Consider the following 86,630-nt stretch of genomic DNA (forward strand, 5'->3'; position numbering starts at 1 on the left):
CCAACCAAACTGTTGATGATAACGCAACGGTTTCTCCGTTTAATGCGATTACATTAGCAGACGTAGATGGTGACAATGTCTCTGTCACCGTGGCACTGGATACCGCTGCGAAAGGGGTATTCACTGCGGCGTCTTTGACCAGCTCAGGTTTTACCAATGCGGGTAGCGGTTCTTATACACTGTCGTCTACGTCGTTAGCGTCAGCACAGGCAGCGTTGCGCGCATTGGTGTTCGATGCGACAGATAATCGCGTGGCAGTAAACTCAACCGAAACGACTACCTTTACCATCACGGTAAACGATGGCACGGTGAACAACAGCAACAATACCACCACGGTGGTGAGTACCTCGGTTAACGATACACCGACGGATATCGCTTTGTCGGATGCGGCATACAGCCACTCCGAAGGCTCTACTAATGTGGTTGTCGGTAGCTTCTCTTCCACAGATGCGGATACGGGTGAAAGCTTCAGTTATTCGTTAGTGGCTGGCTCGAGCGATACGGATAACGCTAAGTTTAATATTAATGGTGCGGATTTGCGTGTCACTGATCGTGCGAGTGTGCCAGCAGGAACCTATAGCATCCGAGTACAGGTCAGCGACGGTGATGCGACCTATGAAAAAGCCTTCTCCATTACTGTTTCAGACGATCAAGCACCGAGTATTTCAACCATTGTTCCTAACGATAATGCGACTGGCGTTTCGGTAGCGGATTCTATTCAAATTGCTTTTGATGAAAATGTGCAATTGGGCAGCGCTGGCACGATCACTCTTTATGACATAACCGGCTCGGGTGCAAATAGTATTACCATTGATGTGAGCAGTCATAATGGTCAACTATCAATTGAAGATAATGTCATTACTATTAACCCTACTGATAATCTGAAAGCAACTAATCAATATGCAGTACAGCTAACTGCGGGAGCATTAGAAGACAGTGTCAATAACGCTAGTCTCGCCGTAAATGATACCACTAGCTACAACTTTACAACTGGAACTGTAGACACAACAGCACCCACGGTTGCCATTGTCGATGTGGAAGGCCCAACACAACCTAATGCAGGTACAGTGTCTATTAACTTTAGTGAGCAAGTGACTGGTGTAGACATCACAGATTTTGTTTTGACTAAAGATGGTAACTCAGTCGATCTTACTGGGCTGTCTGTGGTGGGTAGTGGCAGCGTTTATAGTATTGATTTATCGAGTGTGACAACCGCTGGTGGAACTTATGTCCTAACATTGGCGACGTCCAATATTACCGACAGTTCAGGTAATGCTTTGGCTACTGGCGACAGTGATACTTTTGTTATTGATACAACCGCACCAACGGGCGTTGCCATTGTTCGTGCTGGAGCTGAAACCACCAATGGTAATGCAGCCACTTTTACTGCTGTATTTAGCGAAGCGGTGAGCGGTGTTGATGCCACGGACTTCACTTTGACGGGGACAGCAACCGGTGGCACGATCAGCTCCGTCACTCAAGTATCGGATTCGGTTTACACCGTCTCTGTCACTGGATTAAGTGGTGATGGCACTGTGGGTGTGGATTTAAACAGCACAGATACAGGAATTACCGATACCGCTAGCAATGCCATTAGTGGCGGTAAAGTGGGACAACAGATTACTCGTGATACGGCGGGGCCATCTGTGTTATCTGTCAACCGTGATGGCGCAGAAGTCACCACGGCAGACACGACAACCTTTACGGTTAACTTTAGCGAAGCTGTTTCTGGTGTTGATGTCAGCGACTTTAGTTTATTTGGTGGCGCGTCGGGCACTGTGGCTTCCATATCCGGTTCTGGTGCGACTTACCAGGTGACTGTGAACAATATCAGCGGCGATGGTAGTCTTCGTCTTGATCTTAATTCTTCAGGAACTGGCATTGCTGATCTAACCGCAAACGCCATTGCTAGTGGTTTCACTGGTGGTGATAGTGTGACCATTGATAATACGGCACCCACCATTACGGCGTCTCAAAGCGTTAATCTTGATGAAGGTATGGTAACGGGTACCGTCATCGGTCAAGTTAAAGCCTCCGATAGCAATGGTGTGAGCCAGTTTGCCATTCAGTCGGGTAACGATGCAGGGTACTTCGCTATTGATAACAACGGCGTATTGACCTTGACCAGTGCGGGGGCAGCGGCTATCGACTATGAAACAGCCACTTCCTACACATTAAATATCGTCGCTACAGATATTGTCGGTCAAGCATCCAGTGCAGTAGGTGTAACGATTGCTGTGCAAGATATTAACGATAATGCGCCAGTCATTAGCTCTTCATCTACAGCAAGCGTAGCTGAAAATACTGCCATAAGTGCTGTGGTTTATGATGCAAATGCCACTGATGCAGATAGTTCTACAACCTTTAATACACTAACTTATTCTTTAAAAGCAACCGCTGATCATAGCGCTTTCACCATTGATGCATCTACGGGTGAAGTGACGCTAAAAGCAGCGGCAGATTACGAAACCAAATCAGCTTATGACTTCACCGTCATTGCCAGCGATGGTATGCGTAGCACTGAAAAAGACGTGACTTTGTCGATTACAGACATCAACGACAACACACCAGTGATGACCTCTGGCGCAACGGGCAGCGTAGATGAAAATGCCGATACCTCGACCGTGATTTACACGGCAACCGGTACGGATGCGGATGGTACCGCGACCAACAATACCTTGGTGTATAGTCTAACTGGCACCGATGCAGCGTTGTTAGACATCAACGCCAGCACTGGTGTGGTGACCCTCAAAGCGTCTGCGGATTATGAAACCAAAGCCAGCTACCGCTTCAACGTGGTGGCCACCGATAATGGAGCCGGTAACTATAATTCGGGTAGCTTAAGTAGCACACAAGCGGTCACGGTGAGTGTTAACGATTTGAACGACAACACACCAGTGATGACGTCAGCTGCGACGGGCAGCGTAGATGAAAATGCCGACACCAGTACGGTGATTTACACGGCAACTGGTACGGATGCGGATGGTACCGCGACCAACAATACCTTGGTGTATAGTCTAACTGGCACCGATGCGGCGTTGTTAGACATCAACGCCAGCACTGGTGTGGTGACCCTCAAAGCGTCTGCGGATTATGAAACCAAAGCCAGCTACCGCTTCAACGTTGTGGCGACAGATAACGGCGCGGGTAATTTCAACTCAGGTAGTTTAAGTACCACACAAGCGGTCACGGTGAGCGTTAACGACCTGAACGACAACACACCTGCGATCACCTCCGGTGCGACGGGCAATGTCGATGAAAATGCGGATACATCAACGGTCATCTATACCGCCACAGGCACCGATGCTGACGGCACGGCAGCGAACAACACCTTGCGTTACAGCCTAACGGGTGATGATGCGGCGTTGTTAGACATCAACGCCAGCACTGGTGTGGTGACCCTCAAAGCGTCTGCGGATTATGAAACCAAGGCCAGCTACCGCTTCAACGTGGTGGCCACCGATAATGGAGCCGGTAACTATAATTCGGGTAGCTTAAGTAGCACACAAGCGGTCACGGTGAGTGTTAACGATCTGAACGACAACACACCAGTGATGACGTCAGGTGCGACGGGCAGCGTAGATGAAAATGCCGACACCAGTACGGTGATTTACACGGCAACTGGTACGGATGCGGATGGTACCGCGACCAACAATACCTTGGTGTATAGTCTAACCGGAACCGATGCGGCGTTGTTAGACATCAACGCCAGCACCGGTGTGGTGACCCTCAAAGCCTCTGCGGATTATGAAACCAAAACCAGCTACCGCTTCAACGTGGTGGCGACAGATAACGGCGCGGGTAACGTCAATTCGGGTAGTTTGAGTACCACGCAAGCGGTGATTGTTAGCGTTAATGACCTTAATGACAACACACCAGTGATTACGTCAGGTGCGACGGGCAGCGTGGATGAAAATGCCGACACCTCGACCGTGGTTTACACGGCAACCGGTACGGATGCGGATGGTACCGCGACCAACAATACCTTGGTGTATAGTCTAACTGGCACCGATGCGGCGTTGTTAGACATCAACGCCAGCACTGGTGTGGTGACCCTCAAAGCCTCTGCGGATTATGAAACCAAAACCAGCTACCGCTTTAATGTGGTGGCCACCGATAACGGTGCCGGTAACTATAATTCGGGTAGCTTAAGTACCACACAAGCGGTCACGGTGAGCGTTAACGACCTGAACGACAACACACCAATGATGACCTCTGGCGCAACGGGCAGCGTAGATGAAAATGCCGACATCAGTACGGTGATTTACACGGCAACTGGTACGGATGCCGATGGCACGGCAGTGAACAACACCTTGCGTTACAGCCTAACGGGTGATGATGCGGCGTTGTTAGACATCAACGCCACCACCGGTGTGGTGACCCTCAAAGCGTCTGCGGATTATGAAACCAAAGCCAGCTACCGCTTCAACGTTGTGGCGACAGATAACGGCGCGGGTAATTTCAACTCAGGTAGTTTGAGTACCACGCAAGCGGTGATCGTTAGCGTTAATGATCTTAATGACAACACACCAGTGATTACGTCAAGTGCGACGGGCAATGTCGATGAAAATGCAGATACATCAACGGTCATCTATACCGCCACAGGCACCGATGCTGACGGCACGGCAACCAACAACACCTTGCGTTACAGTCTAACGGGTGATGATGCGGCGCTATTGGATATCGACTCAATCAGCGGTGTCGTGACGTTGAAGGTCTCCGCTGATTATGAAACCAAAGACAGCTATAGCTTCAATGTGGTGGCGACAGATAACGGCGCGGGTAATTTCAACTCAGGTAGTTTGAGTACCACGCAAGCGGTGATTGTTAGCGTTAATGACCTTAATGACAACACACCAGTGATTACGTCAAGTGCGACGGGCAGCGTGGATGAAAATGCCGACACCTCGACCGTGATTTACACGGCAACCGGTACGGATGCGGATGGTACCGCGACCAACAATACCTTGGTGTATAGTCTAACCGGAACCGATGCGGCGTTGTTAGACATCAACGCCACCACCGGTGTGGTGACCCTCAAAGCGTCTGCAGATTATGAAACTAAAGCCAGCTACCGCTTCAACGTGGTGGCGACGGACAATGGCGCGGGTAATTTCAACTCGGGTAGTTTGAGTGCCACGCAAGCGGTGATCGTTAGTGTTAATGATCTTAATGACAGTGCACCGACGGTGGTTGCAGGGGCTGCGACAGAAACTCTAGTGGAAGCCGGTGGTGTAAATAATGCAGCAGCTGGTGCTAATAGTTCCTCTATTACGCTCACTAAAGGAGATGTTGATACGGTTGGTAGCGTTAGTTATGACGCTACGTATTTAATTAATAATGGCTGGACTAATTCAGAGGATGGAAAGACTTATTCAAGAATCGGCACTTATGGTACAGCGACATTAACAGTATCGACTGATGTGGTGAGCTATGTCCTGAACAACAACGATAGTGACACTCAATCTTTGGTGGTAGGGCAGTCCGTTACTGATAGTTTTATGATTCAAGTTACGGACGGTAATGCGACTCAGAGCACTAGTGCTGTATTTAATATAACTGGGGCGAATGATGCGCCGATGGTAGAGGCTACAGCGGCAGCTATGTCAGGTACCGCTGGGCTGGTGTTTACCCCAGTCACTTTACCAGCTGACTTATTTGCTGACGTTGATGACGGACAAACAGGTCAGTTGGTTTGGAGCGTGGAGAATTTACCGACAGGACTTGTGTTCGATGCAGTGACTCATACGATTTCAGGTACGCCTCAAGGCGGTTTTGAAGGTATAAATACATTGCAAATCGTAGCGACTGATCCTGATGGCGGTCAAGTTAAGACTTCTGTCACTTTGACGTTGAGACCATCTCCAGTTTCTCCACCAGTTGAAGCAAGTCCTGAGGCAACGGAACAGGTGCAACCTTTGGGTGAACAGGCCGATACCACTGAGTCAGATATTGATCTTAATGTTGAATCGCTACCTTCAGGCCTTATAGATTCAGGTGCTGGCGTCAGTGGCTTTGCTGGGGAATCGGCTGATGAAGTTCAATTGGTTGATGTTGCAGCACCTGTTGACAGTGCTGTTAGTGCCGCTCCATCCCCGGTAGCAGAAAGTAATGGTCAAGGGACTCCTAATGGTACGATAGTATCTGAATCACGAGTGTCTGTTGATGTTGGGGCTAATGGTCAGGTTCGGGTAACAGAAGGCGTTGGTCAATTATCTAATAGCACTGGTTTGACGGTTGCCAGTATGGTTAGCCGGGCTGATAGCGTGTCTATTTCCTTAGCCGATACGGGAACCTCTGCAAGCTACAGTGCTACGTTAGCGGATGGATCGAGTTTACCAACTTGGGTCAAAGTGAACCCAACCACAGGTGAAGTCTCTATGACGCCACCATCTGGGCAAGGTAAAATCACACTCAAAATTAATGCTACAGACGCAGACGGTAATATTCGTGTGTTAGAGGTTGAAGTGGACCTTAATCAGTTGCCTTCCTCTGTTGAGGAAGAGCCTGTAGAGCCAGCGGCTCAAGCTAATGGTGCTATCTTTGTACCGTTGGATGAGCAGTTAGCTGTTGCAGGTGAGCAGTTTGACGATTATGGAAATGATTTAATGAAGTTATTAGTGTCGTAATTTATGTCTACTGATCAATCTGTTGCACAACTGTTTCAAATAGAGCAGCAGGTTCGTCGTTGTGAAACCTTGACGGACCTCAGCTTTATTCTAGTGAATTTAACGCGATCTTTAGTGCCTTACCAGCAAGCCATGCTTTTGGTTGGTAATGAGTTGGAGAAATTGAAATTAAAAGCGGTGAGCGATCTTTCTCTTGTTGATCGATCCACCCCTTTTAGTGCTTGGCTTGAGCAGGTTTCTAATTTTCTAAGTGCTTCAGAGGCTGGTGATAAAGCACATACTGTAGATACGAAAAACTGGCCCGCTGAGTTGCTTAACGATCTTAGTGAGTTCTCTCCGCCTTATATGTTGTGGCTGCCTTTGTTAATTCCGGCTAAACCTACTCAACGTGTAGGTGTACTTTTATTGGCGAAATCCAAACCTTGGACGGAAAAAGAAATAGGGCTATTGCAACACCTTGCATCGAGTTACGCTCATGCGATGCAGATGTTTACCCATCGTTCTGGTTGGCGAACATGGTTAAATGGCTTAAATTCTAGAAAAGTGAGGCTTGGCGTCCTTGTTGCTGTTGTTTCATTGGGTTTTGTGCCTGTACGGCTGACCGTTCTGGCACCGGCAGAAATTATTGCGAAAGAATCCCTTTTGGTGACGTCTGCGATTGCTGGTGCGGTTCGTGAGGTGTTAGTGAAGCCTGGTGATCAAGTAGCCATTGATCAGCCTCTCGTTCAAATGGATAGGACTGAATTTCAAGGTGCTTTTGATGTTGCTCAGAGAGAGCTAGAAAGAACACAGGCGGAATTAAGAACCGCTGAACAGGCTGGTTATGTGGACCGTAGAAAAAAATCAGAGTTGGCTGAGCTGGAATCTCAAGTCGAATTGAAGACCATTGAACGAGATTATTTGAAAACTAAACTGTCTCGCACTCAAATTCTTGCGAACAAGTCGGGTATTGCGATACTGGATGACCCTGAAAAATGGAAGGGGCGTCCGGTTGTCGTGGGAGAGCGTATTTTATCCATAGCAGACCCATCGAAAGTGCAGTTGCAAATAATGCTCCCTGTTGCCGATGCTATTTCTTTAACGAATGGTAATGATGTCACTGTCTATCTAGATACTGACCCTTTAAACCCTATTGCCTTTAGTCTGGATTATTCTTCTTTTGAGCCGAGTTTAACGCCTGATCAAGTGATTGCGTATCGAATTATCGCCGATATACAACAAGATGTTTTACCTCCTCGTATTGGCTTGCGTGGTACGGCAAAACTGTATGGTGAAAAAGTTTCTTTGGCTTATTATTTATTGCGTCGCCCCATTACTTTCGTTCGTCAGCATTTAGGTATTTAAATGCCTGTTGATATGGATGCAACACTGCCAAAATTACGTCAGAACTTGTCTCTGTTAGTGGCGCCACCAGATGAAGATGGAGAGCCTCGTTGGCAAATTTTTGATCCAGTCAGTAATAGGTTTTTTTACTTATCTCGTACCGCTTTTTATTTATTTCGAGAATGGCGTCATGCAAGCAATGCTGTTGAATTGCTTGCTAGAGTTGAGCGGCGAGGTATTGAGGTTGAGGACGCTGAACTAGAGTATTTTTTGCGTTTCTTGGAAGGGAATCATCTGTTAGAAGCTCAATCTGAAAAGGATGTGGCTCGTCTTAGCGGTGAGGCTACTAAACAAAAAAAACATGTTTTGCTTTGGCTCTTACATAACTATTTATTCATCAAAATCCCTCTCATTCGCCCCGATTTACTATTGACGCGTTTTTACCCTTTTATAAAACAGTTATTCAGGCTGCGTTTAGATAGAGTTGCGCTTGCGTTAGGCGGTATAGGCTTAGTTGTGGTATTAAAGCAGTGGGACACCTTTACCCATACATTTCAAAACTTGTTTAGCATGTCGGCTATTTTTTATTACATTGCGGCATTGGTTTTTGTAAAAACAGCCCATGAATTGGGTCATGCTTTCGTTGCCAAACGCTATGGTTGTCGGGTGAGCTCAATGGGCGTTGCTTTCTTACTGATGACACCGATTCTTTATACAGATACGACGGATGCTTGGCGATTAAGGTCGCGGTTTCAGCGTTTGAGTATAGTGATGGCGGGGGTGAAAGTTGAAATTTATATTGCCTGTGTCGCTACTTTTTTATGGGGAATTGTTCCTGATGGCGGTTTTAGAAGTGTGCTATTTTTTATCGCGACGACTAGTTGGATATCGTCGTTGTTAATCAATACGAGTCCATTTATGCGGTTTGATGGTTATTATGCATTATCCGATTTTTTAGGTATGGAGAATTTACAGCCGCGGTCTTTCTTAGTGGGTAAATGGTTTTTGCGCGAGCGCTTATTTGGTTTTGGTTTTTTACCTCCTGAACCGCTTAATAGCAAAAAGTGCTTGCTGATGGTTGCTTATGCTTGGAGTACTTGGGTTTATCGGTTTTTTTTATTTTTGGGTATTGCTGCCTTAGTGTATTACTTTGCATTCAAGGTATTAGGTATCGTACTTTTTTTGGTGGAAATTATTTGGTTTGTACTACTTCCTATTATTAAAGAAATGAAGGTTTGGGTGAGTTTGAGAGATAAAATGTCGTTAAACCGCGCTAGTGTGATGACTTTATTGTTGTTTGTATTGGTTTTAGTTGGGTTGGTTATGCCATGGAGGAGTCAAATTAGTGCGCCTGCAGTCGCTACTTTTGAGCGTCATCAGACTTTTTACCCTAGCGAATCGAGTCTAGTTGTGTCTTGGCAAGTGACTCCGAATGAAAAGGTTAAGCAAGGGCAATTGTTGATTTTATTAGAATCTCCCGATGTGGAGCAGCAAATTCGATTAACGCAGATTAAGCTTGATGCGTTGCAGACTCGTTGGCATAGAGCAAGCTCAGGGGCTGTTGAATTAGACGCCGCATTTACGTTACAAACTCAATTGTCACGAGAACAATCTCGCCTTCAATCTTTACTTGAGCGCCGAGAGAAATTGGCGATTAAAGCGCCTTATGATGGTTATATTGGCGAATGGTTACCTTTATCAGAAGGTGATTTTGTCAATGGGAAATCGCCTTTAGCGACCTTGTATGATGATGAAAGTTTGATGGTCAAAGCCTATGTTGAAGGGCGTGTCGTGCCGCAATTGAAGGAGGGTAGTAAGGTAGATTTTATTGGTGATGATGGCGAAACCTTATCTGCTCAACTGGTCGTAGATAAGATATTACCTACGGCCATTAAAAGCCTCAGTTACCCAGGTCTTGGTTCTACGTATGGAGGTGCTATCGCGACCCAAAAATTAGAAGATCAGCTAATTCCTGAAGAGGCGACTTATGAAGTGCAACTGAAATTAATTGGTGAAACACCCTTGATGCGACAGCAATTTGGTAAGGTCAATTTAGCAATTGAGCCTCATAGTTTATTGGTAGAGGGTTTACGTCGTATTTACGGCGTGTTCATTAGGGAATCAGGCTTTTAGTTGTAAGCGAGAGGTTCTTTTAACGTATTTAGCAATGGCAGTTTCATGACCCAATTTAATAATGTTAAGACAGAATGGTCATCCGAACAGGTTGGTGTAATAATAAAAAGTTTAGCGAACTTACGCTTATTAGCTGACTTAGAATTAGTACCTCGTTACCCGTATTTTGGTGATAAAACTTATCCCTTAGGGCGCTGTAAAGAAATTCGTGATGCCGTATTTATTTTGCTTCAGGAAAAGCTCCCACAATCGACAGATCCAGGTCTTGTGTTAATACGCGATATGTTATCTAAAGGTGCTGTGCTTAACAAAGTTTGGGGCTCTCTACGTGATGAATACTTTCAGAATGCCATGATATTAGGAGATTGGTATCTTGATGTTTCTAACGATACGGTAAACCCGAACAAGCCAAGAGTCGAAGTTCTTCCTCTCACCGATTCACAGTTTTACCATATCTCAAGCTTCGAGCAATTTGTCAAAATAGCTCGAAGCTATTGGAAGGTTGAAGTATATAGAAATGACATCTGTCCAGCTCTAGCGCCGTTTATGCCGTTGATTTACCTGAATGAGGATGGTACCAGTTGGATAGGGGAGGCCAATGATGATATGTTGTCTATGGTGATGAAAAGCCAGTTTTGTTCAGCAGAAAGTATTTTGTCTTGTCTTTCCACTCCTCCTGAAGCGATAGTGAATAAATGGAAAGGCGCCTTGTCACAGTTGAATCACAATAACTTTATACATTCACAAGGTGATCCACTGGAATTTTGTAAAGAATACCGAGTAAAACAATACCACCTTGATTCTGTGTTTCGTGATCGTATTGTAATGGCTTTTTTGGCATTGCCTAGAGGGCTTTAGTTTTTAGAAAAAGCTATTTTTGCAGCTTGGAGTACGGGCCATGCATAACAGTGAGAAAGAGAAAGTAGAGCTTGAACATCAGGCTGCTAAGCTTTTTATGCGTTGTTATGAGCGTAATACAGGTAAGCATATTCGTCATATTTGGCATAATGATCCGATTCGTCCAGATGTGTCTTGTATGTTGGAAGGCGAGCGCCTTGATTTGGAAATAGCCCATCTTTATGGTTCGGAAGAAGAGGCCATGGCGATTTTAGGCAGAGATCTTACCGATAAAACGCGTGTCACATTACAAGCGTTAAATACCGAGCCCGCTAGCGAGCGTTTATTAAGGTCTTTGAATAAGATTTTAGGAAATAAGTCTGGTAAGCAATACGATTCAAAAAGAGTTTGGTTGGTTATTCGAAATACGCATCCAGCGTGGAGTCAAGCTGATATAAAAGCCCTTGAGCATCTTATTACGATTCCTGCTCCGCACGCGTTTGAGAAAGTGTGGATCCTTGGTGATATGGAAGGTAAAAGTGGTATAGTCCGCCTTTATCCCTAATTCTAAAGAGCACTAATTCCTTTTCTGCTTTTCCTCTAAGCGTTTTTTCGCTAATTCATTGATTCGTGTTTGCTCTGCTTTGTATTTTTTTAGAATAATAAGACCAACAATTAACGCAGCGCAGAAAAATATAATGGCGAAGGCGCCAAGTGCGACAGTAGCAAGAGAATGCATAATGTTTGTGCTCAGTATTTGTGCTAAATGGAACAAAATTGCGGTGATTATATAAAAAAATGGCCACTTTTACAGGTAAGTAACGTGGCCATTTTTTTATTGTTGATGTACTCGCATTAGGCTTAACGTTGATGAACGCATTTACCTGCGGAGTAAGTCGCTTGAATTGCTCGATCGTCGCCAATGGTCATGAAAACGAATAAGCTTTCTTCGATATTCTTCGATAGTGCTAGGCGCGACTCCAGTAATGGCGTGCCTTTTTTGTCGAGAATGATAAAGTCCGCTTCGCTGCCTACGGCTAGGTTACCAATTTTATCTTCTAGGCGAAGTGCTCTAGCACCACCTAGGGTAGATAAGTACAAAGATTTGATAGGGCTAAGGTTCTCGTTCTGTAGCTGAATAACTTTGTAGGCTTCGTTCATGGTTTGCAGCATGGAGAAACTCGTTCCACCACCGACGTCGGTACCAAGGCCGACATTGACTTTATGTTCTTCTGCTTTGTTTAATTTAAATAAGCCACTACCAATAAACAAGTTAGAGGTTGGGCAGAAAGAAATAGCTGAACCTGTTTCATGTAGTTTGTGGTATTCGCTGTCACAAAGGTGAATGCCGTGAGCAAATACTGAGCGCTCACTTAGTAGTTTGTGTTGGTCGTAAACGTCTAAGTAATTGCTGCTCTTTGGAAAAAGGTCTTGTACCCATGCACACTCGTCTTTGTTTTCTGATAAGTGAGTGTGTAAATAAACATCGTCATATTCGCTTAATAGCTTACCGGCTAACTGTAACTGTTCGTCAGAGCTTGTCGGTGCAAAACGAGGTGTAATGGCATAATGTAGTCTGCCTTTGTTATGCCAAGTATCGATAAGCTCTTTGCTTTCTTGGTAGCTACTTTCTGGCGTATCGGTTAGATAATCTGGTGCGTTGCGATCCATCATTACCTTGCCACAAATCATGCGTAAGTTATGAACTTCACTGGCCTCAAAAAAAGCTTCAACAGAGACTTTATGTACCGTACCGAATACCAAGGCTGTTGTTGTTCCGTTACGTAAGAGCTCTTTCAGGAAGCGATCTGCAACATCACGAGCATGAGTTTTATCGGAAAACTTGCTTTCTTCTGGAAAAGTGTAGGTATTTAGCCAGGTTAGTAGTTGTTCCCCGTATGAGCCAATCATATCGGTTTGTGGGTAATGGATGTGTGTATCGATGAAGCCCGGTGTGATAATGCTATCAGGGTGATGTTCAATTAAGGTGTTGTCTGGCAGGGTTGGTAATAGATCGACTGCGTTGCCAAGGGCGGAGATTTTATCGTCTTGAATGACCAACAAGCCATCTTCAAAATATTCATAAGCAGCATCTATGCCGACATCTTTAGGGTCTGCAATGCAGTGAACAATGGCGGAGCGCCACGCTTTCAAATGGCTCATATGTTTCTCTTAGTTGTCTTTATGTAAGGATGATATTTGACCGAATGGTTATACTTTATCAGGTCTTTTTCGTACTTTCATTAAGCCTTATCTTTTGATTTTAAAAATAGCCCAATTAATAACCTTACTATGATGATTAGAATGACACCTAAGGCATCAGCATAGAAATCTAACCATTCCGCATAACGGTTTACATAAGGTTGAATCAACTCAATAGCGCCACCTAAAAGTATGATGAATAAGGACAGTAAGAGAAAACGTTTGATCGGACCAAAAGCGCACAGCAATGCCCAGCCAGCAAAGCCGATTACATGATGTGTTTTATCCGTACCAGGTACTGTTGGAAGGATATCGGCAGGCGTTAATGTCGCTAGGCATATGATGAGTGCGCCTAAAATGAAACCGGCAGCTTGCGCTGCCGGAGAAGTGAGCTTATTGATCATCGTAAAATGCGCGCTCGAATGTTTTTGCCTTTGATTTTTTTGTTTTCGAACTCTTTAACGACGGTTTTAGCGACTTCGTTGTCGACTGAGACGTACGCATGAAAATCAAAGATATCGATTTTGCCAACCTGTGATTTGTCCAATCCAAGGCCAGCAGTTAATGCGCCAAGGATGTCGCCTGGGCGAAGTTTATTTTTACGGCCAGCATCAAAGGAGATAGTGGTTTTTTGTGGGATCAAACGATAGTGCGGGTCGATGGGTTCCAATTCAATAAAGTTGGCAGTCATGTCAAATCGAGCTTCAATATCGCGCACTTTGTAGTCGTCTTTTGATGTGACAAGGTTAACGGCAATACCCGCTGCGCCCGCTCGGCCTGTTCGACCAATACGATGGGTGTGAACATCTGTGTCACGTGTGGTGTCATAGTTCACCACGAGGTCAATTTCTTTTACATCAATACCACGAGCGGCCACATCGGTAGCGACTAGTACGCAGCTACTTTGGTTACTGAAGCGCACGAGCACTTGATCACGTTGTCTTTGTTCTAGATCGCCGTGAATAGCTTGAGCGGCTACTTTGTGCTCGGCTAGCCAGTCAGCAACTACTTGTGACTCGGCTTTTGTATTACAGAAGACAATGGCTTGGCGCGGTTCAAATTGCTGCATTACCGCTAACAAGGTTTCGCATTTGTCTTTATTTTCGCTGCGAACAAAAAACTGTTCTATATTAGGTTTAAGGTCTTCTTGTGCTTCGACTTTGATGCTAACGGGTTTGTTCTGAAACTCTTTGCTGATTGCTTCGATTCCATCGCCATAAGTCGCAGAGAAAAGCAGCGTTTGACGATTGCTTGGTGTTAGCTCAACGACTTCGCGGATACTATCAACGAATCCCATATCCAACATGCGGTCAGCTTCGTCTAACACTAGAGTCTTTAGCGCATTAAGTTTAAGCGTGCCTTTGCGAAGGTGTTCCATTAATCGACCGGGTGTACCTACAACAATATGAGCGCCATGTTCTAAAGAACCTATTTGTGGGCCGAATGGCATGCCGCCACACAAGCTAAGTACTTTAATATTGTCTTGGTAGCGTGCAACTTTGCGAATTTCTTTGGATACTTGATCGGCGAGTTCACGAGTAGGGCACATGACGAGAGCTTGAACGCCAAAGAAACGCGGATTGATTTTTAGTAAAAGGGCAATTGAAAAGGCGAGAGTTTTACCACTACCAGTTTGTGCCTGCGCAAGAATGTCTTTGCCTTCGATCATAGATGGCAAGCTTTGCTCTTGAATAGGGGTAAAGGTTGAGAACCCCATGTCAGAAAGTAGAGCCGTTAGCTTGGTTGGAAGAAGGTTATTTAGAGCGTGTTGAAATGTGGTCACAAAATGCCTGTCTAGTTATGTAGATAATTGGCTGAGGATACCAGAAAACAACAGTAAATACTTTTCTTAACCATTTATTCCGTGTCGGATATATTGTTTTTAGGTAAAGTAAGTTGTTAGTCATGGAAAAGCGTTAAGAAAGCGCTATTTGGATTGAAACACATGATGGGTAAAGAATGATTTCTTCGAAGAAACAGATGAAGTTTAATAAAGCGCATTACCTAGTGTTTTGTTTTGTTTTTTTATGTGGCATTGGGGCGAGTGTTGCGCTTTTGTTTGAAGAACGGGCCTATGTGGATTCTAATCAAAAAGCCATGGGAGCTGATTTCACCGATAAGCTTAATGATGCACTACGTCAATATACATTAGAGCTAACTTCTGTAGCTGCTTTTATTCAATCTAATAAGGGGGAAGTGTCCGAGAGTCATTTTTCTCGGTTTGCTCAGAACCTCATGATGTCACCTGGGGTTAGTCTATTTTTTGCTCAGTATCTTCCTATAGATAAAAAACATGAGTATCAATTGCAGCAACGAGTACTTTTGAGCAATCCTAATTTCAAGATTTTTCCTGATGGCGATAGAGAAGAGTACCTTCCATTGACATTGCTTTACCCAGATAAAATACCTTATGGCTATGATATTTTATCGTCACAATACCGCGATTTAGAATCCGTTTATTTGGCACGCAGCTCCTATGCTCTAGCGGCATCGATGCCTATTGCGTTGCCATTTTCAAATGTCATGCGGAACAAACAAGCAGATACTATAATCCTTAGTGCTCCTGTTTATTTGCCTCTCGATTCGCGTGTTTATAAGTTGACGGACAGCGTTGGTTTTCACGGTATTGTTGGTGCGTATTTTAACGTAAATAGTCTGCTCAACTTTGTGGCTCCGTCTGTCAGTGGTGATCTTTTTTATCGTATAGCAGATGTTTCATCTGATGAGCCTGTTTGGCTTGTAGATTCAACAAGGGGGGCGGCTTGGGATGAGGGCAATTACGAAACACATTACCTTTCTGTGGCTAATCGGCAGTGGCGACTTGATACGCGCCATTCTGTCAGTGTGTGGAGTAGGGGGCATTGGCTACCAGCTATCCTTGCTTTTTTAGTGTTCACTGCTATCGCTTGTTTTCTTTCTTTTTATACCAGAAAGCTGTCTTTAACTTATTTCTCTGCACTTGATGCAGTAAATGAGCGGATTGAGGTGGATGAACTGACAGGGCTGTCGAGCCGTTATCATATCCAACACACATTGAATGAATTGATTGGGTGTTGCGAAAAAGATGATAAACAACTTGCTACGCTCATTTTAGACCTAGATCATTTTAAAACTATCAATGACGCATTTGGTCATGAGATCGGGGATAAATTGCTGTCCAGCGTGTCTAAACGTTTATTGTCTATTTTACCTGATGATGCTGTTATCGGCTATTTGGGAGGGGATGCTTTTTTGGTTTTGCTGATGCAGGATGACTATCAAGATCGGCCATCATTGGATATTGTTGCGACGGACCTGATTAAAAAGATCAGCCAAAGTTATTTTGTTGAGGGGCTAACGTTAAATATTGGTTGCTCTATTGGACTGGCTTTATATCCTGAATTTGGTAAAGATGCGGTTACCTTAATTAAAAATGCCGATATGGCGGTTTATCAGGCTAAAACATTAGGTCGTGCCACATATCATTTTTACGACGGTGAGATGGGACGTCGCTTTGCTCGTAATGTACGAATAGAGACAAGGTTGAGAAAGGCACTTCAAACGGAAGGTTTAGAGTTACACTTCCAGCCCAAAGTGGACCTAATAACCGAGCGATGTGTTGGGGTGGAAGCCCTGCTGCGTTGGGAAGATAAGGAGCTAGGTGCGGTTTCACCTGCAGAGTTTATTCCAATTGCAGAACAGACTGGCGTCATCTTACCTTTAGGCGATTGGGTTTTTGAGCAAGCGTTTCGTCATATTAAAGAGTGGGAAGAGCAAGGGATTACGGTTCCACCCATCGCAATTAACTGTTCGGCTGCGCAATTGAAACGGGTTGATTTTTTGCCTAATTTATTGTCACTGCTCGATAAATATAAAATTGACCCTAGTTCGTTAGAAATAGAAGTGACGGAGTCAATCTTGATCGAAGATGCGGAAAGTTGTGCCGAGCTTTTACGTCAGATTAGTCGTCTTGGAGTGAAGTTGGCGATTGACGATTTTGGCACAGGGTATTCCAGCTTAAGTTATTTAAAAGACCTGCCATTCCATTATGTCAAAATTGATCAAGTTTTTATTCGCGATATTGTTGAAGATAGAAAGCACGCAGCATTGACTCACGCTATCGTGAGCTTAGGGCATAATCTTAATCTAAAAGTGATTGCTGAGGGGATCACCAATATCGATCAGCTAATTATGTTGCAAGAGTTTGGCTGCGATATTGGACAGGGTTATCTATTCAGTAAGGCGCTTGGTGCCAACACAATGGGAAGCGATCCGATGATAGTAGCGCTGAATGAACAAGAAGGGCTGGATAAGCAAGAGTAATAAATCAAGTTGCATAGCCTGCATTAATGTGGGCTGTTGTGAGCCATCTTATCCTTGAGTGCTTGCCAAAATTGATTGAGGTTTGGGTTTTGATTAAACCTAGATCGATATAAGCGGATCTCAAGAGGTATATTCCAGTTTTCTTCTCCAGCCAAAGCGACTTTTCCATAATTGAGAGTGTCTAGCATGAGGCGTTTGGGAATCCAGCCAATACCATAGCCTTCTTTCACCATGGCTTTGATGCTAACGGAATGATAATTTTCCGACAAGGTTTGCAGTTGCGGAATTTCTCTTTGTCGTTGCAAATGGTGGTGAATGACGGGCTGCAAAAACGAATTTTCGTAATAACCAATATAGGGCAAAGGTTTTCGTTTGGCGCCAGGCAAGGTAAATTTTGGGGCGCCTGTGGTATCGGTTGCGCTGTACGGAATTAGGGTCTCTTCGGCAATCACAAGATGCTCATACTGCTCATCGTCAAGGGCGCGAATAAAGTTAATGGCTGGATGCCAATAGCAAAGCATAATGTCGCACTGCTGATCCATGAGAGAATTAACAAAGTCGATACCGAGCCAAGAGCTAGATTTCATGTTGATATCTAGATCCATCTCGATGCTTTCGCAAAATGGTTCGATAACTTCTTTGTAAAAGCTGAGAAATAAAGTTTGTGTGGTCACAAAACGTACTTGAGACTCTTCTTGCTTGCGAATTTCTTGGCAGCGCTCTTTAGTATCTCTAAGTTGTCTGGTAATTAGTTCGGCGCTTTGCAGAAAAACTTCGCCCGCGGGCGTGAGAGACAAAGGCAATGTGTTTCTATCTATCAAGGTAACACGCATTTCTTCTTCGAGCAGTTTTATGCGTCGACTAAACGTGGGTTGTGTGACGTTTTGTTCGTCTGCAGCACGTGAGAAATGACGAGTTTTTGCGAGGGCGATGAAGTCCTCAAGCCATCTTATTTCCATACGACCTCCAGACAAACAGAAGCCGTAAAGTAAGCGCTAAGCACGAGCATCATAGTCGACCCTCTTCAATTGCGTGACAAGCGACACTGCTGCCGTCACTTTGTAGTGTCATAGGGGGTGATGTTTCATAGCAGCGTTGGTTGGCATAAGGGCAGCGTGCTTGAAAAACACAGCCAATTGGCTTCTCTGTTGGTGTTGGAACTTCACCAATTAATCGTATTGGTTGTGCTGTATTACTATCCAATCTTGGAATAGCCGATAACAAGGCTTGTGTATAAGGGTGCTTTGGGGATTGAAATAATGTTTCCGTAGGGGCAAGTTCACAAATTCGGCCTAAATACATTACCGCGACTCTGGTAGCAAAATGTTCGACTACAGCCAGGTCATGGGTAATGAAAAGGTAACTAAGATTTCGTTCTTCTTGTTTGTCCATCATTAAATTGAGCACTTGCGCTTGCACCGAGACATCCAGTGCAGACAGTGGCTCATCAGCAACAATAAAGTCGGGCTCAACCGATAAGGCTCTGGCCAAACTTATACGCTGACGTTGGCCACCTGAAAACTCATGAGGATAGCGGTCAGAGCTTAAAGCAGAAATGCCAACAGATTCTAATAGCGCATCAATTTTTTCATCCACTTGAGATTGAGAAAGTTGTGGATTATGAAAAGAAATCGGTTCACTGAGTGTTTGGTAGACGGTCATTCTAGGGTTTAACGACGCATAGGGGTTCTGAAAAACCATTTGCATGCGACGTCTAAAAAACATGCGCTGACGGTTGTTTAATTGATCGATGCGTTGATCAAGATAATGTATTTCACCTGCGCTAGGTGTTGTCAGGCCCATAATTACGCGCGCCAGAGTGGATTTTCCGCAGCCAGTCTCGCCAACAACACACAAGGTCTCACCTTGATGAATGGTTAAGTTAACGCCGTTAAGCGCATGAATGCTGTCTTTATGCTTTTTGAATTTTCCGTGACGAAACCGCCATTGGCTAAGCCAGCTTTCATTGGAAGAGAAGGCTTTTTCTAAACCGCTAATTTGAATAAGAGGAATTGGCACTAGCTTATTTCCTTATCGTTATTAGCGAACTCGTTGAGCATATCTTCGACCAAAAAACAGGCGACGCTAGACACACCGCTGTAAATAAACTTAGGTTGTTCTTGTCTGCATTTTTGTGTCGCATAAGGGCAGCGTGGATGAAATGCGCAACCTGTTGGGCGTTCTGCTAGTGATGGCATGCTGCCTTGGATTTGGTTTAATCGCTGCCCAGGTAATGTCATCTGGGGTAATGCATTTAACAGGCCTTGGGTATACGGATGTTGAGGATCATTGATGATTTCTAGGGTAGGACCTTCTTCAACAACATGACCGGCGTACATTACCAAAGTACGTTCAGCCACTTTGGATACCACGCCAAGGTCATGGCTAATTAACACTAGTGCTACACCATTATCTCGGCAAATGGTCAGTAGCAGTTGCAGTATTTCTGCTTGAATCGTGACGTCCAGAGCTGTGGTCGGCTCATCGGCAATAATAATATCCGGATTGAGTAGCAATACGGATGCAATAATAACCCGCTGTCTCATACCGCCTGATAATTCATGCGGGTACTGATTAAAACGTTTCTCTGGTGACGCAATTTGTACATGATGCAGCTTTTCAATCGCTATGTTTCGAGCATCTTTATAAGATATTTTGGTATGGCTGCGGATGGTTTCGACTAATTGGTCGCCTATAGTTAGCACTGGGTTTAGTGTCATCATCGGGTCTTGGAAAATCATCGCAATGCGTTTGCCACGAACTTCCTGTAGCTGCCGCAAATTCATTTTTGTAATTTCTTTGCTCTCTAATTTAATTGACCCAGACTTTATATACCCAGGTTTACCAATCAAATTTACAATAGAGAATCCTAAAATTGATTTTCCAGCACCGGATTCACCAACAATGGCGATTCGTTCGCCACGATTTAAAGTGAAACTGACGTCAATAAGAGCAGCGAGTTCCTGTTCTTTCATGTGAAAGTTGACGTGTAAGTTACTGACACTTAGTAAATTCATTTGAGACCTTTGCACGACTGCTGTGCTTGCCAATACCTTGTTAAAAACAGACTTGAATTGCTCATTTATACTCCATAAACTCCGCGTTCTCGTCTATTTTTGCCTCGTCTTTGCTTTGCTCGTGACATCGTGTAAAAAGGTCTCATATTAGTCTTTATACGTCCTTGGGTTTAGATGGTCGCGTAACCAATCACCAAGTAAGTTCATGGCTAGAATTAAAATGATCAGTGTGATACTTGGGATGACACAAATCCACCATGAGCCAGAAAACATATAGGCAAAACCAGCAGAAATTAGTGAGCCAAGAGAGGGCTCTGTTGCTGGCATGCCTAGACCTAAAAACGATAATGCGGCTTCAGCGACAATTGCATTGGCAATTTGAACGGTAAAAATAACCAAAACTGGTGAAAGGGTGTTGGGTAGGATATGACGAAACATGATGCGTTTTGAACTTATGCCCATTACTCTGGCAGCGTCAACATACTCTTTTTGTTTTTCTGCCAGTACTGATGCTCGAATAGTCCGCGCAAAGAGAGGCCACTCAGTTAAGCCAATGACTAAAATAAGAATGACCATAGCAAGTTGCTGATATCGAGCCATACCAAACAAAGATTGGAAGATAGCCAGAAAGACAATGGCGACCATCATGTTTGAGAAAGACAATTGAATATCTGCACAGCGCATCAAAAAATTATCAATTCGCCCACCTAAGTAGCCAGCTATCAAGCCGATACAAATCCCGAGCGTGGCTTGGATCAAGACAGCACAGATGCCGATAGTGAGTGACAGACGTGTGCCATATAAAATAACGGATAATAAGTCTCGACCTTGTGCATCAGTCCCTAATAAAAAGCGTGCGTCGCCACTGATCCAGTTTGGAGCAATTTCTGCGTTTATTAGGTCCATAAACGTAGGGTCAGTGATATCGTAAGGCGCCACTAAGGGGGCAAGCAGTGCGACAAGGCAATAAAAGAGGAAAATAATGAGAGCAAGCATCGCCAATTTATCACCCACGAAGCCGGATACAATATGGCTCCAACGACTGCCTGAAGTAGGGTGAAAGATGTCTCTTTTTGTGTACTTCATAAGCCGTGGCTCGCTAAGCGTACAGTAGGGTTAACTAATCCATAGATTAAATCTACCAAGGTATTTGTAATTACAAAAATGCCACCAACAACAATTAAATAAGCCGAAACGAGAGGAGTATCCACTCGGCTAACCGCGTCCATAAACAAAAAGCCCATGCCAGGCCATTGGAAAATGGTTTCGGTCAAAATGGTGTAGGCCACTAACGTTCCTGCTTGGATCCCTCCTACAGTAATGACTGGTAACATGGTGTTTTTTAAGGCGTGTTTAAAATAAATACGCCTAGCTGACAAGCCCTTTGACCAAGCGAAACGGATATATTCGGACTGCAATACCTCCATCATCTCGGCGCGAATTAGGCGAACAAAAATAGGCATTAAGGCAATTGCAAGCGATAGGCTAGGAAGCAATAAATGCTTAAGACCGTCTTTTGTAAATAGTCCGCTTTCCCATAAACCAAATACTTCTTTGGTTTGTCCACGTCCAAAGCTGGGAGCTATATTCAGTTCAATGGAAAATATATACACCATCAGAATAGCAATAATAAATATAGGGACTGATAGTCCTACAGAGCTGATTACCATTAACAAACGAGACAGTATATGTCTGGGTTTAATAGCCGCTAAAACGCCACAAGGTGTAGCGACAATAACGACCAATACAATAGCGCAAAAGGCTAATTCTAATGTCGCTGGTAGTTTTTCAAGAATGACATTGAGAGCCGGCTCTTTATAGTAGTAGGAAGTACCTAAGTCTCCATGAATGGCACCTTTTGCGAATCGCCAGTACTGAAGAAAAAAACCGTCATTTAAGCCGAGCTCATCCCGAATTTGATTGCGTTCTTCCTGAGAAACTGTCATGCCAACCATTTGTTGCACGGGGTCGCCTAACTTATCTTGTATCGCGAAGCTGATCAGGCTAATGATGATCATGACAAAGCAAGCTTGTATTAAGCGGCGGAGTGAAAAAATCAACATCAGGTAATGATATTCCCAGTGGTTATTTGCATGGGGGCCCTTTGATACAATCTCTTAAAGAGTTTGCCATATTTACTATTCTGCAATGAATAGATCTCCTATATGAGGATAGTTTTGATCATTGACTATGTCTCGTATTTTGACTTTATCCTTAGCTGCCCATGTAAGGGATTGCCAATATAGAGGCACGATTGCGGCGTCATTATAGATGGTTCGCTCTATTTGCTGCATAAGACGAATGCGCCTCTCGGGATTCATTTCTCGGTTTGCTTGACGGATATCGTCGTCAATATAAGGTCTGCAATACTCGCTGGCATTATAAGCGCCCAGCCCCGTTTTGGCATCTGGACAGGCAATAATAAATTCAAATAAATTATTGGAATCCATAGTGTCTGATTGCCACCCTAGCATCATGATGTCTGCGCTACGGTTATCAAACTCTTTAAAGTACTGTGCTTTGGGGAGCGTTTTTAAATCGACAGTAATATGAATTCTAGACAGCATGGCGGTAATGGCTTGTGCGACTTTTTCATCGTTCATGTAGCGATTATTTGGCGCCATCATGGTGATGCGGAAGCCTTTTTCATAGCCGGCTTCTTTCATAAGCATTAAGGCTTTTTTTAAATCGTATTCTGGTTCTAAATTATTGATATGACCTAAAAACCGGTCGGCACTTAATTGCCCTGCTGGTGTTGCGTAGCCTTTTAAGATTTTTTCGACGATGAGAGATTGGTTAATGGCTAAATTAATGGCTTTTCGAACTCTAATGTCTTGAAATTCTTTACGGCGTTTTTGGTTCATGTGCAGTAATAATATGCGTGTGCTGGGCAGTGTAACCAGTTGGATGCCTTTGATCTTTTTAGTGCGTTCAATGTCTATCGGCGAAACAGGGAAAATAAAGTCTACATCGCCAGATAGAAGAGCGGCTAACCTTGTTGAGTCAGCACGAATGGGGGTGAGTATGATTTTATCGACGTTACCAATTGTGTTTTTATCCCAGTAATTAGGGTTACGTTCTAGTTCCATACGGTTGCCTAGCTCTCGTTCTGTCAGAATGAAAGGTCCTGTTCCGGAGACATTTCGAGAGGCAAATGTTTCACCATATTTAACGATTTGATCTTGGTCTTGGTAGAAAGCTTTATCCATTGGGAAAACATAGGTCATTATGTTGAGTAGCAATGGGTTAGTATAGGTTGAATGAACATCGACCGTGTATTTATCGACTAAGGAAACGGAGTCTATAGTGTCAAACATGGCGCGAAAATCAGGGGATTTCTTGAGCCGTTCAATGGTGTAAATAACGTCTTTGGCCGTAAATGGGTTGCCTGTTCTAAAGGTGACATTGTGGCGCAAATAAAAACGCATTGTCTTGTTGTCGATCCTCTCCCATTTGGTCGCTAAACGGGCTTCAAACTGACTATCTTGTTTCCAGCGTAATAAAGGGTCAAAAACAAGATGAGAGAATTGTAGGGTACCTTCTGACAATTGCTCATGCGGGTCTAATGAAATGGGGTCCGCATCAAAGGCCATTTTTAGTGTTGTTGCTGTTGCCTTATTCCATAAGAGCAGGGCTAAGCAGCAAACTATAATAACCTTTTTTTTCATTATCTTAGGTCTCATTGTATAGTGAAAGTGGTTGCTTTTGTTAGATGGAGAAAGAGTTTATAAGATGCGGATAGTTTGGCATTTACAAATCTTGACCATTAAGACGATCTTGCATTTTTACAAAAAAATGAGCAAAAAGACAGCAAGACGAATGAGTTTGAGTACAATTTAAGTTGGATTGTGTTTTATTTAAAAGGTGTACTTAACAATAATTAGGTAGATATGAATTATTTTGCCCACCTCCACATTGCTTCGCTTACCAGTACTTCCTGGGTTGGCAATTTATTGGGGGACTTTCCCGTTGACGCTAATCGATTGGATTCAGATTTACTGCTTGGCTGGCGCCTGCATCAAAAAGTGGATGTTATGGTGGATAAGCATGAAGCCAGTTTATTGTTTCGTGCTATGGAGCGGAAAGGACGGCGTCGATTTGCTGGAATTGTGCAGGATATTACGATGGATTATTGGTTGATACAAAACTGGCCACAGTTTAGCTCTGTTCCTTTAGATGTATTTTGTGAGCAGGCGGTGGCGGGGTTGGTAAAAGATAAAAGTCGCAGTCCAGAGCGTTTGAGAAATATGATTAGTTCATTGGAACATGATAATTGGTTGTCTAACTTAGGGACACTTGACGGTGTCGATAGAGCGATTCGTTCTATCATGCACCGCTGGAAACACGGAGCACATTTACAAGGTTTTATCGATGATTTGCCTAATGTAGTCGCACAGGCTGAAGCCCCGTTTTTAGCCTTGTATCCAGATTTATTGGATTATGTTGAGCAAGAGATGAAAAAAGCCGAGGCCACACACAGCCTCGGCTAAATGGACCTTATTCGCTACTTACTTCATAGCAGGCCCGATCGAGAGAACAACCAGATAAACAAATTAAGCTTGGTGCAGATTCCTCGCCATCGTTTATCTGGAATGGATGAGTATAGGTATTTTCTGATTGGCCACCTTGACTTAGGTCAGATTTGATTTGATCACTACAATAAAAGCCCAATAAATTCATGAGAGATAGGTGCGCAGTATTTTATCTCTCTCTTGCCGTAACTTGTGGTAGAATCCGCCACCGAAAAAGACTTGGTTAGAATAGGGGAGTTAGGTTGAGCGTTCAGTGGTATCCAGGGCACATGAATAAAGCGCGTCGAGAAATCGAAGAAGTCATGACGCAAGTAGATATCGTTATCGAGGTATTGGATGCCCGTATTCCCGATTCCAGCCAGAACCCCATGCTGAATACTTTACGTGGAGAGGTTCCAGTTCTTCGTCTGTTGAATAAAAAAGACCTAGCGGACAAAGCTAGACTAGACTTATGGTTAGAGCATTGGCGTGGTAATGAATCTGTTTTGGCCCATCCCTTTTCGACATTAGACAAAGCGGATGTCGGAAGAATTAGCCAATGGGTGAGCCAGATGGTTCCCCATAGAGGCAGCGCTGAAAAACCAATTCGAGCCATGATTGCTGGCATTCCTAACGTTGGAAAGTCCAGTTTAATGAATGCTTTGTTAGGTCGCCGCGTGGCTAAAGTAGGCGACGAGCCAGCGGTAACTAAGTCTCAGCAAAAGTTGAAAGTCACTAATGGTTTTCAAATATTAGACACACCAGGCATTCTGTGGCCGAAAATTGAAAACCCTGATGCCAGCTATCGTTTGGCGGTAACGGGTGCTGTTCGTGATACTGCAATTGATTACGAAGACGTTGCTTTGGCAGGGTTGAAGTTTTTTATTGACGATTATTTAGAGTCGCTTACAACGCGTTATAAATTGAAAGAAGTCTCTGCAGATCCATACGAAGTGCTGAAGGTGATTGGCTCTAAACGTGGTGCTTTGCGTGCAGGTGGTAAAGTCGACATGCATAAAGCGGCAGAAGTATTTTTAAATGATGTAAGAACTGGCGCTATTGGTCCTTATGTCATGGAAACACCGGAAATGATTGCTCATGAAGAGCGGCTGGTTGAAGAGGCAAAAGCGAAAAAAGAAGCCGAGAGGCAAGCTCGATTGGCCGCTGCTGTTCCACAACGTCAGCAAGCAAGCAATCGCGCGTATCGTAATGCCCAATCAGTGGAGCAAGCAGAATCAACAGAACAAGCTCAAACTATTCAGCAAGATGAGAACATAGATGACAAACAGTGAGGTTCACGGTCATGGATTATGAAATTGCCTTTGATCAGGACGAAAATGTTTATCGTATTTATACAGGGTATGAGTTTGCTGCAATTGGCGAATGGGTCTCTGAATATGTACGTGATTTAGAAAGTATTCAGCGAGTGTTAATGGCCGCTCGTTTGGCGGAAACGGAAAAAGAAACCACAGCATTTAAGCATGGCCCTTTTGATGTGATTCTGAGCGAAGAAGGGGCGTCTGTCTCTCGACAAGTGGATCTAGACTCAGCAGAAGAAGAAATAAAAGCCATGTTCGATACGCAAGAAAGTTTTTATCAAACGTCGACAGACGGTATTCAAGCAGAATGTGGCTTAGAAGACCTGATTAATATGATCGAAAACTGGCACGAAGTGTTGCAATGATTCTAACGTGTTAGGATAGTTGTTCCTTGCGCTGGCTGGGTTTACACTAGCGCTTGTTTATTTTACGTTTTTTTAGGGAGCCGATATGCTCATCGAATTGGAAAAAGCCCGCACTCGAAATAATGTTGTTCGCATATTTCGTGAGGAATTGGATGGGCCGGATGGCTGGACCGACGGTTTTGTTGTGGATGCCAACGAAGAAATGGTTTTGCTCCAATTAGTGGATGATAGTGTTCGCCTTAATGGTTATCAAATTCTCTTTTTGGAGGATATTAGTGACTTTGCTCATCCTGCTCCCTTTAATGACTTCCAGAAAAAAGTATTAGCGCTTCGTGGCGAAGAAGTGGTTGACCCTGAAGTAGAGCTTGATGATTTAGCTGTATTACTAATTGATATTAGTGAAGAATTTGGTTTGGTTACTCTTCATCGTGAAGAAATTGAGCCAGATAGCTGTGAAATTGGTCGTGTCGTTCGAGCTGATGCCGTTACGTATGAGCTAGAAGAAATTGGTTCAGATGCTCGTTGGTTTGATGATACATTTGAGTATGATTTGTACGATATTACCCGTATTGAGTTTGGCGGTGCTTATGAAGATGCTCTTCTCATTGCGAACGATGATATGGGCGATGATGCTTATGAATTATCGGATGATTATCCTGATGACGGAATGATAGAGAGCAAAGATTAGTAAACAGAGCCTCTGTTTTTTTACTCTTTAATCGAAAAACGCCTTATGGGCGTTTTTTTATTTATATTAATACCTTTGTTGGGCTATTAATGCAGCAAGGGTTACATTACGTTAATAACGTCTGGCTGGCAGTGATCTTGTGACAATATAGGGATGAAGTGCTTCGCGAATACGATGAAACGGAAAATGAGGAACCTTTTATGTCTCGGTGGCTAACCCTTTTTTGTTCGCTATTGTTAATTTCTGGCTGTGCGGCTTATGCCACACACCAATTTGATAATGTGTTTGGGGTGCAAGATCCAGCCAATCGTATTGGTGATGTGAGTGATGCTGATAGTGCATTTTATAATGAACAAGTGAAGCCTATTTTAGATAGTCGCTGTGTTTCTTGTCATGCTTGTTACGATGCGCCTTGTCAATTGAAACTCACCGCTTCTGGTGGTATTGAACGAGGAGGTTCAAAAGATCTTGTGTATGATGGCACTCGCTTATTAGCGGCTTCGCCAACACGTTTATTTATCGATGCGAAAAGTACTGATGAATGGCGATCAAAAGGTTTCCACCCAGTCTTAAACGAACGTGAACAATCTCCATCTGCTAATTTACAAGGTAGTTTGTTATACCGAGCGATTGCGTTGCGTAAAAAACAAGGGGATTTTACGCAGCCTGTTTTGCCCGATAGTTATGACTTTTCGCTCGCTCGAGATCAGCAGTGTGTCAGTATCGAAGAGTATAGGCAATTTGAAGAGGATTACCCGAATTGGGGGATGCCGTATGGGCTGCCTGCACTTAGTTCTGGAGAATATGATGTCCTAACGCGTTGGTTAGCTAAAGGTGGGAAAATGTCGCCAGCTAAGCCTTTGCCAGCGAAGCTACAGCAACAAGTTGCTTTGTGGGAGTATCGTTTAAATGGCGACACCTTAAAAGAGCAGTTAGTTTCACGCTATATTTACGAGCATCTTTATTTATATAGTTTGTATTTGGATGGCAGTGAAGAGTTTCGTTTTCAGCTAGTGCGTTCTAAAACTCCACCGGGTGAGCCGATTGACCGTATTGCGACGCGCAGGCCATATGATCCGCCAGGTGTTGATCGTGTCTATTACCGCTTTTGGACAGACCCAGAAGTAAAGGTTCAAAAAAATCATATTCCTATGCAGTTAGATGAGGCGAGATACGCTAGATGGCAGTCTTATTTTTACGCTGAAGATTATGACGTCACTAGGGATCCCGGCTATGCGCCTGAAGTAGCGACAAACCCTTTTAAAACATTTCGTGAAATACCAGCTCATGGGCGTTATCGTTTCTTATTAGATCATTCTCAAAAAACCATTATGTCCTTTATTAAAGGCCCTGTTTGCCGTGGTCAAGTTGCGGTAAATGTGATCAATGAGCAGTTTTGGGTGTATTTTATTGACCCTGAGTTAGTTTATAACAAGGGCTCTGCCGATTATTTAGAGGATAAAGTTCAGAACTTAGATTTACCCGCTATTGGTTCTAGTAATACTTTGTCACCGGCTTCATGGGTTACTTTTTCGGAGCAGCAAAAATCTTACTTATCTGCAAAAGCGAAGCTTATTGAAAGTGAAGTAGGCAGTAAAATTCCTCTAGATTTGAGTTTAATTTGGGACGGTGATGGTAATAATGAAAATGCGGCTTTAACCGTATTTCGCCACTTTGATAATGCCTCTGTGGTAAAAGGCATGGTTGGACAGCACCCTAAAACGGCTTGGGTAATTGATTATCCATTGTTAGAGCGTATCCACTATTTGTTGGTGGCAGGGTTTGATGTATACGGTAATGTGGGTCATCAGCTAGTAACGCGTTTGTATATGGACTTCTTAAGAATGGAAGGGGAGATGAACTTTTTACTTTTGCTTCCCAAAGATGATCGCGAATCAATCCGAAAATATTGGTATAGAGAAGCGAATGAAACAATTAAGAATTACATTTTTAGTGATTATATAAAAGTAAATCGTCAGACCCAAATTAGTTACAAGACGAGTGACCACCAATCAGAGTTGTATGAAAAGCTTCGCGATAAGTTGGCCGCAGTGTTAGATCATGGTTACGATTTGGAGCAAAGTAAGTTGACAGCGAATCAACTCAAGGCGCTATATAAGCTGCAATCTGTTCGTGGTGGTGGGTTGGTTCATTTGCCCAATGTGGCAACCATATTGGTGACTCAGCAGGGTGCGCCATTAGAAGTTATTAGCCTTATTCATAATAAAGCTCATGCTAATATCTCGAGTTTATTGGATGAGGAGGCCGCGCGACTACCTAGTGAAGATGGTGTGACCTTGGTGAAGGGGGTCTTAGGTGATTATCCCAATGTGTTGATGCAAGTTGAAGAAAGTGAGCTTATTGATTGGGCGGAGCAAGTTGATAACCTTAAGACAGAAGAGGACTATGCTGCTCTTATTGATAGTTTTGGTATCCGCAGAACTCACCCTAATTTTTGGTTTGTAAGTGATGCCATCGCTAATCTTAATAAAATAGACCGCCCAAGAGAGAGTGGGATCTTAGATTATAATCGTTTGGAAAATAGATAAGACAATTATTCTATAGTAAGTAGGGACAGTGCTTCTGCATTTCGTGCATGATTACCTCCTTGTAACTTGCATTGATGGGTCTTAAATAAGGGGTATATTAGTTTGTTGGATGAATACTATGATTCCCTTTTCGATTCTTGATCTTGCACCTGTAGCAGAAGGCTCTTCGGTGTCTGATTCATTGGCGGTCAGCCGTCGCATGGTGGTCGCCGCTGAAGAGCATAAGTACGAACGGTTTTGGCTGGCTGAGCATCATGGTATGGCGGGGGTGGCGAGTTCGGCTACCTCTGTTGTGCTGTCTCACCTTGGTGCTGCTACATCAAAAATTCGTATTGGCTCAGGTGGGGTTATGTTGCCAAATCATTCCCCTTTAGTGATTGCCGAACAATTTGGTACCTTAGCAGAACTATACCCTGGCCGTATTGACTTGGGGCTGGGTCGTGCACCAGGTACGGATATGCAGACTGCAAGAGCTCTACGACGTAATATGGATGCTTCTGTTGATAGTTATCCAGATGATGTTTTGGAGTTGCAGCGATTACTTGGAGGTGGTGATCAGGGTGTTATGGCTGTTCCTGGGCATAATACTCACGTGCCGATATGGATGTTGGGGTCGAGTTTATATAGTGCTCAGGTCGCGGCAGAGTTTGGTTTGCCATACTCTTTTGCATCTCATTTTGCACCAGATCAGTTGATTCAAGCGCTTACTGTTTATCGTCGAAATTTTAAAGCCTCTGAGCAGCTTGCGAAGCCGCACACAATGGCTGGTGTTATGGCTGTGGTTGCTGAGACAGATGAAGAGGCGAAATATCTATTTACTTCTGCGCAACAGCAGTTTGTGAATTTGCGCCGTAGTCGAAATCTTCCTTTTGCTAGGCCTGTTGATAGTATGGATGGGATCTGGTCGCCCAGCGAGAAGCATATGGTCGAACATATGTTGCAATATGCTGTGGTGGGATCAAAAGAGTCTGTTGCGTTCCAGTTAGAAAGCTTTGTTGCTATGACTAAAGTGGACGAGCTGATTATATCAATGCCGATTCATGACCCTGAAGCGCGGTTGAGATCTTTGCGCTTAATGTCGGAAGTTCGCGATAGTCTTCGATAATTGAGTGTCGCTTGGATAATAAAAGCCACTGAAAAATGCTTTCAGTGGCTTTTATTTTATTTATCGTAGGGAGTGGGGGCGCCTGGTATTTCTTGTGTTTTAAAGCGTCTGTGTGTCCAAAAATATTGTTCTTTTTTGGGCTCTATTTGTGCCTCAATAAGTTTATTGATTTTAGTTGCATCAAGCACTTCATCACCAGTTGGATAATCCTCTAATTCCTGTAAAGAAAGAAAGTAGCCTTTATCAGTACGCCCATAATCATAAAGAAGAATGGCCGCTTTGGTTGTTTTTGCTAGTCGACTGATATGAGATATAGTGGCACATTGGTGACCATAGAATGGCGCAAAAACAGAGTTCTTGCGCCCGTAATCTTGATCTACTGCATACCAAACAGCTTTATTTTCTTTAAGTGACGTCATGACTCCACGAACGTTTCTGCGCTCGATTGTCTTAGTGAAAATGTTTTTGCGCTGGCGTTCCATAACCCAATTCATGATTGGGTTTCTTTGTAATTTGTAGATTGGGTGGACATCAATGTATCGTGCCATGTGTGTGCCGCAAAGATCGATAGAGGAAAAATGTGCGCCGATAATAATGCAGCCTTTTCCTTTTGCGAGTGCTTTTTCGATTACGTCTTGATCATGAAATGAGACCTTTGAGATAGTTTTGCTTCGGTCCTGAAACCAAGTGGCAAACATTTCAAAAACACCGATTCCCATGCTTTCAAAATGCGCCTTGGCTAATTTTTTTCTGGCGGCGTCGGACATGTCCGGAAAGCAAAGGCGCAAGTTTACATTGCAAATATGCCGGCGGTTTTTACTTAAAGAATAGTGTGCCTTGCCTAAAGTTTCGCCGAGCTTTTTTTGTATAGACCATGGTAAAAAGCTGAGTAGGTAAGCAATCCCCATAGCTAACCAAGTAAGCCAATATTTTGGACTGATAAAGTGGATAATGCTTTTGTTTAAAGTGCTTTTTTTAGCCATGGTAACCCTCCAAAAAAGCCTGCCATAGCTCTTCAGATACATGAAAATTTGAATATTTGTTGGATTCTTTATCTATTGAGCGTTTAAGTCGGTCAATATTGGACTGCATCCACTCTTGGTTGAGTTCTCTTTGCTCACATTTGTCGAAATCAATGAGCCAAATTTTGTGTTGTTTATCTATCATAATGTTGTGGCAGTTTAAGTCTGAGTGATAAATGCCGTTGTCATGAAAGTGTTTAATGACTCTACCTATTTGATTCCAGTCCGCTTGATCAGGTCGACCGCTTTTAATTATGTCGAAAAGATCTTCTGCGTCTGTGATCGTTTCAGTCAATAGTTCTGCTTGATAGAAGCCAAATCTAACGGTAAAAATGCCGCCAATTGGTCTGGGGACAGGTAGAGACAGTTTATTCATTGTTTCTAATAAACTCAGTTCGAGCCAAGGTCGTGTCTTTTCTAGTCCTGTAAATAAGAATCGGCACTTATTAAGTTTTGCAATAAGCCCACCTCGACGATAACGTCGAATGACAAACTTTCCAAATTGACTATTTATAAACCAGACTGCACCTCGGCCATTTCCTGTGCCTGTCAATGCTTGTTGTGACTGCCAGAACTCTGGATCAAACCAAGTTGTTGCTAACGGTAACGTTGGATCGCTTTTTAACAGTATTGTGTCAGGCGATATTTTGATGGTTTGTGGCATGGTGCTCGCTTTATTAAGATGTTCTTTGTAATGTCTATAAACTTGGACACATTCAAGAGTGTCTATTCTATAATACTTGCTGAGTTTAAGCAGCCCTAGAGGAAGACATGCAACAAGAGAATATTGAACATTTGGCCGTGATTCGATTATCGGCGCTGGGTGATGTATGTCATGCCATGGCAGTCGTGCAGTCTATTATAAAGCAGAACCCATCCATTCAGGTGACTTGGGTAACCTCTCCATTAGAGGCTAACTTAGTTCGTTTGCTCAGTGGCGTGCGAGTGGTTGTATATGATAAAAATAGCGGTTTTTCCGGGTTGTGGGCATTGCGTAAGTTATTAAGTGGCCAAACGTTTGATGTGTTGTTGCATTTGCAGTGGTCCTTTAGGGCGAGTGTGGTTTCTCGAATGATCAAAGCCAAAAGACGTATTGGTTTTGCCTTATCTCACTCTCGTGAAAAGCAACATTGGTTTGTGAATGAATATGCGCCTGAACCTAAAGGTGAGCATGTCCTCGATTCTTTTCTATCCATTGCCAGTGTGTTGGGGGTGACTGAACCAACGCTGCCTTGTGAGTTGATTTTGCCAGAACCAGACCTTGGTTTGCCAAACCATTATGTGGTGATTAATCCGTCAGCCTCTAAAGAAGATCGAAACTGGACGATTGAGGGTTATCAGGCTGTTATTGAGCGATTATTAATGAAAGGTATCTGCCCCGTTATCACAGGTGGCCCTTCTGTAGGAGAGGCGAATTTTGCGGAAAAAATTATTTCTAGTCATGCTGATAGGGTCATTAATTTGGTGGGTAAAACTCAAATCAATGTAATGTTGGCTGTCTTGAAAGGGGCGTCATTGGTTGTTAGTCCTGATACTGGGCCTGCTCATATGGCTACCTTGGTTGGTACGCCAGTTCTTGGGTTGTATGCGCATTCTAACCCGTGCAGAACTGGTCCATATCGTGATTTAGATAAAGTTCAGAGTGTTTATGAGGAATTGGTCGTTAAAGAGTATCAAAAGCCAGTCGCTGAATTACCTTGGTCAACTCGTGTGCATGACCCTAAGGCCATGCAGCATATTCGTGTTGAGCAAGTTCTAGCCGTGCTGGATACGCTTGTTTAGCACAATTAATAAGGCAAACTATTTCGAAAGAGATTGTTCTGCCAGTTTAAGGTCTAATGTTGCCTTTAACAGCTTGTAGAGTTGAATCGAGGCATCAATTTCTTCTTTTCGGTTGGTCAAACTCTCGATGTTTAAGCCAAGTGGAACACCAAGCGGTAGTGCTGTCTCAATAATTTGCTCTAAGGCATTGCGGCAAATTTTAATGGATTCCTCGAGTGGTGCAGACGCATCCAATATGCGGTGTTTTGTTGCATCAGGTACAGAAATACCTAACCACTCCATGAATTCAAGTGTTTTTGCGCTGCCGCATGGGGTGAAGGTTAAGATGATACGTTTGGGTGTTTCGCCTTTTTCTTTGCAGGTTCTCGCGTAGCGGCTGATTAAGTCTGCCGTTGCTTGGTGGTTGTAAACGGCTTGCGAAATGAAAAACTCACACCCGGACTCAGATTTTTTCAAAAGACGTAAATGCTCGTCGCCTTTTTTTGCATGACGTTCAGCAATAGTGACGCCACCAAGATTAAAGTCATGAGGTGATGCTTTTAGTGTTTCATAAGCTTGCGGTAATGGCAGCTTAATATTACCACTTGAAGATGGCGATCCGACTAATACTAAATCACGAATGCCGTATTGTTCCCATGCTTCTGTTAACCAGCCTGAAAATTCCTCAGAGCTACGTGATGACACAGACTTGTATGTAATTACGGGTTTTTCTGATTGTTGGTGGAGACGCTTTGACCAAGCTCGTGGGTCGTGAGTTTCCATGAAAGGAAATGGACGAGGCTTGTCAATACGGCTGGTTTCGTCTTGAATGTCATAAACGATTAAGCCATCGACGTCGATATTATCAAGTCGATCAAGCAGCTTTTGGCTGACTTGCTCTAGTTGTTCCTCTTCAAGAGAGGACTTTGGCGGTGTTGTTCCGATGAAATAAGCGCCTCGACTAGGGTCTTGAAGCTTTTTTGCTAATTCCGATTTCATAATGTCACACTCTGATTAGACGAGGCAGATAATGTCGATAAAAGGTTGGGGTCTGCATCTCGTGATGTTTGTTTGTTGTTGGTATTCTAACAGTGAAATGAATTCAAGGCTTTGCTTAGAAGTTGAATAATATTGTTGATGAAGTGAGGCACGCTAATCTTGTAGAGAGAGAAATTATGTCAAATATAGAATTGAAAGGTCTTTCTGAGATGCCATCTTCCGGCTTGCCACCTGTCCATAATTGGGCCCCGCCTTTTTGTGGTGATATGGATATGGTAATTAAATCAAATGGTGAGTGGTTTCATGACGGTGGTAAGATTAAACGTCCGGCCATGGTTACTATGTTTAGCCGAATATTGTGGTTTGAAAATGACGAGCACTTTTTAGTGACGCCTGTTGAGAAGGTTCGAATCCAAGTAGAAGATGCCCCTTTTCTTGTCGCTAATTGGCAGTGGATACATACAAAGCATGGCCGAGCGATTGAATTTACTACACAAACTGATGATGTTTTGGTGCTTGGTATTGATTGCGACCTTTGGATGGGAACTTTTAAAAATGAAGAGCGTCCCTATATTTCTATGCGCTATGGTATGAAGGCATTAGTAGGGCGAAATGTGTTTTATGGTATGGCTGAAAGCCTAGAGCGTGTCGAGACGTCTAAAGGAAGGGGGATGGGCATAATAAGTGCCGGTAAAAGCTATCTTTTAATGCAAGATGAATAACGAATTTGAACTTGTCTAGGTTATAATGCGCGAATTAAGCGTAGTGCTTTCGCTACGCTGTATGTTTAGTTTTGAAAGGGGTGTTTGTTTGTTATTCGAAGAATTTGGTTTTGATAATCGCATTTTAAAGTCCATTGACCATTTGGGGTTTGATGAGGCAACAGAGATTCAATCTCGTGCTATTCCAGAAGCAATGGCTGGCCGTGATTTGTTGGCGTCATCAAAAACAGGTTCTGGAAAAACACTTGCCTACTTATTGCCCGCTTTGCATCGTGTTTACAAGAAGAAGGCCTTGTCTAAACGTGATCCTCGTGTGGTTGTCTTGGTGCCTACTCGTGAATTGGCAAAACAAGTGTTTGCTCAACTTCGTCTTTTATTAGCCGCTAGTCGTTTTACCTCCATACTGATACAGGGCGGAGAGAACTTTAATGACCAGCATAAGTCATTGCAAAAAGACCCTCACTTTATAGTGGCGACTCCTGGCCGTTTGGTTGACCACCTAAAACAGCGTCACGTTTTTTTAGAAGGGCTTGAACTGCTTATTTTGGATGAAGCCGATCGTATGTTGGATTTAGGTTTTGCTGATGCCATGCGAGCGATTAACGCTGCAGCTAGTCATCGCCAGCGTCAAACGCTGTTCTTTTCAGCGACGCTAGATAATACAGAAGTCAGTGAAATTGCAGGGGAGCTGTTACGAGAACCTTCCCGCATTGCCATTGGTCAAGGCTTTGATGAACACACAGACATTGCTCAGCATGTATTGCTTTGTGACCATCTTGATCATAAGGAATCCTTGCTTAAACATTTATTAGTGGGTCAAACCATAAAGCAGGCCATTGTGTTTACCGCAACCAAAAACGATACCGTGCGTTTGTCTGAGATTATTGCTGGTTGGGGATTAAGTACCCAAGCATTGAATGGAAACTTATCTCAAGGTGCTCGTAATAAGACCATGGAAAGCTTTGCGAAAGGGCAGTTTGATGTATTAGTGAGCACCGATGTCGCTTCTCGTGGATTGGATATTGCTAGCGTATCCCATGTTTTTAACTTTGATTTGCCAAAGCAAGCAGAGGAATTTGTTCATAGAACAGGTCGTACTGGTCGTGCTGGATTTAAAGGTGATGCTTATTCTCTGGTTGGACCGAAAGATTGGGTGAATTTCAAAGCAATAGAAACTTTCTTGCAAAAGACATTTGTCACCGAATCCATAGAAGGGCTTGAGCCGAAGTTTAAAGGGTTGCTGCCACCTAAGCCGGTTCGTCAAGAAGTCAAAAAACGCCATGCAAAAGCACCGACAAAAGCATCGAAGAAAACGAATAAGAAGCCAGCTGGTAAAGCGCGTTTCCATGATAATCAACAAGATGGTTTTGATGCGTTTAAGTTGCCGCCGAAACGTTTTCCAGTGTCAGGCAATGTTGGTGATGAAGATGAGTAGTATTTATTAGTTTATTGTGAATTTATCCAATAAGTTAGATTTTATTAATTGACAGATGAGCTATATTCACGATATTGATTAAGTAAGGTGCAATTTAGTCTTTTAAGCCTGATTTTTGCTGAAAAATACTGAGATGAGTCCTGACTCAGAAGGAATGTGCCTTCATTTATTTTCTTATCTATTGGAGATGAGCTTATTAATCGTTTACCCCCATTAAATTCATTAAAGTGTTTTGAATCTGCTGCTCGTCATGGCAGTTTCAATAAAGCGGCCAAGGAATTGTCTGTAACACCTTCTGCGATTAGTCATCAAATTAAAGGCTTAGAAAGTTTTCTTGGTCTTGAGTTGTTTCGCCGTACTAAGCGTAAAGTGATCTTAACGGAAGCTGGGGAGTCTTACCTAAGGCCAATAAAAAGCATTTTTGAGCAGTTAGAAAATGCGACTTCAGAGCTTAAAAGTAAGCAAAAATCTGGCTCTCTTCGTCTGGCGGTTGCACCAGCTTTTCTTACCCGCTGGTTGATGCCAAGAATGGAGCGTTTTCAAGAGCGCTATCCTGATATTCAGATTGAAATTAGCTCTTCTACAGGGCTAATTGATTTCTCTGCTAACGATATAGATATGGCTGTGTATTTTGGTAGTGGCGATTGGGATGACGTCGAAGCTCATTATTTGCGTCCTGCACGACTTGCGCCTGTTTGTAATCCTCGTTTGATTAAAGCTGAGCAGCCTATTGATAGGCCGGAAGATATGCGCTTTTATCCCTTATTGCATGTTACTAAGCGAAAAGATGAATGGCACGATTGGTTGCAGCAACATGACCTTGATCCTAAGTTATTTCGTCGCGGTTTGATGTTTTCTAGCGGCTCGCTTACTGCGGGCGCGGCGGCTCAAGGTTTAGGGATTTCGTTAACTGATCCGGAGTTAATTATGCCTGAGATAGAGGCAGGAACACTAAAAGTGTTGTTTAACCAGCATCTGATCACTAACCGATCCTTTTATTTGGTTTATGAAAAACGACGCTCTGTAACCTCGGCTATGTCAGCTTTTAAAGAATGGATAATTGAAGAAATGGTTGGCAACACAAATACTTAATTGTATTTTTAGGCTACTGAAAAATATATGTTTAAAACGTAAATGAGAACTTTTATATGAGCACAACGTTAACGGTAAATAGCTATTTTAATGATCAAGTGAAGTCCGTTGCATTGAATAATGCGGAAGGAACATCCACAGTTGGTGTAATGGCTGTTGGTGAGTATGAGTTTGGTACTAGTCAGAGAGAGTATATGACCGTAGTGTCTGGTTCTTTAACGGTGATGTTGCCTTCAGAAAGTGAGTGGAAGACGTTCGCTAAAGGTGAAACATTTATTATTGAGGCAAACCAGGCTTTCCAAGTAAAAGTGACCGAAATGACGGCTTACTTTTGTCGTTACGAGTGATATTGCGATAGTGACATTGGATTGTACAATGATATAAAAAAGGGCTGAAATTCAGCCCTTTTTTTGGATTCTAACCTATCGAAATAACTTATTTATCCGCCAACTACATTGACGAGTAAGGTCACTTTATCTCCCGGTTGAACGTATTTTTTACTACCAACCTTCGGGTTCCAATCACGAATATCATTTATTGATACTTTGAATTTGTTGGCGACAACAGCTAATGACTCGCCTGAACGAATAGTGTAGACCACTTTCTTCATGACACTACGAGTACTGTTTGCTGATTGTTTAGGCTTTAACCATACAACGAGTTTCTTTCCAGGAATAAGAGGATCAGCTAATCCCATATTATTCCATCGAGCTAATGTCTTGCTGTTTGTGCCGTACTTGTTTGAAATCAGCCATAAGCTATCACCAGAATTAACGGTGTAGTTTATTTTTATACGGTTGCGGTTTGGCGCACGAGACTGTTTGGCCAATAAGCGTTGATGAGAGCTTAGTGTGTAGCTTTCAATTTTATTGCCAGCTACCGGAATCATTAGTTCTTGTCCGACACGAATCATGGTGGAAGATATTTTATTAACATCCTGTAAAACATTAACCGTCGTATTATGTTGCTTTGCTACGAGAAGTAAATTGTCGCCAGCTTTTACTGTGTAACGAACCCAGGTGACTCGTTCTTTACTCGGTATTTCTGCTAATTTAGTTCTAAATTGTTTGGCTTTAGAAACGGGCATTAGCAATCTGTGTGGGCCATCAGGAGATGTGGCCCATTGGTTAAATCCAGGGTTTAGCAAATAGACTTCGTCGATACTTACATCTGCCATCTCTGCTGCTTGAGCCAAATCGAGTTGTCCACCAATATTGACGACATCAAAATAGGGTTTGTTAGGAATAAAGTAAGTTGAATAATTATATTTTTCTGGGTTTTTAATGATTTTTGCTAGGGCAATTAATTTTGGTACGTAAGCACGTGTTTCTCTAGGGAGGTCCAGAGACCAAAAATCAGTTGGTTTACCGGCTTTTCTGTTTTTTCTAATTGCTCTTAAAACCGTACCTTCACCTGAATTGTAGGACGCTAGAGCATGTAACCAATCGCCATCAAACATTTTGTGCAGTCGAGTTAGATAGGCAATGGCTGCTTGAGTTGAACCAATAATATCTCGGCGACCGTCATACCACCATGTTTGATCTAAACCATACATTTGACCAGTAGAGGGGATAAACTGCCAAGGACCAGATGCACGCCCATGGCTATAGCCAAAAGGATCAAAGCCACTTTCAACGATAGGTAATAAAGCGATTTCAGTAGGGATGCCAGCTTTTTCTAGTTCATCTACTATGTAGTATAAATAACGTTCACCACGCTTTGATACTCTGTCTAAGTAAGAAGGGTGAGAACTAAACCAACGTAACTGAGATGACAGCCGAGGGCGGTCTATGTCTAGATTTAGCTGATACCCTTCGCGAATGCGTTCCCAAATGTCTTCTGGAACTTTTGGTTCGCTGTTTGCAATAACGGGTTCTGTTTTAATTGCTTCCTCTTCTTCAGCGGTTGCATCGATTGGAGGAACTGTATCGATAAAGCCAAGTTGTTCTGTATCTGCTTCAACTGTATCTATATCTACTTCTTCCGAAGATTTTTGCAGGTCGCTTGAAGTATTTTGTCGCTCTATTTTAGAGGCTGTTTGGCATGCGCTTAGCGCTAGGCTTGCAAGGCAAACCCATAAAAATTTATATATCATGAAGGTCACAAAATTGGATAAAGTTTCGCCATTTTAAAGGTGTGGTGATAGAGGTCAACTAAAACTGTCTTTCGCGCGCCTCACTTGGCTAAAAGCGGCGATAGAGTTTGATGCTGGTTTTTCGTTAAGTTGTTGTGCTGCTTGAATTTTTAGTGTCTCAATATGACTTCTTAAAAAAGGATTAGTTTTTTTCTCTAAGCTGAGTTTTGTTGGTAGGGTCGGCTTGTTATCTTGGCGAAGTTGTTGGCTAACTAGGTTGCTTGCTATAAGTTCTTTGTTATCAGGTTCCACTGAAAGAGCAAAGCGATAGTTGGCTAATGTGTATTCGTGTGTGCCATAAATGAATGTATTATCTGGTAGAGTTGAAATTTTTGTCATGGCCGCTAGCATTTGTTCAGGTGACCCTTCCATTATGCGACCACATCCGCCCTTAAATAGAGTGTCCCCACTGAACAAAATAGGGTTTTCTTGATCTGAGAAATAACACAAATGATCAAGCGTGTGCCCTGGTGTTGCTATGACGGAGAAGGTGCTTGCAAAAATATGAACTTGGTCATGCTCATCGACAGGGTGAGTGACTAGTTCTTTAAGATGTTTAGGGCCATATACTGGGCAGTTCGAATGTGCTTTGAGTTCGGCTACGCCACCAGTATGATCTTTATGGTGGTGGGTGATTAAAATGCCTGCTAAGGTCTTTTTATATTCATGGCAGTAATTCAAAACCACGTCTGCTTTACCTGGATCCACAGCCCAAATGCCCGAACTATCTTTATCTTGGATTATCCAGATATAATTGTCATTAAAGGCAGGAAGCGGAAAGATAGTCATAACATGTCTACTTTTAAAAAGTTAGTGTGTTTCATATGAGGCGCTCAGAAAAATAATAACAGGACGCAGTCATACCGTTTTATAAAGAGAATTCATTGTATGTTGGATGATCAATCAAGACAATTTTTTCAAAATTGGTACAAAAGTAACTTAGGCGATAGCCTGTTGCAATTAGAGTTGGGCGAAATAGCCTCTGAACTTGATTCTGCGGTGGGTTACTATTTAGTGAGTCAATCTCCTCTAAGAGACTTCCCTTTAGAGAACCACCGATTGCGAGAAAGTATTTTAATTGCCCCTGTTTTAGAGTTTGGCGCTCCTAGTAATACCATTGTGGCTAGAGCAAGTGAATTGCCCTTTGAGTCAGATGGTGTCGATGTGCACATATTTCATCACACGTTAGATATTTCCGCGACCCCTCATGATGATCTAAGGGAAGCGGCAAGAACATTACTGCCTAGCGGGAAACTGATTATCATTGGTTTTAACCCTTGGAGTCTATGGGGGGGTAGGCGCTTGTTCTCCAAGAAAGTTAAGGCTCCTTGGTGCGGACATTTTATTGCACATCAGCGTTTGGAGGATTGGCTTAAAGTGGCGGGTCTAACGCTAGAGTCAAAACGATTTGTTTATTATGAACCGCCTCTGCAAAGTGGTAAGTGGCGGTCACGTTTTGCTTGGCTTGATAAGTTGCTGAAACCACTTAAATTGCCTTTTAGTGGTGTATATGTGATGACAGCTACCAAGCAAGTAAGGCGTTTTATCCCATTAAAACCTCGTTGGTCTGGGGCTCGAGTAAGAGTGCCGCCATTATCAAAACCAACAGCAAAAGAGATGAAAGAGTGAAAAAGGTAATAATGTATACGGATGGTGCTTGTAAGGGGAACCCTGGCATCGGTGGCTGGGGAGCTTGGCTTACTTTTGGCGAACATGAAAAGCACCTATGTGGTGGTGAGCATGACACAACCAATAATCGAATGGAGCTTATGGGGGCAATAGAAGGCCTGCGTGCATTGAAGGAGAAATGTTCTGTAACACTTTATACCGATTCCTCTTATGTGCAAAAGGGAATTACGGAATGGTTAGCGGGTTGGAAGCGAAAAGGCTGGATGACAGCGTCTAAGCAGCCGGTTAAAAATAAAGACCTCTGGCAAGCCTTGGATGAACAATGCCAATATCACGAAGTAACTTGGAAGTGGGTGAAAGGTCATGCAGGTATAGAAGGTAACGAAATTGCCGACCAATTGGCGAATAAAGGTATTGATGAATTGAGGGCTGCATCATGAGGCAGGTAGTGCTCGATACGGAAACAACAGGTATTGACCCAAAACAAGGGCATCGAATTATTGAAATCGGTTGCGTGGAAATGATTGGTCGTAAGCTGACTAAGCGACATTTTCACGTTTACATCAATCCCGATAGAGAGGTGGAAGAGGAAGCCTTTCGTGTTCACGGGATCAGTAACGAATTTCTGGCTGACAAACCACGTTTTCATGAGATTGCTCAAGAATTTTTTGATTTCATAAAGGGGGCTGAGCTTATTATCCATAACGCGCCGTTTGATATTGGTTTTATGGATCATGAGTTTGCTCGGATTGGTGGTTATCCAAAAACAGCAGAAGTTTGTGGTGTGTTTGATAGTTTGGTTTATGCCCGTAAAAAGCATCCAGGGCAGAAAAATAACCTAGATATTTTGTGTAGACGTTACGGTATTGATAACTCGCATCGTGAATTACACGGCGCACTTTTAGACTCGGAAATTCTTGCTGACGTTTACCTGTTGATGACAGGCGGTCAAACTAGCCTTGGTCTTGCCAGTAACTCTGAATCAGATTCTAAACAAGAGGGTGGTGTAGAGGAAATTCGTCGGCTTTCACAAGAGCGCCCGCCATTGAAAGTTATTAGAGCAAGTGAAGAAGAACTAAAAATTCATGAAGAGCGTTTAGATTTGATTGATAAAAAATCAGGTCAGTCGCTATGGCGGGTTAAGCACTAGGATTATTAGTCGATGAGTTGACGATAAAAAAGCCCTCCTGTGAAGTGAGGGCTTTTTTGTTTGTTTAGGGTGGTGGATTATAAAAGGTAGACCACACACAGTCCGCCGACAAGACTCAAAACTATCGTGTAAGGCAGAGCCATCCAGACCATTTTCCCGTAAGACAGGCGAAGCAATGGTGCAATCGCTGACGTTAATAAGAATAGGAAGGCTGCTTGGCCATTTGGTGTCGCGACACTTGGAAGGTTCGTGCCTGTATTCACCGCAACGGCGAGTTTATCAAAGTGTTCACGAGTGATAGTGCCTGCATCTAGAGCGGCTTTAATTTCATTGATATACACGGTTGCCACAAAGACGTTATCACTGATTGCTGAAAGTAAGCCGTTGGCCATGAATAGCATGATAGGTTGGCTGTCCGTTGGCATATTGAGGACTACGTCAATCACAGGCTGGAAGAGGTGTTGAGAATGTATAACAGATACGACAGTGAAAAACACTACTAGTAGTGCTGTAAAGGGCAGCGACTCTTCAAATGCATGCCCGATGCGGTGCTCCTCAATAATACCGTTGAACGAAGTTAATAGAACAATAACCATTAGACCTACTAGGCCTACTTCTGCAACATGGAAAGCAAGGGATAGCACTAGAACAATAGCCACAATGCCCTGAATAATAAGTTGTGCCTTAGTTTTATTTGTGTGCTTTTGGCTTTCTTCTTTTTCAAAGTTGTTCAGGATATCTCGAACGGTATCGGGTAGTTGAGCACCGTAGTCAAACCACGCTGTTTTTTCTAGGACTACAACCGTTAGTAGGCCGCAAATTAAAACAGGTATTGATACTGGGGCAACATAAAGAAAAAACTCTCCAAAATTCCAGCCTGCTACTTTAGCAATTAGTAGGTTTTGAGGTTCGCCCACTAGAGTAGCAACGCCACCTAGAGCGGTACCCACCGCACCGTGCATTAATAAATCCCTTAAAAACGAGCGGAACTCGTTTAAGTCTTCTGTATTGACGGGCAAAATTGAATCGTCTTTTCCGTGGTCATGGTTTTTATTTGAACTTTGACCTGAAGCGGCCTTATGGTAAACCGAATAAAAACCGACACCTACACTGATAAGGACCGCTGTAACAGTGAGCGCATCCAAAAATGCAGAAAGCACCGCGGCAGAGAAACTAAAAATCAACGAAATTACGATCTTGGATTTAATTTTTACTAACAGCTTATTGAAGATAAATAGCAGCATATCTTTCATGAAGTAAATGCCAGCGACCATGAACATCAATAGCAAGATAACTTCAATATTATGAGAAACCTCAGTGTAGACCCCTTCCGGTGTCGTAAGGCCAAGCACAACTGCCTCAATGGCAAGCAATCCGCCAGGTTGTAGCGGGTAGCATTTAAGTGCCATTGCTAATGTAAAAATAAACTCAATAATTAATAGCCAGCCTGCGACAAATGGCCCTAAAACAACTAAGACAATAGGGTTAATAATCAAAAAGGCTAAGATTATCTGTTTGTACCAAAGTGGTGAGGCACCGAGGAAGTTCCTTCCAAACGCTTGCGATAGTGAGGTTTTCATTAATAGCTCCTTCATAGAAAGGCACTGAAATGTGCAAAAAAAATTAACAAGATTTTTCTGTTATTTCAGCGTCTCAGAAGAATCTTGTTAGCTCTCTTATACTTGTTTTATTTAGGAGGCTTTTTCAAAGTGTGCAGATAATAAGGCATATAAGAGACAGTATCTATAGAGAATTATCATGAAAAGAGATTGTTATTTGCAAAAATACCCCCAATATGCCAAGAACTTATGATTATTTAGAGGAAAGTAATGTTGGAATTTTTAGCTGATTACGCTGGCTTTTTATTGAAGTTGGTAAGTGTTGCCTTGGTTATTGGGTTTCTTTTGGCTGCCTTGTCGAGTGGAAAACGTAAGTCGCAACAACCTGGTAGTTTGTCTGTTACAAAATTGAATGAAAACTACGATGCTATGAAAGCTGAGCTAGATAATCAGCTGCTTGATAAAAAAGTCCTTAAAAATTTAGCTAAAGACAAAAAGAAAAAAGAAAAACTGGAAAAGAAAGCGCTAAAAAAAGCACCTAAAGAAGCTGAAGAGGTCGCTAAAAAGCGCCTCTATGTTTTGGATTTTGATGGAGATATAAAGGCCTCGGCTGTTGAAACCATGCGCGAAGAGATTACGGCTGTTTTGAGTGTTGCTAAACCGCAGGATGAAGTGGTGGTGCGTCTAGAAAGTGGTGGTGGTGTTGTGCATGGTTATGGCTTAGCGGCATCACAATTACAGCGTATTCGTGAAAGTAATATTCCATTAACGGTTTGTGTTGATAAAGTCGCTGCTAGTGGTGGTTATATGATGGCGTGTGTTGCTGATAAAATTATTGCTGCACCCTTTGCGATTCTTGGCTCTATTGGTGTGGTTGCGCAAGTGCCGAATGTGCATAGATTGCTTGATAAAAGTTTGATTGATGTTGAGCTTCACACCGCGGGTAAATACAAGCGTACATTAACGATGTTGGGTGAAAATACCGATGAAGGTCGAGAAAAGTTCAAGCAAGATCTAGAGGATACGCACGGTTTGTTTAAGCGCTTCGTTTCCAGTCAGCGTCCTCAGTTGGATATTGAGGATATTGCGACGGGCGATACTTGGTATGGTTCTGAGGCAGTAGATAATAAACTGATTGATTTGGTAATGACCAGTGATGCGTACTTAATTTCTCATTATGACAATGCTGAAGTGATACAGGTTACTTATAAGCAGCCAAAAGGTATGGCTGAGCGTTTAGGTTTGTCTTTCTTTTCCGCGTTAGAGCAAAAGGCGCTGTCTTGGGTTGGGAAAATAACTCAGTCTCGAGGTTATTAAGCCATAAACCAGAATTTGTTGTAAAAATGGTGTTAACAAAAAAGAGTGGTATGTGATGCATCCCACTCTTTTTTTATTAACTTGCTTTTATTGCTGTCTATTTTTTTAGCTCATTGGTGCTTTGTAGAGAATCATAGGTCAGGCTTCTTCCTGTTTCGGGTGAAACTGATTGCTCTGCAACTCTCTCAATCGCGTCCTCTAATTCGATAGGTTCAAAATATAGTAATGTGCCAATCGTTGGGTGATCTAGGTAGTTTACTTTTTTGCTCGCTGTTTTATTGCTTTGGTTTAATGTTAATACTAATGCTGGCTCGAATTCTTTGAGTTCAGTCTCTAATTCTGGTTCTGTTGTCTGTTGTGAGACAAAGGGGCTTATGTTTGTTTGAGGGGGATTTTGATTGTCTTGTTCTAGGATTGTATCTGATTGAGTGTATCTATCAAATAAATAGTGCTTGTATTGGATATCTGATTCTAAATAGCGCCCAAGTTTTATGGCGATGTTGGCGGTCAATTCGGGGTAGCCATCTTTCTCTTGGTGGCTATGAAAGGATTTTTTGATAGTGTCTCCTGGAAACCTGAAAATAAGCGTCCATTTTTGATTGGCTAATATAGTGACGTGTTGGTCCAGCTTTTCTTCGATATTGCCAAAAGGAGTGGGCTGACCTGTATTGCTGTCTTGGTCGTCGATAGCGCTTTCTTCTCCTGTGAGGCGAACAAGGTTTTCGCTAGAGAGCACATTTTTATAATCAACTTCTTCTTTGGTCAGGGCTTCAGGCCACAAAAATGTTACCAAATAGCCCTCATAGGCTCTGGCTGTATCTGGATTAATTTTCTCGTCTTCAGCAAAAGTGCGAGTGCTGAGTAAAGCTAGGGATAGGAAGATAACGATTAGCGATTTCAATGTAATAATTCCAAAGTCATTGTCGTTTGTTGGAAGCGCTCTTCTGCATTATGCATTGAGGCTAAAAATTTCAATGTATCAGAGCCAACCAGTTTATAGGTGTCGGGCTTTGTTTGAATAAGTTTAATTAATTTCATCGGGTCGACTGGTGTTTTGCTACCAAAATAGATTTTACCTTCTTTGGCATTGGCTTCAATCTTATTAATCCCAAGGCTTTCGGCTTTTAGTTTTAGCTCTGTTTGACGAAACAAGTTCTTCGTTGCCTCGGGCAGGAGCCCAAAGCGGTCAATCATTTCCACTTGAAGATCTTTTAATTCTTCACTACTTTTTGCACTGGCAATACGTTTATATAGAATCAAACGTGAATGTACATCACCTAAATACTCTTCTGGAATAAGCGCAGGAACTCGTAAGTTTACGTCAGTTTGTGCTGGTGATGTAATGTCTATGTCTGGAGATTCGCCATTTTTAAGGGATTTTACTGCTCGGTCGAGCATGTCCATAAACAGAGAAAAGCCAACATGTTCAATGTGTCCACTTTGACCGTCGCCTAACAATTCACCTGTACCGCGTATTTCTAAATCGTGAGTGGCCAATGTAAACCCTGCGCCAAGTGTGTCGGCAAGTGTTATGGCTTCCAGGCGTTTTTCTGCGTCACCTGTGACCTTGCGGTCATTTGGTGTTAGCAAGTAGGCATAGGCTTGATGGTGTGATCGGCCGACTCGACCGCGCAATTGATGCAGTTGTGCCAAGCCAAACTTATCTGCTCGCTCAATAATAATGGTGTTGGCGTTTGGAATGTCTATGCCTGTTTCTATAATGGTTGAGCAGACGAGAACGTTCGCTCTTTTATGGTAGAAGTCTGACATGACTTGCTCCAGCTCTCTTTCACGCATCTGGCCGTGACCCACAATCACGCGAGCTTCTGGTATTAATTCTTCCAACTCTTGTGCGGTTTTTTGGATGGTTTGTACTTCATTATGTAAGTAATAAACCTGTCCGCCACGGTGAAGCTCTCGTAAAATGGCTTCTTTTATTTGGTGTTCGTCTTTTTGCTTTACGAAGGTTTTTACGGACAAGCGTTTGGCTGGTGGTGTGGCGATGATAGATAAATCACGGATGCCGGACAGTGACATATTTAGCGTTCGAGGAATTGGTGTCGCGGTCAGTGTTAATATATCAACTTCAGCTCGTAACGCTTTGAATTGTTCTTTCTGTTTGACTCCGAAGCGATGTTCTTCGTCGATAATAACCAGGCCTAAATTGGCAAACTTGATGTCACTTTGAATAAGTTTATGAGTGCCAACAACTATGTCGGCTTTACCAGACTCTAGTCGATCAATAGATGTGTTAGATTGCTTGCCTGAGCGGAAGCGAGATAAGAGTTCGATCTCTACAGGCCAATCGGCAAAGCGGTCGCAAAAATTCTCATAGTGTTGTTGAGCCAGTAGCGTGGTTGGGACCAAAACGGCCACTTGTTTGCCATCTTGAACTGCTAGAAAAGCGGCTCGCATGGCAACTTCTGTTTTGCCAAAACCAACGTCGCCACAAACCAATCGATCCATTGGTTTTTTAGTCGACATATCTGCCATAACAGCATCTATCGCCATTTGTTGATCAGGTGTTTCTTCAAACGGGAAGCCCGCAGAAAAGAGTTCATATTGATCATCTGGTTTAGCGAAAGAGTAACCGACTCTGGCCTCACGTTTTGCGTATATTTCCAGTAATTCTGCCGCGGTATCGCGAGCTTTTTCGGCGGCTTTTTGTTTTGCAACGCTCCATTTGTCGGTGCCGAGTTTGTGTAGTGGCGCGGTATCTTCATCGGCGCCTGTGTATCTGGAAATTAACTGCAAAGACGAAACGGGCACATAGAGCTTGGCGTCGTTAGCGTAGCCAAGTGTGAGAAGCTCTGTTTCTTGCCCGTCTATTTCCAGGTTGGTGAGTCCCAAATAGCGACCCACACCATGATCTATATGGACGACAGGAGCGTTTAGCCTTAGCTCGGTGAGATTGCGAATGATCGCATCCTCACTGATATTGTTTTGTTTGTTGCGACGGCGATGTTGAGATACTCGCTCGCCTAATATTTCACTTTCAGGTATGAGCGCAAGTTTTTCGCCAATGATAAAGCCTCGCCCAATATTGCCTTCGGTGATAGCGAGTGATTTTGTTGATTTGGTAAAGGCTTCCCAACTATCAACTTGTTTCGGCTTTATGTTGTGCTTTTTCAATAGGTCGAGTAGAGCTTCTCGGCGACCGGCAGACTCGGCGACAATTAATACTCTGGTCGATGTCTTGGTTAGAAAGTCTTGCAGTTTGCCAAGTGGTTGGGCTGCCTTCGAATCAATTTTAACGGTATCAAGCGCTTTGTAGTTCGGGTGATCGCCAGCAGCTGAAAAAATGATGCTCGTGTATTGGTTTAGTTGCGAAAACAGCTCATCTTCTCGTAAGCAGATCTCATCAGGCTTTAATATGGGGCGCTCGATGTTGTAATTGAGAGATTCGTGTCGACTGCGGAAGTCTAGTTGGATGCTGGCAAATTGATCATTAAAGTTGTCTGAGCGAATGATAAGTGCATTGTCTGGTAGATACTCAAAAATGCTTGCCGTTTTTTCAAAAAACAAGGGTAGATAGTATTCGATTCCTGCAGGTATGATGCCGCTGGAGATGTCTTGGTATATTGGGCTGGACAGTGGGTTGGTTTCAAATCGCTCTCTAAAGGCTTGGCGAAACTGCTGAATTCCCTGAGATGTGGTTGGAAACTCTTTTGCAGGAAGCATCTTTATTTCTGAAACTTTACTAATGCTGCGTTGGGTTTCTGGATCAAACCAGCGAATCGACTCAATTTCATTGTCGAACCAATCTATCCTAATTGGGCTTTCTGCCCCCATAGGGAAAACATCCATTAAGGCACCACGAATGGCGTATTCTCCATGTTCGTGGACATTTTCGACATTTAAGTACCCAGCGTTCGTTAATTTTCTTGAAAGTTGCTCTAAAGGCAGCTCTTGCCCTTCTTTCAAATGAAAACGTTGGGCATCAAGGTGGTGTTTAGGGCAGAGGCGCGTTATACAGGACGCGACCGTAGTGAGCACAATCGGATTTTTCGTTTCGGTAAGCTTAGCCAGTGTTTCTAAACGCTGAGATATGATGTCTTGATGTGGCGAGAAAGCGTCGTATGGTAACGTTTCCCAATCGCTAAACCTCAATATTTCTTTTTTATTTTGATTTAGAAACTGTATTTCATCTTCGAGTTCGTTTAACTCAGCGACTGTGTTGGCCATAAACAAAATAGGCTGTTTATGTTGAGAGGCAATGGCTAGTAATTGTAGTGCTTTTCGGCTGCCGTCTAGGCCGCTGAGCAAATTTTTGAAGCCGGGCTTTTGGGTGATTGATACGGTTTCTGACATGTTAGGTTTATTGTTCTCTAGTGGCGGATAGCGTCAAAGATACAGAGTCTGCAAAACGTAATGCATGTGGTTTTGCAACTTCGATTTTTGCAAAAGTGACGTGGCTTGATGTCATGCATAGTTCCAGTAGCTCTGCGGTTAGTTTTTCGAGCAAAAGAAAGCGGTTGTTTTCAGTGTGGGCTATCATCTCTTTACAGATTGTCCGGTAGTTTACTGCATTCTCTACATTGTCAGTGTCGTATGCTTGGGAGGCAGGATAGTGTATCCAAGCGTTAATCACCACGTCTTGTTTGTTTTGTTTTTCAGATTCATTGAATCCAATATAGGTTCGTAGACGTAGATTCTTAATATGAATTTGAGCTTCTGGTTTGATCATAGTTATGCTTCCGTGTTTAAGCCTATTCATTTGTTAGGCGATATTGTGTCGTTTTCGATCATGTATGGCAACAGACTAAAAATACGGAATAGCGTCGCGCTTTGGATTGCTTTATTTGATTTTAATTCTTACGAAGAAAGTTCATAAGGCAAATTCTGCACTATTATGTAATTAAACAACAAAAAAATGTGATTTTAGTGGTTATAAAATGTGCAATAAGGACATTGTAGTGATTTTAAGTAAAAGTTGGTGCTTAAAAGACAGTCTCGTGAGCTGGTCAATGGAGGGAATGATCTTTATAATACGTCGGTTTTTTGGTGAAGTGAGTTTGCGTTTTACAATTAACTTAATGTTAGTTGTTCGTTCTTGCATGTTTTCCCGGAGGGGGGTAGGAGCATAACGCATTGCGCTTTTTGTGTTCAATTTATTGTTGGGCAGAACATATGTATAAAATTACAAAAGGCCTAGATCTACCGATCTCAGGTGCTCCCAATCAAGTGATTGAGGCGGCTGCTGTCGTAAAAACAGTTGCTGTAATCGGTCCAGACTTTCATGGAATGAAACCCACCATGCTTGTCAAGGAAGGGGATAAGGTCAAGAAAGGTCAAGTTGTTTTTACGGATAAGAAAACGGAAGGTGTTAATTATACCGCTCCTGCTTCTGGTACCGTAATCGAGATTAATCGTGGCGAACGACGTGTATTTCAATCTCTTGTTATTCGTGTTGAAGGCGAAGAATCTGAAACCTTTGCTTCTTATTCCGGTTCTGAGCTGAAGTCTTTAGAACGTAATAAGGTTGTAGACAATCTGGTTGGCTCTGGGTTGTGGACATCATTTCGTACGCGCCCATTCTCAAAAGTTCCTGAGATAGCGTCAGTACCAAATTCTATTTTTGTTACCGCTATTGATACTAATCCTTTAGCGGCTTCTCCTGAAGTTGTGCTTGCTGATCAAGCGGAAGCATTTGCAGATGGCCTTACCGTGTTAACTCGTTTAACAGAAGGTAAGGTTTTTCTATGTAAAGCTGCAGGCGCAAAAATTCCAACAACGTCTGATGTGACGGTTGAGGAATTCTCTGGTGTGCATCCTGCAGGTCTTGCTGGTACGCACATTCATTTCCTTGACTCCGTTAGTGATAAAAAGACTGTTTGGTCTATCAATTACCAAGATGTTGTAGCTATTGGTAAGTTGTTTGTCACTGGTGAATTAAACGTTGATCGAGTGATTTCGTTAGCCGGTCCACAAGTTAAGAAGCCTCGTTTGGTTCGTACTCAAATTGGTGCGAGCTTAGAAGGGTTGTTAGCAGGTGAGCTAGGTGAAGGTGATAATCGAGTTATCTCGGGCTCCGTTCTTTCTGGTCGTAATGCTTTTGGACCGTTTGCTTACTTAGGTCGTTATCACACTCAAGTGTCTGTATTGCTTGAAGGTCGTGAGCGTCAAATGATGCATTATCTTCGTGCGGGCGTAGAAAAACATTCTATTATGAATGTGTTCTTGTCCAAGCTGACGGGGAAAAAGTCATTTGATATGACAACAACGACAAATGGTAGTGATCGTACTATGTTGCCACTTGGCAATTTTGAACGCGTGATGCCACTTGATATTTTGGCAACGCAATTGCTACGTGCGTTAGTTGTGAACGATACAGAGCAGGCTCAAAAGCTTGGTGTACTGGAGTTGGATGAAGAAGATTTGGCTTTGTGTACTTACAGTTGCTCAGGTAAGTTCGAATATGGCCCGATCCTTCGGGATTGCCTAACTCTAATAGAGAAAGAGGGTTAATTCATGGGGCTTAGAAAAGTACTCGATAAAATGGAACCTGAGTTTCACTCAGGTGGAAAATACGAAAAATGGTATGCGCTTTACGAAGCAGTAGACACTATTTTTTACCGCCCAAGTTCTGTGACCAAAAATGGCTCCCATGTTCGTGATGCTGTGGATATGAAGCGCATCATGATTTTAGTATGGATGTGTACATTCCCAGCGATGTTCTTTGGTATGTACAATATTGGCTTGCAAGCCAATACTGCCATGGAAGCAATGGGGGTTGCGCCTGCTGATTCTTGGCGTCATGCCATTATTGGCGGCCTTACTAGCTATAATGCCTCAAGCATTTGGGACAATATGATTTACGGTGCAATGTACTTTTTGCCTGTCTATCTTGTCACTTTTGTTGTTGGCGGTTTCTGGGAAGTGCTGTTTGCTTCTGTACGTAAGCATGAAGTAAACGAAGGTTTCTTTGTGACTTCTATCCTTTTCTCTCTTTCTCTGCCTGCAACTGTGCCTTTGTGGCAAGTGGCTCTTGGTATCACCTTTGGTGTTGTCTTGGCGAAAGAGGTGTTTGGTGGTACAGGTAAAAACTTCTTGAACCCAGCTTTAGCTGGTCGCGCCTTCCTGTTTTTTGCTTATCCAGCGTCCATGTCTGGTGATTCCGTTTGGACTGCAATTGATGGCTTCTCTGGTGCGACGGCATTGAGTCAACTTGCTGCTGATGGTGTTGCTGGCTTAACTGTTGCTTGGTCTGATGCCTTCTTTGGTTTTATTCAAGGCTCAATGGGCGAGACGTCTACTCTTGCTATTCTGATTGGTGGTGGTGCATTGTTAATTATGCGCATCGCTGCTTGGCGAATCGTAGCTGGCGTTATGCTGGGTATGGTGTTGACTTCTGCGTTGTTTAACGCAATTGGTTCAGACACTAACCCTATGTTCTCTACACCTTGGTATTGGCATCTTGTTTTAGGTGGTTTTGCTTTCGGTATGATGTACATGGCAACTGACCCAGTTTCTGCATCAATGACAAACCGTGGTAAGTGGTTTTACGGTGCTCTTATTGGTTTGATGGTTGTGCTGATTCGTGTTGTTAACCCGGCGTACCCTGAAGGTATGATGTTGGCAATTCTGTTTGCGAATTTGTTTGCGCCATTTATTGACCACTTTGTTGTTCAAGCAAACATTAAACGGAGGATTGCACGCAATGGCTAGCAGTAACGATAGTATTAAAAAGACCATTATAGTTGCTTTATCTTTGTGCTTGGTTTGTTCTATTTTTGTTGCAGCCGCAGCGGTAGGTCTTAAGCCTATTCAGAACACCAATAAAGATTTAGACCGCAAACGTAATATTTTGTCTGCCGCAGGTATGCTCGATCCTAGCAAATCTGTTGATGAAATTTTTGAGTCAGTTGAAACGCGCATTGTGAACTTGCAAACAGGTGAATTTGCCACTCAGGCTGAGCTTGATGATGCAGGAATTAAAGCGTCTACTTTTGATCAAAAGGCAGCGGCAAAAGATCCTAGTTTGTCTATTTCACTTAAGGGGAGCGATCCAGCTGGTATCAAACGCCGCTCAAACTTCTCTGCGGTTTACCTTGTAAAGTCTGGCGATAATATCGATCGCATCATTCTGCCGGTGCATGGTTATGGCTTATGGTCAACTATGTACGGTTTTATGGCGTTGAAAAATGACTTCAATACAGTGATTGGTTTCGGCTTTTACGATCAAGCTGAAACGCCTGGATTGGGTGGTGAGGTTGATAATCCAAACTGGAAGGCGTTGTGGAAGGGTAAAGAAGTTTACAACGACCAAGGCCAAGCGGTTATTGAGCTAGCTAAGGGTGGGGTAGATAGTTCTGACCCGAACGCATCTCATAAGGTAGATGGGTTGTCTGGTGCCACTTTGACAAGTCGTGGTGTCACGCACCTTGTTCAATACTGGTTGGGTAAAGAGGGGTTTGGTCCTTTCTTGTCTCATCTTCGTAGCGAAGGAGTTCAATAATGTCTGATGTCAAAAGTGTCCTTTTTGGACCGATTCTATCAAATAACCCGATCGCCTTGCAGATTTTGGGTATTTGTTCTGCTTTGGCGGTAACAAGTAGTTTAAGTGTTAGTTTGGTTATGGCGATTGCTTTGACCCTAGTAACTGCTTTTTCAAACTTCTTTATTGCGATTATTCGAAACCATATCCCTAACAGCATTCGTATCATTGTACAGATGATCATTATTGCGTCTTTGGTTATTGTGGTTGATCAGGTTTTGAAGGCATTTGCTTACGAAATCAGTAAGCAGTTATCTGTATTTGTTGGCTTGATCATCACTAACTGTATCGTAATGGGTCGCGCTGAAGCCTTTGCTATGAAAAATGGCCCAGGCATGAGCTTCCTTGATGGTATTGGTAATGGTTTAGGCTACAGTGCAATGTTGATTGTTGTTGCCTTTTTCCGTGAATTACTTGGTGCTGGTAAGCTATTTGGTGTCGAGATCTTTGCTACTGTTCAGAATGGTGGCTGGTACCAGCCTAATGGTTTGATGTTGCTGCCACCAAGTGCTTTCTTTGTCATTGGCTTGGTTATCTGGGCTTTACGTGCTTACAAAACAGAGCAAGTTGAAGAGCCAGAATTCAAGATTGCAGCGAATTCTCGTTCTCAGGAGGCGCTATAAATGGAACATTTAATAAGTCTATTTGTTAAAGCTGTTTTTGTTGAAAACATGGCTTTAGCTTTCTTCCTTGGTATGTGTACTTTCTTGGCTTTGTCCAAAAAGGTAGAAACAGCAATAGGTTTGGGTATAGCGGTTGTTGTTGTTTTGGCAATTACTGTTCCTCTTAACAATTTGTTGTATAAAAACCTTTTGGCGGATGGGGCTCTTGAGTGGGCCGGTTTGTCTGGGGTTGACCTGAGCTTCCTAGGCCTGTTGAGCTACATTGGTGTTATTGCTGCTGTCGTTCAGATATTAGAAATGACTTTGGATAAATATATGCCTGCGTTATATAACGCGCTTGGTGTGTTTTTGCCACTTATCACAGTTAACTGTGCCATCATGGGTGCTTCTTTGTTCATGGTTGAGCGTGATTACGACTTTGGTGAGAGCGTTGTTTATGGTGTGGGTGCTGGTGTTGGTTGGGCGTTAGCTATTGCTGCGCTTGCTGGTATTCGGGAGAAACTTAAGTATTCAGATGTTCCTGCAGGTCTTCGTGGTCTTGGTATCACGTTTATTACTGTTGGTCTAATGAGCTTAGGTTTTATGTCATTTTCTGGTGTGCAGCTTTAATTAGCTGCCCATTTAGGCAACCAAGAATAAGGTTTAACTAACATGGTCAACTTAGAGATTATTCTAGGTGTGGTGATGTTCACAGCTATCGTGCTTGCGCTAGTGGCAATTATCCTTGCTGCTCGTGCCCGCTTGGTAAGTACTGGTGACGTTACAATCCGCATCAATGGTGAAAAAGAAGTAACAGCGCCTGCTGGTGGAAAGTTGCTTCAAACTTTAGCGAATAGCGGTATTTTTCTATCATCTGCTTGTGGCGGTGGTGGTACTTGTGCCCAGTGTAAATGTAAAGTGACTAGCGGTGGCGGTTCAATGCTTTCCACTGAACAGTCTCATTTTACTCGTCGCGACGAAAAAGAAGGTTACCGTTTGTCATGTCAGGTTTCTGTGAAACAGGATATGGATGTTGAGGTTCCTGAAGAAGTGTTTGGTGTTAAAGCTTGGGATTGTACTGTTGAGTCAAACCCTAACCTAGCTACTTTCATTAAAGAATTGACGTTGAAATTGCCTGAAGGTGAAAACGTTGATTTTCGTGCTGGTGGTTATGTGCAGCTTGAAGCGCCTGCTCACACAGTTCACTACAAAGACTTTGACATTGAAGAAGAATACCGTGGAGACTGGGATAAATTTAACCTTTGGAAATTTGTATCTAAGGTTGATGAAACAGTTATTCGTGCTTATTCAATGGCGAACTATCCGGAAGAAAAAGGCATTGTGAAGTTTAATATTCGTATTGCTTCTCCGCCTCCAGGTAAAGATGATTTACCTCCAGGTCAGATGTCTTCTTATGTGTTTAGCCTTAAGCCTGGCGATAAGATAAAAGTATACGGCCCATTTGGTGAGTTTTTTGCCAAAGATACGGATGCTGAAATGGTGTTTGTTGGTGGTGGTGCTGGTATGGCGCCAATGCGTTCGCACATCTTTGATCAGCTTAAGCGTTTGAATTCGAAACGTAAGATTTCTTTTTGGTACGGTGCGCGCAGTGTGCGTGAGGCTTTCTACAGTGAAGAGTACGATAAGCTTCAAGAAGAGAATGATAACTTCGAATGGCATTTGGCGCTCTCTGATCCTCAGCCTGAAGATAACTGGGAAGGTAAAACAGGTTTTATTCATAACGTTCTTTATGAAAGTTATCTAAAAGACCATCCTGCTCCAGAAGATTGTGAGTTCTACATGTGTGGGCCTCCAATGATGAACGCATCTGTTATCAAGATGTTAGAAGATCTAGGTGTAGAAAAAGAAAACATCCTACTTGATGATTTCGGTGGCTAGCACCTGAATAAAGACCCACCATCTGGTGGGTCTTTATTTTATTGGCGACTAAAAAGATTTTATATGCGTAAAAAAATATTATTTTCAGTTTTCCTACTTATCGCTATTGCGGTTGTGTACCGCCTTTCTGTTTTTACTCCTGAATTAGCTAGTTTTTCTGGTCCTACAATGGGCACAACTTATACAGTGAAATTTTTTACCACTAAAGAAGTTGGTGATGCTTGGGTGGTGAAAGAGGATGTTGATGCGGCTTTGGTTCGAGTTAATAGTCTCATGTCTACTTATGACCCTAACTCAGAGCTTTCGCTGTTTAATACGTTGCCTGCTGGCCAGTCTGCCGTTATTAGTGATGATATGGCTTATGTGGTTGATAAGGCTTTGCTTATTAGTGAAATGAGTGGTGGAGAATACGATGTCACTGTTGGGCCTTTAGTTAACTTATGGGGATTTGGTCCAGGAAAGCATGAAGATAAAGTGCCAAGTCAGGAATTGATTGATGAGGCAAAGTCACGAGTTGGCTATCAGTATTTAAAGCTTGACGGCCGTCGTTTGATGAAAGAAAAAGATATTTATGTCGATTTGTCTTCTATTGCCAAAGGTTATGGTGTTGATGCGGTCGCGAGAGTGCTTCAAGATAGAGGGATTGAAAGCTATTTGATTGAAGTGGGCGGAGAGATTGTGTCCAAAGGGCTTAAGCCTGATGGTGCTCCGTGGAGAATTGCAATCGAAAGCCCTGCTGGTGGGCATGATATTGCCGAGCGTATTATATCTGTGACTGATGTGGCGGTTGCTACGTCTGGAGATTATCGCAATTATTTTGAAAAAAATGGTGTGCGTTACTCTCACACCATTAGTCCAATTTCAGGTCGACCAATTACGCACCGGTTGGTTTCTGTTACTGTGGTGGATAAAACAACGACGATGGCTGATGGTCTTGCTACTGCAGTTACAGTGCTTGGCCCTGATAAAGGCTTCGAGTTTGTGCAAAAAAACGGCATTGCGGCGTATCTGTTGGTCAAAACAGATTTCGGCTTTGAGGAGCATTCATCGGATGCGTTCAAGGCGTATTTGAAATAGATTTTTTAACGTTTTGTTTTTAGGAGAGGTAATATGTTGACGATTGTTTTGGCATTTGTCCTTATGCTTATGTTGGTTGCGGCTATGGCTGTTGGTGTATTAATGGGTAGAAAGCCAATTTCTGGCTCTTGTGGCGGCATGAGTGCTTTAGGGATGGAAGTTGCTTGCGATATTTGTGGTGGCGACAAAGGTAAGTGCGAGAAAGAAACAAAAAAAGGCATGGCGGCAACGGTTTCTGATGACACGTTTTATGACGCATCTAAATAATTGAACAGTAAAGAGGGTATTATGACAACGAGACATTATGATGTGGTGGTGTTGGGCACAGGTCCTGCCGGAGAAGGTGCAGCCATGAGTGCTGCAAAGGCGGGCAAACGAGTTGCTGTTATTGAGGCGAGCTCGCAAGTTGGCGGAAGTTGCACGCATTTAGGAACTATTCCATCAAAAGCATTGCGTCATGCTGTTAAGGAAATCATTGCTTTTAATACTAATCCAATGTTTCGTGATATTGGTGAGCCCCGTTGGTTTTCATTTCCAAAAGTTTTGGATCGTGCTAATCGGGTTATTGATAAGCAGGTTATGGGTCGTACTGAGTATTATGCGCGCAATCGAATTGACATCTACTTTGGTAGAGGCAAATTTAAGGATGCAAATACAATAGAAGTAAATACCTATGAGAAGGGGCCTGAGTTATTAGTTGCAAAGAAGGTGGTGATTGCGACAGGCTCGCGACCATACCGTCCTGCCAATATTGATTTCTCTCATCCTCGTATTTACTGTTCTGATACCATTCTAAGTTTGAGTCACACGCCGCGTTCTTTGATTATCTATGGTGCGGGCGTAATTGGTTGTGAATATGCTTCAATTTTCTGTGGTTTGGGTGTGCGTGTTGAGTTAATTAATCCAGCCAAGAAATTATTAAGTTTCCTTGATGACGAAATTACTGATGCGTTGAGTTATCACTTGCGCGATGGTGGGGTGCTAATTCGTCATAATGAAACTTATGATTCTGTTGAGACCACGGAGCGTGGTGTGGTAATGCATATGGCATCAGGTAAAAAATTACGAGCTGATGCCTTACTATTCTGTAATGGTCGTTCCGGCAATACTGACAACTTGGGTCTAGAGTCGATTAATCTGGATGTTAATAGTCGTGGGCAGTTAGCGGTAAATGATACTTATCAGACGCAGGTTGAAAATGTCTACGCGGCAGGTGATGTGATTGGTTGGCCGAGCCTAGCGAGTGCGGCATATGATCAGGGGCGTGCTGCGGCTGCAAATATGTTTGGATCGCCTGGTGGTGAGTTTATTAGTGAAGTGCCGACTGGTATCTATACAATCCCTGAGATAAGTTCAGTAGGTAAAACAGAGGCGGAGTTAACAGCAGAAAAAGTGCCTTATGAAGTCGGTCGAGCCTTCTTTAAAAATACCGCTCGCGCTCAAATTACTGGTGAAGCTGTTGGTATGCTGAAAATTTTGTTTCATCGTGAATCATTGGAGTTGCTCGGCATTCACTGTTTTGGCGACCAAGCGTCGGAGATAGTTCATATCGGGCAAGCTATCATGAAGCAGCCAGGTAAACAGAATACATTGAAATACTTTTTAAATACGACTTTTAACTACCCGACGATGGCGGAAGCTTATCGAGTTGCGGCGCTTAATGGTTTTAATCGAGTGTTCTAATTTCTGGTTATTATAAAAATGCCCACGTTGAAGTGGGCATTTTTTTATCTGTTGCTTAATGGGGTCTTAGCTACCTTTGATGGCATAGATGCCTTTTAGGTTTCTGAAAAAGCCTTTGTAATCCATCCCGTAGCCGAATAAGAATCTGTCAGCTACATCTGTTCCGATATAGTCTGGAGTCATGTCTGTTTTGCGATCGTGTAATTTATTAATAACGGTCGCAGTGTATACGCCGTTTGTTTCCTGATTTTCTAGCCACTTTACGATAGCTTGCAGCGTATGTCCTTGATCGAATATATCATCAACAACAAGAATGTGTCTGTCTTTCAGGCTGGTCTGTGGATAGCTGAGCCAGTTAAGTGATGCACCTTCTGTTTCCATTCCGTATCGAGTTGCGTGAATGTAGTCGAGTTCTAACGGGAAGTTTAAGCGTTCTATTAGTGCTGCTGTCGGAATTAAGCCGCCATTCATAACACAAAGAACAAGAGGGAGCTTGTCAGCGAGGTCCGCTGTTATTTGTACTGCCATTTTATCAAGGGCTTCATTAAGTTTTGCTTCGTTAACTAAGCAATCCGCCTCTTCTAAAATTTTGTTTAGGTCGTTGATTGTATTCGTCATGGTAAGCCCTATTATGGAAAATTTGCCGGATTTTACATTAATCCTGACCAGATGCTAAGTTTTTCTGTTGAGTGGTTGTTTTTATATTGTGTAGCGTGGCGCAAAGGCAGATAGATGCGAGAACTATTAGCCAAGAGCTTTGCAACCAGATGAGAAAAATTGGGATGGCTGCGAATGCACCATATACAACTTGGTAGCTGCTGAAGAATTGTGCGAACGAGCTAAATATGGTGTTTAAGATGAATAGCCCAATACTGCCTGCAAGGGCTGAAACGGAAGCCCATTTTAACGAGACTTCCGCATTCGGCGTCAAAAAGTTTAGGGTTAATAGCATTAAAAAATATAGGGTGATGCTGCCAAGTTCTAATAGGTTATCGACCCATGCATTTGTCTGAGTACCTTGTATTTGCATGGATATTAAGGTGCCGTATAGGCTTAATGAAGAAGCAAAAATAATTGGTCCTAGGGTTAGGATTGCCCAATAAGTTAATAGGCGTTCTCTTATTTTTCTGGCTTTTCTAATTTCCCATATAGATTGAACGCTACTTTCAAAACTGTTTAGTAATAGTAAGGCGGTTAGTACAAGGGCGATTAACCCCGCTGCCGGAAGGTTTTTGGTTTGTTCTGAAAACTTTATGAGGTAGGGCATCATTATATCACTAGAACCAGGTGCTAGATGCTGTTCTATTAATTGAAATAATTGTGCTTGCATTGCTTCTAGTGCTGGGGTGAAGCTAAGTATTCCAACAATAATTGTGATAATGGGGACGGCTGCCAATAGACTTGATAGCGTAAGTTGGGCAGCCTTTTGTGATAGGTTGCTGTGTTTGAACCTTGTTATTGTTAGGTATCCATAGCGTTTGAAAATAAGAAAAAAATAAATTAGACGTTCTGGCATAGTAATTTTTCTCTGTGTAAGTTGGTTGTTACAATAACATAGGGTTAAATATTTTATTAAAAACTTCTTTTTAATGCACATTGCACAAACATAGTGCAACGCGTCTCATTTTGGCGCGCGCATCTTGCTTTTTTTGGGAGTGGCTTGTATTATTCGTCTTGTTCCTTTTGTGATATTTGTGCTGCGGAGTAGTGAATTTTAACTATTCTCGGTTCCATGGTTGCAAATAGTCATTTTTAGCCCAGTTTTACTGGGCTTTTTTATGTCTATTGGTTGACGATTGCTATTCCATCCCTATAATAGCCCACCAAATGAAATGTAATGATTTTTGTTCCGTTAGCTCAGTTGGATAGAGCAACCGCCTTCTAAGCGGTAGGTCACTGGTTCGAATCCAGTACGGAGCACCATTTTCAGTCCATTACTTTAATTAAATTATTATTTAGGTTTTGTTGGCTGTGATTGAATAGATGTCTTGTTAATAGCGAGATTGCCAACAAATTAAAGCAGGTTCCCGAGAGGAAGTTTTATGCAAGTTTCTGTAGAGACAACGTCTCCAATTGAGCGCGTTCTAACAATTAGTGTTCCAGCAGCTCGTGTTGACGAAAAAGTAAATTCTGAAGTGGCTAAAACAGCGAAAACGATTCGTATTGATGGCTTTCGTAAAGGTAAAGTGCCTGTTAGTGTTGTGAAAAAGCGTTATGGTCAAGGTATCCGTGTTGATGCTGTAGAGCAGATTATGCGTGATGCTTATGTTGAAGCGATTCAGAAAGAGTCTATTCAACCAGCAGGTATGCCTTCAATTGAGCCTAAGAACTTTGCTGAAGGTGCTGATCTTGAGTTCGTTGTTAAGGTAGAAGTATACCCAGAAGTAACATTGGCGGATAACTCTACTATTAAAGTGGATCGCGTTGTGTCTGAAGTAACTGATGCAGACGTTGATGTTATGTTGGAAACTTTGCGTAAGCAGAATTCTGAATGGTCTGCTGTTGAGCGCGCATCTGCCGACGGCGATCAGGTGACGATCGATTTTGTTGGCTACCTAGGTGATGAGGCTTTCGAAGGCGGTGCTGCTGAAGGTCATAAATTAGTATTGGGTTCCAATACCATGATCCCTGGTTTTGAGTCTGGTATCCTAGGCGCTAAAGCTGGTGAAGAGCGTACTATTTCTGTAACTTTCCCAGAAGATTATCAAGCTGAAAACTTGAAAGGCAAAGAAGCGACTTTCAAAATTACGGTTTCTGAGGTTGCAGAGCAAATTCTTCCTGAGTTAGATGATGCTTTTGTTGAGAAATTTGGCTTAGAAGAGGCGACGATCGAAGCTTTGCGTGCAGAAGTCCGTAAAAATATGGATCGTGAGTTGAATCAAGCGATCAAATCAAAGCTTAAAAATGCTCTTTTTGAAGGTTTATCTTCAATCAATGAAGTTGATGTGCCTTCTGCTCTTATTGATCAAGAAGTTGATGCGCTTCGTAAACAGGCTGCTCAGCAGTTTGGCGGACAGGATTTTGATGCTTCCCAGCTACCTGCTGAATTATTTGCAGAAGAAGCTAAAAAGCGTGCCAAGCTAGGTTTGCTTATTTCTGAAGTTATCAAGAAAGATGATTTGAAAGTTGATGATGACCGTGTACGTTCTTTCTTAGAAGATATGGCTCAAGCTTATCAAGAGCCTCAGCAAGTCATTGATTTTTACTTAAAGAACAAAGAACAATTAGCTCAGGTTCAATCTGCTGTACTTGAAGAGCAAGTTGTTGATAAACTGTTAGAATCTGCTCAAGTTACTGAAGTAACTTTGGGGTATGAAGACGCTATCAAGCCAAATGCCCAAGCTGAAGAGGCTGGGGAAGAAGTATAAGACGAGTCTTATCTTTTTTAATAAGGTCGACATAGTGTTTGCTATGTCGACTTTTTTGTTTTAAGGAATGCGATATGAATTTGATGAACCCGACTACTGGCCCTGTTGCAATTACCAGCAATGGCCTTGTCCCAATGGTTATTGAACAGACCGCTCGTGGAGAAAGGTCATTTGATATTTACTCGCGCTTACTTAAGGAGCGAGTGATATTTTTGGTTGGTCAAGTTGAAGATCACATGGCCAATTTGGTTGTGGCTCAATTGTTATTTTTAGAGTCAGAAAACCCAGACAAAGACATCCATTTATATATTAACTCTCCAGGTGGTTCTGTTACTGCTGGTATGTCTATCTATGATACGATGCAATTTATTAAGCCAGATGTTAGTACTATGTGTATTGGTCAGGCGGCGAGTATGGGAGCTTTGCTGTTAACAGCGGGGGCTGCTGGTAAGCGTTATTGTTTGCCTAATTCGCGCGTTATGATCCACCAGCCATTGGGTGGTTATCAGGGGCAAGCCTCTGATATTGAAATTCATACACGTGAAATTTTAAGTATCAAACATAAGTTGAATGAAATTATTTCTTTTCATACTGGCAAGCCAATTGAGCAAGTTGCTATTGATACGGATCGTGATAATTTTATGAATCCACAATCAGCAAAAGATTACGGCTTGATTGATGATATCTTGCAGAAACGAACAGTTTAAGAAAAGGGTGGAATAAATGTCGGATGATAATTTTAGCCGTGGCGACCACTCAGATCGGTTATTGTATTGCTCTTTTTGTGGCAAGAGCCAAGACGAAGTAAAAAAACTTATTGCAGGTCCTTCGGTTTATATTTGCAACGAGTGCGTGGACTTGTGTAATAACATTATTACGCAAGAGCTTTCGCAGATTACTGAAGATGGTGAGTCGGCAGATGAATTACCGACACCTGCAAAATTGAGTACGGCGCTTGATGATTACGTTATTGGTCAAGATAAAGCTAAGCGAGTGTTGGCGGTAGCGGTTTATAATCACTATAAACGTTTACGTCATCAGGGGAAAACAGACACCAGCATTGAGTTAGGTAAGAGTAATATCTTGCTAATCGGTCCAACTGGTAGCGGTAAAACATTACTTGCGCAGACTCTTGCTCGTGTTCTAGATGTGCCATTTACTATTGCTGATGCGACTACTCTGACGGAAGCTGGGTATGTTGGTGAGGATGTTGAAAACATCATTCAGAAATTGTTGCAAAGCTGTGATTATGATGTAGAAAAGGCTCAGCGTGGTATTGTTTATATCGATGAGATAGACAAAATCTCTAGAAAGTCTGATAACCCATCTATTACGCGTGATGTGTCAGGTGAAGGTGTTCAGCAGGCTTTGCTTAAGCTTATTGAGGGTACTGTTGCTTCTGTTCCTCCTCAAGGTGGTCGTAAGCATCCACAGCAAGAGTTTTTGCAAGTTGATACATCCAATATTCTGTTTATTTGTGGCGGTGCATTCGCAGGTTTAGAGCGTGTCATTAGTGATAGAACAGAAAAAAGTAGTATTGGTTTTTCTGCAACGGTGAAGAGTAAGGAAGAGGGGCGATCTTTTTCTGAGGCTGTTCACCGCGTTGAGACGGAAGATTTGGTTAAATTCGGTTTGATTCCAGAATTTGTTGGTCGTTTGCCTGTGGTGGCAACACTTTCAGAATTGGATGAAGAGGCGTTGATGACAATCTTGAGTCAGCCTAAAAATGCACTGGTTAAGCAGTATCAGCACCTGTTTGAGTTAGAAGGTGTTGAGTTGGAGTTTACTCCTGAGTCTTTACGTGAAGCTGCTAAGCTAGCTTTAGAGCGTAAAACTGGTGCTCGTGGCTTACGTAGTATTTTGGAATCTGCTCTATTGGATTGTATGTATGAGCTTCCGGCTCGCAATGATATTGCGAAAGTTGTTATGGATGCGACTTCAATTCGAGGTGAGTCTGCGCCTCTTATGGTACTAGAAAAAGAAGAACTGGCTAAAAACGCTTAGTTCTTTATAGGGTAGGAAATAAATAAAAGGCTGAATTTAAGTTGTGTTGCTTAAATTCGGCCTTTTTTTATGGTGTCTCGCTTAAAAACACTGTGTAGACTAAATTCAAATGGTGGTCGTGCTTGTAATTTCGCGCTTCGCCCTTATCTCTTTCCTAATCAACGTTGAAATATAAAAGTGCACTTTCTTTAATGTGCCCGGATTGGAAAAAAATATGTCAGATTCTTTGCTCCTGCCAATGTTGCCACTTCGTGATGTGGTCGTGTACCCCCATATGGTGTTGCCGTTATTTGTTGGTCGCGCTAAATCCATCGCAGCATTAGAGTCTGCGATGGAAAAAGATAAACATGTGTTTCTTGTTGCTCAGCAAGACGCTTCTAAAGATGATCCTGCTCTAGAAGACCTTTATTCGATTGGTACGACTGCCAAAGTGATGCAGTTGCTTCGTCTGCCTGATGGAACTGTTAAAGTACTTGTCGAAGGTGGTAAGCGTGCTCGCCTTGAAAAGATGGAAGACGCGGACGGATTTGTTTTAGGTCGAATTGTTGAGCTTGATCTTAAAGAAGAAGATCAAACTGAACATGGCGTGATACGTAATGCTTTGCTTAAACAGTTGGATGAATACGTCGCAGGTAGTAAGCGTATTCCAGCAGAGGTTGTGGCTTCCCTAAAATCTATCGATGACCTTGCGAAGCTTATCGATAATATTACGGGTCACATGAGCCTTAAGCTTGAAGATAAGCAAAAAGTGCTGGAGATAGACTCTTTAACTGGCCGTGGAGAGTATTTGATTGGTTTGATGGATGGTGAGCTTGATATTGCCCATCTTGAAAAAAATATTCGTAGTCGCGTCAAGAAACAAATGGAAAAAAGTCAGCGCGAATACTATTTGAATGAGCAAATGAAAGCCATTCAGAAGGAACTTGGCGATATGGAAGATGGCAGCAATGAGTTGGATCAGTTGCAAGAAAAAATTGCTGAAGTTGGTATGTCTGATGAAGCAAAAGAGAAAGCCGAAGGTGAATTGAAAAAACTACGTATGATGTCGCCGATGTCTGCGGAAGCGGCAGTGGTTCGTGGCTACATCGATTGGCTTACTTCTTTGCCTTGGAAAAAACGCAGTAAAGTGCGTAACGATTTGGCATACGCTGAAAAAGTGTTGAACCAAGATCACTACGGTCTTCAGGATGTAAAAGAGCGTATTCTAGAGTTTCTTGCAGTGCAGCAGCGAGTGAAAAAAGTTAAAGGTCCGGTACTGTGTTTGGTAGGGCCTCCTGGTGTAGGTAAAACGTCGCTGGGTCAATCGATAGCGAAAGCGGTTAATCGTCAGTACGTTCGTATGGCGCTTGGCGGTGTTCGTGATGAAGCGGAGATACGAGGACATCGTCGAACTTATATTGGTTCTATGCCAGGCAAGTTATTGCAAAAATTAGCGAAGGTAAAAGTTAAGAACCCATTATTTTTGTTAGATGAAATTGACAAAATGGGGATGGATCAACGTGGTGATCCAGCTTCTGCGCTGTTAGAGGTGCTTGATCCGGAGCAAAATCACACATTTAACGATCATTACCTTGAAGTGGATTTTGACCTTTCTGATGTTATGTTTATCTGTACATCTAATAGCATGAATATCCCAGGCCCACTTTTGGACCGTATGGAGGTTATTAGAATCCCTGGTTACACCGAGGATGAGAAGCTAAACATCGCGAAACGCTACTTGTTGCCTAAACAAATTAAGCTATCAGGTCTTAAAGATAGCGAGATTAACGTCACTGATGAAGCCTTGATGGACGTGATTCGTTATTACACGAAAGAAGCGGGCGTTCGAGGTTTGGAACGTGAACTAAGTAAAGTTTGCCGTCGCGTAGTTAAAAAACAAGCGCTGAGCAAGGATAAAGGGTCAAAAGCAGTTGAAGTGACCGGGGCTAATTTAGAAGATTTTTCTGGCGTTCATAAGTTTAGTTACGGTAAAGCGGAAGAAAAAAATCAAGTTGGCCAGGTGACAGGGTTGGCTTGGACATCTGTTGGTGGAGAATTATTGACCATTGAGGCGGCAGGTGTTCCTGGTAAAGGTCGTCATGTGAAGACGGGTTCTCTTGGTGATGTCATGCAAGAATCTATTCAAGCGGCTTTGACTGTCGTAAGAAGTCGGGCGGCAGGTCTGGGGATTGACGAAGATTTTCATGAAAAAACAGACCTTCATTTGCATGTGCCAGAAGGTGCTACACCTAAAGATGGTCCAAGTGCTGGTGTCGCCATGTGTACGGCTATTGTGTCTGTGCTAACTAAGGTCCCTGTTAAGGCCTCTGTAGCCATGACTGGTGAGATTACTCTGCGCGGAGAGGTGTTACCTATAGGTGGGCTGAAAGAGAAGCTTCTAGCGGCTCACAGAGGGGGAATAAAAACAGTGGTTATTCCTCAAGAAAATGCTCGTGATTTAAAGGAAATTCCTGATAATATCAAAGCAGACATTGAAGTCATCCCTGTCAAATGGATTGATGAAGTGCTTGATATTGCTTTGGAGTACATTCCTTCACCAAAAAAGGCAGAAACATTGCCTTCAAGTGAAAAAACTGTTGATGAACAAGAAACTGTAAGTCATCATTAAAGGCATAACCTGTGTTGACAGGGTATAGGCTGGGCTTGTATAACTGCTGGCTCGGCCTTATCGGTAGTCATTTATACTGCGCCGAAATACACTAAGGAACCAAGAAAATACTGAAGGGGTACAACGTGAACAAATCTGAATTGATTGATGCTATTGCAGCGTCTGCTGATTTATCTAAAGCTTCTGCTAGCAATGCGCTCGATGCTACTTTGAAAGCAATTGAAGCTGCTTTGGCAAAAGGTGACCAGGTTACACTAGTTGGTTTTGGTACTTTTGCAGTTAAAGAACGTGCGGCACGTACAGGCCGTAATCCTCAAACTGGTGAGGAAATCCAAATTAAAGCAGCGAAGGTTCCTGGCTTTAAAGCCGGTAAAGGTCTTAAAGACGCTGTAAACTAATGTTTTTGGAGCAGTAGTTCAGTTGGTTAGAATACCTGCCTGTCACGCAGGGGGTCGCGGGTTCGAGTCCCGTCTGTTCCGCCATTAGACACAAAAGGTGTATTCCAAGCGGAATGCACCTTTTTTATTTGTCATTCAATTAACTCATTTGGAGGCAGTAATGCTCCAGGATATCAGAGATAAGTCACAAGGCATTGTGGTAAAGATCATAGTTGGTTTTATCGTTGTGACTTTTGCTCTATTTGGCGTAGACGCCTTGGTTACTAGTTTTAATTCGTCAGATACTGTCGCAGAAGTGGACGGGGTAGAAATTACCCGTACGCAGATGTTGCAAGGTGCTGAAACTCAACGCCGTCAATTGATTTCAATGATGGGTGGACAAGTTAATCCTGCATTGCTGGAGGATAACTTACTGCAGCGTCGTGCTTTAGATGAGTTGGTTCAGCGTGTTGTATTAGCCAATCAGGCAAAAGGTTTGGGGTTGGGCGTTTCTGATGCTCAGGTAAATGCTTATTTGTTACAGGCTGAGCAGTTCCAAACAAATGGCCAGTTTGATCAAAATAAATATCTTAATTTTATTCGTTCGCTAGGCTTTACACCATTAGCCTTTAAAGAGCGTATTAAAGAAGATGTTTTGATTCAGCAGCCACGCAACGCCATTGCTGGTTCTGAATTTGTGCTTCCTTATCAAGTAGATAGTATTTCTAAACTGCAGTCTCAAGAAAGAACATACGATTACGTGTCTTTTTCTTTGGCGGATGAGTCAGAAAAGACCAGTGTTTCAGACGATGAGCTAAAAGCGTATTACGACGCTAATAAAGACAACTTTAAAACGCCTGAGCAAGTTAAAGTGAATTACGTTGTGATTTCCAGCTCTGATTTTAACAGTAAAGTTAAGATTACCGACGCTGAGTTGCAGGATGCTTATCAGGCATCTATATCAGCTCTGGCGCAAGAAGAAAGATCGGCTTCGCATATTTTGATCGAAACATCCGATCGCAGTGATGACGAAGCCAAAAAGCGTCTTGCAGAAGTTGAAGCTAAGCTAAAATCTGGTTCATCATTTGCCGATTTAGCGGCAGAGTATTCAGACGATATCGGTTCGAATAAAGACGGCGGTAAATTAGGTTATGTTGAAAAAGGTGTCATGGGCTCTGCTTTTGATGACACACTTTTCGCTATGCAAAAAGGTGATGTGAAATCGGTTAAAGGCCAGTATGGATACCATTTAATTAAATTGGATGATATTTCAAAGCCTGATGTGCCAAGTTTTGCTTCCAAGAAAGAAGAGCTGGAGCAAGAGTTGCGTGAGGATAAAGCAAGAGATGCTTTATTAACGGCTCATGAAGATATTACCGATTTAGCTTATGCGAGTGATAAATTAGATGCTATCGCAAAAGAGTATGACGTTGATGTCCTTCAGAGTGCGTATTTTGGTCGTGATGGCGGCTCTGATGAAGTAACTAGTAACCCTGCTGTTATTGCTGCGGCGTTTGGCGTATCCGTTTTAGAGGATGACCAGAACAGTGACTTGATTGAACTTAATGATGATCAAGTGGTTGTGCTTCATTTAAATGATCACAAGGCAGAGGCTTTTCAGACTTATGAGGAAACGAAAGAGCAAGTTGCTTCTATCCTAGTACAAAATAAAGCCGTAGAGTCGCTTCGTGCAAAAGCTGAGAAAGCGAAAAGTGCGAGTGATACTCAGTGGACGTCTGTGAAAGATGCTAAGCGTGGTCAAGATGAGATGACGTCATTGGCTTTCACGTTACCTCATCCAGATGATAAACCGGTTATTGATGTGAAAGGCCTATCTAATGGTGACTTGGCTTTGATTCGTTTAAACAAGGTTGATGTTGGTGATTCAACGGTTCCTGATGATCAAAAATTGGCTTATGAGCGTTACTTGAATCAAACACAAGCGACTCTTAGTACTCAAGGTCAACAAGACTACTTGAAAAACAAAGCACAAATAGAAAGATAAGTGTCTATTTTGCTTACAAAAAAGCCAACTCAATGAGTTGGCTTTTTATTGCCTAATACTTCTTTAGGATAAAGACACTAGCCATTTATTTGATGGAACAAAGAAGGCTTGTCCTGTTGTTGCGCGAGTATACTTCATCAAGTGGTCGGTATTGCCGTGCTCGTCACCTTTTACCATACTCTCTAACATAAGATTGAAAATCACTGGCGTTTTGCTGTAGCTGGCAAACATTAGGCCTTTTTCAGTTAAAGACGCAAATGGCATGCTGTGGCGTAAAATCTCTAAGGAATCGCCATTTTCATCTTTCAGTGATGTGCGCTTAGTATGAGCATGCACAGACTTTTCTGCTGATGGGTATTCTTGGTTGGTATGCTTGGTGCGCCCATACACATCTTCTTGAGTTTTCAGGTCTTCATTTTCCCATTTCTCTAAGTCATGGACGAAGCGCATTAGATTGAAGTAAGAGCCATGTTCAAAGCTTTGGTCTTCGCTGCCAACTAAGGCGACTGCCTTACGTTGTTCTCCCGCTGGGTTTTCAGTGCCATCCACAAAACCAGTTAAATCACGATTATCAAGGTACTTAAAGCAGCTGACTTCCTCTACTAACCTAACGCTGCTTCCAAAAGCGTTAAAAAGAACATTGGCTAATTGATAGGTTGCATCATGACGTGAAGAGCGGATGTGAAGAACAAGATCCACATCAGTAGGTATGAATTCAATATCTTTGCCGGCAATATGAGGGAAGGGAGCAAGAAATTGTGGACGATTTCTGTCAAGATCATCCCAAATAAGGCTGCTAAGACCAATGCTTGCGTGTAGCTCCGCAGCAGGGAATTGTGATTGCAGTTCTTCAATAAGTGCAGGAGCTGCGCCTAGAGTGTTTCTTAGAGCATTTATTTCGGATCTATCCACATTCAGTGTAATAAAAAGAGCATCACTTGAGGCTTCGGCGATAATGCCGGATTGATAAATTGTCATCATGGTGTCCTTTTAGGAAATAGTAGTCATCAAAAATTTGGGTACAAGGTTTTTAGCTGGCTAGCCTGTGAGGGTTTGGTTTGTCCACTGGTGTATTCTTCAAGTGAGTCTGCCAAGGGGTGGCCTTGCCACTCATGTGCTGGATTATTTGAATACAGCATCAACTCCGCTTCCATTAAAAGTTGAGTAACTTGTACCGATGTTAGGCGTTTTATGTCATCGACGCTGCGGATTTCGTTATCTCCCCAGCGATGTCGAGCCCATTCCAATAGATTTGGTCTTAAAGATTGAAGGTCATTTTGCTCGCAGCATTCAATTAGTGCTTTATAAGCGCTTTGCTCATCCGACGTACTCAGTGGGGCAAAGTCTTGCAATGTTGGGACTTGGTGACTGTGATCAGGCTGTTCTCTTTTGCGTTTGAACCAAATGATGCTCCAGATACTTAGCGTGGCGATGGCTAATAAAAGTAATCCAGCAATTAGATAATGACGAAGAGTAAAGTCATTGTCTGTTTGCGTCACTTCTAGGTCTACTCCATTTTCTGTTGCAGCAGGAGTCGTCTGTGTCGCTTTTTCTACTGGTATTTTGGCCAAGGAAATTGGAGCAACCGAGGGACTTTGCGCTGCTAATGGCTCATCAATTGTTTGTTTATTGACTGTGGTGTCAGTGGTTTTGCCTGAAGCGCTTGGTAATGGGCCAATCTCTATGGCTTTCGTAGCGGCGCTGGCAGTACTTATGGTTCGTTTCTCTGTATCCCAATAGGTGATATTGATATTTGGTAATGTGAGGGGGCCTTGTTCTGTTGGAACAACTTCAACTGTGATGCTCTGGTGGCCAATCACACCGTTGGCTGTCTTTTGGTTGTCGAACTTAGGTGGTTTCGGGTAGAGCTTATAATTTCGTGTACTATTGAAGTCTAGTGTTGGTATTTGCTCAGGAAGTGCGCCTTCGGCTTTGATATCAATTGTCCAAATAAGCGTATCGCCGACTCTTGGTGTGTCCGTTGTTTTATCGAGGGTGGTGGAAACCGAAACTTTTTTACTCGGCAGCCAAGCATCTCCAGTATAACTAGCGGGGATTGGAATCACTTGTAGATTGAGAGGCTCGCTTTGTACCTTAATCATTCTTCGCCCGTTTGACGTATTAATCATCGCTTGAATGCTTTGAGGTGGTATCGTTAATAGGCCACTGCGTTGCGGAAACGCCAAATACTCTCTGGTAATCACTTGATACTGCGTGCCATTGATCGTCTGATAATTCATTTGATCATCAATTAGCCTTTCCATCACAAGGTCAGGATGTGAAGGGGCTGACCGGTTGGCATTTTGAAGTGCAACTGACGTATAAAGTTTAACGCTCAATATGACTTCTTGCTGAAGGTAAGGTTCAATTTCCGAGACTTCGGTTTTCAGCATGACTGGTGGGTTGCCATTGCTGTCCATTAGTTGTGGTGAACTTTTGATCGTTAGTCGAATGGGTTGTGATTCATAATTGCCTATTTTGATTGGGGGAATTTCAACCGTTCCGACGGATTTTGGCATCAAGGTAACAACCCAAAAGTTTAACGCTTTACTAGTGCCTAAGTTGAAGCTGAATTGGCTGTTTTGACTTTTGCCCAAGATATCAAAATCACGTTCTAAAGGAGACAAGTCTGGGCCATTTCCTGTGTCTGAAAAATCGGCTCGCAAAGTGAGTTGGACGACTTCGTTTTCAGTGGCGACGTTTTTATTTAGTGTGGCGGTAACGCTGGAGGCGTGAAGAGAGCTTGATAAGGCAATAAAAAATAAAGTCGTCATTAGTGAGAAAAACAAGCGGCTAGGCTTGTTTTGCGATATTAATGAAAGTAAGTATTGCTTTATTACCATGGGTTTTGCCCATCCTCTTGCGAAAATCGATTTTCATTGCGCTTTTCTTGGTGTAAATACCAGAGCTTACGTTGCAGTAGTAATCCTGGGTCGTCTTGGATCTGTCTTAACCACTGATTTAACGCTTGTGTTTTTTCTTTGTTTATCTGAGTGTTTTTAGTTTGTTCTGGTTTTTGTTTGTCTGCGTTTTCATCTTGCTTATTATCCTCAGGTGTTTTGTTTTTGTCTTGTTTTTCGTTCTTTTTATTGTCTTTTTTTGAGTCAGAGGGATCTTTTGAATCGTTTTTATCATCGGAATCCGATTGATTGGGCTGTTTGTCTTTGTTCTGCTCTTGGTCTTGCTGTTTGGACTTATCCTGTTGTTTTTTCTGCTGGTCTTTCTTTTGCTGTTCCTGTTGCTGCTTTTTTAAGTAGTCGAGGTTGTCTTTTGCTGCTTTTAAAGATGGGTCTTGTTCCAGTGCTTTTTCATAAGCCTGTATGGCTTTTTCAGTATCGCCTGATAACGCCAACGCATTCCCCAAGTTATAATTCTCCGCCGAATTTCTGTTTAAGTTTTCCAGTTGCTGAATCGTTTCAGGGTAGTCTTTTAAGGCGTATGACGACGCGGCTTTCCACTGAGGCTGTTCAAAGTATTGATCCGCCGCTTGCCAATTGCCTTGATCTACCGCCTGTTGACCTTTCTGGTCTGGCGTCATAAACCAGTCGAGTGGCGAGGCTTGTAGTTTTTCTGACGGCAAATAAAACACGCCAATTAGCAGCATAAAAAGCATGCCTTTACGGAATTGAACTGCCAGCCATACTAGGAAGGGGAGGGCAAGCCATTGGCCTTGTTCTATCCAGTGGATGCTTTTGTTTTGTGCTTTTTGAGTTTGTTGATCATCCACTGCTGTATTGGTTATTTGCGCAAGTTCTTGAGGGCTTAAGCGCCCTTGGTGAAAGCGGCCACCGAGATCGGCTGTGAACGTTTTTAGACCCTTAAGCGGAGTTATTGGGATAACATTCTTGCCATTTTTTTTCAGGATTTGACCGTCTGGAAGCTTGATCGATGACGGCGTAGCTGTGCCAACCGCAATTAAATCCAATTGAATGTTTTGGCCTTCTAATAACGCTGGAATTGCAGTCTTATCTTGTTCACTAAGATCATCTGTGAATACGATTAGATGCACTGGTGAGGCGTTATCTTTACTGAGTGATAAGGCGGTTTCAATACCACTGGTTAAGTTGCTGCCATACATAGGCATGATGATCGGATCTAAGGCCAGCAGAAAATGGGTGACGGTTTCTCTATCTTGGCTAAAAGGGCTGATAATAAAGCCTTCGCCAGCAAATGCGACTAAGGCAATATCGCCTTCTTTGCTGTACGTCAAAATATCGCGAATGGTTTGTTTTAACTGGGTTTGGCGATTGGGTTTAATGTCCGTGGCGTACAGGGACAACGATTGATCGACAACCAAGACGGTTTTTTGTGTGTTTTCAAACATAGTCGTTGGTGCTTTTGTCCAACTGATACCCGCTAAGCCGATCCAGAGCAATGATAACGCCACTAAACCAAGCCATTTGTTCATACTGCTGGAGGTATTTTGATAGACCAAATGCTGCATCAAGCGCTGATCGACAACTTTATTGAGCGTGCTTTTGTTTGAGTTTTTGGTGGCAACAAAAAAAGCCAGCAGAAAGGTTGCAGGCAGTAAAAGTAGCCAGTAGGGGCGTTCAAAATGAATCAAGTCAAAAAGCATCATGCTTGACCTCCTTTGCGCGAGGTTAGCTTGCGCAGAACGTTTTTATTCCATACCAGTTGCTTGCTGGCAAGTAAGGCTAAGCCGAGGAAGAGGATTGAGCCAAGCCCTAACCAATGGAATAAGCTGGTTAATGGTCGTTGCCAAATGTCTTCGGCTGGTGTTGGCTCTAACGCATCAAGGGTTTGATAAATGGCTTGTAGGTCTTCTGTGCTTTTTGCGCGAAAGTATTTACCACCCGTTTGCGCAGCAATGTTTTTCAGCAGTGTTTCATCTAGATCACTCGAAGGATTGATGGCTTTAGGTCCAAAAAAACTTTGTATAATCATACTGTCTGCGCCAATGCCTATGGTGTGGATTTTTACATGCTGTGAAGCAGCAAAAGCGGCGGCTTGTTGTGGCTGAACTCGACCAGCGGTGTTCGCACCATCTGTCATCAGGATGAGCACTTTTTTATCAGAAGGTTTGTCTTCGAGTCTTTTTATTCCCAAGCCTATGGCGTCACCAATGGCGGTTTGTTCGCCAGCAAAACCAATTTGAGCTTCTTGTACCAGCTGATTAATGGTCTTGGTGTCAAAGCTTAACGGTGCTTGCAAGTAGGCTTTTGAACCAAAAACGATAATGCCAATGCGATCACCGCGACGTTCTTGAATAAAGTCGGACAAAACGGATTTGGCGGCTTCTAGTCGATTTGCCGGTTGGTCATTAAGTGCCATATCACTGACTTGCATACTGCCAGATAAATCCAGAGCAATGAGTAAGTCGCGACCAGAGGGCGTGACTTTCGTTGGTTCGCCTAACCAAACAGGTCGAGTCATAGCGAAGATCAGCAATATCCATGAAGTCAAAAGAAAAGCGTAACGCAATGTCGGGCGTTTAGGGATCGCTTTGCCATCTTGGTGATCAACTAGTTGTTCCGTATTACCCCACCAAATACCGTCACCTTTTGGCTTGGCTTTTGGCAGAAAATACATAATAAAGGGCAAAGGTAAAAGAATAAGAAACCAAGGCCAAGACAATTCAAGCATGGTGTTTCCTTATCCAGTAACAGGTATTTTTTATCATCGCGTTGCGTTGGTTTATGGTGAGCTCAATCTGTCTTTTATAAGGGCCATTGATAAAATCGCTGCCGAGAGGTGTAAATTGTCGTTTTTCTGGCATAGCTTTGTCTAGCGTTTCAAACAGTGTCTTGCTAGGTAAAGCGGCGGTTTCTGTTTTTCCTTCACTAATAAGGCAGCGTCTAATTAGTTCATGGCATAGTAAAATACAGTCTTTATCGCTAAGGTCGTTAGTTTTCTGAGTGATACTTGATAGCGCCTCGCGTCGGTATGTGCGTTTCTTATGGCGTCGATAGCAGATGACCAGCAAGCCTATGATGAATAAAAAGATGGCGGCCACAATAAGCCAAGTCCACCATGCTGGCGGCCACATAGGAACAGATTGTGGAAGCATATAAGCTTGATTTGGCAAATCGATTGTTTGTTGGGAGGCTTGTGCTTGTTGATGGGCGAGCGCGGCAGACATCAGTGTAATGCTCCTTGAGAAAGTAAGTAGCGAGCGATTTTTTCAGGCGACTCGGAGATGTCAAAGATTTGGTGTCGAATACCAAAGGAAGCCAGCTTTTTGCGCATGAGTGTATTTTGTTCGAAAAAGTCGGCTTTGGCTTGCTGCATACTATTTTTGCTGATGGTGACAGACTTTATGCCGTTATTGTCGGCCATCTGATATTGTCCCGCTGGTAAGTTAAAGGCATTGCTATCGAAGATTTGTATCCAATGAACAGCGTTGTGCTCGGCCAGTCTCATCAGTGTACTTTCTTCGTCTTTACTCCAGCTTTGTTTGTCAGTGAGTATTATCACATCTTTGTTATGCGCTTTGCTGGTGAGCACGTTGTTAGACCATATGCTCGCCGTATTGTTGCCATTAACTCGGTTTTCTATCTTTGAGGCGTTTTTTAAATGGTTGAGTAGCGTCGGCAAGGTCCCCGATTTATTGCTGGCGTGATCTTGGTTACCGTAAGCGATTCGATAAGACAAAGTGTCGCCTTGTTGTTTGGAGCGCCATGCAATAATGCCCGCAAGCTGCAGAAAACGCGTGGCAATAAAAGTATGGCGAGTACCAAAATAAGCGCTGCTAGACAGATCCAGTAACAATAGGCGTTGATGGTCGTTTTCTTGCGCATAAAGTCGAGTATGAGCTTGCCCTGTTCGCGCTGTCACTCGCCAATCAATATGGCGCAAGTCGTCACTGGCTTGATAGGCGCGAAGTTCGAGCATTTCCATGCCATGGCCTTTTTGGCGAGCGCGTCGCTCTCCTGAGCTCGTTGCAAAACGAATGGCTTTAGGTGCACGACCTAAATGCTTAGCATAACTCGCCAATAGGGCGAAATGGGTGTCATCCAGTTCAGGAGATTCTGGTGATAATAATGGGCTCATCGTACTAGTTGCCTTGTATTACACTTTTTAGAGTTACAGCGCTGGAACGTGACTAATCAATCGCTTCAATAGATCGTCTACAGATAATCCAGCGGCTTGTGCTTCAAAGGTCGTAATGATGCGATGGCGCAACACAGGCAAAGCTATCTGGCGTACGTCGTCCGGCGTGACAAAGTCTCTGCCGTTTAACAGGGCATTGGCACGAGCGCAACGGTCTAACGCTAGCGTTCCACGAGGGCTGGCACCAAACTCAATGAGATTCGTTCCTTTGCCAGCTTCCCCCAAATACAGTTCTGGTTGGCGGGTTGCCATGACGAGTTGCACTATGTATTGCTCAACACTTTCAGACATATACAAAGATAAGGCTTTATGCTGAAGCTCAAGAATGTCATGAGGTTTGCAAACGGGTTGTGGCTTGCTTGCTGAGGTTTTGTGTAAATCCTGCTGACGTACTAATCTAAGTACATCCAATTCGCTGGTGGCACTTGGATAACCGAGATTTATTTTCATCATAAAACGGTCAAGCTGCGCTTCAGGCAAAGGGTAGGTACCTTCTTGCTCGATCGGGTTTTGCGTGGCAATAACAAAAAACAGTTCAGACAATGGGTAGCTGTGATTGCCAACGGTAACTTGTCTTTCACCCATGGCTTCCAGTAATGCCGATTGTACTTTGGCCGGTGCGCGGTTGATCTCGTCGGCTAGCACTATGTCGTTCATGATTGGGCCAGGAATAAAACTGAACTTGCCTGTTTCTTGCTGAAAAATATCGGAACCCGTAACGTCTCCAGGTAATAAATCTGGCGTAAATTGAATTCGCTGGAAACGGCTGTCGATGGCGCTAGCAAGCGCTTTTGCTGCTGTGGTTTTGGCTATGCCTGGCGGCCCTTCAAGAAGCACATGACCATTAGCGATTAAAGCGACAAGTAATTCGTGGGTTAAATCTGGTTGGCCTACAACGGCATGATTCAGGTGATCTTTTAATTGCTCAATTACAGTTACCATCGAACCTAGGTTCCTTATACTTTTGTCAATAAAAGTGTCAACGCAAGATGAAAACTTTGCAAAATTAGTGTGCTCATCAATACTTTGTTAAAAACAGACTTAACGTGCTTATTGACAGTTCATAAACACAACTTTTATGTCTGTTTTTACCTCGACTTGGCTTCGCTCGTGACTTCGTGCAAAGGTCTCCATATAATAGCCTTCATCTTATCGGATTCAAATCTTTACGCACAGAGTGATCTCTGTAAGGGTAACGTAAGCACAGGACGAAAAAATGGCAAAAATTGTATTAAATGTGGCCTTGCCTGCGTTTAAATATGAAGCTATGTATGCTGGTGCGGCCAAAAATCTGGTCGCGAGTAGTCTAGATGGACGTAAAGTCCAGTTACCCTTGTCGGCTTTTCAGCGTTTTGTGACTCATCAAGGCATTTACGGTTTTTTTGAAGTAGAATTTGATGACATGAATAAACTGGTTGCCGTCACTAAGGTCAGATAGTCTAGAGTTAGATAGCTTTAAATCAGATAGCATAAAAACTAGATGATCATATAAATTAGATCGCACAGATCAGACAAGGCACTCAACTGATCTTAATAGCCTAGGAGCTTTAACAATGTACCAACTTGCTCGCTCGTTACTTTTTAAATTAGACCCAGAAGTGTCTCATGAATTGTCATTGGATCTTCTTGCAGCAAGCAGTCGATTGGGTTTAAACAAATTTCTAGGTGGATTGCCGTCGACTAAACCTGTTGATGTTATGGGGTTACGCTTTCCCAATGCGGTTGGTTTGGCGGCGGGTTTAGATAAAAATGCTGACGCTTTCGAGGCTTTGGGGGCGCTAGGGTTTGGTTTTGTTGAGGTGGGAACGGTGACGCCGAAAGGGCAGGCTGGTAACCCAAAACCACGTTTGTTTCGTTTGCCCGAACATGACGCCATTATTAACCGCATGGGCTTTAATAACAAAGGCGTAGATCATTTGGTTTCGCGCATTAAGTCGCACCGCTACCCAGGTGTATTGGGTGTTAATATTGGCAAAAACCTAACCACATCGGTAGAAGACGCAGCAGCCGATTATCTGGCTTGTTTGGAATCGGTTATTCCTTACGCTGATTACATTACAGCGAACATTAGTTCGCCAAATACACCGGGCCTTCGTAGCCTGCAATTTGGTGAAAGTTTAGCGCAATTGATTGCGCCTTTGTCTGCAGCACGTAATCGATATGAAGCAGAACATGGTAAGCGCGTTCCATTGGCAGTGAAAATCGCGCCAGATATGACCGATGACGAAATTAAAATGGTTGCTGATACGCTGGTTGAGCAGGGTGTTGATGGTATTATTGCCACCAATACCACCTTGTCTCGTGATGCGGTGTTAGGCCATCAGTTTGAAAAAGAAGCGGGCGGTTTAAGTGGTGCGCCGGTTCGTGATGCATCGACGCATGTAGTAAGAGTATTGGCAGAACATTTGAAAGACACTTTACCTATTATTGGCGTTGGCGGTATTTCAAGTGGCGCCGATGCAGTAGAGAAGCTGCAAGCGGGTGCGCGTTTAGTACAAATTTATTCGGGCTTTATTTATCAGGGGCCAGAGTTAGTTAAGGAAGCCATAGCAAGCACTGATGCTTATTATCGAGAGCTTGATCTCGGTATCTAAAGATCGAATTGAAAGCAGGCGCAGAGTATTTTGTAGCTTGTTTAAAAAAGAGGGCGGGACACAATTCCGCCCTCTTTATGCGTTTCGAGACATTCATTGGAATTTTAAAAAAGTATTTTATAAATGAGCACGATATTACAGACAACTGATTCAGCAAGTCAGGTTTACGCACTAGAGATAACCTGTCCTCTTGGGTTGGAAAATGTCTTGGAAAAAGAGCTGCATGGTGAAGGCCTGACACAAACTCGATTGGGTGAAGCTCAGGTTAAGCTGACAACTGATCTAGAAGGCATGTACAAAGCCTGCCTTTGGTCTCGTGTTGCGACTCGCGTTATGTTGCCGATTGCCAATTTCAAAATGGAATCCGCTGACGACTTATATGACGGCGTAAAAGCGATTCCATGGTCCGATCATATGAAAGCAACCAATACCATGGCGATTGATTGTCACGGTACCAATCACCATATTCGCAACACTCAGTTTGGTGCCGTTCGCGCGAAAGATGCGATTGCTGATTACTTTGTCGCCTTATCTGGTGAGCGCCCTAACGTTGAAAAAGAACAGCCAGAAGTTCGCATTGCTTTGCGTATAAAACGTGACGTTGTGACGGTGAGTATCGATTTATCTGGTGAAAGTATGCATCGTCGTGGCTATCGTCAACATGGCGGTATGGCACCACTTAAAGAAAACTTGGCAGCAGGTCTTTTGCTACGGGCTGGTTGGGGGACGGATTGTGGTTTGACGCAATTAATCGATCCTATGTGTGGTTCTGGCACTTTTCTAGTTGAAGCGGCATTGATGTCTTTGGACATCGCACCGGGTTTACGTCGCCCATATTGGGGATTTAAAGGCTGGAAACAGCATGATCACCGCATGTGGCAAAAATTAATGGATTTTGCTAAGAATCGCAAAAAAGACCCAGCAACCTTGGGTATCCGTTTCCAAGGGACAGATCGAGAGCAAAAAGCCATTGCTGCCGCGCGGGAAAATATCAAGCGTGCAGGACTCACGAATGTGATTGATGTCTCCATGACCTCTTTTCAAGAGCATGAATTCGACATTACGCCCGAGGTACCGGGTCTAGTGATTACCAACCCGCCTTATGGTGAACGTATTGGCGATGAAATGGCCTTGATCGCTTTATATCGTCAACTGGGTGAATGGGTTGTTAATAATGTGCGCGGTTGGCAGTTTATGATGCTGACTAGTAATGATCATCTGGCGCGTCAAATTCCTGTTCGACCAGAAAAAAGCACACGAGTGATAAACGGTGGTATCGAGTGTCGTGCTTATCGTTTCCCATTATTGGCTGGCAGCATCAAAGAAGACGTCGTTGCGCAATCGGTCATGACACCGGGTGCGCAAATGTTTGCTAATCGCCTGCAAAAAAATGCCAAGAAGCTGAAAAAATGGGTCGTAAAGAATAAGATTCAATGCTACCGCGTTTACGATGCCGACATGCCTGAATACGCTGTGGCCATTGATGTTTATGGCGATTGGGCGCACGTTCAGGAATATCAAGCGCCAAAGAGTGTGGATCCAGAAAAAGCTAAGCAGCGTTTGTTTGAAGTGATGTCTGCGATTCCGACCGCTTTGAATATTTCAGAATCTAATGTGATCTTGAAAAAGCGCCAAAGACAGGCTGGCAAAGAACAATACGAAAAAATAGATCAGACGAAACACGAAATGATCGTAGAAGAATACGGCTGTGACTTCATTGTTAATCTAAAAGATTACTTGGACACTGGCTTGTTCCTTGATCACCGTCCAGTGCGTAAACTGATTCAAGACAAAGCCGATGGCGTACGATTCTTGAACTTGTTCTGTTACACCGCAACCGCGTCTATTCATGCTGGACAAGGTGGCGCACGAAGCTCATTAAGTGTTGATATGTCGAACACCTACACAGAATGGGCTCGTCGTAATATCGAGCTGAATGAATTTTCAGACCTTCATCACCAGGTAGAACGCGCCGACTGTATTGAGTGGCTAAAACAAAGCCGTGATAAGTTTGACTTGATCTTCATGGATCCACCGACGTTTTCGAACTCGAAAAAAATGGCGGATGTGTTAGATATTCAGCGAGATCATGGTGAGCTTGTGCGTTTGGCTATGGCAAGGCTGGCGAGAGGCGGGGAACTTATTTTCTCTAATAACTATCGTCGCTTTGTATTGGATGAATCGTTAGAGCAAGAATACAATGTGAAGAATATTACTCGTGAAACACTTGATCCGGATTTTGATCGTAATGACAAGATCCATCAGTGTTACATTATTAAGAATAAGTAAGCATCAGTTAGTGAGTTCTGTATAATTTGCCGACACTTTTAAGGCTAAACTTATTGTTTAGCCTTTGTGACTTTTAAAAGCTTTTAAGGTTTATAAGTTTTACTATGAGAAAGAAAACATTTCGACTTGTGATTAGTTGTCCCGACAGAGTGGGGATTGTAGCGGCCGTCAGTCAGTTTTTGAACGATCGCCAAGGCTCGATTATCGAAGCGAGTCATCATACAGATTTAGAGCAAAAATGGTTTTTCATGCGTCACGATATTGATGCAGGAAGCCTAAATATTGATGTAGAAACATTTCGCCAAGAATTCGCGCCAATCGCAGAAGAGTTCAACATGCGCTGGTACGTGAAAGACAGTGAAGATCGCCCTAAAGTGGTTTTGTTGGCAACCAAAGAGTCTCATTGCCTAAACGATATTATGCATCGCTGGCATACAGGCGAGCTGAACTGTGAAATCGTTGGTGTTATCGCGAACCATGAAGACCTGCGCTCTATGGTTGAATGGTACAAAATTCCATACTTCTGCATCCCAGTGCCGAAAGAAAACAAAATGCCGGCCTTCCAAGAAATCGAAGCCTGCATTGATTCAACACAAGCCGATACCATTGTATTAGCGCGTTACATGCAGATCTTCCCTGAATACTTGTGTGAGAAATACCGTCATAGGGTCATCAACATTCACCACAGCTTCTTGCCATCTTTCATTGGTGCTAAACCTTATCATCAGGCCGCCGTTCGTGGTGTAAAACTGATTGGTGCGACTTGTCACTACGTGACAGCAGACTTAGATGCTGGGCCGATTATTGAACAAGACGTGATTCGTGTTCGTCATAGTCACGCCGCAGAAGACATGGTTCGTTTAGGCAAGGACATCGAAAAACTTGTACTTTCACGTGGCCTACGTTACCACTTAGAAGACCGCGTTCTGGTGCACGGTAATAAAACCGTTGTGTTTGCTGAATAAGCAATCATTGCAAGATTTGTGAAAAGGGAAGGCTCTATGTCTTCCCTTTTTTTTGGCTATCTGAGACTGTTGATTCTTGGTTAAACTTATGTAGGGTGAAAGGTGTCTTTTTTTATCTTTTTGTAATCTTAGTGTTAGAAAATTACCCTTCTTGAAAAAAGTGTCTATAGTCTATAGTTAACACAAACAAACAATGATCAACCAAGAGACGGCTAGAGGTGAACAATGAAACTCAAGTTAACGCCAACTCAAAATTTATGTGTTGGATACCTAGAATCTGGCTTTAAATTAATCCAATTGGGTGAGCAATTTTATTTTATCAAAGGTGAGCGGCGCCAGAAAGTATTACCAAAAACCTTAGATGCCCTAGTGAACCGCGGCGCACTGGCTCATACCGAACAGGGCGACTACATGTTAAGCGACGAATTTGTCGAGCATCGCAAACGAATGCGCGAAATGAACGAGCCCGAACAGACTCGTCATTGATAAGAGATTTATGTCTACCTTGGCCCCATTTTTTCCTCTCAGGTGAATGGGGCCTTTTTTATACGCCAACTTTTCTTCTTTATTCCCTCCCCTTATGTCTTCCAAGGGGAGGGCGAGGGAGGGGTTATTTCTTAGATTTTTAAGTCTGTTTGCTACTTCTCAGCGCTTCCTAGTTTCCAAGCTTGGTTCCGCTCTGCTGAGCGGGTAACTTTTGCCAATCGATGCAAAAGTAACCAAAAAATCTTTTATCGGGCTATCGCCCAAACGTCTCATTCACTTTGTTTAACATCACGTCTAGCAACACGACTTTTATCGTAAGGCATAGATGATTTATTCGGAGGGAGATAACTCGTCAAACAATGACCCTGAAACTCCATAGGATCGCGCAACTTCGTCGCGTCGAACGGACGGCTTCAGTGATGCTGGTTTTCGTAGGGCGAATGAGGGAGGTACGACCGTGATCCGCCGCCGGTGAAGGCCATTTTCCCCAAAACCGTCATTTCCCACAAGGGGACAAATGCCCGCGAAGGTGGGAATCAATCTCTTTTCGTACTTTTGGCTCCATTCAAATGCTTTGTATTCCCGACCTTTTTTCCGCTCTGCTGAGCGTGTAACTTTTGCCAATCGATGCAAAAGTAACCAAAAAATCTTTTATCGGGCTATCGCCCAAACGTCTCATTCACGTTGTTTAAGGTAGCGTTTAGCAACACGATTTTTACCGTAAGGCATAGATAGGCCTTGCTGTTCGAGAGAGTCTTTCTGTTAATGACTCTGAAACTCCATAAAATCGCGCAACTTCGTCGCGTCGAATTAACTTCTTCGGTTAACTCAAGGCTGGCGTGAAAGCCAATTTTTTATCAGATTTGCGCTGGCAGCCAATAAGAAAGTCTTTTAGTATCCATAGATAATTAGATTACATAGCTATGCTTGGAGAAAAAATGTCAACGATTGTCAGTAAAGAAGAAGCGCATAAGTTGATTGATCAGCTTCCTGCTAATGCAACATGGGATGATCTGATGCGTGAAATATATGTTCGAGAAGCCATTGAAAAAGGGCTCGAAGACAGCAAAGCTGGTAAAACAACAGGTGTTGCAGAAATCAGAAAAAAATATGGATTGCCAGAATGAAGGTTCAGTGGACCGCTACAGCATCGGCTCATTTAGACGCCATTTTTGCCTACATAGCCCAAGACTCTGAAACTTATGCATTACAAACTGTAGATCGAATTACGAGGCGATCTCAGCAAATAGGTGAATTTCCATTATCTGGTCGAAAAGTTCCAGAATATGAGCTTGATCAAATAAGGGAAGTATTTGTCGGTTCATATAGGATTATATATCGCATCATGGCGGATCAAGTTGATGTAATTGCCGTTATTCATGGCGCGACGAACGTACTGCAAGGAGATTCTGAATAGGAGTGTCAAATCAACTTCCGTTCTCTCAATTGTAGGTCGCACCTTTAGGCCGACAACTTAATAATTCCCCTTATATCTTCCAAGGAGAGGGCGATTGTGTAGTTATTTCTTTCGCTTATCCCGTAACGATCTCTGCTTAATTGCCTGTTCGTTAAAAACACACAATATTTTTATAGTCTTCGGTATCGGCTTCTTGTAGTCTGTAAAGAAATAGTCAGGGAAGACGAGTAGATAACTCATATCAAATAAACACTTCTTTCTCCCTTCACCTGATCTACACTAAATTTTAAACACTCGTTTTTGCTTAGTTAAAAACACGAATGACAAGATAACCAAAAGCATGACTTGGAAATTCTGGTACTAACATGGTTTTGTTGAAAACGCTAAAATGATTAGCGCCAAGTCAGCGCTGTGTTTCGCGGGAATAGCATCAGGGATAAAAGCTAATAAAGCTTTACTAAAAATCCGAATAGATGGCTGCAAAACTGTTTTTGTTAGATCTTGATTTTGCTTGCAAAAATCGGGGTGTTCATAGATGTTAGCATTCAAAAATTATTTCGGAGAAGTTTGTAATCATGGAAGTTAAGACAGAGCCAGCAGGTCGCCTTTTTGACATTTTAAGTGAAGCTAAGAAAAAGCCACCTAATACAAAAGTTAGAAAGGTGTGGGCTGATATATTTGGTATCGAAGTGACAGATACAGGTACTATCCTTCGAATGCTAGCAGACCTAATACAGCTTACGTATAAAACTAAGTCTCAAATTCAAAATATAGAAAACATTGATCATGAGATCTATCTAAAGCCTTTTATCAAAATTGAAGCAATGCTGTCTCAAATCAACCTAGATGCTAATTGGCAAAGCTGGCAACAACAAATTGATGAACCCACTATCTATGGACTTCAATTCTGTTCCGATAGACTAAATCGTGAAGCTAATTTTACTTCTCTAAAAGCCACAGAAATAGATCAAATTAAAAAAGCTCTTGAAGAGCTAACTGATAATGTAAGTAACTCACATCTAGAAACATCTTTAAAACTTCTCTTAATTAGAAATTTAGAAAGTTTAAGACAAGCTTTAATTTCTTATAAAATAAAAGGCATTGATGGAATTGAAACAGAGCTTGAATTAAACCTTGGTTCTCTTTTTCTAAATAAAGAGAAAATCAAAGATTCTGCTGATAAAGAAGAATCAAAGACATTTATTCAAAAGTATTTTAAGTTTCTAGATGGAATCAGCAAAACTGTATCTACGGCAAAGCAAGTTGATCAATTAACAGGTAATAGTTTATCTAAACTGATTGGTGTCGAATGAATGCTAACAAGCGCCTAAACTGCGACAATGTTAAGTTATCATGTTTTTTGCATACAACGCAAAAAGCCACGCTAAGACATTGCGTGTTAGGCGGGCGTTGAGGCTGTAGAATTTCTCCAAAAAGAACATTTTCATGTTCTTTTTTAATGGCCTGTTATCTAATCACTATTATTCGCTACAGTTGAACGTGATGGCTAATTACAAACTTGATTTATCCTGCCAAAGTAAATTCATTCCGATTGATTTCGTACAACAAATTATCCCCGGTACATTTGAGTACGCGCTTTCTCATATCGTTGATAAACACCTTGATTTAAGTTCTTTTGACGAATGGTATAACAACGATAATGGTGGTGCAGCGGCTTACCCTCCTTCAGTAATGTTGAAGATCGTCTTGTTTGGTTATTCGCGTGGATTGGTAAGTAGTCGCCGTATTGCAAGGGCGTGCGAAACCAATATTACTTTTATGAGTTTGTCTGGTGATGCGCAGCCTCATTACACTTCAGTTGCGAATTTTGTTGCCAACATGAAAGACCAAATTGAACCTCTGTTTACCCAAGTCCTGATGATAT

General features: G+C 42.9%; 73 protein-coding genes and 2 tRNA genes (1 of these 75 cut by a window edge). 47 read left to right on the forward strand and 28 right to left on the reverse strand.

Going from position 1 to position 86,630, the window contains the following annotated elements:
- The 5 genes in view from DFP80_RS01555 to DFP80_RS01575 are tightly spaced (at most 45 nt apart) and all read left to right on the forward strand, a layout consistent with a single transcriptional unit that may run on beyond the window.
- Nucleotides 1-6,629 carry the 3' portion of a cadherin domain-containing protein gene (locus tag DFP80_RS01555; RefSeq protein WP_113915053.1) on the forward strand. The gene continues 5,707 nt to the left of window position 1, outside the view, so only the last 6,629 of its 12,336 coding nucleotides appear in the window; its start codon lies beyond the left edge, outside the window; its stop codon occupies nt 6,627-6,629.
- Between the two features lie 3 nt (nt 6,630-6,632).
- Nucleotides 6,633-7,973 (forward strand): efflux RND transporter periplasmic adaptor subunit, encoded by a 1,341-nt coding sequence (locus DFP80_RS01560; protein WP_113915054.1) that lies wholly within the window; start codon nt 6,633-6,635, stop codon nt 7,971-7,973.
- Nucleotides 7,974-10,085, forward strand: a complete 2,112-nt coding sequence (locus DFP80_RS01565; RefSeq protein WP_113915055.1) for a site-2 protease family protein — start codon at nt 7,974-7,976, stop codon at nt 10,083-10,085.
- Nucleotides 10,086-10,130: 45 nt separating this feature from the next.
- A complete protein-coding gene (locus DFP80_RS01570) occupies nt 10,131-10,943 on the forward strand; it encodes a hypothetical protein (RefSeq protein ID WP_113915056.1) in 813 nt (270 codons plus the stop codon).
- Nucleotides 10,944-10,983: 40 nt separating this feature from the next.
- Nucleotides 10,984-11,487, forward strand: coding sequence for a hypothetical protein (locus DFP80_RS01575; protein ID WP_113915057.1), 504 nt, complete (start codon nt 10,984-10,986; stop codon nt 11,485-11,487).
- A gap of 12 nt (nt 11,488-11,499) precedes the next feature.
- Here DFP80_RS01575 and DFP80_RS20615 read toward each other — a convergent pair whose 3' ends face one another.
- From DFP80_RS20615 to dbpA, 4 genes are all read right to left on the reverse strand, one after another.
- The gene (locus DFP80_RS20615) at nt 11,500-11,661 is read right to left on the reverse strand and encodes a hypothetical protein (protein ID WP_158601377.1); all 162 of its coding nucleotides are present in this window, start codon (nt 11,659-11,661) and stop codon (nt 11,500-11,502) included.
- Nucleotides 11,662-11,783: 122 nt separating this feature from the next.
- Complete coding sequence (guaD, locus tag DFP80_RS01580) at nt 11,784-13,085, reverse strand: guanine deaminase (protein ID WP_113915058.1); 1,302 nt, start codon at nt 13,083-13,085, stop codon at nt 11,784-11,786.
- Between the two features lie 80 nt (nt 13,086-13,165).
- On the reverse strand, nt 13,166-13,528 hold the full coding sequence (locus DFP80_RS01585) for a VanZ family protein (RefSeq protein ID WP_113915059.1): 363 nt from the start codon (nt 13,526-13,528) through the stop codon (nt 13,166-13,168).
- Nucleotides 13,525-14,907, reverse strand: coding sequence for an ATP-dependent RNA helicase DbpA (gene dbpA / locus DFP80_RS01590; RefSeq protein WP_113915060.1), 1,383 nt, complete (start codon nt 14,905-14,907; stop codon nt 13,525-13,527). The genes DFP80_RS01585 and dbpA overlap by 4 nt, the downstream gene beginning before the upstream one ends.
- A gap of 176 nt (nt 14,908-15,083) precedes the next feature.
- Between dbpA and DFP80_RS01595 the strand changes: the two genes are divergently transcribed.
- Entirely contained in the window at nt 15,084-17,426 is a 2,343-nt protein-coding gene (locus DFP80_RS01595) for a bifunctional diguanylate cyclase/phosphodiesterase (protein WP_113915061.1), read from the forward strand.
- 23 nt (nt 17,427-17,449) lie between these two features.
- On the opposite strand, the gene DFP80_RS01600 is transcribed toward DFP80_RS01595, so the two are convergent.
- From DFP80_RS01600 to DFP80_RS01625, 6 genes are all read right to left on the reverse strand, one after another.
- On the reverse strand, nt 17,450-18,385 hold the full coding sequence (locus tag DFP80_RS01600; RefSeq protein WP_113915062.1) for a LysR family transcriptional regulator: 936 nt from the start codon (nt 18,383-18,385) through the stop codon (nt 17,450-17,452).
- Between the two features lie 49 nt (nt 18,386-18,434).
- A complete protein-coding gene (locus DFP80_RS01605; protein WP_113915063.1) occupies nt 18,435-19,445 on the reverse strand; it encodes an ABC transporter ATP-binding protein in 1,011 nt (336 codons plus the stop codon).
- Nucleotides 19,445-20,443 (reverse strand): ABC transporter ATP-binding protein, encoded by a 999-nt coding sequence (locus tag DFP80_RS01610; protein WP_113915064.1) that lies wholly within the window; start codon nt 20,441-20,443, stop codon nt 19,445-19,447. Before DFP80_RS01610 ends, DFP80_RS01605 begins: the two co-directional genes overlap by 1 nt.
- 147 nt (nt 20,444-20,590) lie before the next feature.
- A complete protein-coding gene (locus tag DFP80_RS01615) occupies nt 20,591-21,529 on the reverse strand; it encodes an ABC transporter permease (RefSeq protein ID WP_113915065.1) in 939 nt (312 codons plus the stop codon).
- Nucleotides 21,526-22,506, reverse strand: coding sequence for an ABC transporter permease (locus DFP80_RS01620; RefSeq protein ID WP_113915066.1), 981 nt, complete (start codon nt 22,504-22,506; stop codon nt 21,526-21,528). Before DFP80_RS01620 ends, DFP80_RS01615 begins: the two co-directional genes overlap by 4 nt.
- Nucleotides 22,507-22,581: 75 nt before the next feature.
- Nucleotides 22,582-24,111: an ABC transporter substrate-binding protein gene (locus DFP80_RS01625; RefSeq protein WP_175020636.1), complete on the reverse strand. Its 1,530-nt coding sequence runs from the start codon at nt 24,109-24,111 to the stop codon at nt 22,582-22,584.
- 222 nt (nt 24,112-24,333) lie between these two features.
- Between DFP80_RS01625 and DFP80_RS01630 the strand changes: the two genes are divergently transcribed.
- The 6 genes from DFP80_RS01630 (at nt 24,334) to DFP80_RS01660 (ending at nt 30,980) form a co-directional block, all read left to right on the forward strand.
- Nucleotides 24,334-24,933: an acyl carrier protein phosphodiesterase gene (locus DFP80_RS01630; RefSeq protein WP_113915068.1), complete on the forward strand. Its 600-nt coding sequence runs from the start codon at nt 24,334-24,336 to the stop codon at nt 24,931-24,933.
- 284 nt (nt 24,934-25,217) lie between these two features.
- The gene (ylqF, locus tag DFP80_RS01640; protein ID WP_113915070.1) at nt 25,218-26,246 is read left to right on the forward strand and encodes a ribosome biogenesis GTPase YlqF; all 1,029 of its coding nucleotides are present in this window, start codon (nt 25,218-25,220) and stop codon (nt 26,244-26,246) included.
- Nucleotides 26,247-26,257: 11 nt separating this feature from the next.
- The gene (locus DFP80_RS01645; protein WP_113915071.1) at nt 26,258-26,638 is read left to right on the forward strand and encodes a YacL family protein; all 381 of its coding nucleotides are present in this window, start codon (nt 26,258-26,260) and stop codon (nt 26,636-26,638) included.
- An 85-nt stretch (nt 26,639-26,723) separates the two neighbouring features.
- Nucleotides 26,724-27,326, forward strand: coding sequence for a hypothetical protein (locus DFP80_RS01650; RefSeq protein WP_113915072.1), 603 nt, complete (start codon nt 26,724-26,726; stop codon nt 27,324-27,326).
- 200 nt (nt 27,327-27,526) lie between these two features.
- Nucleotides 27,527-29,875, forward strand: a complete 2,349-nt coding sequence (locus DFP80_RS01655) for a fatty acid cis/trans isomerase (RefSeq protein WP_113915073.1) — start codon at nt 27,527-27,529, stop codon at nt 29,873-29,875.
- Between the two features lie 118 nt (nt 29,876-29,993).
- Nucleotides 29,994-30,980, forward strand: coding sequence for an LLM class flavin-dependent oxidoreductase (locus DFP80_RS01660; RefSeq protein ID WP_175020637.1), 987 nt, complete (start codon nt 29,994-29,996; stop codon nt 30,978-30,980).
- Between the two features lie 56 nt (nt 30,981-31,036).
- Here the strand turns inward: DFP80_RS01660 and DFP80_RS01665 are convergent, their stop codons facing one another.
- On the reverse strand, nt 31,037-31,963 hold the full coding sequence (locus DFP80_RS01665; protein WP_113915075.1) for an LpxL/LpxP family acyltransferase: 927 nt from the start codon (nt 31,961-31,963) through the stop codon (nt 31,037-31,039).
- Nucleotides 31,956-32,666 carry a 3-deoxy-D-manno-octulosonic acid kinase gene (locus DFP80_RS01670; protein ID WP_113915076.1) on the reverse strand — a complete coding sequence of 237 codons (711 nt, stop codon included), beginning with the start codon at nt 32,664-32,666 and terminating at the stop codon, nt 31,956-31,958. Before DFP80_RS01670 ends, DFP80_RS01665 begins: the two co-directional genes overlap by 8 nt.
- A 107-nt stretch (nt 32,667-32,773) precedes the next feature.
- On the opposite strand from DFP80_RS01670, the gene DFP80_RS01675 reads away from it, so the two are divergent.
- Nucleotides 32,774-33,784, forward strand: coding sequence for a glycosyltransferase family 9 protein (locus tag DFP80_RS01675; RefSeq protein WP_113915077.1), 1,011 nt, complete (start codon nt 32,774-32,776; stop codon nt 33,782-33,784).
- Between the two features lie 18 nt (nt 33,785-33,802).
- Here the strand turns inward: DFP80_RS01675 and DFP80_RS01680 are convergent, their stop codons facing one another.
- A complete protein-coding gene (locus tag DFP80_RS01680) occupies nt 33,803-34,762 on the reverse strand; it encodes a methylenetetrahydrofolate reductase (protein ID WP_113915078.1) in 960 nt (319 codons plus the stop codon).
- Nucleotides 34,763-34,938: 176 nt separating this feature from the next.
- Here DFP80_RS01680 and DFP80_RS01685 point away from each other — a divergent pair, with 176 nt between their 5' ends.
- The 4 genes from DFP80_RS01685 to ppnP all read left to right on the forward strand — a co-directional run bounded on the left by DFP80_RS01685 (nt 34,939) and on the right by ppnP (nt 38,358).
- Entirely contained in the window at nt 34,939-35,484 is a 546-nt protein-coding gene (locus tag DFP80_RS01685; protein WP_113915079.1) for a DUF1285 domain-containing protein, read from the forward strand.
- Nucleotides 35,485-35,572: 88 nt separating this feature from the next.
- Nucleotides 35,573-36,919, forward strand: coding sequence for a DEAD/DEAH box helicase (locus DFP80_RS01690; RefSeq protein WP_113915080.1), 1,347 nt, complete (start codon nt 35,573-35,575; stop codon nt 36,917-36,919).
- A 156-nt stretch (nt 36,920-37,075) separates the two neighbouring features.
- Entirely contained in the window at nt 37,076-38,011 is a 936-nt protein-coding gene (gene gcvA / locus DFP80_RS01695; RefSeq protein ID WP_113915081.1) for a transcriptional regulator GcvA, read from the forward strand.
- A 56-nt stretch (nt 38,012-38,067) separates the two neighbouring features.
- On the forward strand, nt 38,068-38,358 hold the full coding sequence (gene ppnP / locus DFP80_RS01700; protein ID WP_113915082.1) for a pyrimidine/purine nucleoside phosphorylase: 291 nt from the start codon (nt 38,068-38,070) through the stop codon (nt 38,356-38,358).
- Between the two features lie 92 nt (nt 38,359-38,450).
- Here ppnP and DFP80_RS01705 read toward each other — a convergent pair whose 3' ends face one another.
- A complete protein-coding gene (locus DFP80_RS01705; protein WP_113915083.1) occupies nt 38,451-40,106 on the reverse strand; it encodes a lytic transglycosylase in 1,656 nt (551 codons plus the stop codon).
- A 54-nt stretch (nt 40,107-40,160) separates the two neighbouring features.
- Complete coding sequence (gene gloB / locus DFP80_RS01710; protein ID WP_113915084.1) at nt 40,161-40,934, reverse strand: hydroxyacylglutathione hydrolase; 774 nt, start codon at nt 40,932-40,934, stop codon at nt 40,161-40,163.
- A gap of 99 nt (nt 40,935-41,033) precedes the next feature.
- Here gloB and DFP80_RS01715 point away from each other — a divergent pair, with 99 nt between their 5' ends.
- The 3 genes from DFP80_RS01715 to dnaQ are packed head-to-tail and all read left to right on the forward strand — an operon-like array spanning nt 41,034 to nt 42,924.
- A complete protein-coding gene (locus DFP80_RS01715) occupies nt 41,034-41,774 on the forward strand; it encodes a class I SAM-dependent methyltransferase (protein ID WP_113915085.1) in 741 nt (246 codons plus the stop codon).
- The gene (rnhA, locus tag DFP80_RS01720; RefSeq protein WP_198135050.1) at nt 41,771-42,214 is read left to right on the forward strand and encodes a ribonuclease HI; all 444 of its coding nucleotides are present in this window, start codon (nt 41,771-41,773) and stop codon (nt 42,212-42,214) included. The genes DFP80_RS01715 and rnhA overlap by 4 nt, the downstream gene beginning before the upstream one ends.
- Nucleotides 42,211-42,924 carry a DNA polymerase III subunit epsilon gene (dnaQ, locus tag DFP80_RS01725; protein ID WP_113915086.1) on the forward strand — a complete coding sequence of 238 codons (714 nt, stop codon included), beginning with the start codon at nt 42,211-42,213 and terminating at the stop codon, nt 42,922-42,924. The genes rnhA and dnaQ overlap by 4 nt, the downstream gene beginning before the upstream one ends.
- Before the next feature lie 77 nt (nt 42,925-43,001).
- Here the strand turns inward: dnaQ and nhaB are convergent, their stop codons facing one another.
- Entirely contained in the window at nt 43,002-44,504 is a 1,503-nt protein-coding gene (gene nhaB / locus DFP80_RS01730) for a sodium/proton antiporter NhaB (RefSeq protein WP_113915087.1), read from the reverse strand.
- Nucleotides 44,505-44,753: 249 nt separating this feature from the next.
- Here nhaB and sohB point away from each other — a divergent pair, with 249 nt between their 5' ends.
- Nucleotides 44,754-45,800, forward strand: a complete 1,047-nt coding sequence (gene sohB, locus DFP80_RS01735) for a protease SohB (protein WP_113915088.1) — start codon at nt 44,754-44,756, stop codon at nt 45,798-45,800.
- Nucleotides 45,801-45,897: 97 nt separating this feature from the next.
- Here the strand turns inward: sohB and DFP80_RS01740 are convergent, their stop codons facing one another.
- From DFP80_RS01740 to folX, 3 genes are read right to left on the reverse strand one after another with little or no spacing between them, the layout of a single operon-like run.
- Nucleotides 45,898-46,701: a hypothetical protein gene (locus DFP80_RS01740; RefSeq protein ID WP_113915089.1), complete on the reverse strand. Its 804-nt coding sequence runs from the start codon at nt 46,699-46,701 to the stop codon at nt 45,898-45,900.
- A complete protein-coding gene (gene mfd, locus DFP80_RS01745; RefSeq protein ID WP_113915090.1) occupies nt 46,698-50,111 on the reverse strand; it encodes a transcription-repair coupling factor in 3,414 nt (1,137 codons plus the stop codon). The genes DFP80_RS01740 and mfd overlap by 4 nt, the downstream gene beginning before the upstream one ends.
- 7 nt (nt 50,112-50,118) lie before the next feature.
- The gene (gene folX, locus DFP80_RS01750; RefSeq protein WP_175020638.1) at nt 50,119-50,487 is read right to left on the reverse strand and encodes a dihydroneopterin triphosphate 2'-epimerase; all 369 of its coding nucleotides are present in this window, start codon (nt 50,485-50,487) and stop codon (nt 50,119-50,121) included.
- Between the two features lie 443 nt (nt 50,488-50,930).
- On the opposite strand from folX, the gene DFP80_RS01755 reads away from it, so the two are divergent.
- The 9 genes from DFP80_RS01755 (at nt 50,931) to sthA (ending at nt 59,558) form a co-directional block, all read left to right on the forward strand.
- Nucleotides 50,931-52,268, forward strand: a complete 1,338-nt coding sequence (locus DFP80_RS01755) for a Na(+)-translocating NADH-quinone reductase subunit A (RefSeq protein ID WP_113915133.1) — start codon at nt 50,931-50,933, stop codon at nt 52,266-52,268.
- A 3-nt stretch (nt 52,269-52,271) separates the two neighbouring features.
- A complete protein-coding gene (locus DFP80_RS01760) occupies nt 52,272-53,468 on the forward strand; it encodes an NADH:ubiquinone reductase (Na(+)-transporting) subunit B (RefSeq protein ID WP_113915091.1) in 1,197 nt (398 codons plus the stop codon).
- Nucleotides 53,461-54,258, forward strand: a complete 798-nt coding sequence (locus tag DFP80_RS01765) for a Na(+)-translocating NADH-quinone reductase subunit C (protein WP_113915092.1) — start codon at nt 53,461-53,463, stop codon at nt 54,256-54,258. Before DFP80_RS01760 ends, DFP80_RS01765 begins: the two co-directional genes overlap by 8 nt.
- Nucleotides 54,258-54,920 (forward strand): NADH:ubiquinone reductase (Na(+)-transporting) subunit D, encoded by a 663-nt coding sequence (locus tag DFP80_RS01770; protein WP_113915093.1) that lies wholly within the window; start codon nt 54,258-54,260, stop codon nt 54,918-54,920. The genes DFP80_RS01765 and DFP80_RS01770 overlap by 1 nt, the downstream gene beginning before the upstream one ends.
- The gene (gene nqrE, locus DFP80_RS01775; protein ID WP_012069424.1) at nt 54,921-55,529 is read left to right on the forward strand and encodes an NADH:ubiquinone reductase (Na(+)-transporting) subunit E; all 609 of its coding nucleotides are present in this window, start codon (nt 54,921-54,923) and stop codon (nt 55,527-55,529) included. It abuts the gene before it with no gap.
- Nucleotides 55,530-55,571: 42 nt separating this feature from the next.
- Nucleotides 55,572-56,798: an NADH:ubiquinone reductase (Na(+)-transporting) subunit F gene (nqrF, locus tag DFP80_RS01780; RefSeq protein ID WP_113915094.1), complete on the forward strand. Its 1,227-nt coding sequence runs from the start codon at nt 55,572-55,574 to the stop codon at nt 56,796-56,798.
- Nucleotides 56,799-56,861: 63 nt separating this feature from the next.
- Nucleotides 56,862-57,875, forward strand: a complete 1,014-nt coding sequence (locus DFP80_RS01785; protein WP_113915095.1) for an FAD:protein FMN transferase — start codon at nt 56,862-56,864, stop codon at nt 57,873-57,875.
- A gap of 33 nt (nt 57,876-57,908) precedes the next feature.
- On the forward strand, nt 57,909-58,142 hold the full coding sequence (nqrM, locus tag DFP80_RS01790; RefSeq protein ID WP_012069427.1) for a (Na+)-NQR maturation NqrM: 234 nt from the start codon (nt 57,909-57,911) through the stop codon (nt 58,140-58,142).
- A gap of 21 nt (nt 58,143-58,163) precedes the next feature.
- Nucleotides 58,164-59,558, forward strand: a complete 1,395-nt coding sequence (gene sthA / locus DFP80_RS01795) for a Si-specific NAD(P)(+) transhydrogenase (protein WP_113915096.1) — start codon at nt 58,164-58,166, stop codon at nt 59,556-59,558.
- Between the two features lie 66 nt (nt 59,559-59,624).
- On the opposite strand, the gene DFP80_RS01800 is transcribed toward sthA, so the two are convergent.
- Both DFP80_RS01800 and DFP80_RS01805 read right to left on the reverse strand, forming a co-directional pair.
- Nucleotides 59,625-60,176 (reverse strand): hypoxanthine-guanine phosphoribosyltransferase, encoded by a 552-nt coding sequence (locus DFP80_RS01800; protein WP_113915097.1) that lies wholly within the window; start codon nt 60,174-60,176, stop codon nt 59,625-59,627.
- Between the two features lie 37 nt (nt 60,177-60,213).
- Nucleotides 60,214-61,074 carry a YihY family inner membrane protein gene (locus tag DFP80_RS01805; protein ID WP_241560306.1) on the reverse strand — a complete coding sequence of 287 codons (861 nt, stop codon included), beginning with the start codon at nt 61,072-61,074 and terminating at the stop codon, nt 60,214-60,216.
- A 330-nt stretch (nt 61,075-61,404) separates the two neighbouring features.
- Here DFP80_RS01805 and DFP80_RS01810 point away from each other — a divergent pair.
- The 8 genes from DFP80_RS01810 to DFP80_RS01845 all read left to right on the forward strand — a co-directional run bounded on the left by DFP80_RS01810 (nt 61,405) and on the right by DFP80_RS01845 (nt 69,920).
- A tRNA-Arg gene (locus tag DFP80_RS01810) sits at nt 61,405-61,481 on the forward strand.
- A 119-nt stretch (nt 61,482-61,600) separates the two neighbouring features.
- Nucleotides 61,601-62,926, forward strand: coding sequence for a trigger factor (gene tig / locus DFP80_RS01815; protein WP_113915099.1), 1,326 nt, complete (start codon nt 61,601-61,603; stop codon nt 62,924-62,926).
- Between the two features lie 74 nt (nt 62,927-63,000).
- Nucleotides 63,001-63,633, forward strand: a complete 633-nt coding sequence (gene clpP, locus DFP80_RS01820; RefSeq protein ID WP_113915100.1) for an ATP-dependent Clp endopeptidase proteolytic subunit ClpP — start codon at nt 63,001-63,003, stop codon at nt 63,631-63,633.
- Nucleotides 63,634-63,649: 16 nt separating this feature from the next.
- Nucleotides 63,650-64,930, forward strand: coding sequence for an ATP-dependent protease ATP-binding subunit ClpX (gene clpX / locus DFP80_RS01825; protein ID WP_113915101.1), 1,281 nt, complete (start codon nt 63,650-63,652; stop codon nt 64,928-64,930).
- Between the two features lie 214 nt (nt 64,931-65,144).
- Nucleotides 65,145-67,538: an endopeptidase La gene (lon, locus tag DFP80_RS01830; RefSeq protein WP_113915102.1), complete on the forward strand. Its 2,394-nt coding sequence runs from the start codon at nt 65,145-65,147 to the stop codon at nt 67,536-67,538.
- A gap of 125 nt (nt 67,539-67,663) precedes the next feature.
- On the forward strand, nt 67,664-67,936 hold the full coding sequence (hbs, locus tag DFP80_RS01835; RefSeq protein ID WP_012069435.1) for a non-specific DNA-binding protein Hbs: 273 nt from the start codon (nt 67,664-67,666) through the stop codon (nt 67,934-67,936).
- A gap of 7 nt (nt 67,937-67,943) precedes the next feature.
- Nucleotides 67,944-68,020, forward strand: a tRNA-Asp gene (locus DFP80_RS01840).
- Between the two features lie 76 nt (nt 68,021-68,096).
- A complete protein-coding gene (locus tag DFP80_RS01845; protein ID WP_113915103.1) occupies nt 68,097-69,920 on the forward strand; it encodes a SurA N-terminal domain-containing protein in 1,824 nt (607 codons plus the stop codon).
- Between the two features lie 63 nt (nt 69,921-69,983).
- Here DFP80_RS01845 and DFP80_RS01850 read toward each other — a convergent pair whose 3' ends face one another.
- The 7 genes from DFP80_RS01850 to DFP80_RS01880 are packed head-to-tail and all read right to left on the reverse strand — an operon-like array spanning nt 69,984 to nt 77,966.
- On the reverse strand, nt 69,984-70,898 hold the full coding sequence (locus DFP80_RS01850; RefSeq protein WP_309472353.1) for a Dyp-type peroxidase: 915 nt from the start codon (nt 70,896-70,898) through the stop codon (nt 69,984-69,986).
- Nucleotides 70,899-70,927: 29 nt separating this feature from the next.
- Nucleotides 70,928-72,763: a BatD family protein gene (locus tag DFP80_RS01855; RefSeq protein WP_113915105.1), complete on the reverse strand. Its 1,836-nt coding sequence runs from the start codon at nt 72,761-72,763 to the stop codon at nt 70,928-70,930.
- Nucleotides 72,757-74,502 carry a VWA domain-containing protein gene (locus tag DFP80_RS01860; RefSeq protein ID WP_113915106.1) on the reverse strand — a complete coding sequence of 582 codons (1,746 nt, stop codon included), beginning with the start codon at nt 74,500-74,502 and terminating at the stop codon, nt 72,757-72,759. Before DFP80_RS01860 ends, DFP80_RS01855 begins: the two co-directional genes overlap by 7 nt.
- Nucleotides 74,499-75,527 carry a VWA domain-containing protein gene (locus tag DFP80_RS01865; RefSeq protein WP_113915107.1) on the reverse strand — a complete coding sequence of 343 codons (1,029 nt, stop codon included), beginning with the start codon at nt 75,525-75,527 and terminating at the stop codon, nt 74,499-74,501. The genes DFP80_RS01860 and DFP80_RS01865 overlap by 4 nt, the downstream gene beginning before the upstream one ends.
- Complete coding sequence (locus DFP80_RS01870; protein WP_113915108.1) at nt 75,520-76,023, reverse strand: DUF4381 domain-containing protein; 504 nt, start codon at nt 76,021-76,023, stop codon at nt 75,520-75,522. Before DFP80_RS01870 ends, DFP80_RS01865 begins: the two co-directional genes overlap by 8 nt.
- Entirely contained in the window at nt 76,023-76,934 is a 912-nt protein-coding gene (locus tag DFP80_RS01875; protein WP_113915109.1) for a DUF58 domain-containing protein, read from the reverse strand. Before DFP80_RS01875 ends, DFP80_RS01870 begins: the two co-directional genes overlap by 1 nt.
- Nucleotides 76,935-76,967: 33 nt before the next feature.
- Entirely contained in the window at nt 76,968-77,966 is a 999-nt protein-coding gene (locus tag DFP80_RS01880) for an AAA family ATPase (RefSeq protein WP_258546971.1), read from the reverse strand.
- Between the two features lie 244 nt (nt 77,967-78,210).
- On the opposite strand from DFP80_RS01880, the gene DFP80_RS01885 reads away from it, so the two are divergent.
- From DFP80_RS01885 to DFP80_RS01925, 9 genes are all read left to right on the forward strand, one after another.
- Nucleotides 78,211-78,432, forward strand: coding sequence for a DUF2835 domain-containing protein (locus tag DFP80_RS01885; protein WP_113915111.1), 222 nt, complete (start codon nt 78,211-78,213; stop codon nt 78,430-78,432).
- A gap of 115 nt (nt 78,433-78,547) precedes the next feature.
- Nucleotides 78,548-79,588, forward strand: coding sequence for a quinone-dependent dihydroorotate dehydrogenase (locus tag DFP80_RS01890; protein WP_113915112.1), 1,041 nt, complete (start codon nt 78,548-78,550; stop codon nt 79,586-79,588).
- 123 nt (nt 79,589-79,711) lie between these two features.
- Entirely contained in the window at nt 79,712-81,877 is a 2,166-nt protein-coding gene (rlmKL, locus tag DFP80_RS01895) for a bifunctional 23S rRNA (guanine(2069)-N(7))-methyltransferase RlmK/23S rRNA (guanine(2445)-N(2))-methyltransferase RlmL (protein ID WP_113915113.1), read from the forward strand.
- 104 nt (nt 81,878-81,981) lie between these two features.
- Complete coding sequence (purU, locus tag DFP80_RS01900) at nt 81,982-82,842, forward strand: formyltetrahydrofolate deformylase (RefSeq protein WP_113915114.1); 861 nt, start codon at nt 81,982-81,984, stop codon at nt 82,840-82,842.
- 225 nt (nt 82,843-83,067) lie between these two features.
- On the forward strand, nt 83,068-83,328 hold the full coding sequence (locus tag DFP80_RS01905) for a formyltetrahydrofolate deformylase (protein ID WP_113915115.1): 261 nt from the start codon (nt 83,068-83,070) through the stop codon (nt 83,326-83,328).
- 938 nt (nt 83,329-84,266) lie between these two features.
- Nucleotides 84,267-84,455, forward strand: a complete 189-nt coding sequence (locus tag DFP80_RS01910; protein ID WP_113915116.1) for a hypothetical protein — start codon at nt 84,267-84,269, stop codon at nt 84,453-84,455.
- The gene (locus DFP80_RS01915) at nt 84,452-84,745 is read left to right on the forward strand and encodes a type II toxin-antitoxin system RelE/ParE family toxin (RefSeq protein WP_113915117.1); all 294 of its coding nucleotides are present in this window, start codon (nt 84,452-84,454) and stop codon (nt 84,743-84,745) included. Before DFP80_RS01910 ends, DFP80_RS01915 begins: the two co-directional genes overlap by 4 nt.
- Nucleotides 84,746-85,320: 575 nt before the next feature.
- A complete protein-coding gene (locus tag DFP80_RS01920) occupies nt 85,321-86,058 on the forward strand; it encodes a hypothetical protein (protein WP_113915118.1) in 738 nt (245 codons plus the stop codon).
- Between the two features lie 133 nt (nt 86,059-86,191).
- On the forward strand, nt 86,192-86,630 hold a 439-nt coding region (locus DFP80_RS01925), incomplete at its 3' end, for a transposase (RefSeq protein WP_220150911.1).

This window comes from Marinomonas rhizomae, assembly GCF_003315485.1.
GTDB lineage: Bacteria > Pseudomonadota > Gammaproteobacteria > Pseudomonadales > Marinomonadaceae > Marinomonas > Marinomonas rhizomae.

What these genes read in the sequence shown, in the direction of transcription:
- DFP80_RS01560 (WP_113915054.1), top strand. Translation starts at nt 6,633, where the DNA reads ATGTCTACTGATCAATCTGTTGCACAACTGTTTCAAATAGAGCAGCAG.
- DFP80_RS01565 (WP_113915055.1), top strand. Translation starts at nt 7,974, where the DNA reads ATGCCTGTTGATATGGATGCAACACTGCCAAAATTACGTCAGAACTTG.
- DFP80_RS01570 (WP_113915056.1), top strand. Translation starts at nt 10,131, where the DNA reads ATGACCCAATTTAATAATGTTAAGACAGAATGGTCATCCGAACAGGTT.
- DFP80_RS01575 (WP_113915057.1), top strand. Translation starts at nt 10,984, where the DNA reads ATGCATAACAGTGAGAAAGAGAAAGTAGAGCTTGAACATCAGGCTGCT.
- DFP80_RS20615 (WP_158601377.1), bottom strand. Translation starts at nt 11,661, where the DNA reads ATGCATTCTCTTGCTACTGTCGCACTTGGCGCCTTCGCCATTATATTT.
- guaD (WP_113915058.1), bottom strand. Translation starts at nt 13,085, where the DNA reads ATGAGCCATTTGAAAGCGTGGCGCTCCGCCATTGTTCACTGCATTGCA.
- DFP80_RS01585 (WP_113915059.1), bottom strand. Translation starts at nt 13,528, where the DNA reads ATGATCAATAAGCTCACTTCTCCGGCAGCGCAAGCTGCCGGTTTCATT.
- DFP80_RS01595 (WP_113915061.1), top strand. Translation starts at nt 15,084, where the DNA reads ATGATTTCTTCGAAGAAACAGATGAAGTTTAATAAAGCGCATTACCTA.
- DFP80_RS01600 (WP_113915062.1), bottom strand. Translation starts at nt 18,385, where the DNA reads ATGGAAATAAGATGGCTTGAGGACTTCATCGCCCTCGCAAAAACTCGT.
- DFP80_RS01610 (WP_113915064.1), bottom strand. Translation starts at nt 20,443, where the DNA reads ATGAATTTACTAAGTGTCAGTAACTTACACGTCAACTTTCACATGAAA.
- DFP80_RS01615 (WP_113915065.1), bottom strand. Translation starts at nt 21,529, where the DNA reads ATGAAGTACACAAAAAGAGACATCTTTCACCCTACTTCAGGCAGTCGT.
- DFP80_RS01620 (WP_113915066.1), bottom strand. Translation starts at nt 22,506, where the DNA reads ATGTTGATTTTTTCACTCCGCCGCTTAATACAAGCTTGCTTTGTCATG.
- DFP80_RS01625 (WP_175020636.1), bottom strand. Translation starts at nt 24,111, where the DNA reads ATGAAAAAAAAGGTTATTATAGTTTGCTGCTTAGCCCTGCTCTTATGG.
- DFP80_RS01630 (WP_113915068.1), top strand. Translation starts at nt 24,334, where the DNA reads ATGAATTATTTTGCCCACCTCCACATTGCTTCGCTTACCAGTACTTCC.
- DFP80_RS01645 (WP_113915071.1), top strand. Translation starts at nt 26,258, where the DNA reads ATGGATTATGAAATTGCCTTTGATCAGGACGAAAATGTTTATCGTATT.
- DFP80_RS01650 (WP_113915072.1), top strand. Translation starts at nt 26,724, where the DNA reads ATGCTCATCGAATTGGAAAAAGCCCGCACTCGAAATAATGTTGTTCGC.
- DFP80_RS01655 (WP_113915073.1), top strand. Translation starts at nt 27,527, where the DNA reads ATGTCTCGGTGGCTAACCCTTTTTTGTTCGCTATTGTTAATTTCTGGC.
- DFP80_RS01660 (WP_175020637.1), top strand. Translation starts at nt 29,994, where the DNA reads ATGATTCCCTTTTCGATTCTTGATCTTGCACCTGTAGCAGAAGGCTCT.
- DFP80_RS01665 (WP_113915075.1), bottom strand. Translation starts at nt 31,963, where the DNA reads ATGGCTAAAAAAAGCACTTTAAACAAAAGCATTATCCACTTTATCAGT.
- DFP80_RS01670 (WP_113915076.1), bottom strand. Translation starts at nt 32,666, where the DNA reads ATGCCACAAACCATCAAAATATCGCCTGACACAATACTGTTAAAAAGC.
- DFP80_RS01675 (WP_113915077.1), top strand. Translation starts at nt 32,774, where the DNA reads ATGCAACAAGAGAATATTGAACATTTGGCCGTGATTCGATTATCGGCG.
- DFP80_RS01680 (WP_113915078.1), bottom strand. Translation starts at nt 34,762, where the DNA reads ATGAAATCGGAATTAGCAAAAAAGCTTCAAGACCCTAGTCGAGGCGCT.
- DFP80_RS01685 (WP_113915079.1), top strand. Translation starts at nt 34,939, where the DNA reads ATGTCAAATATAGAATTGAAAGGTCTTTCTGAGATGCCATCTTCCGGC.
- ppnP (WP_113915082.1), top strand. Translation starts at nt 38,068, where the DNA reads ATGAGCACAACGTTAACGGTAAATAGCTATTTTAATGATCAAGTGAAG.
- DFP80_RS01705 (WP_113915083.1), bottom strand. Translation starts at nt 40,106, where the DNA reads ATGATATATAAATTTTTATGGGTTTGCCTTGCAAGCCTAGCGCTAAGC.
- gloB (WP_113915084.1), bottom strand. Translation starts at nt 40,934, where the DNA reads ATGACTATCTTTCCGCTTCCTGCCTTTAATGACAATTATATCTGGATA.
- DFP80_RS01715 (WP_113915085.1), top strand. Translation starts at nt 41,034, where the DNA reads ATGTTGGATGATCAATCAAGACAATTTTTTCAAAATTGGTACAAAAGT.
- dnaQ (WP_113915086.1), top strand. Translation starts at nt 42,211, where the DNA reads ATGAGGCAGGTAGTGCTCGATACGGAAACAACAGGTATTGACCCAAAA.
- nhaB (WP_113915087.1), bottom strand. Translation starts at nt 44,504, where the DNA reads ATGAAAACCTCACTATCGCAAGCGTTTGGAAGGAACTTCCTCGGTGCC.
- sohB (WP_113915088.1), top strand. Translation starts at nt 44,754, where the DNA reads ATGTTGGAATTTTTAGCTGATTACGCTGGCTTTTTATTGAAGTTGGTA.
- mfd (WP_113915090.1), bottom strand. Translation starts at nt 50,111, where the DNA reads ATGTCAGAAACCGTATCAATCACCCAAAAGCCCGGCTTCAAAAATTTG.
- folX (WP_175020638.1), bottom strand. Translation starts at nt 50,487, where the DNA reads ATGATCAAACCAGAAGCTCAAATTCATATTAAGAATCTACGTCTACGA.
- DFP80_RS01755 (WP_113915133.1), top strand. Translation starts at nt 50,931, where the DNA reads ATGTATAAAATTACAAAAGGCCTAGATCTACCGATCTCAGGTGCTCCC.
- DFP80_RS01760 (WP_113915091.1), top strand. Translation starts at nt 52,272, where the DNA reads ATGGGGCTTAGAAAAGTACTCGATAAAATGGAACCTGAGTTTCACTCA.
- DFP80_RS01765 (WP_113915092.1), top strand. Translation starts at nt 53,461, where the DNA reads ATGGCTAGCAGTAACGATAGTATTAAAAAGACCATTATAGTTGCTTTA.
- DFP80_RS01770 (WP_113915093.1), top strand. Translation starts at nt 54,258, where the DNA reads ATGTCTGATGTCAAAAGTGTCCTTTTTGGACCGATTCTATCAAATAAC.
- nqrE (WP_012069424.1), top strand. Translation starts at nt 54,921, where the DNA reads ATGGAACATTTAATAAGTCTATTTGTTAAAGCTGTTTTTGTTGAAAAC.
- nqrF (WP_113915094.1), top strand. Translation starts at nt 55,572, where the DNA reads ATGGTCAACTTAGAGATTATTCTAGGTGTGGTGATGTTCACAGCTATC.
- DFP80_RS01785 (WP_113915095.1), top strand. Translation starts at nt 56,862, where the DNA reads ATGCGTAAAAAAATATTATTTTCAGTTTTCCTACTTATCGCTATTGCG.
- nqrM (WP_012069427.1), top strand. Translation starts at nt 57,909, where the DNA reads ATGTTGACGATTGTTTTGGCATTTGTCCTTATGCTTATGTTGGTTGCG.
- sthA (WP_113915096.1), top strand. Translation starts at nt 58,164, where the DNA reads ATGACAACGAGACATTATGATGTGGTGGTGTTGGGCACAGGTCCTGCC.
- DFP80_RS01800 (WP_113915097.1), bottom strand. Translation starts at nt 60,176, where the DNA reads ATGACGAATACAATCAACGACCTAAACAAAATTTTAGAAGAGGCGGAT.
- DFP80_RS01805 (WP_241560306.1), bottom strand. Translation starts at nt 61,074, where the DNA reads ATGCCAGAACGTCTAATTTATTTTTTTCTTATTTTCAAACGCTATGGA.
- tig (WP_113915099.1), top strand. Translation starts at nt 61,601, where the DNA reads ATGCAAGTTTCTGTAGAGACAACGTCTCCAATTGAGCGCGTTCTAACA.
- clpP (WP_113915100.1), top strand. Translation starts at nt 63,001, where the DNA reads ATGAATTTGATGAACCCGACTACTGGCCCTGTTGCAATTACCAGCAAT.
- clpX (WP_113915101.1), top strand. Translation starts at nt 63,650, where the DNA reads ATGTCGGATGATAATTTTAGCCGTGGCGACCACTCAGATCGGTTATTG.
- lon (WP_113915102.1), top strand. Translation starts at nt 65,145, where the DNA reads ATGTCAGATTCTTTGCTCCTGCCAATGTTGCCACTTCGTGATGTGGTC.
- DFP80_RS01845 (WP_113915103.1), top strand. Translation starts at nt 68,097, where the DNA reads ATGCTCCAGGATATCAGAGATAAGTCACAAGGCATTGTGGTAAAGATC.
- DFP80_RS01850 (WP_309472353.1), bottom strand. Translation starts at nt 70,898, where the DNA reads ATGACAATTTATCAATCCGGCATTATCGCCGAAGCCTCAAGTGATGCT.
- DFP80_RS01855 (WP_113915105.1), bottom strand. Translation starts at nt 72,763, where the DNA reads ATGGTAATAAAGCAATACTTACTTTCATTAATATCGCAAAACAAGCCT.
- DFP80_RS01860 (WP_113915106.1), bottom strand. Translation starts at nt 74,502, where the DNA reads ATGATGCTTTTTGACTTGATTCATTTTGAACGCCCCTACTGGCTACTT.
- DFP80_RS01865 (WP_113915107.1), bottom strand. Translation starts at nt 75,527, where the DNA reads ATGCTTGAATTGTCTTGGCCTTGGTTTCTTATTCTTTTACCTTTGCCC.
- DFP80_RS01870 (WP_113915108.1), bottom strand. Translation starts at nt 76,023, where the DNA reads ATGTCTGCCGCGCTCGCCCATCAACAAGCACAAGCCTCCCAACAAACA.
- DFP80_RS01875 (WP_113915109.1), bottom strand. Translation starts at nt 76,934, where the DNA reads ATGAGCCCATTATTATCACCAGAATCTCCTGAACTGGATGACACCCAT.
- DFP80_RS01885 (WP_113915111.1), top strand. Translation starts at nt 78,211, where the DNA reads ATGGCAAAAATTGTATTAAATGTGGCCTTGCCTGCGTTTAAATATGAA.
- DFP80_RS01890 (WP_113915112.1), top strand. Translation starts at nt 78,548, where the DNA reads ATGTACCAACTTGCTCGCTCGTTACTTTTTAAATTAGACCCAGAAGTG.
- rlmKL (WP_113915113.1), top strand. Translation starts at nt 79,712, where the DNA reads ATGAGCACGATATTACAGACAACTGATTCAGCAAGTCAGGTTTACGCA.
- purU (WP_113915114.1), top strand. Translation starts at nt 81,982, where the DNA reads ATGAGAAAGAAAACATTTCGACTTGTGATTAGTTGTCCCGACAGAGTG.
- DFP80_RS01905 (WP_113915115.1), top strand. Translation starts at nt 83,068, where the DNA reads ATGAAACTCAAGTTAACGCCAACTCAAAATTTATGTGTTGGATACCTA.
- DFP80_RS01910 (WP_113915116.1), top strand. Translation starts at nt 84,267, where the DNA reads ATGTCAACGATTGTCAGTAAAGAAGAAGCGCATAAGTTGATTGATCAG.
- DFP80_RS01915 (WP_113915117.1), top strand. Translation starts at nt 84,452, where the DNA reads ATGAAGGTTCAGTGGACCGCTACAGCATCGGCTCATTTAGACGCCATT.
- DFP80_RS01920 (WP_113915118.1), top strand. Translation starts at nt 85,321, where the DNA reads ATGGAAGTTAAGACAGAGCCAGCAGGTCGCCTTTTTGACATTTTAAGT.